The sequence below is a fragment of the Streptomyces sp. NPDC059875 genome, assembly GCF_042731085.1.
Lineage (GTDB): Bacteria > Actinomycetota > Actinomycetes > Streptomycetales > Streptomycetaceae > Streptomyces.
In genome coordinates this window covers 284,159-375,414 of the sequence record NZ_JBHWJZ010000002.1, presented here as the reverse complement: position 1 = coordinate 375,414, position 91,256 = coordinate 284,159, and the positions used below count along the sequence as shown (strand labels likewise).

70 protein-coding genes, 2 pseudogenes and 1 riboswitch (1 of these 73 cut by a window edge) are annotated in these 91,256 nt (G+C 70.9%); of the genes and pseudogenes, 30 read left to right on the top strand and 42 right to left on the bottom strand.

Translation table 11 applies throughout. The features are described from left to right. Positions 1-156: 156 nt before the first annotated feature. The 5 genes from ACFV9D_RS03610 to ACFV9D_RS03590 all read right to left on the bottom strand — a co-directional run bounded on the left by ACFV9D_RS03610 (position 157) and on the right by ACFV9D_RS03590 (position 5,797). Positions 157-1,923, bottom strand: coding sequence for an ABC transporter substrate-binding protein (locus ACFV9D_RS03610; protein ID WP_385140245.1), 1,767 nt, complete (start codon positions 1,921-1,923; stop codon positions 157-159). A gap of 128 nt (positions 1,924-2,051) precedes the next feature. Beyond that, complete coding sequence (locus ACFV9D_RS03605; protein ID WP_385140242.1) at positions 2,052-3,056, bottom strand: ABC transporter permease; 1,005 nt, start codon at positions 3,054-3,056, stop codon at positions 2,052-2,054. Positions 3,057-3,367: 311 nt separating this feature from the next. Further along, the gene (locus ACFV9D_RS03600) at positions 3,368-4,156 is read right to left on the bottom strand and encodes an enhanced serine sensitivity protein SseB C-terminal domain-containing protein (protein WP_385140239.1); all 789 of its coding nucleotides are present in this window, start codon (positions 4,154-4,156) and stop codon (positions 3,368-3,370) included. 40 nt (positions 4,157-4,196) lie between these two features. After that, a complete protein-coding gene (locus tag ACFV9D_RS03595; RefSeq protein WP_385140237.1) occupies positions 4,197-4,937 on the bottom strand; it encodes an enhanced serine sensitivity protein SseB in 741 nt (246 codons plus the stop codon). Positions 4,938-5,128: 191 nt separating this feature from the next. Then, positions 5,129-5,797 carry an AAA family ATPase gene (locus ACFV9D_RS03590; protein WP_385140234.1) on the bottom strand — a complete coding sequence of 223 codons (669 nt, stop codon included), beginning with the start codon at positions 5,795-5,797 and terminating at the stop codon, positions 5,129-5,131. 140 nt (positions 5,798-5,937) lie between these two features. After that, positions 5,938-6,040: riboswitch (glycine riboswitch) on the top strand. A 161-nt stretch (positions 6,041-6,201) separates the two neighbouring features. On the opposite strand from ACFV9D_RS03590, the gene gcvT reads away from it, so the two are divergent. From gcvT to ACFV9D_RS03570, 4 genes are all read left to right on the top strand, one after another. Beyond that, the gene (gene gcvT, locus ACFV9D_RS03585; protein ID WP_385140231.1) at positions 6,202-7,326 is read left to right on the top strand and encodes a glycine cleavage system aminomethyltransferase GcvT; all 1,125 of its coding nucleotides are present in this window, start codon (positions 6,202-6,204) and stop codon (positions 7,324-7,326) included. Positions 7,327-7,414: 88 nt separating this feature from the next. Continuing rightward, positions 7,415-7,792, top strand: coding sequence for a glycine cleavage system protein GcvH (gene gcvH / locus ACFV9D_RS03580; RefSeq protein ID WP_385140229.1), 378 nt, complete (start codon positions 7,415-7,417; stop codon positions 7,790-7,792). A 24-nt stretch (positions 7,793-7,816) separates the two neighbouring features. Beyond that, positions 7,817-9,076 carry a serine hydroxymethyltransferase gene (glyA, locus tag ACFV9D_RS03575; protein ID WP_385140226.1) on the top strand — a complete coding sequence of 420 codons (1,260 nt, stop codon included), beginning with the start codon at positions 7,817-7,819 and terminating at the stop codon, positions 9,074-9,076. Between the two features lie 149 nt (positions 9,077-9,225). Further along, positions 9,226-10,596 carry an L-serine ammonia-lyase gene (locus ACFV9D_RS03570; protein WP_385140223.1) on the top strand — a complete coding sequence of 457 codons (1,371 nt, stop codon included), beginning with the start codon at positions 9,226-9,228 and terminating at the stop codon, positions 10,594-10,596. Here the strand turns inward: ACFV9D_RS03570 and ACFV9D_RS03565 are convergent, their stop codons facing one another. The 4 genes from ACFV9D_RS03565 to ACFV9D_RS03550 form a co-directional block, all read right to left on the bottom strand. After that, positions 10,597-11,238, bottom strand: coding sequence for a hypothetical protein (locus ACFV9D_RS03565; protein WP_385140220.1), 642 nt, complete (start codon positions 11,236-11,238; stop codon positions 10,597-10,599). Beyond that, positions 11,235-12,662, bottom strand: coding sequence for a hypothetical protein (locus ACFV9D_RS03560; protein ID WP_385140218.1), 1,428 nt, complete (start codon positions 12,660-12,662; stop codon positions 11,235-11,237). The genes ACFV9D_RS03565 and ACFV9D_RS03560 overlap by 4 nt, the downstream gene beginning before the upstream one ends. Before the next feature lie 161 nt (positions 12,663-12,823). Continuing rightward, positions 12,824-13,096, bottom strand: a complete 273-nt coding sequence (locus tag ACFV9D_RS03555; protein WP_385140216.1) for an SH3 domain-containing protein — start codon at positions 13,094-13,096, stop codon at positions 12,824-12,826. 242 nt (positions 13,097-13,338) lie between these two features. Beyond that, the gene (locus tag ACFV9D_RS03550) at positions 13,339-13,554 is read right to left on the bottom strand and encodes an EF-hand domain-containing protein (protein ID WP_385140214.1); all 216 of its coding nucleotides are present in this window, start codon (positions 13,552-13,554) and stop codon (positions 13,339-13,341) included. A 74-nt stretch (positions 13,555-13,628) separates the two neighbouring features. Here ACFV9D_RS03550 and ACFV9D_RS03545 point away from each other — a divergent pair, with 74 nt between their 5' ends. Then, positions 13,629-14,267: a GNAT family N-acetyltransferase gene (locus ACFV9D_RS03545; RefSeq protein WP_385140211.1), complete on the top strand. Its 639-nt coding sequence runs from the start codon at positions 13,629-13,631 to the stop codon at positions 14,265-14,267. Between the two features lie 13 nt (positions 14,268-14,280). On the opposite strand, the gene ACFV9D_RS03540 is transcribed toward ACFV9D_RS03545, so the two are convergent. The 6 genes from ACFV9D_RS03540 to ACFV9D_RS03515 form a co-directional block, all read right to left on the bottom strand. After that, entirely contained in the window at positions 14,281-15,468 is a 1,188-nt protein-coding gene (locus ACFV9D_RS03540; protein WP_385140209.1) for a YncE family protein, read from the bottom strand. Further along, on the bottom strand, positions 15,468-16,220 hold the full coding sequence (locus ACFV9D_RS03535) for a polysaccharide deacetylase family protein (protein WP_385140207.1): 753 nt from the start codon (positions 16,218-16,220) through the stop codon (positions 15,468-15,470). Before ACFV9D_RS03535 ends, ACFV9D_RS03540 begins: the two co-directional genes overlap by 1 nt. A gap of 357 nt (positions 16,221-16,577) precedes the next feature. Next, complete coding sequence (locus tag ACFV9D_RS03530) at positions 16,578-17,081, bottom strand: ATP-binding protein (RefSeq protein ID WP_385140204.1); 504 nt, start codon at positions 17,079-17,081, stop codon at positions 16,578-16,580. 101 nt (positions 17,082-17,182) lie between these two features. Beyond that, entirely contained in the window at positions 17,183-17,950 is a 768-nt protein-coding gene (locus ACFV9D_RS03525) for an enoyl-CoA hydratase/isomerase family protein (protein ID WP_385140201.1), read from the bottom strand. A gap of 87 nt (positions 17,951-18,037) precedes the next feature. Continuing rightward, positions 18,038-19,288 (bottom strand): Ig-like domain-containing protein, encoded by a 1,251-nt coding sequence (locus ACFV9D_RS03520; protein ID WP_385140198.1) that lies wholly within the window; start codon positions 19,286-19,288, stop codon positions 18,038-18,040. Between the two features lie 186 nt (positions 19,289-19,474). Next, the gene (locus tag ACFV9D_RS03515) at positions 19,475-20,695 is read right to left on the bottom strand and encodes an Ig-like domain-containing protein (protein WP_385140196.1); all 1,221 of its coding nucleotides are present in this window, start codon (positions 20,693-20,695) and stop codon (positions 19,475-19,477) included. A gap of 166 nt (positions 20,696-20,861) precedes the next feature. On the opposite strand from ACFV9D_RS03515, the gene glgX reads away from it, so the two are divergent. Then, positions 20,862-23,081, top strand: a complete 2,220-nt coding sequence (gene glgX, locus ACFV9D_RS03510) for a glycogen debranching protein GlgX (RefSeq protein WP_385140194.1) — start codon at positions 20,862-20,864, stop codon at positions 23,079-23,081. Positions 23,082-23,298: 217 nt separating this feature from the next. Here the strand turns inward: glgX and ACFV9D_RS03505 are convergent, their stop codons facing one another. From ACFV9D_RS03505 to ACFV9D_RS03485, 5 genes are read right to left on the bottom strand one after another with little or no spacing between them, the layout of a single operon-like run. After that, a complete protein-coding gene (locus ACFV9D_RS03505) occupies positions 23,299-24,279 on the bottom strand; it encodes a helix-turn-helix domain-containing protein (RefSeq protein ID WP_385140191.1) in 981 nt (326 codons plus the stop codon). A gap of 28 nt (positions 24,280-24,307) precedes the next feature. Continuing rightward, positions 24,308-24,976: a response regulator gene (locus tag ACFV9D_RS03500; protein WP_385140188.1), complete on the bottom strand. Its 669-nt coding sequence runs from the start codon at positions 24,974-24,976 to the stop codon at positions 24,308-24,310. Then, positions 24,969-26,279, bottom strand: coding sequence for a sensor histidine kinase (locus ACFV9D_RS03495; RefSeq protein ID WP_385140185.1), 1,311 nt, complete (start codon positions 26,277-26,279; stop codon positions 24,969-24,971). The genes ACFV9D_RS03500 and ACFV9D_RS03495 overlap by 8 nt, the downstream gene beginning before the upstream one ends. A gap of 38 nt (positions 26,280-26,317) precedes the next feature. Then, on the bottom strand, positions 26,318-27,076 hold the full coding sequence (locus ACFV9D_RS03490; RefSeq protein WP_385140182.1) for an ABC transporter permease: 759 nt from the start codon (positions 27,074-27,076) through the stop codon (positions 26,318-26,320). Further along, positions 27,073-27,978: an ABC transporter ATP-binding protein gene (locus tag ACFV9D_RS03485; protein ID WP_385140179.1), complete on the bottom strand. Its 906-nt coding sequence runs from the start codon at positions 27,976-27,978 to the stop codon at positions 27,073-27,075. Before ACFV9D_RS03485 ends, ACFV9D_RS03490 begins: the two co-directional genes overlap by 4 nt. Before the next feature lie 153 nt (positions 27,979-28,131). Between ACFV9D_RS03485 and ACFV9D_RS03480 the strand changes: the two genes are divergently transcribed. Both ACFV9D_RS03480 and ACFV9D_RS03475 read left to right on the top strand, forming a co-directional pair. Further along, a complete protein-coding gene (locus ACFV9D_RS03480; protein WP_385140176.1) occupies positions 28,132-29,904 on the top strand; it encodes an ABC transporter ATP-binding protein in 1,773 nt (590 codons plus the stop codon). After that, the gene (locus tag ACFV9D_RS03475) at positions 29,901-31,784 is read left to right on the top strand and encodes an ABC transporter ATP-binding protein (RefSeq protein ID WP_385140173.1); all 1,884 of its coding nucleotides are present in this window, start codon (positions 29,901-29,903) and stop codon (positions 31,782-31,784) included. The genes ACFV9D_RS03480 and ACFV9D_RS03475 overlap by 4 nt, the downstream gene beginning before the upstream one ends. A 6-nt stretch (positions 31,785-31,790) precedes the next feature. Here the strand turns inward: ACFV9D_RS03475 and ACFV9D_RS03470 are convergent, their stop codons facing one another. Then, positions 31,791-33,278 (bottom strand): MFS transporter, encoded by a 1,488-nt coding sequence (locus ACFV9D_RS03470; protein ID WP_385140170.1) that lies wholly within the window; start codon positions 33,276-33,278, stop codon positions 31,791-31,793. 124 nt (positions 33,279-33,402) lie between these two features. Here ACFV9D_RS03470 and ACFV9D_RS03465 point away from each other — a divergent pair, with 124 nt between their 5' ends. From ACFV9D_RS03465 to ACFV9D_RS03450, 4 genes are all read left to right on the top strand, one after another. Next, a complete protein-coding gene (locus tag ACFV9D_RS03465) occupies positions 33,403-34,302 on the top strand; it encodes a TetR/AcrR family transcriptional regulator C-terminal domain-containing protein (protein ID WP_385140167.1) in 900 nt (299 codons plus the stop codon). A gap of 184 nt (positions 34,303-34,486) precedes the next feature. Next, positions 34,487-36,520 carry a M4 family metallopeptidase gene (locus ACFV9D_RS03460; protein WP_385140165.1) on the top strand — a complete coding sequence of 678 codons (2,034 nt, stop codon included), beginning with the start codon at positions 34,487-34,489 and terminating at the stop codon, positions 36,518-36,520. Positions 36,521-36,618: 98 nt separating this feature from the next. Further along, positions 36,619-37,272 carry a response regulator gene (locus tag ACFV9D_RS03455; protein WP_385140162.1) on the top strand — a complete coding sequence of 218 codons (654 nt, stop codon included), beginning with the start codon at positions 36,619-36,621 and terminating at the stop codon, positions 37,270-37,272. 80 nt (positions 37,273-37,352) lie between these two features. After that, positions 37,353-38,984, top strand: a complete 1,632-nt coding sequence (locus ACFV9D_RS03450; protein WP_385140159.1) for a sensor histidine kinase — start codon at positions 37,353-37,355, stop codon at positions 38,982-38,984. 7 nt (positions 38,985-38,991) lie between these two features. Here ACFV9D_RS03450 and ACFV9D_RS03445 read toward each other — a convergent pair whose 3' ends face one another. From ACFV9D_RS03445 to ACFV9D_RS03415, 7 genes are all read right to left on the bottom strand, one after another. Beyond that, a complete protein-coding gene (locus ACFV9D_RS03445) occupies positions 38,992-40,209 on the bottom strand; it encodes an alginate lyase family protein (RefSeq protein ID WP_385140157.1) in 1,218 nt (405 codons plus the stop codon). Between the two features lie 115 nt (positions 40,210-40,324). Next, positions 40,325-42,967, bottom strand: coding sequence for an alpha-glucan family phosphorylase (gene glgP / locus ACFV9D_RS03440; protein ID WP_385140154.1), 2,643 nt, complete (start codon positions 42,965-42,967; stop codon positions 40,325-40,327). Between the two features lie 148 nt (positions 42,968-43,115). Continuing rightward, a complete protein-coding gene (locus tag ACFV9D_RS03435) occupies positions 43,116-44,474 on the bottom strand; it encodes an FAD-dependent monooxygenase (protein ID WP_385140151.1) in 1,359 nt (452 codons plus the stop codon). Positions 44,475-44,486: 12 nt separating this feature from the next. Next, positions 44,487-45,653: a monodechloroaminopyrrolnitrin synthase PrnB family protein gene (locus ACFV9D_RS03430; RefSeq protein ID WP_385140148.1), complete on the bottom strand. Its 1,167-nt coding sequence runs from the start codon at positions 45,651-45,653 to the stop codon at positions 44,487-44,489. Positions 45,654-45,929: 276 nt separating this feature from the next. Next, the gene (locus ACFV9D_RS03425; RefSeq protein ID WP_385140145.1) at positions 45,930-47,375 is read right to left on the bottom strand and encodes an MFS transporter; all 1,446 of its coding nucleotides are present in this window, start codon (positions 47,373-47,375) and stop codon (positions 45,930-45,932) included. Next, a complete protein-coding gene (locus ACFV9D_RS03420) occupies positions 47,372-48,784 on the bottom strand; it encodes a 4-hydroxyphenylacetate 3-hydroxylase family protein (RefSeq protein WP_385140142.1) in 1,413 nt (470 codons plus the stop codon). Before ACFV9D_RS03420 ends, ACFV9D_RS03425 begins: the two co-directional genes overlap by 4 nt. 165 nt (positions 48,785-48,949) lie before the next feature. After that, complete coding sequence (locus ACFV9D_RS03415) at positions 48,950-49,201, bottom strand: GntR family transcriptional regulator (protein WP_385140461.1); 252 nt, start codon at positions 49,199-49,201, stop codon at positions 48,950-48,952. Between the two features lie 157 nt (positions 49,202-49,358). On the opposite strand from ACFV9D_RS03415, the gene ACFV9D_RS03410 reads away from it, so the two are divergent. Together ACFV9D_RS03410 and ACFV9D_RS03405 are read left to right on the top strand one after the other, a co-directional pair. Beyond that, positions 49,359-49,676, top strand: a complete 318-nt coding sequence (locus tag ACFV9D_RS03410) for a hypothetical protein (protein ID WP_385140139.1) — start codon at positions 49,359-49,361, stop codon at positions 49,674-49,676. Next, on the top strand, positions 49,676-49,996 hold the full coding sequence (locus ACFV9D_RS03405) for a hypothetical protein (RefSeq protein ID WP_385140137.1): 321 nt from the start codon (positions 49,676-49,678) through the stop codon (positions 49,994-49,996). Before ACFV9D_RS03410 ends, ACFV9D_RS03405 begins: the two co-directional genes overlap by 1 nt. A gap of 118 nt (positions 49,997-50,114) precedes the next feature. On the opposite strand, the gene ACFV9D_RS03400 is transcribed toward ACFV9D_RS03405, so the two are convergent. The 7 genes and pseudogenes from ACFV9D_RS03400 to ACFV9D_RS03370 form a co-directional block, all read right to left on the bottom strand. Beyond that, positions 50,115-50,741 carry a hypothetical protein gene (locus ACFV9D_RS03400; protein ID WP_385140134.1) on the bottom strand — a complete coding sequence of 209 codons (627 nt, stop codon included), beginning with the start codon at positions 50,739-50,741 and terminating at the stop codon, positions 50,115-50,117. 25 nt (positions 50,742-50,766) lie between these two features. Then, positions 50,767-51,816: pseudogene (locus ACFV9D_RS03395) on the bottom strand (RHS repeat-associated core domain-containing protein); the annotation flags it as partial. Then, complete coding sequence (locus ACFV9D_RS03390) at positions 51,716-57,067, bottom strand: RHS repeat-associated core domain-containing protein (RefSeq protein WP_385140131.1); 5,352 nt, start codon at positions 57,065-57,067, stop codon at positions 51,716-51,718. The gene ACFV9D_RS03390 and the pseudogene ACFV9D_RS03395, both read right to left, overlap by 101 nt. 481 nt (positions 57,068-57,548) lie before the next feature. Beyond that, positions 57,549-61,229 (bottom strand): LamG domain-containing protein, encoded by a 3,681-nt coding sequence (locus ACFV9D_RS03385; RefSeq protein WP_385140128.1) that lies wholly within the window; start codon positions 61,227-61,229, stop codon positions 57,549-57,551. Between the two features lie 750 nt (positions 61,230-61,979). Continuing rightward, a complete protein-coding gene (locus ACFV9D_RS03380; RefSeq protein ID WP_385140125.1) occupies positions 61,980-62,231 on the bottom strand; it encodes a hypothetical protein in 252 nt (83 codons plus the stop codon). Continuing rightward, positions 62,228-62,584, bottom strand: coding sequence for a hypothetical protein (locus ACFV9D_RS03375; protein ID WP_385140122.1), 357 nt, complete (start codon positions 62,582-62,584; stop codon positions 62,228-62,230). Before ACFV9D_RS03375 ends, ACFV9D_RS03380 begins: the two co-directional genes overlap by 4 nt. Before the next feature lie 192 nt (positions 62,585-62,776). Beyond that, positions 62,777-63,754 (bottom strand): AraC family transcriptional regulator, encoded by a 978-nt coding sequence (locus tag ACFV9D_RS03370; RefSeq protein ID WP_385140121.1) that lies wholly within the window; start codon positions 63,752-63,754, stop codon positions 62,777-62,779. 120 nt (positions 63,755-63,874) lie between these two features. Between ACFV9D_RS03370 and ACFV9D_RS03365 the strand changes: the two genes are divergently transcribed. The 5 genes from ACFV9D_RS03365 (at position 63,875) to glgB (ending at position 72,891) form a co-directional block, all read left to right on the top strand. Beyond that, positions 63,875-64,816: an SDR family oxidoreductase gene (locus ACFV9D_RS03365; RefSeq protein WP_385140118.1), complete on the top strand. Its 942-nt coding sequence runs from the start codon at positions 63,875-63,877 to the stop codon at positions 64,814-64,816. A gap of 335 nt (positions 64,817-65,151) precedes the next feature. Beyond that, a complete protein-coding gene (locus tag ACFV9D_RS03360; protein ID WP_385140115.1) occupies positions 65,152-67,137 on the top strand; it encodes an alpha-1,4-glucan--maltose-1-phosphate maltosyltransferase in 1,986 nt (661 codons plus the stop codon). Next, a complete protein-coding gene (treS, locus tag ACFV9D_RS03355) occupies positions 67,134-68,843 on the top strand; it encodes a maltose alpha-D-glucosyltransferase (protein ID WP_385140113.1) in 1,710 nt (569 codons plus the stop codon). The genes ACFV9D_RS03360 and treS overlap by 4 nt, the downstream gene beginning before the upstream one ends. 240 nt (positions 68,844-69,083) lie before the next feature. Continuing rightward, positions 69,084-70,433: a maltokinase gene (locus ACFV9D_RS03350; RefSeq protein ID WP_385140110.1), complete on the top strand. Its 1,350-nt coding sequence runs from the start codon at positions 69,084-69,086 to the stop codon at positions 70,431-70,433. A 175-nt stretch (positions 70,434-70,608) separates the two neighbouring features. Continuing rightward, complete coding sequence (glgB, locus tag ACFV9D_RS03345) at positions 70,609-72,891, top strand: 1,4-alpha-glucan branching enzyme (protein ID WP_385140107.1); 2,283 nt, start codon at positions 70,609-70,611, stop codon at positions 72,889-72,891. Here glgB and ACFV9D_RS03340 read toward each other — a convergent pair. Further along, a complete protein-coding gene (locus tag ACFV9D_RS03340) occupies positions 72,878-75,109 on the bottom strand; it encodes a HelD family protein (protein ID WP_385140104.1) in 2,232 nt (743 codons plus the stop codon). The genes glgB and ACFV9D_RS03340 overlap by 14 nt on opposite strands. 132 nt (positions 75,110-75,241) lie before the next feature. Between ACFV9D_RS03340 and ACFV9D_RS03335 the strand changes: the two genes are divergently transcribed. Together ACFV9D_RS03335 and thrS are read left to right on the top strand one after the other, a co-directional pair. Beyond that, a complete protein-coding gene (locus ACFV9D_RS03335; protein ID WP_385140102.1) occupies positions 75,242-76,264 on the top strand; it encodes a DUF6817 domain-containing protein in 1,023 nt (340 codons plus the stop codon). 174 nt (positions 76,265-76,438) lie between these two features. After that, a pseudogene (thrS, locus tag ACFV9D_RS03330) lies at positions 76,439-77,665 on the top strand (threonine--tRNA ligase); the annotation flags it as partial. Here the strand turns inward: thrS and ACFV9D_RS03325 are convergent. Both ACFV9D_RS03325 and ACFV9D_RS03320 read right to left on the bottom strand, forming a co-directional pair. Beyond that, positions 77,662-77,997, bottom strand: a complete 336-nt coding sequence (locus tag ACFV9D_RS03325) for a thioredoxin family protein (RefSeq protein ID WP_385140100.1) — start codon at positions 77,995-77,997, stop codon at positions 77,662-77,664. The pseudogene thrS and the gene ACFV9D_RS03325 overlap by 4 nt on opposite strands. A 4-nt stretch (positions 77,998-78,001) precedes the next feature. After that, positions 78,002-78,394, bottom strand: coding sequence for a MerR family transcriptional regulator (locus tag ACFV9D_RS03320; protein ID WP_329115735.1), 393 nt, complete (start codon positions 78,392-78,394; stop codon positions 78,002-78,004). An 84-nt stretch (positions 78,395-78,478) separates the two neighbouring features. On the opposite strand from ACFV9D_RS03320, the gene ACFV9D_RS03315 reads away from it, so the two are divergent. Beyond that, the gene (locus tag ACFV9D_RS03315) at positions 78,479-78,895 is read left to right on the top strand and encodes a pyridoxamine 5'-phosphate oxidase family protein (protein WP_385140097.1); all 417 of its coding nucleotides are present in this window, start codon (positions 78,479-78,481) and stop codon (positions 78,893-78,895) included. A gap of 48 nt (positions 78,896-78,943) precedes the next feature. On the opposite strand, the gene ACFV9D_RS03310 is transcribed toward ACFV9D_RS03315, so the two are convergent. After that, positions 78,944-79,477 carry an Lrp/AsnC family transcriptional regulator gene (locus ACFV9D_RS03310; protein ID WP_385140095.1) on the bottom strand — a complete coding sequence of 178 codons (534 nt, stop codon included), beginning with the start codon at positions 79,475-79,477 and terminating at the stop codon, positions 78,944-78,946. Positions 79,478-79,521: 44 nt separating this feature from the next. Here ACFV9D_RS03310 and ACFV9D_RS03305 point away from each other — a divergent pair, with 44 nt between their 5' ends. The 3 genes from ACFV9D_RS03305 to ACFV9D_RS03295 are packed head-to-tail and all read left to right on the top strand — an operon-like array spanning position 79,522 to position 82,849. After that, a complete protein-coding gene (locus ACFV9D_RS03305) occupies positions 79,522-80,415 on the top strand; it encodes an NAD-dependent epimerase/dehydratase family protein (protein WP_385140092.1) in 894 nt (297 codons plus the stop codon). Further along, complete coding sequence (locus tag ACFV9D_RS03300; RefSeq protein ID WP_385140089.1) at positions 80,415-81,296, top strand: aldo/keto reductase; 882 nt, start codon at positions 80,415-80,417, stop codon at positions 81,294-81,296. Before ACFV9D_RS03305 ends, ACFV9D_RS03300 begins: the two co-directional genes overlap by 1 nt. Before the next feature lie 50 nt (positions 81,297-81,346). Beyond that, positions 81,347-82,849 (top strand): glycoside hydrolase family 16 protein, encoded by a 1,503-nt coding sequence (locus tag ACFV9D_RS03295; RefSeq protein WP_385140086.1) that lies wholly within the window; start codon positions 81,347-81,349, stop codon positions 82,847-82,849. Between the two features lie 105 nt (positions 82,850-82,954). Here the strand turns inward: ACFV9D_RS03295 and ACFV9D_RS03290 are convergent, their stop codons facing one another. After that, positions 82,955-84,343: a cation:dicarboxylate symporter family transporter gene (locus tag ACFV9D_RS03290; RefSeq protein WP_385140458.1), complete on the bottom strand. Its 1,389-nt coding sequence runs from the start codon at positions 84,341-84,343 to the stop codon at positions 82,955-82,957. Between the two features lie 149 nt (positions 84,344-84,492). Here ACFV9D_RS03290 and ACFV9D_RS03285 point away from each other — a divergent pair, with 149 nt between their 5' ends. The 4 genes from ACFV9D_RS03285 (at position 84,493) to ACFV9D_RS03270 (ending at position 88,654) form a co-directional block, all read left to right on the top strand. Then, entirely contained in the window at positions 84,493-86,169 is a 1,677-nt protein-coding gene (locus ACFV9D_RS03285) for an ATP-binding protein (RefSeq protein ID WP_385140083.1), read from the top strand. After that, positions 86,166-86,852, top strand: coding sequence for a response regulator (locus ACFV9D_RS03280; RefSeq protein ID WP_385140080.1), 687 nt, complete (start codon positions 86,166-86,168; stop codon positions 86,850-86,852). The genes ACFV9D_RS03285 and ACFV9D_RS03280 overlap by 4 nt, the downstream gene beginning before the upstream one ends. A 331-nt stretch (positions 86,853-87,183) precedes the next feature. Then, positions 87,184-87,792 (top strand): helix-turn-helix domain-containing protein, encoded by a 609-nt coding sequence (locus ACFV9D_RS03275; RefSeq protein WP_385140455.1) that lies wholly within the window; start codon positions 87,184-87,186, stop codon positions 87,790-87,792. A gap of 70 nt (positions 87,793-87,862) precedes the next feature. After that, on the top strand, positions 87,863-88,654 hold the full coding sequence (locus ACFV9D_RS03270; RefSeq protein WP_385140453.1) for an inositol monophosphatase family protein: 792 nt from the start codon (positions 87,863-87,865) through the stop codon (positions 88,652-88,654). Positions 88,655-88,709: 55 nt separating this feature from the next. Here the strand turns inward: ACFV9D_RS03270 and ACFV9D_RS03265 are convergent, their stop codons facing one another. Next, positions 88,710-89,735 carry a helix-turn-helix domain-containing protein gene (locus ACFV9D_RS03265; protein WP_385140078.1) on the bottom strand — a complete coding sequence of 342 codons (1,026 nt, stop codon included), beginning with the start codon at positions 89,733-89,735 and terminating at the stop codon, positions 88,710-88,712. 222 nt (positions 89,736-89,957) lie between these two features. Beyond that, a complete protein-coding gene (locus ACFV9D_RS03260) occupies positions 89,958-90,983 on the bottom strand; it encodes an ATP-dependent 6-phosphofructokinase (RefSeq protein WP_385140075.1) in 1,026 nt (341 codons plus the stop codon). A 259-nt stretch (positions 90,984-91,242) separates the two neighbouring features. Here ACFV9D_RS03260 and pta point away from each other — a divergent pair, with 259 nt between their 5' ends. Beyond that, a protein-coding gene (pta, locus tag ACFV9D_RS03255) for a phosphate acetyltransferase (protein WP_385140072.1) crosses the window boundary here: on the top strand, positions 91,243-91,256 show its 5' portion. It continues 2,086 nt past the right edge of the window; only the first 14 of its 2,100 coding nucleotides appear in the window; the start codon lies at positions 91,243-91,245; the stop codon falls past the right edge of the window.

Below are 91,256 nucleotides of genomic sequence, written 5' to 3'. Positions count from 1 at the left end.
CCACCACCCCGCTAATTCTATACCACCTCCGGGGCCCCCCCGCGCGGCCGCCGTCCCCCCCCCCCCGCCCCCCCCACCGCCGTGAGCGGCCATCACCTGCCCTTCGGACCTAGCGGCGGGTGGTGCGCCGTTGGAGCGGGTGGATTGACTCTGGACTTACTTCATGACGCCGAGCGACGCGTAGTCGTAGCGGCCGTTGTAGGCGTCGGCCGTGTAGACGTTGGTCAGTCGCGAGGAGCGCCAGATGATGTTCTTCTCGTGGGTGAAGGGCAGGTAGACCGCGGCCTCCGAGACCTTCGTGTTGATCTGCTTGTAGAGGTCGCCGGCCTTGGCCGGGTCGGTCTCCTTGAGCGCGTCGTCGAAGAGCTTGTTGACGGCCGGGTCGTTCAGCTGCGAGAAGTTGTTGTTACCGCTCTGCAGGATGAAGCGGCCGTCGACCAGCGGCTGCAGGAAGCCCTGGCCGGACGGGAAGTCGGCGCCCCAGCCCATGATGATGATGCCGTAGCCCTTGTCCTTGACCACCTTCGGCGAACCGATGATGCCGGAGGTCTGGGCGCCGTCGAACTGGTCGATCTGGGCGTCGATGCCGACGGCCTTCAGCGACTGCTGGAGGGACTCGGCGGTCGCGATCTCGATCTTCTTGTTGTTGCGGACCGCGATGGTGGTCTTGAAGCCGTTCGGCTTACCGCACTTGGCCAGGGCCTCCTTGGCCTTGGCGAGGTCCGGCTTGCCGGCCAGCTTGCCGTACGGGTCGGCCTTCGGGTCGGCACCCTTGATCGCCGGCGGCAGCATGTTGGTGGCGATGTCGCCACCGGCCTGCGGGCCGCCACGGGCGGTCTGGAGGGACTTGGAGTCGGCCGCGTAGATGATCGCCTTGCGGCACTCGATGTTGTCGATGACCGTCTGCGGGAAGACCGCGTAGCGGATGAAGCCGGTCTGCGGGTTGTCCGCGTTCTCCTTGTGCTGCTGGAGCACCTTGGCGCGGGCCGCGGCGCCGACACCGGTGGCGTTGATGTCGAGGTCGTACTCGCCCTCGATCAGCCGGTTGTCCATGTCGTCGGCGTTGGTGGTGAACTTGACGCTGATCTTGTCCGGCAGCGCCTTGCGGACGGTGTCCGTCTTGGCGTCCCACTTGTCGTTGCGGACGAGCAGCATCGACTTGTTCGGGGTGTACTCCTGCCACTTGTACGGGCCGGAGGAGAAGGGCTTCAGGCCGTACTTGGCCTGGGTGTCCTTGTCCTGGCGGACCGGCGAGGCGGCGGGCATGGCCAGCATCTGCAGGAAGTCACCGTTGGCGACCGGCAGCTTGAAGACGATGGTCTTGTCGTCCGGCGTCTCGATCGCCTTCAGGCCGAGCTTGTCCGGCGTGGTGTCCTTGTAGGGACCCTTGTACTCGCCCTTGGGGTCGAGGACCTGCTGGAGGTAGATCGGGCCGCCGGAGATGACGTCCTGCGCCCAGATGCGCTCGATGCCGTACTTGATGTCCTTGGAGGTGATCGGCTTGCCGTCCTCCCAGGCCACTCCGTCCTTCAGGGTGAAGGTGTAGGTGAGACCGTCCTCCGAGACCTTGCCGGTGTCGGTGGCGAGGTCGGAGACCAGCTCGGTGGAGGCGGCGCCCGGCTCGGCCTTGAAGGTGACCAGCTGGCGCGTGTAGAAGCGCATGTAGTCCCACACGAAGCCGTAGTAGCCGCGCTGCGGGTCCCACGAGTCGGCCTCCTGCGAGCCGATGAACTTCAGTTCGCCGCCCTTCTTGTCGGAGGCGTTGGCGACCTTGTTCACGGCGGCGTTGAAGCCGGCCGCGCCGGAGCCCTTGCTGCCGCCGTCGCCGCTGCCGCCACCGCAGGCGGTGGTGACGACCATCGTGGCCGCCGCGAGCAGCGCGCCCGCGGCCATTCTGCGCCGCTGAGAGCTGTTCAGAGTCATGGTCTCGCAACCTCCGGAATAGTGGCGGCCGTTGTGACGGTCCGCCGGTGTTGATTGCCTCCTGTCACCAGCGGCAGGGGCGGGTCTGTACGGGCGTGCGGGCGGTCAGGGGACGTGGCTGACGGGGGTCAGCGAGCGGCCTTCGGGTCGAGCGCGTCGCGCACGCCGTCGCCGAAGAGGTTGAACGCCAGAACGGTGATGAAGATCGCGAGGCCGGGGATCACCATGAACAGGGGGTCCGATTCATAGGTGGAGATGGCCGTCGACAGCATCTGGCCCCAGGAAGCGGTGGGCGGCTTCACACCCGCGCCGAGGAAGCTGAGGGCCGCTTCGGTGAGGATGTTGGTGGGGATCATGAGGGTCGCGTAGACCATGATCGGGGCGATCAGGTTGGGCAGCAGCTCCCGGCGCAGGATGTAGAGGCGGCCGGCGCCCAGGCTGCGGGCGGCCTCGACGTACTCGCGCTCGCGCAGCGACAGGGTCTGGCCGCGGACGATCCGGCCGACGTACGGCCAGCCGAAGAAGCCGATCACGATCACCAGCGCGCCGATGCGGACCCCCGAACCGGAGAAGCCGAGCAGCTCGTTGGGGAGCACGGAGACCAGCGCGATGGTGAACAGCAGCTGCGGGAAGGCGAGCATGACGTCCATGACGCGGCTCAGCGCCGCGTCGACCCAGCCGCCGAAGTAGCCGGCGACGATGCCGAGGATCGTGCCGAGGACGACCGCGAAGATCGCGGCGAGGAAGGCGACGAGCAGCGAGATGCGGGCGCCGTAGACGATGCGGCTGAAGACGTCGCGGCCGTTGACCGGCTCGACACCGAGGAGGAAGTCGCCGCTGATGCCGCCGTAGGAGCCGATCGGGGTGCCGAAGAGCGGGTCGATCTGGTCCTCGTGGAACTCGTCCGGCGGGTGGCCGAGCAGGCCCACGATGACCGGCGCGAAGATCGCGACGAGGACCAGGAAGATCACGATCGTGCCGCCGGCCAGCGCGAGTTTGTCGCGCTTGAGCCGGGTCCAGGCGATCTGCCAGGGGGAACGTCCCTCGATCGCCTTGCCCGGCGGCGCCGGAGGCACGGCATCGACGGCGGCGGTCGACTCGGCCGCACTCGTCTCGTGCAGTGGTGCCGTCATCGTGGTGAGGACCCCTCTCGGCCGCCGGTAGCCGGCCCTTGCCCGCCGCGGGTAGCGGCTTGGTGGAACAACTGCGGGGCACCGGCCAGGAAGGCCGAACGCCCGGTGTTCCGGGGAGTCTTCAATGTGTTCGCGATCACCCGCCAGACCTCACGGTGAATGTTTGCTCAACCGTGATGCGGTTCGTTGCCTTCCGTTATCCGGACTCTGTGATCGTCTCAGCGGACCATCTCGCCCGCTATTCGGCCAGAACGGACATGTACCCCAACCCCTCTGCGACAGGAGTGAATTGGGGTGACGGAACGGACGTATCAGTACGTGCGGGGCACGGCCGGAGGGTAGCCGTAACCGGGGGCGTGCGGCGCGGGCGCGGCGTGCGCGTCACGGTCGTAGAACGGGCGCGCGTTGGCCCGCAGCCACATCGCCACCGGGTCGTACTCGTCGGACATCGCGACCGTCGAGACGGGCAGACCGTCGGGGACGGCGGAGATCGTCTGGCGCATCATCGCCCGCACCGCCTCGACCGAGGCGGCGGAGGTGTCGTACAGGTCGAGTCCGATGGCGAGGTACGGGGATCCCAGCGCGGGCTGCACCCAGGCCCGGCGCAGCGCCCGTACGGACGGGGTGCGATGGGCGTTCTGGGTCAGAAGGGCATAGAACTGGGGGATTTCCAGCGCGGGTTCGGAGAGCCGCAGCGGTCCGGCGGGCATCCGGTCGAGACCGGTGGCGATTCGGCGGAGGTCGGCCCAGGGGATGCCGACGCCGCCGTTGGCGTCGTGCGGGTTGAGCCAGATGCCCCAGCGGTCGGGGTAGAGGGCGCGGGCGATCTCGCGGCCTGTGACCACCTCGTGGGCGCGGCTCCAGCCGGAGGCGGCGAGCTCCTGGGCGGAGGTGACGCACGGGGCGTACCCGAAGCCGTCGACCTCCATGTTCCCGTACTGGGCGTCGGGCGAGCCGGGTGCGCCCTGCCAGAGCAGCATCCAGACGTCGCCGTCGGCGAGGGCGTGCAGCAGTTGCTCGTACGCGTCGTAGCGTCCGGGTGCCACCTGGCGCAGCATGTGCTCGACCTTTCCGGCCGCGGCCGTGCCTGACGCGCTCACCCTGGGTCCCGCCCCTCTTCCGTCCACCGAACCAGCTTAATTACACGGAGGCCCGCTGATAGAAGGGGCGCACCTGCTCCAGCATCCAGTCGCCGACCGGGTCCTGCGCAACGTCCAGCAGGATGAGATTGACCGGCCAGGCCACCTCGACCCGGCCGAGCGCGCGGCCGAGCGCGTCGAGCGGCGCGTTCCGGTCGACTCCGTCCCAGGCGGCGAGCTGGACGCCGACGAAGAGGGCGGGTTCGGTGCCCTCGACGCTGGCGAGGGCGCGGCGCGCGGTGACGACGACTCCGGTGGCCTCGAACTCGGCGGACGCGGCGGCGAGGAAGTCGACGGGGTCGTCCTGCCAGTCGGGCTCGAAGAGCCGGACCCGGCCGCCGCTCGCGGGGCCGTCCAGCGGGGTGCGGCCGACCCGGCAGAGCTCGGCGACGGCGGGCGGGGGCAGCGGGGCGCCGACGGTGCCGCCGGGGTTCACGGCGATGCCGAGCTGCGGGGGCAGACCGCGGGCGAAATCGCGGGCGGGGGCGACGGTGAAGGACATGTGGGCGCCGACACAGGCCAGGAACTGCTGCTCGGAGCTGAACACGGGGACGTAGGGGAGTCCGTCGATCTCCATCGTGGGCAGATCGAGGTCCCGGCTCTCGGGGCTGCCGCCGTTGGGCAGGGGAACCCAGACGGGGCTCCGTCCGAGCACCTCGACGAGCCGGCCTCCGGCGGCGGGGTTGCCGAGCGAGGCCGCGAGGACCTCTTCGAGCTCGTTGCCCGGCCACGTCACATCCACGGTTCCCGTATCCCCTTCTCACGCGCCCTGGTCACGGGCCCTCGGGGCAGAACCCTAACGCCGCCCTGGCGCCGCCGTGGCCAAAAGCGCACGGAGTACCCCGGTCCGGATCGCCGGAGCACCCCGGTCCGGGCCCCCGCGCACCCGGTCCGCATCCCCGGAGCACCCCGGTCCGGATCGCCCGGCAGCCGTCAGTGCTCGCGGAACGTGATCCTCCGGAGGGCACCCGCCGCGTCCCTGTCGAGGAGGGTCGCCGAGGCGCAGCCCCGCGGCAGACGGCCGGACTCGACGGAGTGCAGCAGCCGGCCGACGGCCCGGCGGTGCCGGGCGAAGGCGTATCCCGACACCCCTCGGCCGCGCTCGCGCTGCCCCTCCCGGGCGGCGGCCGGTGTGACGTCGAGCAGGACCAGGTGCAGCGCGCCGCCCCGGCGGCGGGCCTCGCGGGCGAGCCAGTTCCGCACCCAGGACTGGGTGCCGCAGTCGTGGACGACCACGCTCCGCCCGGAGCGCAGCGCCCGGCGCAGTCCGGCGTAGTGGGCGATCCGGGCCAGCGGGCGGTAGACCGCGTACGGCAGGAAGCGTGGCAGTCGTGCTTCCCAGCGCTCGCGGGCGTCCTGCGAATCGATGCCCAGGCCCTCGGCCGCGCGCCGCATGAGCGTCGACTTGCCGCTGCCGGGCAGCCCGGAGACGACGACGAGGTCACCGGCGGCGAAGGAGAGCACGCGCGGGCCGCGACCGCCGCGCTCGCGCAGATCGCGCAGCAGGGACGTGGCGGAGCCGCGCCTTCGGGTCCTGGCCCGGGCCCGCTGGGCCGTGAGACCCGCGCCCGTGGCGTAGGCGCCGGTGTGCTGGATCGTCATCGTTTCTCCCCCTGTCGGGTCCGAGGACCCCCCTGCCCACGAAGTGTAAAGAAGCGGTAATGAGGCACAAGCGATTTGCCGATCAGACCCCGCGTGCAATGATGTGCGCGCCAAGCGCACACAACCTCATACCGGCCGCTCGAATCCGCGCGGGAGAGTCCCGGAACCACCACGGTGGGCCCCGGGCGCCGAAGGAGCAAGACCCTCCCTTGAATCTCTCAGGCCCCGTACCGCGTGGATGAGGCAGATCTGAAAAGCGGGACGTCGTGTGGCGTTCCCACCCAAGGTGCAAGCCGACCTCTCGGTGACGAGATGCTCTCGGTGAACCTCTCAGGTTCCATGACAGATGGGGAGGACGTCCTCGCCCGTCATGTTTTCCGCCCTTGGGACCCGGGAGCCACCCCATGAGCACTGCACCCCGCCTGACCGCCCTCGATGCGCTGCATCGTTCGCTGGGCGCGACCATGACCGACTTCGCCGGCTGGGACATGCCGCTGCGCTACGCCAGCGAGCGCGACGAGCACAACGCCGTCCGCACCAAGGCCGGCCTCTTCGACCTCTCCCACATGGGCGAGATCACGGTGACCGGTCCGCAGGCCGTCGAGCTCCTCGACCACGCCCTGGTCGGCAACATCTCCACCGTGGGCCTCGGCCGGGCCCGCTACACGATGATCTGCCAGGAGGACGGCGGCATCCTCGACGACCTGATCGTGTACCGGCTCCAGGACCAGGAGTACATGGTCGTCGCCAACGCCTCCAACGCGCAGATCGTCCTCGACGCGCTGACCGAGCGCGCGGCCGGCTTCGACGCCGAGGTACGGGACGACCGTGACGCGTACGCCCTGATCGCCGTCCAGGGCCCGGAGTCCCCCGGCATCCTGAAGTCGCTCACCGACGCCGACCTGGACGGTCTGAAGTACTACGCCGGCCTCCCGGGCACGGTCGCCGGGGTCCCCGCGCTGATCGCCCGTACCGGCTACACCGGCGAGGACGGCTTCGAGCTGTTCCTGAAGCCCGAGCACGCCGAGGGCGTCTGGAAGGCGCTGACCGAGGCCGGCGCCCCGGTCGGGCTCATCCCCTGCGGCCTGTCCTGCCGTGACACGCTCCGCCTGGAGGCGGGCATGCCGCTGTACGGGCACGAGCTGACCACCTCGCTCACCCCGTTCGACGCGGGCCTCGGCCGGGTCGTGAAGTTCGAGAAGACGACCAACGAGGGCGACTTCGTCGGCCGCAAGGCCCTGGAGGCCGCCGCCGAGCGCGCCGCCACCAACCCGCCGCGCAAGCTCGTCGGCCTGATCGCCGAGGGCCGCCGCGTCCCGCGCGCCGGCATGGCGGTCGTCGCGAACGGCGAGGTCATCGGCGAGGTCACCTCCGGCGCCCCGTCCCCGACGCTCGGAAAGCCGATCGCCATGGCGTACGTGGACGCGGCGCACGCCGAGCCCGGCACGCAGGGTGTAGGTGTGGACATCCGCGGCACCCACGAGCCGTACGAGGTCGTGGCGCTGCCTTTCTACAAGCGCCAGAAGTGACGTTTCACACGCCTGAACGTCTCACTCCTCGTCTCATCCCGTAAGACCCGCGTACATCAGCACTCCCCCGATCCAGGAGAATCACGACATGAGCAACCCCCAGCAGCTTCGCTACAGCAAGGAGCACGAGTGGCTGTCGGACGTCGTTGACGGCGTCGCGACCGTCGGCATCACGGAGCACGCGGCGAACGCCCTCGGCGACGTCGTCTTCGTGCAGCTCCCGGAGGTCGGTGACACGGTGACCGCGGGCGAGTCCTGTGGCGAGCTGGAGTCCACCAAGTCCGTCAGCGACCTGTACGCGCCGGTGACCGGTGAGGTCGTCGAGGCCAACCAGGACGTCGTGGACGACCCCTCCCTGGTGAACACCGCCCCGTTCGAGGGCGGCTGGCTGTTCAAGGTCCGCCTCGCCGGCGAGCCGGAGGACCTGCTCACCGCCGACGAGTACACCGCCTTCACCGCCGGCTAACCGAGACCCCCTAGGGATCGATTCATGTCGCTTCTGAACACCCCTCTCCACGAGCTGGACCCGGACGTCGCCGCCGCCGTCGACGCCGAGCTCCACCGCCAGCAGTCCACCCTCGAGATGATCGCCTCGGAGAACTTCGCTCCGGTCGCGGTCATGGAGGCCCAGGGCTCGGTCCTCACCAACAAGTACGCCGAGGGCTACCCGGGCCGCCGCTACTACGGCGGCTGCGAGCACGTCGACGTGGCCGAGCAGATCGCCATCGACCGGATCAAGGACCTGTTCGGCGCCGAGTACGCCAACGTCCAGCCGCACTCCGGCGCCTCCGCGAACCAGGCCGCGCTGTTCGCGATCGCCCAGCCCGGCGACACGATCCTGGGCCTGGACCTGGCCCACGGCGGTCACCTGACCCACGGCATGCGCCTGAACTTCTCGGGCAAGCAGTTCAACGTGGTCGCGTACCACGTGGACGAGGCCGGTCTGGTCGACATGGCCGAGGTCGAGCGCCTGGCCAAGGAGCACCGCCCCAAGGTGATCATCGCGGGCTGGTCCGCCTACCCGCGTCAGCTGGACTTCGCCGAGTTCCGCCGGATCGCCGACGAGGTCGAGGCGTACCTGTGGGTCGACATGGCCCACTTCGCGGGTCTGGTCGCGGCCGGCCTGCACCCGAACCCGGTCGAGTACGCGGACGTGGTGACCTCCACCACGCACAAGACCCTCGGCGGCCCGCGCGGCGGCATCATCCTCGCGAAGAAGGAGTTCGCGAAGAAGCTGAACTCCTCGGTCTTCCCCGGTTTCCAGGGCGGCCCGCTCGAGCACGTGATCGCGGCCAAGGCCGTCTCGTTCAAGATCGCGGCCTCGGAGGAGTTCAAGGAGCGCCAGCAGCGCACCCTGGACGGCGCCCGGATCCTGGCCGAGCGCCTGGTCCAGGACGACGTCACCGCGCACGGTGTCTCGGTCCTGTCCGGCGGCACGGACGTGCACCTGGTCCTGGTCGACCTGCGCAACTCCGAGCTGGACGGTCAGCAGGCCGAGGACCGCCTCCACGAGGTCGGCATCACGGTCAACCGGAACGCGATCCCGAACGACCCGCGTCCGCCGATGGTCACCTCGGGTCTGCGCATCGGTACGCCGGCGCTCGCGACCCGCGGCTTCGGCGACGAGGACTTCGCCGAGGTCGCCGACATCATCGCGGAGACCCTGAAGCCCGGCTTCGACGCCGAGTCCCTCAAGGCCCGGGTGATCGCTCTCGCCGAGAAGCACCCGCTGTACCCCGGCCTGAAGTAATTTCGTACCCTTTTGTTCGTACGAAGCTCCGGGGCACCGCGCACACTGGACAGTGAGCGCGGTGCCCCACCCCCTTTTTCCGCTCTTCCTGCTCCGTTCTGCACCACCCCGGCAGACAACGGCGTCTAGCCCCCCACAAGGAGTTCCCCGTGGCCATCTCGGTCTTCGACCTGTTCTCGATCGGCATCGGCCCGTCCAGCTCCCACACGGTGGGCCCGATGCGCGCCGCCCGGATGTTCGCCCGCCGGCTGAAGAACGAGGGGCTCCTCGCCCACACCGCCTCGATACGGGCGGAGCTGTACGGCTCGCTGGGCGCGACCGGCCACGGCCACGGCACGCCGAAGGCCGTCCTGCTGGGCCTGGAGGGGAACTCCCCGCGGACGGTCGACGTCGAGACGGCGGACGAGGAGTTCGAGCGGATCAAGTCGAGCGGCCGGATCAATCTGGTCGGCGCGCACGAGATCCCCTTCGACTTCGACGAGGACCTGATCCTGCACCGCCGCAAGGCGCTGCCGTACCACGCCAACGGCATGACGATCTTCGCGTACGACGCGGAGGGCGCGCTCGTCCTGGAGAAGACGTACTACTCGGTGGGCGGCGGCTTCGTCGTGGACGAGGACGCGGTCGAGGGATCGGACCCGATCATCCCGGACGACACGGTCCTGAAGTACCCCTTCCGCACGGGCGACGAACTCCTCCGCCTCGCGAAGGAGACCGGCCTGTCGATCTCCGCGATGATGATGGAGAACGAGAAGGCCTGGCGCACCGAGGACGAGATCCGCGAGGGCCTGCTGGAGATCTGGCGGGTCATGCAGGCCTGCGTCTCGCGCGGCATGTCCCGCGAGGGCATCCTGCCGGGCGGTCTGAAGGTCCGCCGCCGCGCCGCGAACACGGCTCGCAAGCTGCGCTCCGAGGGCGACCCGGCGGCGCTGGCGATGGAGTGGATCACCCTCTACGCGATGGCCGTGAACGAGGAGAACGCGGCGGGCGGCCGCGTGGTCACCGCCCCGACGAACGGCGCGGCCGGCATCATCCCGGCGGTCCTGCACTACTACATGAACTTCGTGCCCGGCGCGGACGAGGACGGCGTGGTCCGCTTCATGCTGGCGGCCGGCGCGGTCGGCATGCTCTTCAAGGAGAACGCCTCGATCTCCGGCGCCGAGGTCGGCTGCCAGGGCGAGGTCGGCTCGGCCTGCTCGATGGCGGCCGGCGCCCTCGCGGAGGTCCTCGGCGGCACCCCGGAGCAGGTCGAGAACGCGGCCGAGATCGGCATGGAGCACAACCTGGGCCTGACCTGCGACCCGGTCGGCGGCCTGGTCCAGATCCCGTGCATCGAGCGCAACGGCATGGCGGCGGTCAAGGCGGTCACGGCGGCGAAGATGGCGATGCGCGGCGACGGCAGCCACCTGGTCTCCCTCGACAAGGTCATCAAGACCATGAAGGAGACCGGCGCGGACATGTCGGTCAAGTACAAGGAGACCGCCCGCGGCGGCCTCGCGGTGAACATCATCGAGTGCTGATCACCGCGCGCTGATCCCCGGGGCGGTCGGGGCCTCCTGGGGCCTCGGCTCGTTCCGCAGCAGCGGCACCGGGCCGCGCAGCGCGAAAGCTCCGGGGAGGTCCAGCCGGCCGCCCCGGCGCTGGGCGATCACCGACCCCTGCACCCCCAGGCTCGCGTCGACCGCGCAGTTCCCGGACCGTACGCCGGTCAGACAGGCGTCACGGACCACGCAGACGAGCCCGGAGATCCAGAAGACCGCGGTCAGCTCCACGTCCAGCGTGCCGATCTTCGCGCCGTCCACGTAGACGTCGACGTACGGCCGGTGGGTGGAAGTGACCCGATGGGTGGCGAGCGCGACGACCTCCTCGCTGCCCGGCAGGTCACGGGTGCGGCGCGCGGCTGACTGCAGCGCGGAGTGGCCGCGCCAGCCGGCGGCCGCGAGGTCGAGCACGTCGAGGGCGAGGAAGTCCTCCACGACGGTGGCCAGCTCGTGCTCGACCGCCCGGTCGGCGGCGGGGGTCCTGCCGCGTACGGGGGCGAGCACTGGCCCGGCCGTGTCATGGGCGCGCAGCGGGGCGTCGAGCTCCTCCCCCTCGCCGAGCAGGAACGCGCGGACGGTCGTCGGGGTCGTGGGAGGCGCCACGGGCGCGGGCATGGTCATCGGTCCTCCTCGTCGAGGGTCTGCCGGCCGGGGTCCGGGTGCGGGTCGAGCCGGGTCGTACGGGTGGGCGGCTCGCCGGGCGGCCGGTACTCGGTCACCTCGGTGGTGCCGGTCGCGGGCCGCAGGGTCGCCCGGACGTGGTTGCGGACCCAGCGGGGGCCGCGGTGCAGTCGGCCGAAGTAGACGGCCGCGGCGGCGGCGAGGGCGAGCGCGGTACCGGTCGTGGAGCCGACGACCCACCCGACGGGGGTGGTCCCGCCGCTACCGGACGGGGGCTGCGCGTTCGGATCCGCAGGGTTCGGGTCGTTCGGGTCCGCAGGGTTCGGGTCGTTCGGATTCGGATCCGTCGGATTCGGATCCGTGGGGTTCGGGTCGTTCGGGTCCGTAGGGTTCGGGTCGTTCGGATCCGTAGGGTTCGGATCCGACGGATCGGGGTCCTTGGGGCCCGTCGGGCCCGGCTCGTCCGTGACCCGGTACGGCGCCTCGTCGTACTGCTCCGGATAGTCCTGGCACACCGCCCGCACCGTGTGCGTGCCCTCCGGCGCGTCGGCCGGGACGGTGATCTCGGTGGCGAAGGTGGCCTGCTCGGTGACCGGCGCAGTGGTCAAGGCCGGCTCGTCGCCGTCCCAGAGGAGGTCGACGTTCGAGCACCTGAAGCCCGTGCCTTCCGCCTGTACGGTGCTCCCCTTCGCGCCCTCCTCCCCAGCGAGGGTGAGCTGCGGGTCCCCAGGGCTCTCGACGACGTAGTCGGCGTCCGCGTAGTAGTCCGGCTGTCCGGTACAGGCGGCCCGGAATGTGTGCGTGCCCAGTGAGGTGCCCTCCGGGACGGTCTCCGTGCGCGAGAAGTCGCCGTTCTCCCCCACGGGGATGCCGGACCCGAGATCCGCCTCGTCGACGACGTAGAGGTCGACGGTTCCGGCGGAGCACCCGTCGAACCCCGAGCCCCGGACGTCGATCGTGTCCCCGATCGATCCGTGGTCCGGGTCGAGCGTGAGCGTCCGTGACCCGTCGGGCGTGGTGCCGCCGCCCCCGGTCACGGTGAAGGTGGCCGACGCGGACGTGACGTGGCCGGTGTCGACCTCGGGGTCACAGGCCACCTTGATCGTGTGCGGGCCTGTCGTGGCGTTCATCGGGACCGTGATGGACCCGGTGACCGTGTGATCGGTCTGGTCCAGCACCACCCCGATGGGGGTACCGCCGTCGAAGGAGACCGCCGCGTAGCCGCACGGGTCGAAACCGGAGCCGGTGACCGTCACGTACGTGTCGGGTGGCCCGGAGGCCGGGTCCAGTGTGAGGGAGGCCTGAGCCGCCGCCGGCGTCAGGAAGGCCGCCAGGGGTGCGAAAGCGACCGGCCCCACGCTGATCGCTGTGCTCAGAAGCACCGCCATCAGCAATCGACGCACCAGCCGCGCGGCAGTGGACATGAGGTGAGGGGGTGGGGGTTCACCCCCCATTTTCCTCCCCCGTGCGACGCCGCGCGCGTCGTGGCCGTGCCGTCAGGGCACCAGCCGGTGCGGGCCCTGACCAGCGCGTTCATGTCCTTCAGCGCGGTCAGGGCCTTCCTTGCAGGCCGGCTGCCCCTCGCTCAGCCCTGCGGGGCGGCCGGTTCGACGTCCTTGGACAGTGGCACCTGTCCGGTGTTGTCGACGTGCCGGGCGGCGACCCACGCGGCCTTGTCGCGCAGCAGGTACCAGATGCTGTTGCCGTCGATGGTCTGGGCGTGCACTTTGCTGTGCAGGCCGACCTCGGCGCCGTGACTCAGGTTGCCGATGACGGAGGAGTCCGTGCTCGGATACTTCCGCAGGTTGACGCCGATGGCGCTGACGACGGTGCCGAACGGCTGGGGTGGACTGGGCATCTTGACCTCCAGGGGAACGCCGGAGTGGCGGGAACCCGTCCGGTATCCGGACGGGTTGCCTGCACGGTAAGGCCGATTCCCGCCGGGGAGCCGGAGGCGTGCGGGGCACTCCACGACCGGCGCCCAGCCGTCATTCCGATGGTTCCATCCGTCCGCCCGGCCGGCCGCACGGGCGGCGGTTCACATACGTGTGCACGTGGTGGCCGTGCCGGGTGTGGCGCCGCCCGTCCCTGCCCGGTGGGTCAGGCCTTGTTGAGGTCGGCCCAGAACTCGTCCCAGGACAGCTTGCCGTCGGCGTTGCCGTCACGCTGGCCGATCAGGGCCTCCGCGACCGTCTCGGTGACGTTGAAGTCACCCAGCTGCGCCATGACGCTCTTGTACTCGGCCGCGGTGATGAAACCGTCCCCGTCCACGTCGAACCGATCGAATGCCTTGCGCGCCGACTCGATGTCCGCCACAGCTTCCGCCCCTTCTTGTTGCTTCGATGACGGGGGTCAGGTTATCGGTCCGACGGGTGACCGATGATGGGGGTATGAGCGACGACGTGGCACGGATCCTGGCGGCGGCGGCGCGCGGGCAGTTCCCGCCGCCGGACGGCTCGACGACGGTGGTCCCGCAGCCGAACGCCAGGGACGTCGGCGTCCTCGCCTTCACCGCGCATTCGGTGGTCTTCACGGACGAGGATCCGTCGTGGGTGCGGGCGGAGCTCGCGGCCGCCGCGAGCGACCCGCTGGCCGCCTCGATGAACCCGGGGTTCCTCGCCGCCTTCATGCGGCGCACGGGCCGGCACATGAACACGATCGACCTGCTGACGGTCGCCACGACGCTGCCCGGCGCCCCGGGGCTGCCGTTGCGCGAGATCGAGGACCCCGACCACCCCCGGGTGGCGCGGGCGATGAAGTTCCGCGAGGACGTACGGGTGTGGGCGACCGACGGCGGGGTGCTGATCCTGGGCCGGGGCGTGGCCGGGCGCTGGGAGGCGGCGATCGAGGTCGAGGAGGACGCCAGGCACCGCGGGCTCGGCCGGGCGCTGGCCCTCGCCGCCCGGCATCTGACGCCGGACGACGTCGTCTGGGCCCAGCAGTCCCCCGGCAACGCCCGTAGCGTCCGCACCTTCCAGGCGGCGGGCTACCGCCCGGTGGCCTCCGAGGCCCTGCTCATCGCGGGCTGACCCGCCGCCCGAATCAGCGGAAGACGCCGGTGTGACCGAGCGAGTAGCGGCCGGGCTGGGGGTAGACCGCGAGGCCGTGGGGGCCGCCGCCGACCGGGATGCGGGCCAGCTGCTTGCCGGTGGTCGTGTCGATCGCGTAGACCTCGGAGTCGTAACGGCCTGACAGCCACAGCACCTTGCCGTCGGCCGAGACGCCGCCCATGTCCGGGGAGCCGCCGTCCGGGAGCCACCACTTCTTCGTCAGTGAGTTCTTGGCGAAGTCGAAGACCGAGATGGAGCCCTCGCCGCGGTTGGGGACGTACATCTCCTTGGAGTCCCGGGAGATGTAGAGGCCGTGGGCGCCCTTGCCGGTCGGCATGAGCGTCGGGGTGGTGAACTTCTCGCCGTCGAGGACCCACATGCCGTGGGCCATCATGTCGGCGATGTAGAAGGTCCTGCCGTCCGGCGAGATCTTCACGTCCTGCGGCATCGCGCCCTCGAAGGGCAGTTTCTGCTGGCCGATGACCTCCATCTTCTCCGTGTCGACCTTCAGCAGTTCGCCGGAGAACTCGCAGGAGACGACGAAGTACCGGCCGTCCGCGGAGAAGTCCGCGTGGTTGACGCCGTAACAGGAGACCGGGACGGTCTTCTTCCGGTCCATGGTGTGCGGGTCGCGGAAGACCAGTTCACGGTCGAGGGAGGCCATGACGACGGCGTACTTGCCGTCCGGCGTGAAGTAGAGGTTGTACGGGTCGTGGACCTCGACGGGCTTGCCCGCGACCCCGGTGGCCGGGTCGATCGGGGTGAGGGTGTGGCCGCGGTTGTTGTTGACCCAGAGCGTCTTCAGGTCCCACGACGGGACGACGTGCTGCGGCTGGATGCCGACCGGGATGGTCTCGATCACCCGGTACGTGGCCGGGTCGATGACCGAGACGGTGTTGGAGTTGGTGTTGGGCACGTAGACCCGGGAGGGGAAGTCCTTGACCACGGGCGAGAGCTTGTTCGGCCGGTCGGCGGCGTAGACGTCCTTGGGGTCGAGGACGGGCGGCATGCCGGGCAGGCCGTCCGGGACGGCCTTCTTCGCTACGGCCGGGGGCACGGCGGCCTCCTTCCTGGCGCCGCCGCGGGGCTCGGCCCCGTCGTCCGCGGTGCCGCACCCGGCGAGCGCGGCGAGCAGCGCGGCGGCGAGGAGGCTCTTCGTACGCGTGGTGAGAGGCAGCATCAGGTCAGCAGCTCCGTGGTCGTCACCGCGCGCAGGCCGCGGCGGTCGAGGTCGGCGAGGAGGGGCGGCAGCGCGGCGACCGTGTCCGCGTAGCCGAAGTGCAGGCTCACCACCGATCCGTTGCGGATCGACCCGGTGACGTTGCGGACGACGGCCGCCGCGCCGGGCGAGGTGAAGTCGAGGGAGTCGACGTCGTACGAGAGGACGTGCGGGTAGCCGGCCCGGCGGGCGGCCCGCTGGACGGTCGGGGTCGCGTGCTGGCTCCTGGAGGGCCGGAACCAGCTGCCGATGGAGCCGGTGAGCCGGCGCAGCCGGGTGGCGCAGGCGCTGATCTCCGCGTGCGCGGCGTCTTCGCCCAGCGCGTTGACATCGAGGTGGCGCTGCGTGTGGTTGCCGAGGTCGTGGCCGCCGTCGAGGATCCGGCGGGCGAGCTCGGGGTGGGCGTCGAGCCAGTCGCCGACGGCGAGGACGGTGACCCGGGCGCCGCCCTTCTCCGCCTCCGCGAGCACGGCGCGGGCGAGGGCGGGGTCGCCCTGGCCGTGGAAGGTGAGGGCGACCCGGGGGCGGTCGCGGGGGCCGCTCGCGATCTCCACGGGGTGACCGGGGAAGCGGCGGGGGGCCGGAGCGGCGGGCGCGGGCGCGGGGCCGCGGGGTGCGGGAGGGGTCTCCGTGCCGCACGCGGCCGTGAGCGCTCCCGTGAGGGCGGCGGCGGCACCCGCCCGCAGGGCGCCACGGCGGTCGGTCGGGGTCACGCGACCATTGGACAGCCGTTATGCCCGAAAAGTAATGATTAGGCCAATTCAGGACGTTTGCGGGCCTCCCTTCCGCGTCCACCATGCGGACACGGCGAGGAAACAAGCGGTGAACCCCATACTTATTCACCATTTACAAGGTCCGTGCTCTATGTCACCAATGATTCATTGCTGAACAGTCCATCTTTGTCCGAATTTGCCCCAGTAGGGACTTTTGGCGACAAGGCCCCCTGTCTGCCATAGTCGGGAACACGACCCCCATTGACCCGGGCCAGGTCGTCCGAGCACCGTGGATACACACCCCCCCGATCCGCGGCGCTCCCTACACAGAAGCCCCCGCACGGGGGCTTTTGCGTATCAGCGGTCGGCGACCCGCATCTCGAACCACGTCGTCTTGCCGCGCGGCTGCAGATCCACGCCCCAGCGGTCGGAGAGCTTGTCGACGAGGAAGAGCCCGCGACCGCTGATGTCCAGCTCCTGCACGGGCATGAGACACGGCAGTCCGCGCGAGGGGTCCCGGACCTCGATCCGGATCCAGCCGCGGCGGCGCAGCATGCGCAGTCCGAAGACCCGGGCACCGGTGTGCCGGACGGCGTTGCCGACGAGTTCGGAGACGAGCAGGACGGCGTGCTCGGCGATCTGCGGGGAGAGCGCCCAGTGGCGCAGGACGACGCACTGGGTGAGCCGGCGGGCGATGGCGGCGGACTCGGGACGGGACGGCAGCCGGACGTCCTCCTCGGCCGGATTCCCGTACAACTCCAGCGCCTTGAGAGCCTGTTCGTCCTCGGCTGCCGGCACCCACCGCGCGGCGGTCGCACCGCCGTGCTGCCGCGGCTGTTCCACACCTTCCAGGCCCGCCATGCCCCCATCATGGCCGGACGGACCGGGCCGCGGGGCCGTTCCGGCGGAATCGATCCCCCGGAATCGATAATTCCGGGGGATTCACCTGGCATATGCCAGAGTCAGACGAACTTCGCCTTCCCCGGGCCCTCCTCGACGAAGCTGCGCATCCCGCGCTCGCGGTCCTCGGTCGCGAACAGACCGGCGAACCAGGTGCGTTCGATCGCGAGACCGGTGTCGATGTCGGCCTCGAGACCCTGGTCGATCGCCTCCTTGGCGGCCCGCAGCGCGATGGCCGGCCCCTGGGCGAGCTTCGCGGCCCAGGCGTGCGCCTGCTCGTACACCTCGGCCGCCGGGACGACCCGGTCGACCAGGCCGAGCGTCAGCGCCTCGTCGGCCTTCACCATCCGGCCGGTGAAGATGAGGTCCTTGGCCTTCGACGGGCCGACCAGGCGGGACAGCCGCTGGGTGCCGCCGGCGCCGGGGATCAGGCCGAGCAGGATCTCGGGCTGACCGAGCTTGGCGTTGTCGGCGGCGATCCGGTAGTCGGCGCACAGGGCCAGTTCGCAGCCACCGCCGAGGGCGTAACCGGTGATCGCGGCGACGACCGGCTTGGGGATGCGGGCGATCGCGGTGAAGGAGTCCTGGAGCGCGCGCGACCGCTTGACCATGGCCGCGTGGTCCATGACCTGCATCTCCTTGATGTCCGCGCCGGCCGCGAACACCTTCTCGCCGCCGTACAGGATCACGGCCCGCACGTCGTCGCGGTCGGTCGCCTCCTGGGCCAGCTCGCGCAGCCGGTCCTGGGTGGCGATGTCGAGGGCGTTCATCGGGGGGCGGTCGAGGCGGATGACGCCGACGCCTTCGGCGACTTCGAGGTTCACAGTCATACCCGGCAGGTTAGCCGCCGTTAACGGCAACGGACCCGGTGCTGTTGCTCACAGCACCGGGTCCGCCGTACGGAGTGGCTCAGGGCCCTACTTGGTCCACTCCGACCAGCTCATGTTCCAGCCGTTGAGGCCGTTGTCCGGGGCGATCTGCTTGTCCTTCGAGTTCTTCACGATCACCACGTCGCCGATGAGCGAGCGGTCGTAGAACCAGGCGGCCGGCATCGAGCTGTTGCCGGCGCCGCGGGCGTCCCGCAGACCGACGCAGCCGTGGCTGACGTTGGCCGAGCCGAAGGTCCCGGCCGAGGCCCAGTAGTTGCCGTGGACGAAGGTGCCCGAGGTCGACAGACGCATCGCGTGCGGCACGTCCTTGATGTCGTACTCACCGCCGAAGCCGACCGTGGCGCCGTTCATCCGGGTCACCTTGTACTTCTCGCTGATGACCATCTGGCCGTTGTACGTGGTCGTGGACGGGGCGCCCGCGGTGATCGGGATCGTCTTGATGATCTTGCCGTCGCGCTCGACCTTCATCGTCTTGGCGCTCGCGTCGACCGTGGAGACCTGCCGGCGGCCGATGGTGAAGGAGATCGTCTTCTTCTGCTTGCCGTAGACGCCCGGGCGGCCCTCGACGCCGTCCAGGTTGAGCTCGACCTTCACCTTGGTGCCCGCGGCCCAGTACTCCTTGGGACGGAAGTCCAGGCGGTCGTTGCCGAACCAGTGGCCCTCGATCTCCACCGCGGGCTCGGCGGTCACCTTGATGGCGTTCTCGACGGCCGCCGGGTCGGTGATGCCCCGGGTGAAGTTGATGGAGACCGGCATGCCGACGCCGACGGTCGAACCGTCCTCGGGCGTGTAGTGGCCGATGAAGGTGTTCTTCGGGGTCAGCGTGGTGAAGGTGGTGTCCTTCGCCGACTCACGGCCCTCGGTGTCCTTCGCGATGGCGTGGACCTTGTACTGCGTACCCGCGGCAAGGTGACCGACCGGCTGCCAGCTGGCACCGTCCGCGGCGATCTTGCCCTCGACCTCGGCGCCCTTGGAGTCGGCGACGGTGACCGTCGTCAGCTTGCCCTGCTCGGCCGTCACCTTCAGCGCACCGCTGGTGGCGACCGAGTCGGCGCCGTCCTTCGGGGCGATGGTGACGACCGCCTGCGACGCCGCGTTCTCCTGCTTGCCTCCGCCGCTCTGCGCCGGGTCCTGTCCGCCCTTGCCGCCACCGGCCGGGTCCCCGCCCCCGCAGGCCGTCAGCACCAGGAGCAACGCCCCCACAGCCAGGGCCTGCAGACGCGCGCCCCCGCGCCGCCGTCCACGCGTCACCCCGGCCGATATCGGCTGCCCGTTCAAAATGGTCGTCTCCCCTCGCACGGCCTGGTCTCGCCACGGCCCGCACCCCCGCACGCATCCTCCGCGCACACGGCGCTAGATAATCACACCGCAGGACACGAAAGTTCCACGCGAATGTCACCGTTCAGTCCCAGTTGATCCAGGAACCGTGCACGGGACGCAGGTCAGCGAGGGGACGACGGGGGCTCACCGCAGGGCGGAACCTGCCTTCCATTGCATCCAGTCCATGTTCCAGCCTCCGAGCCCGTTGTCGGGAGCGACCTTTCGGTCACGGGAGTTGACCACTTCCACCACGTCGCCGATGAGCGTCCGGTCGAAGAACCAGCCCGCCGGGGAGTCCGCGCTGCCGCCCTTCTCGTCCCGCAGACCGACACAGCCGTGGCTGACGTTGGCCGAGCCGAAGGTGGATTCCGCGGCCCAGTAGTTGCCGTGCAGGAAGGTCCCCGAGTCGGTCAGCCGCATCGCGTGCGGTACGTCCTTGATGTCGTACTCGCCGCCGAAACCGACCGTCCGGCCGTCCATCCGGGTCACGTCGTACAACTCCGTGACCACCATCTTCCCGTTGTACGTGGTGGTCATCGGCGCCCCGGCCGTGATGGGCACGGTCGCCAGCAGCTCGCCGTCCTTGCGCACCTCCATGGTGTGCGCGGCCGCGTCGACCAGGGAGACCTGGGAGCGTCCGACGGTGAAGCCGACCTTCTTGCGCTGGATGCCGTACACACCCGGCGCTCCCTCGACGTCGCGCAGCGCGAGTTCGACGGTCACCTTGGTGCCGGGCTGCCAGTACTCCGCGGGGCGGAAGTCGAGCCGCTCCTTGCCGAACCAGTGGCCCACGACCTCCACCGGCGGATCGGAGGTGATCCTGATGGCCCGTTCGACCGCCTCGCGGTTCTCGATGGCCCGGTTGAAACCGAAGGACACGATCATGCCGGTGCCGACCGTGGAACGGTTCTCCGGCTTGAAGTAGCCGATGAAGCGGCGCTCGGGCACGACGGTGGTGAAGGTGGTGTGCCGGGCGGAGCGCCGGCCGTGCGCGTCGAGCGCGACGGCGTCCACGCTGTACTTGGCGGCGAGCGCGAGCCGTTCGTCCGCCGCCGGCCGCCAGCGCAGCCCGTCCTCGCTGATCGCGCCCGGGACCGCGGTGCGCTGGGCGTCCTCGACCTGGACGACGGTGACCCGTTCGAGGCGACCGCTGTCCACCGACACCTCGATCGGCCCCTCGGCCGAAACGGCCCGGCTGCCGTCCTCCGGGCTGATCCGGATGACGTCGCCGGGCGCCCGCGCCTTCCCGGGCAGCGAGATGTCGATACCGCCGCCGCCGTCACCCTTGTCGGTGCAGCCCGCCAGGCCCACCATCAGTCCCGCCACCGCGAGGGCGTACCCCGCCCGCTTCCATACGTGTTTCACGACCGGCCCAACGACGACCACCCTCCAGGGGAAACGTGCGTGCGGGTCATGTTGGGAGTACGGCGGTACGGGCAGAACAGGTGGGAGGACCACGTGCGGGGAGTCGCGGCCGGGACGCCGCGGGTCCGAGCCGTGCGAGGCCCGACGAGCCGCGGGAGGCCGACAGGTGTCGAGCGCAGCCGAGCAGGAGGCGGTACGGGACGGAGTGGGGCCCTCCCCTGCCCCGGAGCGGTTCCGGCCGCCCGCGGTGTGGCCGGGTGCGCCCACACCGTTGGGCGCGCGGTGCCGGGTGGGGCCCGACGGGGTGTCCGGCACCAACTTCGCGCTGTGGGCGGGCGGGGCGGAGGCGGTCGAGCTGTGCCTCTTCGACGCCGACGGGACGGAGAGACGGCTGCCGCTGACCGAGCTCACCCATGAGATCTGGCACGGCTTCGTGCCGGGGGTGGCGGCCGGGCAGCGGTACGGCCACCGGGTGCACGGCCGCTGGGACCCGTGGACGGGCGCCCGCTGGAATCCGGCCAAGCTGCTCCTGGACCCGTACGCGCGGGCCGTGGACGGCTCCTTCGCGCTGCCGCCGGAGGTGTACGGGCACGTCCGGGACTGGCCGCAGCAGCACGTGGCCGACACCGTCCGGGACGACCGGGACTCGGCGCCGTACGTCCCGAAGGGGGTCGTCGTCCAGGACGACGACGACTGGTCGGACGACCGCCGGCCGAAGACGCCCTGGCCGGACTCCGTCATCTACGAGCTGCATGTGAAGGGCTTCACCAAGCTCCACCCGGGCATCCCCGAGGAGCTGCGGGGCACCTACGCCGGGCTCGCGCACCCGGCGGCGATCGAGCATCTCGTACGGCTCGGGGTGACGGCGGTCGAGCTGCTTCCGGTGCATCAGTTCGCGCACGAGGACCATCTGCTGCGGCGGGACCTGCACAACTACTGGGGGTACAACTCCATCGGCTACTTCGCCCCGCACGCCGGCTACTCCTCGTCGGGGACGGCGGGGCAGCAGGTCGGCGAGTTCAAGCGGATGGTGCGGGCGCTGCACGCGGCCGGGATCGAGGTCATCCTCGACGTGGTCTACAACCACACGGCCGAAGCGGGCGAGCTGGGACCCACGCTCTCCCTGAAGGGCATCGACAACCGCGGCTACTACCGGCTGCAGTCCGACGCCCGCCGGTACGCCGACTACACCGGCTGCGGCAACACCCTGCACGTGGTCCAGCCGCAGGTGCTGCGGCTGATCACGGACTCGCTGCGGTACTGGGTGACGGAGATGGGCGTCGACGGCTTCCGCTTCGACCTGGCCGCCGCGCTCGCGCGCTCGATGCACGACGTCGACATGCTCTCGCCCTTTCTCGCCGTCATCGCCCAGGATCCGGTGCTGCGCCGGGTCAAGCTGATCGCCGAGCCGTGGGACGTCGGCAACGGCGGCTACCAGGTGGGGGCGTTCCCGCCGCTGTGGACGGAGTGGAACGACCGCTACCGCGACGCGGTACGGGACTTCTGGCGCGGCGCGCTGCCCGACGTACGGGACCTCGGCTACCGGCTCTCCGGTTCGAGCGACCTGTACGCGTGGGGCGGCCGGCGGCCGTACGCCTCGGTCAACTTCGTCACCGCGCACGACGGCTTCACGCTCCGGGACCTCGTCACGTACGAGCGGAAGCGCAACGAGGGCAACGGAGAGGGCAACCGGGACGGGACGAACGACAACCGCGCCTGGAACTGCGGGACGGAGGGCGAGACCGACGACCCGGAGATCGGCGCGCTGCGCCTGCGCCAGCTGCGGAACCTGCTGACGACGCTGCTGCTGTCGACCGGGGTGCCGATGCTGGTCGCGGGCGACGAGATGGGCCGCACGCAGGGCGGCAACAACAACGCCTACTGCCAGGACAACGAGACGAGCTGGCTGGACTGGTCGCTGCCCGAGGACCCGGGGCGGCGGGAGCTGCTCGCCCTGACCCGACGGCTGCTCGCGCTGCGTCACGCCCACCCGGTGTTGCGCCGCCGCGCGTTCTTCTCCGGTCGCCCGCAGGGCGCGGACGGGCTGCGGGACCTCGCCTGGTTCACGGCGGACGGCACGGAGATGACGGAAGGCGACTGGTACGCGCCCGCGGCCACGCTCGGTCTCTACCTCTCGGGCCGCGACATACCGGGCCGCGACGCCCGCGGCGCCCAGGTCACCGACGACAGCTTCCTGGCGATCCTGCACGCGGGCCCCCGCCCCGTCGAGTACCGGCTGCCGGGCCCGCCGTGGGCGGAGTCGTACGAACTGGTCCTGGACACCACCCTGGAGGACCAGTCCCACTCCCCCGGGACGGTGCACCGGGGCGGGGGGACGGTGACGGTGGGGGCGCGGTCGGTGCTGCTGCTGCGGGTCGGGGGGTGAGGGGCGGCATCGAACGTGACCCCGCACCGGCCACCGCGGCGCGACGGCGGTGGCCGGTCCGGGGAACGGGTGGTGCTTCCCCCTGTGTGCCGCGGGCGGCACACACGCCTGGGGCACCGGCGCGCGGGCCGTCCCCGACATCCCCCGTGGCGGCTCCGCGTGCCCGTCCAGTCTCCGTGCGTCCGTTCGGTGCTGTCTTTGGCCTGGAGCGCACAGCTCATTGACGCTGCGCGCACTCCCCGTACGCGCGGTACTCGCTGGGCGTGCAGCCGTAGGCCGTGCGGAACGCCCGGCTGAAGGCGGCGTGGTGGCGGAAGCCCCAGCGGGCCGCGATGTCGTGGACGGGGGTCGTCCGCTGCGCCGGGTCGGCGAGGTCGTGCCGCGCCCGGTCCAGGCGGGCGTCGCGGATCCAGCCGGAGACGGTGACGCCGTGCTCCTGGCAGAGGCGGTGGAGATAGCGCACGGAGATGTGGTGGGCGGCGGCGATGGTGGCCGGGGAGAGTCCGGGGTCGGCGAGCTCCCGGCGGACGAAGTCCTGGATCCGCAGGAAGAGGGCGCGCCGGCGGCTCTCCGGCTCCGGCGCGCTCTCGGCGTCGAGGTGCCGGCCGGCCGTGCCGGCGAGGAGGTCGAGCAGCATCCGGGTGAGACGGGGCGCGTCGGTCTCGTCGAAGGAGGCTCCGTCGGTGGCGAGCCGGACGAGGAACTGGGCGAGCATCGCGCCGAATCCGGAGTCCGAGGCCATGCGGAGGGCGACGAGCCGTTCGGCCTCGCGGGAGGGCAGCGGGAGGAGGGCCTTGGGGAACTGGGCGACGATGTGCCCGAGTCGGCCGTCCTCGCTCCGCGTACCGCCGAGGAAGGGCAGCGAGGAGTCGTAGACCATCAGGTCGCCCGCGCCGACCGCGGTGTCCCGGCCTGCCTGGGAGATCCACATGTCGCCGCTGAGGGTGAGCGAGAGCTGGTAGTAGCCGGGATCGGCGCGGCTGATCAGCCGGGGGGTGCGCGCGGTCGTCAGCGGCGGGTAGCGCATCGCGGTGACCTGGACGGCGCCGAGGTCGAGGGCGTGCGCCTCGGCGTGGAAGTCGTCCGCGTACGCGCTGTGCATGACGGTCGGGATGAGCGCGGTGGCTGTCATGTCGTGCCACCAGCCGAAACGGTCGGCCCGGTCCAGTGCGTCGGTCGTGAAGTGGTGGACGTCCATGACTCCCCCGAGTCGCGTCGCACGTCGGTCAGTTGCGGCCCAGGATGCCCCGGTCGTAGGCGGACGCGACCGCGGCGGCCCGGTCCTTGACGCCCAACTTGCCATAGATGTGCGTCAGATGGGTCTTCACGGTCGCCTCGCTGATGAAGAGCTCGGCGGCGATGGCGCGGTTGGAGGTGCCCTTGGCGACGAGTTCGAGGACTTCGCGTTCGCGGGCGGAGAGCGTCTCGTCCGCGGGCGCGGCGGGGGTGCGGACCCGGGTGATCAGGCGGGACGCGACGGCGGGCGACAGGACCGTGCGGCCCTCGGCGGCGGCCAGGACCGCGGCGAACAGCTCGTCGCGGGGCACGTCCTTGAGGAGGTAGCCGGTGGCGCCCGCCTCGATCGCGGGGAGGGTGTCCGTGTCGGTGTCGTACGTGGTGAGGACGAGGATCCGGGAGCGGGCGCCGCGCCGGGTCAGTTCGGCGATGGCGTCGACGCCGTTGCCGCCGGGCATCCGCAGGTCCATGAGGACGACGTCCGGGTCGAGACGCAGGGTGAGTTCGACGGCCTCGACGCCGCCGGACGCCTCGCCGAGGACCTCGAAGCCGGGACCGCCCGCTCCCGGGGGTGCGGCGGTGAACATGCCGCGCAGGCCGTCTCGTACGACGGGATGGTCGTCGACGATCAGCAGGGTGATGGGCGGGCGCTCAGTCATGGTGCACCAACGGTACGCGGGCACAGATCGCCGTCCCCTCGCCGGGCGCCGTCTCCACGGTGACGCAGCCGGCGAGGCGTTCGGCCCTGGCCCGCATGCCGTCGAGGCCGAACCCGCCGCCTCCCGAGGCGGCGGTGGTGCGGGCGGGAACGCTGAGGGGGTCGAAGCCGCGTCCGTCGTCCCGTACGTCGAGGGTGATCTCGTCGCCCATGTACGAGAGGGTGACGCCGGCCCGGGAGGCCCCGGAGTGCCGTTCGGCGTTGGCGAGTGCCTCCTGGGCGATCCGCAGCAGGGTGGCGGCGACCTCGTCGTGGAGAGGTTCCTCGGTGCCGGTGACGGTGAACCGGGTGGTGATGCCGGTGCGTTCGGACCAGACGGCGACGGTCTTCTTCAGCGCCTCGGGGAGCGTGTCGTGCTCCAGCGCGACCGGGCTCAGGTTCTGCACGGAGCGGCGGGCCTCGCCGAGGCTGTGGCGGGCGAGGCCGGCGGCGCGCTGGAGGTGGACCCGGGCGACGTCGGGGTCGGGGGTGGCGGTGACGACCTGGAGCTGGGCGATGATGCCGGTCAGCCCCTGCGCGATGGTGTCGTGGATCTCGGCGGCGAGCCGGCGCCGTTCGTCGGCGACCCCCGCCTCGCGGGCCTGGAGGAGGAGTTGGGCCTGCAGGGCGGCGTTCTCGGCGAGGGCCTGTTCCAGGCGGGCGTTGGTGCGGGCGAGTTCGGTGATGGTGGCGGCGCGCTCGGCGGCCTTCTCGGCCTCCTTCGTACCGAGGTGGGAGAAGACGACGGCGAGGCAGGCGTTGAGCGCGAACAGTCCGCCGAACGCGACCCAGGTGACGAGCGAGGTGGGCGGGAGTCCGCCGGACTGGGCCCCGGCCATGATGACGGCGGTGGCGAGGAGCCCGGCGCGGGCGAACCGGCGGGGCAGGAGGTGGCCGGCGTCGAAGAAGCCGATGCAGGCGTAGACGGAGAAGAAGGGGTTGAGCCAGGTGAGCGCGAAGGCGAGGGCGGTACGGAGGACGAAGTAGACGGTGGACGCCAGGCCCGGGGCACCGAGCACGTGGGGGATGCCGCCCGGTTCGTCCTCGGGCTCCGGGAGCCCGGGCGCGAGGCGACGGTGGATGTCCCACCCGATCTGGAGGATGAGGGTCGCGGCGGTCAGGGCCGCCGCGACGGCCATCTCCGCACCGCCCATGGGCAGCACGCCCGCCGCGGTCGCCGCGAGGACCGTGGCGAGGACCAGCAGACCGTACGGCCCCCAGCTGAAGAACTGGCGCCACCGCTCCTCGACCGTCGTCGCCGTCACCGCGACCTCTCCCCCTCCGTGTCCCTCACTCCTGCCCGTCACTCCCAACGGAACCAGCGCGCCGCCGTGGTGGTCAGGACGACCGTCCACAGGGCCATCACTCCCAGCGCGGCCCAGGCGGGCCCGCCGCCGGTCGTCGCGGTGTCGAGTGCCTGCGAGGCGGCGCCGAACGGCGTGAACTCCACGATGCGTTGCAGCGTATCCGGCATGGCCTGCACCGGGACCCAGACGCCCGCGGTGAACATCGTCGGGAAGAACACGACCGAACCGACCGCGGTGGCGATCTTCTGCGTACGGGAGACGGCGCAGACGGCGGCGCCGAGGGCCAGGCCGCCGGCGATGGCGAGCAGCAGGGCGAGGGCGTAGCCGGCGAGGTTCTGCGGCAGCCGGACGCCGAAGGCGAGGCGGCCGACGGTGATGACGAGGACGGCGGAGACGAGCGCCGCGGCCCCGTGCAGGACGATCTGGGCGGTGAGGAGGGAGGCGGGGCGGACCGGGGTCGTCGACAGCCGGCGCAGGATGCCGCGTTCGCGGTAGCCGGCGAGGACGGGCGGCATGGCCTGGAGTCCGGCCATGATCAGGGCGAAGAGGACGGAGACGGGGACGTACAGGTCGATGACGCGGCGGCCGCCGAGGTCGGCGGAGGCCTCGCGGAAGGACGGGATCAGCCCGAGGATCACGAGGAGGACGGTCGGCGAGACCATCACCCAGAACAGGGCGCCCGGTTCGCGGGTGAAGAGGCGGACCTCGGTGCGGAGGACGGCGGTGGTGGCGGCGGTGCCGGCGGTCGTACTCACGGCTGGTCGGCTCCTGTCAGGTCGAGGAAGGCGTCGTCGAGGGTCGCGTCGGTGACCCGGAGCTGGTGGGCGGTGACGCCCCGGCGGGCGAGGAGGGCGACGAAGGCGTCGACGGTCGCGTCCGTCCCCTCGACCACGGTCCGCCCGTCCTTGGTCTCCACGGCGGCCGCCTGCGGCAGGGCGCGCAGTTCGGCCGGGTCCAGCGGGGTGCGGGCCGCGAAGGAGATGACCTTGGAGGCGGTGGCGCGGCCGATCAGCCCGTCGGGGGTGTCGAGAGCGGCGATCCGGCCCTTGTCGATGACGGCGATGCGGTCGCAGAGGCGCTGGGCCTCCTCCATGAAGTGGGTGACGAGCAGGACGGTCACGCCGGCGGCCCGGACGTCCTCGATGAGCGACCAGGTGTCGCGCCGGGCGCGCGGGTCGAGCCCGGTGGTGAGCTCGTCGAGGACCACGGCGCGCGGGTCGCCGACGAGGGCGAGCGCGATGAACAGCCGCTGCTTCTGCCCGCCGGACAGCTTCCCGAACCGGGTCCTCAGCTGCCCTTCGAGACCGAGCCGTTCGACGAGCCCGCGCCAGTCGGCGGGCCGCTCGTAGAAGGAGGCGTAGAGCTCCAGGGCCTCGCGGACGGTGAGCTTGGGCTGGAGTTCGCTCTCCTGGAGCTGCACGCCGAGGATCCGGGTGACGTCGGCGTGCCGGGCGACGGGGTCGAGCCCACCGACCCGTACGGTCCCGGCGTCCGGCGTCCGCAGCCCCTCGACGCACTCGACGGTGGTGGTCTTGCCGGCCCCGTTGGGGCCGAGGATCCCGAAGATCTCCCCCTCGGCGACCGCGAAGGAGACGCCGTCGACGACCACCTTGTCGCCGTAGGCCTTGCGCAGGCCCTGAACCTCGATCATTGACATGGCTCAAGGCTGTCGTCGCCGGGTGCCGGGCGGCATCGGCCATCACGCTCGACCTCCGATCAACCGATCGGTGGATTGCGGGTACGACGGACGGTCTCCGCGGCCGGAAAACCACATGAGCGATGTCAGTGGTGAACCGTAGGCTCGCTCGTGATGCCCGAAAAAGATGCAGGTACCAAGAAGTCGACCGTGCGGACCCTGCTGCGCCTGTGGCCCTATCTACGGCCGGTGTGGGGGCGGTGGGCGTCGGCCGCCGTGGTCGCGGTCGTCGCGTCGTGTCTCGGCCTCGTCATTCCGCTCGTCCTGAAGTGGATGGTGGACGGGCCCGTCGCCGCGGGCGATCCGGGCGGGGTGTGGCTGGGTGCGCTGTATCTGCTGCTGCTCGGGGTCGCGGAGGCGCTGCTCTTCGGCTTCCGGCGGTGGCTGGTGGCCCGGCCGCTGGCCGGGGTCGAGGCGGGTATGCGGGCCGATCTGTACCGGCGGCTGCAGCGGCTGCCGATCGCCTTCCACGACCGGTGGGCCTCGGGCCAGCTGCTGTCGCGCGGCACGACCGATCTGATGCTGCTGCGGATGTTCCTCGCCTTCCCGCTGACCTTCCTGTTGGTCAACGGCGTGACGATCCTGGCCGGTTACGTCCTGCTGCTCGGCCAGGACTGGACGCTCGGGCTCGTGCTGCTCACGCCCGTCGTCCCGCTGGTGATCCTCTGCGCGCTGTTCGAGACGAAGTACTCGGTCGTCGCCCGCCGCGCCCAGGACCAGGTCGGGGATCTGACCACCGTGGTGGAGGAGAGCGTCCTCGGGATCCGGATCGTGAAGGGCTTCGGGCGTCACCGCAGCCAGGCGCTCGCCTTCCGGGAGCTGGCCGAGCGGTTGCGCGGCACGGAGCTGGTCAAGGCCCGGCTGCTCGCCGGGATCTGGGCGCTCATCACCATCATTCCCGAGCTGGCGATCGGCGCGGCGCTCGTGCTCGGCACCGTCCAGGTCGCCGACGGCGAGCTGTCGGCGGGCACGCTCGTCGCCTTCCTGTCGACGGCGCTGGCGCTGCGCTGGCCTGTGGAGTCGATCGGCTTCCTGCTCGCCATGAGCCAGGAGGCCGCGACCGCGACGGAGCGGTTCTTCGAGGTGATGGACGAGGCGGAGGAGACGCCGGGACCGCCCGCCGTCCAACCGGGGTCCCGGGACGGGGTGCGGTTCGAGAACGTCTCGTTCCGCTACCCGGACGCGGCCGCCGACGCGCCGCCCGTGCTCGACCGCGTCGATCTGCACATCCGGCCCGGCGAGACCCTCGCCCTGGTCGGCGGGACCGGCTCCGGCAAGACGACGCTCACCGCCCTCGTACCGCGGCTGCACGAGGCGACCGGCGGGCGCATCCTGCTCGACGGCGAGGACATCACGCGGATGGAGCGCGAACGGCTGCGCGAGCTGGTGTCGGTGGCGTTCGAGGAGCCGACGCTCTTCTCGGCGAGCGTCGGGGAGAACGTCCTCATGGGCGCGGCGGCCGGGGCCGACGAGCCCGAACTGCGGCGCGCGCTGGACGTGGCCCAGGCGGACGGCTTCGTGGCGGCGCTCCCCGAGGGCGCGGCCACGCAGGTGGGCGAGCAGGGGCTGAGCCTCTCGGGCGGCCAGCGCCAGCGCCTCGCGCTGGCCCGCGCGGTCGTCGGCCGACCCCGCTTCCTGGTCCTCGACGACCCGCTGTCGGCGCTCGACGTGCACACCGAGGCGCTGGTGGAAGCGGCCCTGCGCGAGGTCCTGCGCGACACGACCGCCCTGGTGGTGGCACACCGCCCGTCCACGGTGCTGCTGGCGGACCGGGTCGCGCTCCTGTCGCAGGGCCGGATCGCGGCGGTGGGCACCCACCACGAACTGCTGCGAACCAACGCCGAGTACGCCTGGCTGATGTCGGGCGAGGGGACGGAGACCCGATGACGGACCCGACGCCGAAGCCGCCGAAGCCGCCGAAGGCGGACGGGGGCACGGACACACCCCCCGCTGTGGGCCCTCGGCCCGAAGGTGGGGATCCGTTCGACCGGGACGATCTGCCCAGCGCGCCCGGGGCCACCGGGGCGCTGTTGCGGTCGTTGCTCTCCGCGCACCGGGCGCGCGTGGTCGTCGCCGCGCTGGTGCTGTTGCTGCAGCAGGGCGCCGTGCAGGCGGGTCCGTTGCTCGTCGCGTACGCGATCGACCGTGGTGTGCCGGCCTTCCGGGGTGGGGACTACGGGCCCGTCGTGGCCGTCGCCGTCGGGTACCTCGGCTGCTCGGTGGCCGCCGGACTCCTCCAGTACGCCTTCGTCTGCGGCGCCGCCCGCGTCAACCAGGACGTGCTGCTCGATCTGCGCGGGCGGATCTTCCGCCACGCCCAGGCGCTCAGCGTGGACTTCCACGAGCGATACACCTCCGGCCGGCTCATCTCCCGCTCCACCACGGACGTGGAGTCCCTGCGGGAGCTGCTCTCCGAGGGGCTCCAGGAGCTGATCGGCGTCGTCCTCGCGTTCGTGTACATCGCGGCGATGCTGCTCTGGCTGGACCTGGGCATCGGCGCGGTGGCCGTCGCCTCGTTCGTACCGCTGTATCTGCTCGTACGGATCTACCAGCGGCGCGCGGCCGTCGTCTTCGCCGAGCGGTCCACCGCCATCGCGGGCGTGATCGTGAAGTTCGCGGAGACGATGAACGGGATCCGGCCGGTGCGGGCGTTCCGCAGGGAGCGGGCCAACGACGCCGAGTTCGCCGCGCTCAACCACCGGCACGAGCGCTCCAACGGCGACGCCCTCCTGGAGATGGCCCGCTATGTCGTCGGCTCGCGGCTCGTGGCGAACACGGCGGTGGCCGGAATGTGTCTGTGGGGCGCGTACCGGGTGGCGGGAGGGACGCTGGCGCTCGGTGTGCTCGCGGCGGCGGTGCTGTACATGCGGCGCCTGTACGACCCGATCGACCGGCTCGGCATGTTCCTCAACTCGTACCAGTCGGCGGCCGCGTCGCTCGCCAAGATCGCGGGCCTGCTGGCGCAGGAGCCCGGTGTGCCGGAGGCCGTCTCGCCGAGGGAGCTCCCGGCACGCCGGAACGGGAGCCCGGGGCGGGAGATCGTCTTCGAGGGCGTGCGGTTCGCGTACCGGACCGGTGGCGAGGTGCTGCCCCGCTTCGACCTGACGATCCCGGCGGGGCAGACGGTCGCGGTGGTCGGCTCGACGGGCGCGGGCAAGTCGACGCTCGCCAAGCTGCTGGCCCGTTTCTACGACCCGACCGAGGGGCGGGTACTGCTCGACGGGGTCGACGTCCGGGACCTCGCGACGCCCGAACTGCGGCGGGGTGTGGTGATGGTGACCCAGGAGGCGTTCCTGTTCTCCGGGACGGTCGCCGAGAACATCGCGATCGGGCGGCCGGACGCGACCCGGGCGGAGATCGAGCAGGCGGCGAAGGCGATCGGCGCGCACGACTTCATCGCGGGGCTCCCGGACGGGTACGACACGGACGTACGGAAGCGGGGCGGGCGGATCTCGGCGGGCCAGCGGCAGTTGGTGGCCTTCGCCCGCGCGCTCCTCGCGGACCCGGCGGTCCTCATCCTGGACGAGGCGACCAGCTCGCTGGACGTGCCGGGGGAACGGGCGGTGCAGCGGGCGATGGACACGGTGCTCGCCGGGCGGACCGCGGTGGTGATCGCCCATCGTCTGTCGACGGTGGAGATCGCGGACCGGGTCCTGGTGATGGAGCACGGGCGGATCGTGGAGGACGGGTCGCCCGCGGCGCTGGTGGGCGGGGAGGGCCGTTTCGCGACCCTCCACCGCGCGTGGCGGGACAGCCTGGTGGGCTGAGGGCGGTTACGCGTCGGCCCTGCGGCCCCGGAGCAGCGCCAACGACAGCGCCGCTGCCAGAAGCACCACCACCGCCGCTCCGCCCGCCGCCCCGTTCAGGCCGTCCGTGAACGCGGTGCGGGCCGCGGCCAGAACCTCCGGAGCGCCCGTCGCCACCGCGCCGCCGAGCGTTTCCCGGGCCGCCGCCGGCACGGAGGCCGGCATCGCGGCGGTGTAGACGGCGGCGCCGATCGAGCCGAGGACCGCCATGCCGAGCGCGCCGCCGAGCTCCGTGCCCGATTCGAGGACGGCCGCCGCGGCGCCCGCCCGCTCGGGCGGCGCCGCGCCCAGGGCGCGCTCGTTGGCGAGGGTCATGGCGGAGACCAGGCCGGCGGCGTAGACGGTGGCGCCGGCGAGGACGACCCAGAGCGGAGTGTCGGCGTCGATGAGGGTCATCGACGCGAAGCCGACCGCGGAGAACAGGAAGCCGCCGGCCATCACGTACGCCCGGTCGACCCGCCCGGCGAGCGCGGCGGCGGTGGGGGCGGCGATCATCACGCCGACCGACGGCGCCAGGCTCCACAGCGCCGCCTCCAACGGGCTCTGGCCGAGGACCGACTGCAGGTACTGGGTGAGGAAGACGGCGAAGCCGACGGTGGCGACCATGGCGAGCAGGTTCACGAGCACCGACCCCCCGTACGCCCGCTTGCGCAGCAGCGTGAGGTCGACCATGGGCTCCGCGAGCCGGGTCTGGCGGCGCAGGAACACCAGGGCGATCAGCAGGCCCGTGGTGACCGCGAGCGCCGGCAGCGGCCGCCAGCCGTCCTTGGCGAGTTCCTTGATGCCGTGGATCAGCGGCAGCAGCGCGGCGAGGGAGAGCAGGGCGCTGGTCCAGTCGAACCGGCCGCGCGCCGCCGCCCCCTTGGACTCGGGGAGGAGCGCCGGCCCGAGGATCAGGAGCAGGACCATCGCCGGCAGGTTGATCAGGAACACCGAGCCCCACCAGAAGTGTTCGACGAGGGCGCCGCTGACGACCGGACCGAGGGAGATCCCGCTCGCCATCACGGTCGTCCACAGCGTGACCGCCTTGGCCCGCTGGGCCTCGTCGCGGAAGAGGGTGCGGATCAGGGCGAGCGTGGACGGCATGAGGCAGGCGCCGGCGACCCCGAGCAGCGCGCGGGCGGCGATGAGCGCGCCCGGGCTGTCGGAGTAGGCCGCGGCGACCGACGCGAGACCGAAGAGCGCCGCCCCGCCGAGGAGCAGTCTGCGGCGGCCGACGCGGTCACCGAGCGCGCCCATGGTGATGAGGAGTCCGGCGAGGACGAAGCCGTACATGTCGAGGATCCACAGCTGCGCGGTGGCCCCGGGGTTCAGGTCGGCGCTGATGGAGGGGATGGCGAAGTAGAGGATCGAGACGTCCATGGAGACGAGGAGCAGCGGCAGCATCAGCACGCCGAGCGCGGTCCATTCGCGGCGGCCGGCGAGGGTCGTTTCAGGCGGTGTCGTGAGCGTCATGCGGGGAGCGAAGCAGTCCTCCGCGTACGGTGCCATCCCCGCCCTAGTGCACCGGCTCAGGGGTGACGAACCACCAGGTCATCACCGTGTACGGGGTGTCGGGTGCACTAGTACACTGCCCGCCGTGACGACCCCGCCGCCCTACCTCGCCATCGCCGCCGAGATCCGTCGCCGGATCCACGCGGGCGAACTCTCCCCCGGCGACCGCGTCCCCTCCACCCGGGCCATCACCCGCGAGTGGGGCGTGGCCATGGCGACGGCCACCAAGGCGCTGGCCGCGCTGCGCCAGGAGGGTCTCGTCAGGGCCGAGCCGGGCGTCGGCACGGTCGTCTCCGCGACGGCCGCCTCCGTGCCCGCGACGACCCTCACGCGCGAGCGGATCGTCCGTGCCGCGCTCGAACTGGCCGACGCCGAGGGGCTTTCGGCGCTCTCCATGCGCCGGATCGCCACGCGGCTCGGCACGTCGACCATGGCGCTGTACCGCCATGTCCCGGGGAAGGGCGAGCTGGTGCGGCTGATGACGGACGCCGCCTGCGGGGAGGTGCCGCTGGGGCCGGTGCCGGCGGACTGGCGTACGGGCCTGGAGCACGGGGCCCGCTGGCTGCGCGGGGTGTACATCCGGCACCGGTGGATGGCGCAGGCGATGGCCTCCTTCACCCGGCCGATCGCCTCACCGAACGCGATGGCGTACCTGGAGTGGATCCTGGGGACGCTGCGCGGCACGCCGCTGACACCGTTCGAGAAGCTCCACACCCACCTGACGATCTTCGCCTACATCCAGGGGCTGGCGATGGCCGACGACCTGGAGGTGCAGGCGCGCCAGGACACCGGGATGTCGGACGGCGAGTGGATGGACCAGAACGAGCCACGATTCGACGCGATTTCGGCCGGGGGCTCGTACCCCCTGCTGGACTCCCTCTCCGAGGGCGCGGACTTCGAGGTGGACCTGGAGTCCCTCTTCGAATTCGGGCTCCGGAGAACACTGGACGGCGTCGCGGCCATGATCGACGAAACGTCCGGTTAACGAACACGGCCTTTCGGGCACCGGACGAATTCCGGCCAACTTGTTGACGCGCTCCTGACAGACGCTGCTCACAACTGCCACTCTCTCCCCGACTCGTATGAGAGTTCGCGCTCCACAGCTCTGTTTGCTCTGCCCGGAGGGCCCTACCCAGTCGTCCGGTACCCCCCTCGCAAAAGGAGTCTGCGTGAGATCCACGCCCAGCCGTCGCGCCACCGCGACCGGCGCTCTGATCGCTGCCGCCGCCATGCTGGCGGTCAGTGTCCAGTCGGGTTCCGCCACCGCGGCGGACGATCCCTGGACCATCGCCCCGAAGGCCCAGGCCGGCACCGCGGCCAACCCCGGCAAGCTCCCCGCCGATCTCTCCCCCGCCGAGCGCACCGCGCTGATACAGGCGGCCGACGCCGACAAGGCGGCGACCGCCAAGGCCCTCGGCCTGGGCGCGCAGGAGAAGCTCGTCGTCCGCGACGTCGTCCAGGACCGCGACGGCACGACCCACACGCGCTACGAGCGCACCTACGCCGGACTCCCCGTCCTCGGCGGTGACATGGTCGTCGCCGAGACCAAGGCCGGCGTGACCCAGGGCGTCACCAAGGCGTCCCGCGCGGAGCTGAAGAACGTCGACATGACGGCCGACGTCGCTCCGGCCGCGGCCGAGAAGCAGGCCGTGGCGGAGGCCAAGGCGGAGGGCTCCAAGGAGACCGCCGCCGACCGCGCCCCGCGCAAGGTCGTCTGGATGGCGCAGGGTTCGCCCGTCCTCGCGTACGAGACCGTCGTCGGCGGCCTCCAGCACGACGGGACCCCGAACGAGCTGCACGTCGTCACCGACGCGACGACCGGCAAGAACCTGTACGAGTGGCAGGCCGTCCACACCGGCACCGGCAACACGCAGTACAGCGGCCAGGTGACGCTCGGCACCGCGCCCTCGTACACGCTGACCGACACCGGCCGCGGCAACCACAAGACGTACAACCTCAACCGCGGTACGTCCGGCACCGGAACGCTCTTCTCCGGCTCCGACGACGTCTGGGGCGACGGCACCCCGCAGAACCTGGAGACCGCGGGCGCGGACGCGCACTTCGGCGCCGGGGTCACCTGGGACTACTACAAGAACGTGCACGGCCGCTCCGGCATCCGCGGTGACGGCGTCGGCGCGTACTCCCGGGTCCACTACGGCAACGCGTACGTCAACGCCTTCTGGCAGGACTCCTGCTTCTGCATGACGTACGGCGACGGCTCGGGCAACACCAAGCCGCTCACCTCGATCGACGTGGCCGCGCACGAGATGACGCACGGCGTCACCTCCAACACCGCCGGCCTGGTCTACAGCGGCGAGTCCGGCGGTCTGAACGAGGCCACCTCCGACATCTTCGCGGCGGCCGTCGAGTTCTACGCCAACAACGCCCAGGACCAGGGCGACTACCTCGTCGGCGAGAAGATCGACATCCGCGGCAACGGCACCCCGCTGCGCTACATGGACAAGCCGAGCAAGGACGGCTCGTCCAAGGACGCGTGGTACTCGGGCATCGGCGGCATCGACGTCCACTACTCCTCGGGCCCGGCGAACCACTGGTTCTACCTGCTCTCCGAGGGCAGCGGCGCCAAGACCATCAACGGCGTCAACTACGACTCGCCGACCTCCGACGGCCTGCCCGTCACCGGCATCGGCCGTGACAAGGCCGCGCTGATCTGGTTCAAGGCGCTCACCACCAAGTTCGGCTCGAACACCAACTACGCCGGTGCCCGCACCGGTACGGTCGCGGTGGCCACCGAGCTGTACGGCGCCGGCAGCGCCGAGGTGAAGGCCGTCGAGCACGCCTGGGCCGGCATCAACGTGGGCTCCCGCCCCGGCGGCGGCGACCCCGGCACCGGCAAGGTCTTCGAGAACGCGGCCGACGTGTCCATCCCGGACAACGGCGCCGCGGTGACCTCCACGGTCAACGTCACCGGCATCACCGGCAACGCGCCCTCCACCCTCAAGGTGGACGTGGACATCGTCCACACCTGGCGCGGTGACCTGGTCGTCGACCTGCTCGCCCCGGACGGCTCCGTCTACAACCTGAAGCCGTTCTCGTCCTCCGACTCGGCCGACAACGTGAAGGCCACCTACACGGTCAACGCCTCCAGCGAGGTCGCCAACGGCGCCTGGAAGCTCCGGGTCCAGGACAAGGCCGCGCAGGACACCGGCTACATCAACAGCGTCAAGCTGACGTTCCCGTAGGACCGCGTAAGACCGCACAACCGTAAGCCAGGAGGCGACGGCGGCCCGGACGGACTCGTTCCGTCCGGGCCGCCGCACGTTGTGCTTAGGGTGGCCGGATGATCAGGGTGCTGCTCGCGGACGACGAGACGATGATCCGGGCCGGGGTGAAGGCGATCCTCGCCGCCGATCCGGGGATCGAGGTGGTCGCGGAGGCGGGCGACGGGCGCGAGGCCGTCGAGCTGGCCCGCCGCCATCTGCCCGACGTCGTCCTCCTCGACATCAGGATGCCGCGGCTGGACGGCCTCGGGGCGGCGGAGGAGCTGCGGCGCGCGGTGCCGGACGCGGCGGTCGTGATGCTGACGACGTTCTCCGAGGACGAGTACATCGCCCAGGCCCTCGGCTCGGGCGCGGCCGGTTTCCTGCTGAAGTCCGGCGACCCGAGGGAACTCCTCGCGGGGGTACGGGCCGTGGCCGGCGGGGCCGCGTTCCTCTCCCCCGAGGTCACCCGCCGGGTCATCGCACATCTCCCGACCGGCCGGCTCTCCCGCGCGGCGGAGGCCCGCGAGCGGCTCGAGCCGCTGACCGCGCGGGAGCGCGAGGTCGTGGCACTGGTCGGCGCCGGCCTGTCCAACGGGGAGATCGCGGCGCGGCTGTACGTGGTGGAGGGCACCGTGAAGGCCCACGTGAGCGCGGTCCTGTCCCGGCTCGGCCTGAAGAACCGGGTACAGCTGGCGATCCTGGCGTACGAGGCGGGGCTCGTGGAGGAGTGACGGCGCGGTCGGCCGGGGCGCCGCGCGGGGGTGACTTTCGTCGGGGGCGCCCGGTCGTCGTCGTCCGGCAAGCTGGTCGGATGCGTCGTGAACGTCTCCGGGACCTCCTGCTCGACCTGGGGCTGTGGGGTCTCCTCTCCGTCCCCGTGCTGCTGCGGCTCGACCCGAACGACGGCGGCTCCTGGGGGCAGGTCGCCGTCGGTGTCGCCGTGCTCGGGGTGTGCGTGGTGTTCTGCCGGGTCCTGCCGCTGGTCTCGCTCGGCGTCGCCGTCGCGGTGAGCCTCGCGTCGACCGTGGAGCTGTACACCCCGGCGTACAGCCTGGCGCTGGTCGTCTTCGGCTACCTCACCGGACGCCGTCAGGAGCACACCCGGGCCGCGCTCGCGCTGTTCGGGGCGGTCGCGGCGGCCGGTCTCGGTCTCGTCCTGTGGTCGGGGGTGTCGATCGCGCAGTGGTTCACCCTGGTCCTCGCCCTCGCGCTGGCGATCGTCGCGCCCTGGCTCGCGGGCCGGTACGTGCGCCAGTACGCCCGGCTGGTGCGGACCGGCTGGGAGCTGGCCGAGCGCATGGAGCGCGAGCAGGCGGCGGTCGCCGAACGGGAGCGGCTGCGCGAACGCTCCCGGATCGCGGGCGACATGCACGACTCGCTCGGTCACGAGCTGGCCCTGATCGCGCTGCGCGCGGCGGCTCTCGAGGTCGATCCGGCGCTCGGCCCGCGGCAGCAGGAGGCGGCCGGGGAGCTGCGGCTCGCGGCCGCCGACGCGACCGCCCGACTGCGGGACATCATCGGCGTGCTGCGCACGGGCGAGGAGGAGGAGGAGCCGGGCGCTCCGACGACCCCGGTCGGGGAGACCGTCGAGGAGGTGGTCGAGCGGGCCGGCGCGTCCGGGCTGCGGGTGGAGCTGGCGGTGACCGGGCCGAGCGGTGAGCTGCCTCCGATGGTCGACCGGGCGGTCCACCGGCTGGTCGTGGAGGCCCTCACGAACGCGGCCAAGCACGCGCCGGGGGCCCCGGTGCGGGTCGGGCTGGAGCGGGCGGACGCCACCGTGACGGTGTCGGTGTCCAACGGCGTCGGGTCGGGCCGTACGCATGCGGCGCGGGCAGGTGGCGCCTCCGGTGGCACCGGTACCGGACCCGCGGGCCTCTCGTTGCGTGGACCCGGTGACGGTCCGTCCGCCGTCACGTCCGGCGGCACCGGGCTCGTCGGGCTCGACGAGCGCGTGCGGCTCGCCGGGGGGCGGTTGAGCCACGGTCCGGACGGGGCGGGCGGGTTCGCCGTACGGGCGGTGCTGCCCCTGGAGCCGGGCGCGCCGACGGCGGCCCCCTCCGCGCCGGCCGCCGCACCCACGTCCGTACAGGAGCGGGACCGGGCACGGCGTGAGGTGCGGCGGGGGCTCGCGCGGGCGATCTGGATCCCGCTCGCGCTGGTGACCGCGCTCGGTCTGGTGATGCTCGGTTTCGGGCTCTGGACGCAGTCCCGTTCGTTCCTGGACCGGGACGACTACGTCGCGCTGCGCGTCGGCGATCCGCTCACCGCAGACGCCGAACGGCTGCCGCCGCACCCGCTGGACGGCCCGCCGGCCGCCGCCCCGGCCGAGCCGCCCGGCATGGACCGGTGCCTCTACTACCGTTCGACGCTCCTCGCCGCCGTCCCCGTCTACCGCCTGTGCCTCGCCGACGGCCGGCTCGCCGACAAGGCACTCGTGGGGTGAGACGGCGTCAGTTCGAGTTCTGCGCGTGGGTGAGGGTCTCCCAGGACACGAAGTAGTTGTCCGCGCCGGAAGGCCGGTGGCCCTCGGTGTAGATCTCCGTGTTGGTCATGGAGATCCCCATGCGCCCGTGGAGGGCGTTGTAGCCGACCTCCGTCACCCGTCCCAGGCCGGGCTTCACCGTGCCGCCGCAGAGCCAGGACGGGACCGCCGTGCCGTTCTCGTACTTCGTGTGGAAACCGAACGCGTGCCGCAGTCGTTCGGAGACCTGGGGGTAGAGGTCCGCGCCCTGGATGCGGCTGGTCTCGGCGGTGTGGACCGCGGCGGCGAGGCCCCAGCCGGTGTGGCCGAAGTCCCGGCAGGTCTCCTGGGAGAGGCCGTCGGCGAAGGTGGACTGGCCCTGCCAGTACGTCACGATCTCGTCGCGGGTGTCGATGCTGCTGTTCGGCGGCGGCTTCGGGGTGGCACCGTCGGAGGTCAGGTAGATGTACGCGGGGACCCGGCCGAGGTAGGTCCTGACGGCCTTGTCGTAGGCGGCGCGGTCCTCCAGGTGGACGGCGATGCCGATCGCCGCCTCGGTCATGATGAGTTCCCAGTTGCCGTTCTTGGTGGCGGCGCCGTTGATGACCTCGGGGAGATAGACCGTGCGCAGCATGGTCGCGAAGCGGCCGGAGTTGGCCCAGCCGCCGGTGTAGGTGTGCTTGATGATCTCGGCCGCCCGAGGCCATGAGGAGCCCGCCCAGCCGGTCTGCAGCGGGGCGTTGGAGTTGGTGTGGTCCTTGATCACGGCCGACCAGGCGTCCATGATCTCGATCGCCTTGCGGGCGTGCCGCTCGTCACGGGTGATGTACCAGGCGAGCGCCTGGGTGTACGCGGCGACCGCGTCCTGCCGCTCGTCCGTGCAGCCGTAGTTGGGGTTGGACGAGGATCCGCACTCGACGATCTCGCGCGGCTTGGGGGTCCGGGTCAGCGAGGCGTAGCCGCTCGCCATCATCTGGTCGTACGCGCCCTTCCAGGGCTGCGCGCCCCCCTGCACCTTCGACCGTACGAAGTCGAGTTGGGGCCGGGACACGACCACGCCCGGGTGGGTGAAGGTGGCGGGGGCGGCGGCCTGGACGGGTGCCGCCGCCGGCTGTTCGGGTCCGGCGGCGGCCGTCGGGGCGAGCGTGACCGCGACCGCCGCGGCGAGGGCGGTCGCGAGGGCGGGGACCAGGGCTCTGAGGCGCATGTGGGGGGTGCCTTTCGTTCCTGTATGTGAACATCGAGCGGATGAATGAACTCCGCGTCGAGCGTGGAACCTAGAGGCACCCCATGGACACGTCAAGACCCTGGTCCGGACCAACTCACCTCAGCAGTACGCCCGCCCCCTCCCCCGTCGTCTCCGTCGGCAGGGCCACCAGGCCCAGCTCCGCCGCCGAGGCGAGCAGCGGGTGGGAGGGCAGCACCCGGACCGTGCAACCGAAGGGGCCGGTACGGTCCAGGACGAGCGAGCCCTCGTAGGGCACGCGGCCCTCCAGGTCCTGGCCGCCCGCGGGCTTCAGCGCACACACCCGCGTGTCGACCAGCGCGTCGTCGGGCGTGACCCGGCCGGTGACCGCCTGGACCTCCACGTCGTCCGGGCGCAGTTCGCCGAGCGCCACCCGGACCCGTACCGCCGTCGTCGCGCCGAGCTCCGCGTCGGCCAGGTCCTCGCCGACCTCGCCGATCTCGATGTGGTCGATGGCCACCTTGGGCCAGGCGCCCCGCACCCGCCCCTTCCAGTCGGCCAGGTCCCGCGCGACGTCCGGGGCGAGGGCCCGGTGGGCCAGGGCCGCCGGGGCGTACAGCCGCTCGACGTACTCGCGCACCATGCGGTCGGCGAGCACCCGCGGGCCGAGGTCGCCCAGCGTCCGGCGGACCATCTCGGTCCAGCGGGCCGGCACCCCGTCCGCGCCCCGGTCGTAGAAGCGCGGGGCGACGCGGCGCTCGATCAGCTCGTAGAGCGCGGCCGCCTCCAGGTCGTCGCGGCGCTCCTCGTCCGTCGCCGCCGCCCCGTCGGCCGTCGGGATCGCCCAGCCGAAGTCGGGCTCGAACCACTCGTCCCACCAGCCGTCCAGGACCGAGAGGTTGAGACAGCCGTTCAGGGCGGCCTTCATCCCGCTGGTCCCGCAGGCCTCGAGCGGGCGCAGCGGGTTGTTGAGCCAGACGTCGCAGCCCGGGTACAGCTTGCGCGCCATGGCCATGCCGTAGTCGGGCAGGAAGACGATCCGGTGCCGCACCCGCGGGTCGTCGGCGAACCGCACCAGCTCCTGCACGAGCCGCTTCCCGCCGTGGTCGGCGGGGTGCGCCTTGCCCGCGACGACGAGCTGCACCGGCCGCTCGGGGTGCAGGAGCAGCGCCCGCAGCCGGTCGGGGTCGCGCAGCATCAGCGTGAGCCGTTTGTACGAGGGGACCCGGCGGGCGAACCCGATCGTGAGCACGTCGGGGTCGAGGACGGAGTCCGTCCAGCCGAGCTCGGCGGCCGCGGCGCCCCGCTGCCGCCAGGAGGCCCGCAGCCGGTCCCGTACCTCGGTCACCAGCTGTCCGCGCAGGGTCCTGCGCAGCTCCCACAGCTCCCGGTCGTCGGCCCGTTCGGAACAGCGGCCGACCTCGGGCGCGGTCCACGTCGGTGCGTGGACCCCGTTGGTGATGGAGCCGATCGGCACCTCCTCCGGGTCGAAGCCGGGCCACAGACCGGCGAACATCTCGCGGCTGACGGCCCCGTGGAGGGTGGAGACGCCGTTGGCGCGCTGCGCCAGGCGCAGGCCCATGGCGGCCATGTTGAAGAGCCCGTGCTCGCCACCGAGCGGGGTCTCGTCGCCGAGGGCGAGGATGCGGCCCACGTCGACGCCGGGGAGCTCGCCGTCCTCGCCGAGGTGGCGGGCGACCAGGCTCCGCTCGAAGCGGTCGATCCCGGCGGGGACGGGCGTGTGGGTGGTGAAGACCGTCCCCGCGCGGACGGTCTCCAGGGCCGCGTCGAAGTCGAGCGCTTGCCCGTGCGGCCCTTCGCCCGCCAGTTCCCGGATGCGTTCGAGGCCGAGGAAGCCGGCGTGGCCCTCGTTGGTGTGGAAGACCTCGGGTGCGGGGGTGCCGGTGAGCCGGCAGTACGTGCGGACGGCGCGGACGCCGCCGATGCCCAGCAGCATCTCCTGGAGCAGCCGGTGCTCACTGCCGCCGCCGTACAGCCGGTCGGTCACCTCGCGTTCGGCGGGCGCGTTCTCCTCGACGTCGGAGTCGAGCATCAGCAGGGGCACCCGGCCGACCTGCGCGGTCCAGATGTGGGCGTGCAGACTGCGGCCGCCGGGCAGGGCGAGGGTGACCCGGGCGGGGGTGCCGTCGGTCTCGCGGAGCAGCGTGACCGGCAGCTCGTCGGGGTCGAGGACGGGGTAGTGCTCCTGCTGCCAGCCCTCACGGGAGAGGGACTGCCGGAAGTAGCCGTGCCGGTAGAGCAGGCCGACGCCGACGAGGGGGACGCCGAGGTCGCTGGCGGCCTTGAGATGGTCGCCGGCCAGGATGCCGAGGCCGCCGGAGTACTGCGGCAGCGCCGCGGTGACCCCGAACTCGGGCGAGAAGTAGGCGATGGAGGCGGGCAGCTGCCCGTTCTGCTCCTGGTACCAGCGGGGGGCGTGCAGATAGTGGTCGAGGTCCTCGGCCGCGGCGCGCAGCCGGGCCAGGAACTCCTGGTCGGCGGCGAGTGCGGCGAGGCGGGCGGCGGAGACGGAGCCGAGCAGCCGGACCGGGTCGACGTCCTCGCCGCAGCGGGCCGGCGGCCGCCGGCCCGCGAGGTCCGCGGCCGGGTCGGAGTCGGAGTCGGGGTCGGGGTCGGGGTCGGGGTCGGGGTCGAGGGAGTCGAAGAGTTCACGGGTCGGCTCGTGCCACGACCAGCGCAGGTTCCGCGCCAGGTCGGTGAGAGGTCGAAGGGTGTCGGGGAGGACGGGACGCACGGTGAATCGACGGATTGCCTTCACGCGTTCCACCTTCGCAGGGGAGTACGGAGCGGAGCGGACGCACCACGCTGTGCAGCCGACTGTGCATCCCCCTGACGGTAGGCCACCTCGCCCGCCCGGGCCACGGCGCGCGGGGGTCGCGCGCCGTGGCATGCGGGGTGGCGGAGCGTCAGGGGAGCGCGCCCAGCGGCACGGTGTAGGGCGATCCCTGGTTGACGGCGGCCGGATCGGCGGCGCCGGAGGCCACGTAGCGTGCGGCGATGTCGGCCAGCTCGGCTGCGGGGATCACCTGGTGGATGTCGGTGAACCCGTGCGGGGCACGCTCGTGCGCCAGGTTGATGACGACCTCGGGGCCGAGCCGCCGGTTGGCGAGCTGGAGTTCGGTGGTGGCGGGTCTGCGGTCGCGCTCGTACGCGGTGAGGGCCTCCGCCGGGTCACGGTGGAGGGCCAGGGCGTGGGCGAGGGCGCGGGCGTCGACCACGGACTGGGTGGCTCCGTTGGAGCCGATCGGGTACATCGCGTGGGCCGCGTCGCCGATCAGGGTGGTGCGGCCGTGGCTCCACCGGTCGAGGGGCTCGCGGTCCACCATCGGGTACTCGTGGGCGGTGTCGGCGGCTTTCAGCACGTCGGGAACGCTGACGCCGTCGAACTCCCATCCCTCGTAATGGTGCAGGAACGTTTCGACAGGGACGGGACGGTTCCAGTCGCCCCGGTACTCCTCGTCCGCGGCACCGTCGGTGGGTCGGGCGAGCGCCCAGTTCACCAGCACCTCGTTCCCGCTCCGCCCCATCGGGTAGACCACGGCCTTCTGCCGGTCGTCGCCCGCGATGAGCATGAAGGAACCGACGGCACGGGCCGGCACCCGCGAGACGCCGCGCCACACCAGCATCCCGTTCCAGGGCGGGCTGCCCTCGGCCGGGTTGAGCGCGGCCCTGACCGCCGAGCGGATGCCGTCCGCGCCGACGAGCACATCGGGCTCCAGGGAGGCCCGGCCGCGCCGGGCGCCGTCGCGGTGCTCCAGCTGGACGCGGGGACGGCCGTCGGGCAGCGGCTCCACCCGGGTGACCCGGACGCCGGTGACCAGGGCGCCCGCGCCGAGCCGTTCCCGTACCGCCTCGGCGAGGACGTGTTGGAGGTGGGCGCGGTGGATCGACAGCTGCGGCCAGCGGTAGCCGGCGCCGATCCCGCGCGGCTCGCGGGAGATCATGCCGCCGGACCGGTGGTAGTAGCGCAGCTCGCGGGTGCGCAGGGCACCGGCTTCGAGGCGTTGCAGGAGCCCGAGCGCGTCGAGTTCGCGGACCGCGGGGGGCAGGAGGTTGAGGCCGGCGCCGACGGGGCTGTTCTCGCGGGCGGACTCGACGACGGTGACGCGGTCGAATCCGGCGGCGTGCAGGGAGAGCGCGGTGGTGAGGCCGGCGATGCCGCCGCCGGCGACGACGACGTGGAGGAGCCCGCTGCCGGGCAGATCGCGCCCGCCGTCCGGCAGGTAGGGCTCGTACGGGCGTCCGTGGGCGGTGTGGAGGCTCATGTCGGAACCCCCTCAGCCCGCCGAGGCGCCGGTGCCGGCCCCCGACCCGGTGCCGGCCGCCGGACCGCGGTCGGCCCCCGACCCGGTCCCGGTCCCCGCCCCCTTCCCCGCGCTGCTCCCCGCCCCGCTCGCCGAACGGGCGCCGGTCGCGTGGCGCACCATGGTCTCGTTGTCCCGGGTCAGGTCGAGGATCGAGCGCAGCAGGGCGATCGGGGCGCCGCCGCTCCCCTCGTCGTACAGGCGCAGGTCGTCGGCGTAGGCCTTGCGGGCGATGCCGATGTGGCGGGCGCGGAAGGTCTTGAGGATCTTCAGCACCCGGCCGAGCGCGAGGGCGGAGGCGGCCAGTTGCGGAGGCAGCCGTTCGATCGTCTCCCAGCTGACGGCCGCGGACAGCTTGCTGACGGCGGAGACGCCGCCGGCGTGCCGGTCGTGGAAGTCCCGCCAGGACGGCAGGCTGTACGGGAGGGAGTCGGCCAGGAACCCGTCGTAGGCGGGGTTCGAGCGGTCGCACTGCCAGAGCGTCAGATCGACCAGCCAGAGCGGGACCTGGGCGGCCGCGGGGCCGAGGTAGGTGCGCCCGGCGACGTCGATCTCCTCGAAGTAGGGGCGCAGGGTGAGCGCGAAGAACTCCGGGCTGACATGGGCGACCGTGTGGTCGATGGAGTCGACCATCGACTGGACGTGCTGGGCGGTGCGGTCGAGGGCGACCGCGAAGCCGGGGTCGTACGGTTCGAGCCGGGCGAGCCGGGAGCAGGTGTCGAGGGCGGCGACGAGACCGGGGAACGCCATCCGGACGGCTTCCTGGAGATGGGCCTCCATGGGATGGCCGGTGTACGTGCGCCGGCGCGGGCCGGGCGGGTTCCAGGTGGTGTAGTGGTGCACGGTGTCGCGGGGCACCATGTCGGTGCGGCGGCCCAGGAGTTCGAGGACCGGGAGGACTTCGGGAACGGCGGCCACGGGCTGGATGCCGTGACGTTTCAGCGAGCCGAGCAGGATGCCGAGGTCGCGCATCGCGGCAAGCGCGTCGACCACGCTCCACTCGGCGGCCCGCTCCGGGTCGGGGACGAGCGTGCGCAGGGCGACCGTGAGCGCGGGCGTATCGGCGTCGGCGTTCATCGCGGGCACCGCGGCGAGCAGGGCGTCGGCGCCGAGCGGGTCGGCGGCGCGTATCTCGGCCATGCAGTAGCGCGGATCTCCGCGTTCCTCGAGCCGGGGCGCGACTAGGTCGTACAGGGCCAACGGAATGCCCCCTCTATTTGGGGCTCGTTCGCCTCCGGGCACCGCTGGGGTCCCCCCGCCGGAGGCAGGGGGAGTGTGTCGACGGTCTGTCGTGCTCGGTCCTCCCCCGGACTTCGTCCGGGGTCCCCCTACGTTCCTCGGGGGCTGAGCACGACCTCCCTTTCGACACCCGCGGCGCCCTTCGGCTCACTCGCCAGGTCTACGTGGTCAGCGTGTTCACCGTGGTTCAGCCACCCGTCCACGGCGTGGCGGCGCCGTGGTGGGCGTGGGCAGGCGCAAGCGTACGGAGATCATCGTGGCGGCGGCGGCGAAGGCCGCCCCTACGAGCAGAGCGGCCCGGAAGCCGTCGGTCTGGGCGGCCGCGGTGGCTGATTCGGTACGGGTGGCGGCGACGGCCACGAGGACGGCGAGGCCGAGGACCGCGCCGAACTGCTGGCTGGTGTTGACCAGTCCGGAGGCGAGTCCTGTCTCCTCGGGGGCCGCCTCGGCCGTCGCCGCCACGTTGGTGGTGACCATGACGAGCGGCAGGGCGGCGCCCAGGAGAAGGCTGGGGGCGAGGACGGTGGTGAGGAAGCCGCCGTCGGGAGTGAGCGCGAGGGCCAGCCAGAGGGTTCCGGCGCCCAGCAGCGCGAAGCCGAGGGTCATGGTCCGGGTCACTCCGAGCCGGAAGATCAGCCGGCCGGTCTGCGGGGCGACGGCGACGACCACGAGGGAGAGGGGCAGCAGGCCGAGGCCGCCGCCGAGGGGTGCGTACCCGAGGACGCTCTGCAGATAGACGCTGACCAGGAAGAACATCGGGAACAGCGTCATCTGGGCGAGGGCGCCGAGGAGGTTGGCGCGCCGGAGGGCGGAGCGGGCGAGGACGGCGGGGGGCACCAGGGGCCGGGCGGACCGTGTCTCGACGAGGGCGAAGGCGCCGAGGAGGGCGAGTCCCCCGGCGCCCGCGCCGAGGGTCGGCGCGGACAGCCAGCCGGTCTCGGCGGCGCCGACGAGCGCGTAGGCGACGAGCCCGAGGCCGCAGGTGCCGGTGAGGGCGCCGGCGAGGTCGAAGCGGTGACCGCCTTCGGCGCCGCGGGAGCCTTGGTTCCCTTCGAGCACCTGGAGGGCCAGGGCACCGAGGAGCAGGGCCGCGAGGACGTTGAGCCAGAGCGTGGAGCGCCAGCCCAGGAGGTCGGTCAGGACACCACCGAGTACGGTCCCGAGGACACCGCCCAGGCCCCCCATCGCGGCGAAGGCGCCGAGCGCCTTGTGCCGGGCGGGCCCGTCGGGGAAGAGGACGAGCAGCAGCGCGAACGCGGCGGCCGCTGCGAAGGCGGCGCCGACGCCCTGGGCGGCGCGGGCGGCGACCAGGACGTCGGCGTCCGGCGCGAGCCCGCCGACGGCGGAGGCGACCGCGAGCAGCCCGAGCCCGGCGAGGAACACCCGCCGGTGCCCGAGCAGATCGGCGGCGCGCCCTCCGAGCAGCAACAGCCCCCCGAAGGTGATCAGATACGCGTTCGCCATCCACGAAAGACCGGCGGCCCCGGCCCCGAGGTCCTCGCCGACGGAAGGCAGCGCGACGTTGACGATCGCGGTGTCGAGAATGAGCAGCAACTGGGTGGCGGCGAGCAACGCGAGCGCGCCGCGCGGGGCGGAGGTGGCGCTCGCCGGGCGCGTCCTCACCGCGTCGTCCCGAGGTCGTAGCCGTCCAGACAGCTCTGGGCCAGGGCCTCGCAGTCGTCCGCCGCGCCCGCCCAGGTCTGCATCGTGAGGTAGACGTGCGGGGCGCCCTGGTAGAAGCGTTCGTACTGTTCGTGACGGCCGGCGAACTCCGTGCCGAGCGCGTCCCAGGCGAGCTTGAGGAGCTTGAGCCGGCCTTCGGCAGGCTGTCCGGGCGTACGGAAGTACTGCCGCACGAGCTCCCCCAGTTCGGGGTGGAGCAGCTCGCGGGCGCTCGCCGGGGTCTGGAGGATCGCGCCGCCCGCGAGCAGCTTGATGTCCTGGACCGCCCGGGGGTACAGCTCGCCGGCCATGATCCGCTGGGCGAAGGAGATGTCCCGCCCGGGTCGCACCCCGCCCCGCCCGCCGTCGACCGGCTCCCACGACGCCTCGGCCGCGAGGACGAACGCCTTGGCCTGCGCGACCATGCCGAGCAGCCGTCCGATCGCCTGGCTGACCGGCGGCAGCTTCTCCGTCCCATTCGACCGGGCGATGAGGATCGCGAGGCCGGTGAGGAACTCCAGCTTCGTCCAGAAGCGGGTCGCGGACTGGTGCACGAAGTTCAGGTACGCCGGTGTCTCCCACCACATCGCGGCGGTCGCGGACACGTCCCGGTAGGTCAGCACCCGCTCCCACGGCACGAACACGTCGTCGCAGACGAGCAGCGCGTCGTTCTCGTCGTACCGGGAGGAGAGCGGATGGTCGAAGACGGACCGGGCCCGCTCCTCGTACGAGGTCCGCGAGATCAGCTTGAGCCCGGGAGTGTCGACGCGGACGGAGAAGCTCAGGGCGCGGTCGACGTCCTCGGGCGCGAGCGGCTCGATGGTCCCGACGAGGATCTCGTCGGCGAAGACGGCACCGGTGCCGATGGTCTTGGCGCCGCGCACCACGATCCCGTCGGCCCGGTCCTCGACGACGCGGACGTTCTCACAGGCCGGATTCGTGATGGTGAACGCGCAGTGCAGTCCGCCCTCGGCGAGCCTGCGGTGGTACGCGAGGGCGTTCTCGGCGCCGTCGAAACAGTCGGTGGTGAAGACCTCGGGCGCGGCGGCGAACCCGGCCGCGCCGGACGCCATGTAGTCGGGCGTCCGCCCCAGGAAGCCGTAACTCGCCTCCGCCCACACCTTGTACGCCCGCCGGCGCGCCACCAGGTCCTCGTACGACCGCGGCACGGCGTACGCACGGTGCACCCCACCCTTGACGAGGGCGGGCGTGTGCGGGGAGTCGTGGGCGAGGTCGAAGAGCCCGGCGAAGGAGGCCGCGGTGGCTCTGAAGGCAGGGTGCGTGGTGACGTCCTTGATCCGCTCACCATCGAGCCAGATCTCGCGCCCGTCGCGCAGTGCCTCCAGATACTCCTGCCCGGACCTCGTCACGGTGATATCGCCTCTCCTCGTGGGTCACGGCTGTGCCGATCGGCTGTGCCGGTCCCGAGCCTTCACGGCCCGGCCCCCACGAGGCAATGAACGTCCGTCCAGCGGTCCTTAAGAACCGGCCAGTCAGCTTCCGTTCATGTGGCATTTGTGCAGTTCAGCGCGCGACTACCCGGTGGTGCTGCCACCCTCCGACGACTTCGCGACGAACGACCCCAGCCCGGGCTCGGTGTAGATCAACCCCTCCTGGCGAAGCGCACGGTGCACCTTCTGCCCGGTGGCGCCGGCGATGCCGAACTCCTCCTGGATCTGGATCACTGAGGGAATGCGTGTCCCGGGTGCGTACGTGCCGTCGGCGATGCGCTGCCGGAGCACGGCGGCGACCTGACGCCATCGGGGCTGGTCGGGGGCAAATTCCATCACAATCGCCACGCTAAGCAGACCATCGCACATCAGGCGAGAGATCCCACACCTAGCATGCTATAGCTCACTACGTGTACGCTCCCCAGCACAGAGGAACCCCGGCGAGGTGGCTAGACCTCCCGGGGCACGGCCGATCTGAATGGAGCAGACCGACGTGAAAGACCTTATCCGTGCCCTCGCGCTATGGGCGAGGCTGCTGCTCGCGCCGAGCCCCAGCAACCGGCACCAGACGCGCACCATCGCATTCCGCCCCGCGACCCAGCCCTCGCACCAGGCGCGGCCTTCCACCCCCCGTTCCCCGTACGGGCTCGACGTGCCGCTGGACGCCGACGAAACGGCCATGGTCCGGCCGTACCTTCTCGCGCACGAGCGGCAGGCGCGCCAACTCCAGCGACGCCTCGCCCTGGTACTGGCGGCGGACTTCGGCATCGACCTGGACACGCTGGACGTGCACGGGCTGGGGGTGGCTTGATGGAGGGCACATGCGAGGTGTGCGGTACGGCCACAGGCCCATTGATCACGGTCACGACGGCCGACAAGGGGCGGCGCCAGATCTGCCACCCGTGCGCAGCGGCCACACCACCGCCCAACCCCCGCAAGCCGGTCCGCATGTGCGTCCGCTGCGCCCGGATCACCACAACCCCGATCACCGTCTCCGAGGTCCACCAGGCGTCCGGCCCAGGCTTCAACGTCTACGCCTGCCCCGCCTGCGCGCCCCACTTCCCTCCGCTCCCCGACGCCCTCGACCTCCTCGCGACCGGCTGGCGCAAACGAGAGCGGCGCGATCAGTAATCACCGGCAGTGGCCCACTGCAGCGGTGGTTTGACTCGACATTCAGCCCGGACGCATCGGAGCGTCCGGGCTGACCGCCAGCAGGAGACTGAAGAAAGCCCCGAGGACCCCTCAGGCGCTATTTAGAGTCGGCCCGAAAACGCTGGCGCACCCAATCTACCAATGGACCGAAGGCGCCGTTTCGTTCCGCCTCAGCAAGCCGCTCCTCTAGCTCTGCTGATGTCATGGAGTCCATTCCCAGGAGGATCTCGCAAAGATCTTGCGACAGGGCGGAGACCCCTGGTCGCGTCGGCTCAAGCAGCTCAGCAAGGAGCAACTCACGATCCAGAAGGCGCACCATCTCTGGAATCACTTCACGGCTCAAGCATTCTCGAAGTACGGATCCGCATTCCCGCTCCGCGCCGACCCCATACGACCACATCCTCCGCAAATACCCATCATCCTCCGAATCATAAGAGAGTTCGTCAGGAGGAAGGATGAATCGGGTGATGAAGGCGCCGGTCCTATCAACAGGTCGCACGGACTCACCGTCGTACCTGCTGACCCAGGCCCAAAAGACGGCAGGGATAATGCAGTAGGAGACCCCAAATACAACCTTATGCGAATCTATGCGAAGCTCCTCAAAGAAGAGAATCGCGGTATTACCGGAGCTTGAGGTCACTTTGAAGTCACTGCCCGCCCGCACCAGGCGGTGATCCTTTGCGGCTGGAGCAGCGTAATCACGAAGGAATGCTTTTATACTCACGGAGTACACTCCAATGTCCAAACGTTCACGCCGCAAGTCCGAAAAGCTGCTGCGTCGCAGCTACGCCGGTAATCGTAGCCGCTGCAGCGCCACCCTCGCCTACAGCCACACCTCCCGCCACGAGGACCCCGGCACCCATAACGATCATGGGAACGAGTATAGGGTCGAACCCTCCATTCGACGCCTGAGGGATCGTCCCGAGGCCCGGCTGGTATGTAGTGCCGGGATACGCGCCTGGTCCCGGGGCCGCGGAGGGTTGAGGGACAGGCTGAGCGGTCGCAAGTGGCGCAGCCCCCATGGGGTTAGTCGTCGGAACTCTGCTCCATTTCCTGTTCCCAGGCTTCCCGTAGATCACCGCACCTTCCTGTGGCCCAATAACAACATATCCGTTCGCTACACGGTAGGGCCCTCCGATCGTCCACCCCAGAACGGCCTTCATGCCGAGGGATCGCATACGGCTGACGTACCATTGCGCTTCGCGGACTGCTATGTTCCACTGCCCCACCGACTTCACCTCCCACACATACCAAACTCCGTGCTTCGCGTCGTATCCAAGAATATCGGGCTTTCCGTAAGAGCAGTCAGCACCTGGATTCTTCCCTGGATACATACAGACCTTGCTCGCTCCAGCGATGTGCATATTTGTCTCAATCTGCAGGATCACGCCAAGCTTCCTGGCCTGTTTCTGAATTTCCGCGATCGCTCTGGCCTGAGCCAGATCGTGGGTCGTTGTTTTGTCTCCGTAACGCCCGACGGGCGCGGCTGCCGCAGCCGCAGTCCCGCTGCCGTTCCCGTTCCCCGCGCCGCCCTTTCCGGGGTCAATGCCGTCGCCACTATTGCAAACATTGATGTAACAGAGGTCACGATTCGGGTCCGAAGGTCCGTCATCTGTACGAAGGCCGCTCGGGTCCGATGTGGTGACGGGATTGCTATTGGCATAGCCGTAGCCGTTGAGGGACTGAGGCTGGTCCGGGCTAAGCAGGGGGTCGACGCTGATGAACTGGCCCAAGGTGGGGTCGTACTCGCGCGCGCCGATGTGAGTGAGGCCCGTTCCGGTGTCGGTGGGCTTGCCGAGGAAGGTCTTGTCGTCGGGCCAGATGCCGCTGGTGGTTCCGCGGGCGGCGCCGAAGGGAGTCGTGTAGCGCTTGGTCAGGGTCTGGGCGGTTGTCTCCGGTGATGGAGAGGTTGCCGGTGTTGTGGTGGTCGGCGGCGAGGAAGTGGAGCTTCTCGGTGCCGGTTTCGTTGGTGCGTAGGGCGATGGTGGAGCCGGCCACGCTGTAGTAGCGATTGGCCCACTTCTTGGTGCCCTTGAGGTGGACTTCGGTGGAGCCGAGGTAGAGGACCATCTCACCGCTGGCGCCGGAGGCGCGGCGGATGAGGAGTTGTCCGTCGGCGTCGTAGAGGTAGTCCGTTGCGGCGGTGCCTTCAGTGAGCTTGGTGAGCTTGCCTTCGGCAGACCAGGTCAGGGACTGGGTGGTGGTGCTGCCGGCAGCTTCGGCGCGGGTGGTGGTGTTGCCCGTGTCGTCGTAGGTGTACTGGGTGGTCTCGTCGGTGCAGTTGCCGTCGGTCGTGGTGGCCGTCAGCGCGTGGGTGCGGGTGGTGTCGTAGCAGTAGGTGCGGGTGACGGGGGTGGCGGTGTTCTGCTTCTCCGTTGCCCGCTGGCCTGCTGAGTTGTAGGTGTAGGAGGTCCAGTAGGGGGCGGCTCCGCCGAGGTTGGCCACGGTGCGGCCTGAGGTGGCGCAGTCGGCGGTCTTCGGGGTCCAGGCCTCGCTCAGGCGGCGCTGGCCGTCGTAGGTGAAGCACTGGAAGTCGGCGCCGTTGCCAGTGTTGGCGTGGTCGAAGGTTGAGGTGACGTTGCCGGCGGGGTCGTAGGTGTAGGCGGTGTCGCGTACCGGGCCGCGGGTCTGGTCGTCGACGTCCGCGCCGGTCAGGCGGCCGGTGCCCTCCTCGTAGAAGTTGGTGAGGAAGGCCTTCTTGGTGCCATTGGCGGTGGAGGTGCCCAGGGTGAGCTGCTGGACCTGGCCCAGGTCGGTGTAGGACGCGCCCAGAAGGTAGCCGGATGTCCCCGAGAGACCGATGGGCAGGCTGAGGCCGTTGTAGTCAGTGCTGACGATTTCCTGGGCGAGACCACCGGCCGCCGGCTCGGTGACGCTGTTGACCGTGCCGTCGAGGCGGTAGTCGACCTTCGCCGTGCTGGTGGCGGTGACCGCACCGGAGGTGACCAGCGGGTCGTCGGCCGGGAGTGTCAGCGTGGTGGTGGTCGGCCGACTCATGGAGTCGTAGGCGGTGACCGTCTTGGTGTAGGCCTTGCTAGCGGTCTGGCCCTTTCCGCCGGTGTAGCGGATGGAGGTGTCGGGCAGGCCTTTGAGGAGTGAGTCGTAGGTCCACTCCGCAAGGAGGTTGGCATCGCTCTTGCTGTTCTGCCACAGGCCGGTCTTGCGGCCGATCTCGTCGTATCCGTAGACGAGGAGCCGGCCTTCGGCGTCCTTGGTGGTCTGGATCTGGTCGAGGTCGGTGTAGGCGCTGGAGGCAGTGCCCTTGTCGGGGTCGGCTGCCGTGTCCTGTCGGCCGTAGAGGTCGTAGGTGTACGACCACTTCGCGCCGTCGGGTCCGGTGATCTGCTTCTGCTTGCCGTCGCGGAAGTAGCCGTTCTTGACGGATGTGTAGGAGGTGCCGAGGGTCGCGCCGTAGGCGGTGTCGTCGGGCTGGGTGCTCGCGTAGGTGCGGGTCTCGGTGGTGCGGCCCAGGGCGTCGGTGATGGTTCGGGTGGCGGTACCGCCCTGCTGAGCAGTAGTGGCCACGGAGTCACCGGTGTAGGTGGTGACGACCGGGGCGAACTTCTGCACGCCCTTGACCAGGAGTGTGGACTTCACTTGGCGGCCCAGGCCGTCGAACTCCAGCTGAGCCTGCTGGGGTGCGCCACCGTACTCGGCACGGGTCCAGGTGCTGTTGGGTGCGGTGGTGGAGTCGAAGATGTCCGCGTAGGTCTCGTAGGCCAGGCCGCGGTCGTTGTAGCGGGTGTCGGTCAGGATGCGGCCACCGTTCGGGGCCGGGGACTGGGACTGGAGCGGCCGGAGCAGGGAGTCCACCAGGCTGTAGCTGGTGGTGTAGGTCTGGCCGTCCGGCTTGAGGGTGGAGACCGAGGTCCAGGAAGGAACGTTGGTCTGGTTGATGCCGTAAGCGAAGGTCGCGGTGGCGGTGGCGCCTCCGGACTTGGAACGGTTGGGCGCCCAGGTCGCGGTGACACGGCCCAACGCGTCGTAGGTGTACTCGGTCCGCTTGAGGTTGGCGTCCAGCGTGTGGGTCACCGAACCGCGCGCGGGATCGTAGTAGGTGTAGGCCTTGTGAGCCTGGCCGTTGGCGAGCGTCGGCTTGGTGACGATCACCGCGGTGAGCGGGCCCGCAGCGGCCGGGTAGTAGGCCGTGGTGGTGACCTTGCCGGCGGCGTCAGTCACGGTGAGCGGTCTGCCGAGCTGGGCCGTCGCGCCGTCGTAGGTGACCTTGGTCAGCGTCTGCCAGCCGGTGGGATCGCGGTCGGCGGTGCTGCCAGCGACGGCGGCCGGGTAGCCCGTCGCGCGGCCAGTCCAGGTGGGAAGGCCCAGAGTCGGGGTCTGGTCCGCGGTCCAGCCGGTGGCACCGGTGTTGTCGTAGACCGTGGCGGTGTCGGACAGGACGTCACCGCGCTGATCCGGAGCCTCGGTGCTCGTGTACTTGTGCGTGATGCCGGTGGGCATCTTCATCTGGTCGTCGGTGGCCGAGCAGGCCTGGCCCACGGTGCGGGTGCGGGAGACCAGGCCGATCAGGCCCTTGGCGTCGTTACGGGCGTACCAGGTGCGGGTGCAGGTCTCGTCACCGGTGGGCGACCACTCTCCGTGGTTGTCCGTGCGGATGGCCATGCCATAGCCGTCATAGGCGTGGCTGACGGCAGAGGTGCGCCACTTCTTGGCAGCGGTCAGGTAGGTGTCGGTGTATGCCCGTGCGGTGCGGACATAACCGGCCTTCACGTGTGCGTACGACTTCTGCTGACTGGCGGTCTGCTGGTACCAGAAGTTGTTGACCTTGTTGCCGACCGCGACAGTTCCGTCGTAGGTGATCTGCTGGCGCAGTTGACCCGCGTAATGATCGCTGTCCGTTATGTCGGCGACGTTTCGGTTGTCACTAGTGGTTCCTGCGACATTGTCCAGGTCGATGCCCGGGACGGTGACGCTGCGGGTCAGCGGATTGCCGTTGGCGTCCTTCGCCTTGAGTCGGTCGCCGTGCATGCCCTGCATGTACTGGCTGACGGTCTTGGAGCGGGTGGCTCCGACTGCTCCGGTATAGGCGGTCACCTTCCGGTAGCCGCGCCAGGAAGACCAGGTGCGCTCCTGCTCCTTGGTGAAGGGATCGTCGTTGTAGTGCCAGGCAGGGCCCTCGTAGGTGTAGGCGTGTTCCACGTTCGGGCTGCGGCCGGCCGGATCGGCTGTGTTGACCGCGATCACCCGGTACTTGTTGAACCAGTCCAGCTCCGGGTCGCCACCGTTGACGGGCCAGTACACCGGGTAGCAGGAAAGGTTGTTGTCGTCCTCGGCCGCCGGCATCTTCGAGCCGCGCACGCACTCGGGTTCGGAGAGCGCGACGGTGGTAATGGCGCCGGTCTCGGAGGTGACGGTGGAGATCCGTGGGCGGGTCAGCGGCACAACGTCGTCGCTGGTGGAGTCCACCCGGTTGGCGCGCTGTTGGTAGGTGAAGCCGATGGTCGGCAGGTCGATTGCGGCGCCGTTCTTCCCGGTCCGCTTGAGCCCGGTCAGGGTCCATACCTGGTCAGAGCTGTTGCCGATGTCCTGACCGTCGAAAATCTCCTGGGTCAGGGTGTAGGAGTCGACCGGCTTGAAAGCGTCGGGCTCGGCGGCCGTGGACCACACGTGCGTGTGGATGGCCGAAAGGATCTTCCGGGTGAAGAACGCCGGACCGGTGGCCTTGCAGTCCGCTTCGGTGGACGAGCAGATCGAATCGAAGGGGACGTCGGGCCACTTGTCGGCGGTGTCCGCGGTCAGCGTGCCGCAGCCGCTGCCGCTGTCCTTGCAGCGTTCCTTGTAGTCGAAGGTCACCTTGCCTGAGACGACTCCGGTGAACAGGGTGGTGGAGCGCTGACCGTAGCGGATCTCGTTCAGGTGGCCGCCGCGCGTGTACGAGGCGAGCGCCGTCTTGTCGCCGTTCTTTGCGTAGTAGTTGGTGTCGGCCGTGTACCAGCGGGTGGAGGCGTTGCCGTGGACGTCCTCGATCAGGTCGAGGTTCCAGCGCCATGCTTGCTGCTTAGCACGGCCGACGAAGGAGGTGCCGGAGGAGTAGCCGGGTTCGCCCGCGTCATCGCCGAAGACCGGAACGGTCCATACCGAGTTGGTGCGTTCGCTGCCTGCGCCTGCGAGTTTGTTCAGGCCGAAGGTGTAGGTGGTGCCGTCACCGGTGACCACCTTCCAGTACTCGCCGGCGCCATCGACGGAGGCATCTCCGTCGTCGCCGTTGTCGGCGCCGGTCGTGTGGATGACCTTGGAGGCGTTGTCGTCCTTCATCCGCCACTGGCCGCTGGTGTCGTCCTTGACCAGCTCGGTGGCCTTGCCGTTCAGGACGAGGGAGGCGTTCTCGTACTTCCAGCACTGGTCGTTCTTGTCGGTCTGGCCGTCGTCGTCGCACGAGCCGTACTTGCGCTCGATGTACGAGGAGGTCAGGTCGAAGCCCTCGCCGACCAGGGAACCCTGGTTGTTGGTATTCGCCGTCCGGCCGTCGATACTGCCCGAGTCGTAGGACAGCGTCAGGGACGGCGCCGGGCCGGCTGCGGCCGGCGGAACCGCGATCGGGTAGGACCAGGTGAACGCGCCCGAGGAGCCGCCGGCCGCCCAGGAAGAGGAGCTCGACAGCGGGGTCGCCTTGTAGTCGCCCGCGCCCTTGTCCGAGCCGCCCGTCGTGGTGGCGGCAAGGGCCAGCACCCGTGGAGCGGCATCGATCCGCGCCAGACTTCCTGTGACCGTCTGCTCCTCGGCGCTGTTCTCCGAGGGAACCGGGGTGGCCTCGCGGCACTCCGCCTTCTGCGGTGTGGTCAGCGCACACGCGGGCAGCGACATCAGCCCCAGACGGGTGGCCCAGGCACCGCCGATAGCGGAACCGAAGGTGCTGTAGTCGACCTCTACTTCGGCTGCTCCAGGCTCTTGGGCAGCCACTGTGAACAGCACACCGGTGACGCCGGCAGCCCGTGCCGACTTCTGGTCAAGCACCTTCACAGTGGTGGTACCGGACGCGGGGTGCTGCACCAGCCGGGCCGCCCCCGTCCCCTCCGCACCGCGCACATCCACCAACGCGATGCTCTCGGGCGCGGAAGCAGAGCCCAGTCGGCCAGTGAGTGTCTGTGCCTTTGGCCAGTTACTGCGGGCACGCTCCTGCTCAGCCATGGCTGCCAGCTGACGGTTGGCCGCTCGCTCTTGTGCGACCTTGGCACGTTCCTTCTTGGCACCCGGCTCGGTGACGGCATGCACCTTCACAGGCGTGGACGCGGGGACTTCCGGACGTCCCGGAAGCTCCGTGGCCTGCGCCAAAGGCACCAGTGGGGTGGGTATCGACAGCGCGAACGCCAGTACGCCGATCACGGCGCCTTGGCGTCTGCGCAGACGCGTACGTCTGGACACGACGGAACGACTCCTTCTGATCATTCGATCAAGGTGAGGAAGATTGGGGAACCTGGGTAGGGGCCCAGGCGGTCAGCCTTGATCGCGGCGGGGCGCACGATCGCGCCCCGCCCCGTTGCTGAGGTATGTGTGCGAGAAGGCGTCGGCCAGTTCAGAGACCGACGACGGCTTCCAGCTGCTGCTCGTTGCTCAGCGCCCCCGCCCACAGGCGGATGTCACTGATCCGACCGGGCAGGTAGCTGCCCCAGGCACTGTCGGTCCAGCCCTTGCCGACGGTGAAGCCGGATCCGACGGTGGCCTGGTACACCAGCGGGACACTCTCCTGGGCGCCGCCGACGTAGAGCCGGATCGTCTGCGAAGTGGCGTCGAACACGCCGGTCAGCCGGATTTCGCCCTCGGGGGTGAGTTCCTCACTGTGCGCCGAGACACCCGATCCGTCAGACGTCAGGCGACCGAAGTGCCAGCGGCCCACCGGCACCTGCTTGACGATCACCTCGCCGGTCTCCTCGTCGATCACCGGATCATCCCCGGCATCGACCTCGGCGTCCCGCATTCCGGTCTTCTCGAACCAGATACCCCACGAGGATCCCGTCCCGGCCTGCTGGCCCAGGACCTGCATTCGGGACCCGTTCGGCATGGTCTCCAGCTTCTTCGTGTCCACGTCCACGGCAGTGGACACGGTGAAGGAGCCGGTGTCGTCCACCAGGGGACGGTCCGTCGAGGCGGAGTCGTCCACTCCGTCCAGGACGATGTCCTCACCGTTCAGAGAACCGCCCGAGGCCATGGTCAGCGTGCTGCCGTAGCCGCTGGTGTCCTGAAGGGAGGAACCGGAACCACCCGCCGGGTTGTACTGGGCGACCAACTCGACGTAGCCCCAGTCCTGCGCGTCCTTCGCCCCGGTCTCGACCGCCATCTCCTCTGGCGACAGCGGCCGCTGCCACATGGCCACTTCGTCGATCTGCCCGGGGAAGTAGTCCACGTAGGAGCCTGCGTACTTGGCACGTCCGACCTGAAGCCCGCCGGTCGAAGCCAATACGCCTGTGGTGAAGGCTTTGCTTCCCTGCGGGACGCCATTGACGTAGAAGTTGATCTGCTTGGTCGTGGTGTTCACCACAACGCCGAGGTGAGTCCATGCCTTGGACTGCGGGGCATTCAGCGCGTTGATGCGCTGTGTGCCGTTGTTGTCGGCCAGCCGGACGCACCAGGTCTGAACGTCCGAGCAGTAACTCAGGAAGAAGGCGCTGCTGTTGGCGCTGTCCTGCCCCAGAACCGTGACGTAGGTCGAACCGGCGGTGTCCAGTCGTGCCCAGGCCGTCATGGTGTAGGAGGCCTGGGTCTCGACGACCTGCTGCGTGGTCGATGCCGCTCCCTGGGCGGTGCTGGTCAGCGACAACGTCCGGTCCTGCGATTTGGAACCGTCCGCAGCAGTAAGTTCTCCTCGCCGTCCTTGCTCGGTTCGCGTCGCGCCGGAAGCAGTGAGGGTCAGATTGTTCTGCAGCGCGGTGTTGGTGGTGGAAGTGTCCAGAGCCACTCCGGACGCCTCGTTGAAGTCCCAGCGGCCGACAGGTCCTGATCCCTCGCTGACCAGGAACTTCACCGCCGCCTCACCGACACGCCCCAGGGAGTCCTTGGCCTGAACGTTCAGGACGAAGGTGCCGGACACCGGAGGGGTAATGCTGGTGGTGTACGCCCCTGAGGTCGCGGCCTTCCAGCCGCTCCAAGCCGCTCCAGACGAGAGCTTGTACTGGTAGTGGGTATTCGAGTCACCCGTGGCAGGACTGAATGTGAAAGAGCCAGCCTGCCCCGGAGCACCGGCCGGGACGCAGGAACCGCCCGTGACGCATTCGGAATACACCGAGTTGAACTTCACGACCGGAGCCTTGGGCGCGGTGGGATCTACCTTGAAGTAGCACCAGGAGGCGCCGCCGCTGCTGAGCGGCTGGGTGTACGAAGTGTTCGGGTAGGACTGCGTGTTAACGGTGAAGCGGTAGAGGGTGCCTTCCTTGAGGGCGACGTTCCATTCCTTCGGCTGGTTCGGGAAGTCCTTCACCGTCATGCTGTACGACAGGTGGCCCGTGGTCGGGGCCAGGGATCCCGTCGTCGGCTGCGGCGCGTCGAACCACGTGCCGTCCGGGTTCTTCCCGTCCACGTCGAAGTACAGCCGCAGCATGGCGCCACTCTCACCACCGGAAACGGTGCGAGGTGTTGCCACGAGGATCGGCGTGGGGTCGGAGACCGTGGTCGGAGCGGACTCGGACTTGCTGCAGATCTGCGTGGAGCCCGAGGGGAAGCCGTGCTCGGCCGGCGTCGCCGGCTTGCTCACGTACGTCACCCTGACTACCGCGTCGTCGTCGAACCGCTTCCAGGCTTCCGTGTCCGTCTCGTCATGCGCCGACAGCCTCAGAGTCAGTACGCTCAGCTTGCCGTCAGCGAACGACCGGACGGTCGACGTCAGGTTCTCATCAGCCTCCGCCGGGTTGTCGTTGAACTCGATCACGGCGCGCGGCTGGGAGGGGGAGCACGCTGTTCCCCGGCCTGCGGACACGTAGCGGTCCCCCATGTGGTCCCGGACGGTCGGGCCCGGATACCTGGAGGACGAGGAGATCGGGTCGGTACGCTTCAGGTCCACCCATCGAGCGCTGCACGAGAACGACCAGGTCTCCGTCACAGCGAATGTGGCGTCCAGGACATGCTTGCCCTTGAGCTTTTCGGGCGTGAACTCGAAGTACATGCGGTTCACGTAGCCCGAGCCGCAGTAGTACGACACGCCGCCGATCACCGCGGAACCGCACTTGCCGACACTCATGCCGTTGTCGCCGCCGGAGAAGTTGTAGAAGACATCACCGTCCGAAGACAGCACCGTGCGCTCCGACTCGTTCATCTCCACCGACGGGTCGATGTAGAGCGGAAAGTCCTCTTCCTCAGTGGCGGCGATCAGGTCGCTGTCAGGCACGACCGTCAGCGAGTCCTGCTCCAGCTCCACATCCATCACTGCGGACTCGTCGCCGGGCCCAGGGCCGGCCAGCGGGTCACCCTCCTCCGGAGCAGCCACCGGCTCCGGCGTCTCCTCCTGCGTGGAGGAGTCTTCGGCGGAAGCCACGGAGAGAGCCCGGAGGCCCGCGCTCTGCGTGCTCACTCCCGTGGCCGGTGCCGCCGCGCTGTCGTCGCCGGCGGAGTTCCACATCTGGGCGGCCGGCGAGCGGAAGACCACCTGGCCGTTGCCGTCCAGCGCTTCCACACTGCCCACCGCGCCCTCGCGCAGCCGCAGCCCGTCGGCCTTCAGGCCATACGCGATCGACTTCAGCTCGGGCAGCGCCGCCGCCTTGGGAGTCTCCACCTCCAGTACCTGGCGGAAGCCCTCAACTGTCGCAGTGAGGATCAAGTTCACGTCCGGCAGGACGTTTTCGTAGACGACGCGCTCACCATCGAGCGTGGGCTCAGGCAGCCGACCAGGCCAGCCCATCGATACCGACTGTCCGTCCTGCCCGATCGTCACCAGGCCTTCGCCTGCACCGCCACCGGAGAACGACAGGTCCACCACGGCGGCCTTCGGGCCGATCGAACCGTCCTCTCGCCGTACCAAGGTCGCGTCGGGCTTCGCCCAGCCGTTCCCTGCATCCACCCGGACCGGAACGATGGACTTCTCCAGCGTGAACGTCGCGCCATCAGGGTTCGCGAACACGGTTTCGCGCTCGGTCCGCTCCCCCGGTACCTCCACCCGATCACCGGATGCGGCGGCTTCCTTCAACGCCTGCTCGGACTCCGTCAGAGCAACTGCAGGAGCGTCATCCGCCGCGGCAGGACCAGCGGTCAGCGTCGATGCGACGCTCATCAGGACCATCCAGGCCGTCGTCAGAGCGAGTACACGCCCTCTTCCATGGGCCCGCTTCGCGCGCCTCAGTCTCACTTCATCCCCCACCCGTAACTGCAACGGACACGAAACACGCACGGTCCGGCATGACATGCGACTCACATGCACATGAAGTGAAGATCAAGAACTATTCGTGACCTTCGTGTGCGGCGATCCAATGGCCTAGGTGACACCCTGTCAACGCATCTGACCTGCGCATATGAGTCATGCATGCGGGTGCGGATCAGACATCTCATATCGACTGCCGCGAACAAATCGGAGATATGCCCCACCTTGGGGTGACGGAGATAACAAACTGTGGGCGACAAGCGGAACCTTCTGCCAGGAACCCCGATGGAAGGCAGGTGAATGCCGACCGTTCTCTGGTACCCGACCCAAGACGGTGGGCCGGATTACGCCAGCGAGTTCTCGGCGAGCAGCCGGGCCGCCTCCTGCGTCCGCCGGGTGGTGAGATGGCGGGCCGGGGACTCCGACGAGGTGCGACAGGCGGCCGTGAACGCGGAGCGGGACATGCCGACCTCACGGGCGAGGGGGTCTATCGTCCAGAGCTGGGCAAGAGGGTGGCGATCACCACCAGGGCGCGGCTGATGCCGGGGTGGCGGAGTACGGGCTGCGGCCGGGTTGGCGGCGAGGTCGCACAGCAGGGAGCGCAGGCGGAATTCGGCGCGAAAAGGAAACGTCCCAACCCCCGAAGCGGGTCGGCGCGTCAGGTCAGATCCACGTCACCTGTCGGATGTAGACGCATTCGCTGCGCGGAACGATGAGGTAGACGAACATCCCGTGGGGCACCCGGGCCGTCTCTCCTTTGGGCCCCATCTCCTCGTAGACGGTGCCGTCGAGGTAGAAGGCTTCAGCGGCCCTGACCAGCTCATCGGCTCTCTTCTCGACCTCGGCGACGAACGCCGGCGGAGCACCTCCGGTGACGTACTCCTCGCTGGGGTCGTACTCCCACCTCCAGGTCACTCGGACACCGCCCGCGCGGCCTCGTCGTCCACGGAGCGCAGCTCGTCCATGGCGGGGCGGAAGGCCGAATCTTCTCGGCTCGTCGTCCGATGCACGGCCTCGAGCGCCCGGTCGCGTCGCAGAAAAAGGTCTGGACGCCGTTCGATCTCAACCTGTGCCGCCCAGTACGCGACCCACTGGTGGATGTGGCCGATCTTGCCCGTCTCGGCAGCGAACTCGAACGCCTCTTCCTTGGCCTTTTCCATCTCGGTCAGGCGGTGCGGGGCGACGCGTGCCATGGCAAGTCGCAGGGCTTGCGGAGTGCGCTCGGGGCGGGGGATCAGCTCCCCGCCGTCGATTGACTGTGTACTCATGGTGTCCTCCAGGGTGGCCCGGGCCAAGCCTAGCCAGCTGGGGCGGGAAAGTGTCTGCGCTGTCTGTGCTGGTAAGCCGCTCCTGCGAACAGCCGAGTGAGCGACGGCGGCGCTGCACGCAGAGCATGTCGGCGTCCGGGCCAGGCCGGCACCGCGCTCACGGCAAGAGCCCCCGGGAGCCCGGAACCGGGTTCACGCAGCGTTGTCGATGCCCGCCCGATACTCCCCCGGCGTCACCCCGAACCACTTCCTGAACGCCAGGTGGAAGCCGACCGCGCTCTGGTAGCCGACGCGGGACGGGACACCGGACTGGGGCAGGGAGGTCTCCGTGAGCAGACGGGCCGCCTCCTGCATGCGGCGGCAGGTGAGGTGGCGGGCAGGGGACTCGCCGACGAGGTCGCGGAAGGCGGCCGTGAACGCGGAGCGGGACATGCCGACCTCGCGGGCGAGGGAGTCGATGGTCCAGGGCTCGGCGAAGCGGGTGGCGATGACCACCAGGGCGCGGCTGATGCCGGGGTGGCGGAGCATGGGCAGGGAGGTCGGGTTGTCGGCGAGTTCGCGGAGCAGGGGGCGCAGGGCGAGTACGAGGGCCATCTCGAAGGCGCGCAGCGTGATCAGCCGGTCCCCGGGGCCGACGGGGCGGTCGGTGGAGGCGAGCAGCCGCAGGGTGTCGCGGAGCAGGGGCTCGCGGTCGACCTGGGCGCCGTCGAGGACGAGCGCCCAGGGCAGCGAGGTGTAGAGGCCGGTGGCGGCGCTGGCGTCGTAGTGGAGTCCGGCGCACAGCAGTCGGCTCTCGGGACCGGTGCCGTCGATGACGATCTCGCCGGAGGTGCCGGGCCGGCGCTCGGGCAGCACGGCCTTGAGCGGTACGCCCTGGCGGTCGGGCCGGTCGGAGAGCCGGTGGGCCATGCCGGTCGGGAAGACGATCAGGTCGCCGGCGCGCAGCTCCAGGGGCGTCCGGTCGTCGCCGGTGATCCAGCAGCCGCCCTCGACGATGTAGTGCAGCACGGCGCAGCTCTGTTCGGCGTCCCCCTCGATGGCCCAGGGCGCGCGGACGTGCCAGCGGCTGTCGAAGACGCCGGTGAGGCGGAGCGGTTGCAACAGCTCGCTCAGGAGGTCCTCGCGCTCGCCCCCATGCCGGTCGTCACGGTCGGTTCCCACGATGTCCATGGACGATCCTTCAACTTCCGCCCCGGTTTGTTAATTGAACGGTCGAAGCCGCCGCCGCCAGCCTGAAAGGTGCCGTCACGGCAGCAGCCGCCCCAGCCTATCGAAGGGCCTCAACCACACATGTCCAGTCAGATTCCGATGCGGGTCGCGGTCGTGGGAGCGACCGGCTTCCAGGGGGGCGCGGTGGCGCGTCTGCTCGCCGAGCGGCACCACCGCGTACGCACGCTCACCCGCCGTCCCGCGGGCGACCGCCCGCCGCTGCCCGGCGCCTCCTTCGTGGCCGGCGACCTGGCGAGCGCGGCCGACGTCCGGCGCCTCTTCGAGGGCACGACCCATGCCGTGGTGACGATGCCTCTGGTGTACGAGCCGGAGCGGATACGTCTCTACGCGCGCAACATCGCCGTCGCGGCCCTGGAGGCCGGCGTCGCGCGCCTGGTCCACAACTCCAACACCCGTGTCCCGCAGGGCCCGACCTCGGTGGCGGCCTTCGAGACCCGGCGGATCGCCGAGGAGGTGCTGCGGGACAGCGGCGTCCCGCTGGTCGTCGTACGGCCGCCGGTGTATCTGGACAACCTGTTCTCGCCGTGGAACGGCCCGGCCCTGGTCGACGAGGGCGTTCTGGCCTATCCGCTGCCCGCGTCCACGCCGACGGCGTGGCTGTCGCACCGGGACCTGGCGGAGGCGGTGCTCGCGGCGCTGACCGTGGAGGGTCTCGACGGCCGGACCTTCGACATCGGCGGGACGCACTCGCTGACGGGCACGGAGCTGGCCGACGCCTTCGGCCGGGGGCTCGGCCGGGCCGTGCGGTACGTCCAGCTGCCGCCGGCGGTCTTCGAGCGCGGCCTGGCCCAGTTGCTCGGGCCGGACACGGCGGCCGGCGTCGCGGGGATCTACCACTACATGGCGACGGGCGCCGACCCGCTGCTTCTGGCGGCCGACGACGGGGTGTCGGCCGAGGTGCTCGGGGTGCGCCCGGCGCCGGTGGACGAGTGGGTGACGCGTCAGCCGTGGCAGGTGTGGGCCGGCGACGCGGAGGAGCAGTCGCCGTCCGCGCAGGGCTGATCGGCGGCGGCGGTCCGTCGGCCCGATCCACCGGGCCGGTACGCCTGATCCGTACGGCCGTTCGTGAACCGGTCCCGTCCCACAAGGACGGGGCCGGTTTCTTGTGGGTGCCGTGTGCTTGTCCGTACGGCTACGTCCTAGTAGTTAACAAAGCGCCGGATTGGCCACCCGAACGTGGTGGAAGGCTCCCCCGGTACACCCCCGTGGACCCGCCATTCGAGTGAACGCGGACAGGAGCGGCCATGCCCGCAACCCGCCAGCCGTCGACGGAGCTACAAAGAGCGCACCACCACCCGCACCCCCGTAAACCCTCAGGTGATGCTGTGAATCCGCTCATGGGACGTATTCCCGTACTGGACGTCCGCCCGCTGGTCGACTGCGGCCGCCGCCCCGCGAAGGCGGTGGCCGGCGAGACGTTCGAGGTGTCGGCCACCGTCTTCCGCGAGGGCCACGACGCCGTCGCCGCCAACGTCGTGCTGCGTGGGCCGTCAGGACGCCCCGGCCCTTGGACCCCGATGCGTGAACTGGCCCCCGGTACCGACCGGTGGGGCGCCGAGGTCACGCCGGACGCCGAGGGCCTGTGGACGTACACGGTCGAGGCGTGGAGCGATCCGCTGGCGACCTGGCGGCACGCCGCGAAGATCAAGATCCCGGCGGGGATCGACTCCGAACTCGTCCTCGCCGAGGGCGCCGAGCTGCACGAGCGGGCCGCGAAGGGCGTCCCGAAGAAGGGCGGCGGCCGGGAGGCCGTACTGGCCGCCGCGGACGCGCTGCGCGACGAGTCCCGCCCCGCCGCGGCGCGGCTCGCGGCGGCGCTCGCCCCGCAGGTGACCGGGGCCCTGGACCGGCACCCGCTGCGCGAACTGGTCAGCTCCTCCCCCGCGTTGCCCCTCCAGGTGGAGCGCGAGCGGGCACTCTTCGGCTCCTGGTACGAGTTCTTCCCGCGCTCGGAGGGCGTGAAGAAGGTCCGCGGCAGGACGGTCGCCGGGACGTTCCGTACCGCGGCCGAGCGGCTGCCGGCGATCGCCGCGATGGGCTTCGACGTCGTCTATCTGCCGCCCATCCACCCCATCGGCACCACCCACCGCAAGGGGCCCAACAACGCGCTCGCGGCGAGCCCGAGCGACGTGGGCGTGCCGTGGGCGATCGGCTCCCCGGAGGGCGGCCACGACGCCGTCCACCCGGACCTGGGCACGATCGAGGACTTCGACGCCTTCGTGGCGCGCGCCCGCGAACTGCGGTTGGAGATCGCGCTCGACTTCGCGCTGCAGTGCTCGCCGGACCACCCGTGGGTGGAGAAGCACCCGGAGTGGTTCCACCACCGCCCGGACGGCTCGATCGCCTACGCCGAGAACCCGCCGAAGAAGTACCAGGACATCTACCCCGTGGCCTTCGACAGGGACATGGACGGGATCGTCGCCGAGACCGTGCGGGTCCTGCGGCACTGGATGGACCACGGGGTACGGATCTTCCGGGTCGACAACCCGCACACCAAGCCGGTGGTGTTCTGGGAGCGGGTCATCGGCGAGATCAACCGGGCCGACCCGGACGTGATCTTCCTGGCGGAGGCGTTCACCCGGCCCGCGATGATGCACACCCTCGGCGCGATCGGCTTCCAGCAGTCGTACACGTACTTCACCTGGCGCAACACCAAGGCGGAGCTGACGGAGTACCTCACGGAGCTGTCCGGGGACGCGGCGGCCTCCATGCGGCCGAACTTCTTCGTGAACACCCCCGACATCCTGCACGCCTACCTCCAGCAGGGCGGTCGGCCGGCCTTCGAGGTGCGAGCGGTGCTCGCCGCCACGCTCTCGCCGACCTGGGGCATGTACGCCGGGTACGAGCTCTGCGAAGGCACCGCGCTCCGGGACGGCAGCGAGGAGTACCTCGACTCCGAGAAGTACCAACTGCGGCCCCGTGACTGGGAGTCGGCAGAGCGCTCGGGGACCACGATCGCGCCGCTGATCACCACGCTCAACCGGGTCAGGCGGCGCCACCCGGCCCTGCGCCGGCTGCGGAACCTGCACTTCCACACAACCGACAACGACGCGGTGATCGCGTACAGCAAGCGGTCGGGTTCGAACACCGTTCTGGTGGTCGCCAACCTCGACCCGCACCACACCCAGGAGGCCACGGTCTCGTTGGACATGCCGGAACTCGGCCTCGACTGGCACGAGACCGTACCGGTGCGCGACGAGCTCACCGGCGAGACCTATCACTGGGGCAGGGCCAACTATGTGCGCCTCGAGCCGGGTGTCACGCCCGCGCACGTCTTCGCTCTGCGACCGTCCCCGCCGATCGGAGGGTCACCCACATCATGACTGTCAACGAACCCGTCCCCGACACCTTCGAGGACACGCCTGCAAAGGACCGTGACCCGGACTGGTTCAAGAGGGCCGTCTTCTACGAAGTGCTCGTGCGGTCCTTCCAGGACAGCAACGGGGACGGCGTAGGCGACCTCAAGGGCATCACGACCAAGCTGGACTACCTGCAGTGGCTCGGCGTCGACTGCCTCTGGCTGCCGCCGTTCTTCAAGTCCCCGCTGCGGGACGGCGGCTACGACGTCGCCGACTACACCTCGGTGCTGCCGGAGTTCGGCGATCTCGCCGACTTCGTGGAGTTCGTCGACGCGGCGCACCAGCGCGGCATGCGCGTGATCATCGACTTCGTCATGAACCACACGAGCGACCAGCACCCGTGGTTCCAGGAGTCGCGCGCCCACCCCGACGGGCCGTACGGCGACTACTACGTCTGGGCCGACGACGACAAGCAGTTCCAGGACGCGCGGATCATCTTCGTCGACACGGAGACGTCGAACTGGACCTTCGACCCGGTGCGCAAGCAGTACTACTGGCACCGGTTCTTCTCGCACCAGCCGGATCTCAACTACGAGAACCCGGCGGTGCAGGAGGAGATCCTGTCGGCGCTGAAGTTCTGGCTGGACCTCGGCATCGACGGCTTCCGGCTGGACGCGGTGCCGTACCTGTACCAGCAGGAGGGGACCAACTGCGAGAACCTCCCGGCCACCCACGCCTTCCTCAAGCGGGTCCGCAAGGAGATCGACGACCACTACCCGGACACGGTGCTGCTCGCCGAGGCGAACCAGTGGCCGGAGGACGTGGTCGACTACTTCGGCGACTTCGCCTCGGGCGGCGACGAGTGCCACATGGCGTTCCACTTCCCGGTGATGCCGCGGATCTTCATGGCGGTACGGCGGGAGTCGCGTCACCCGGTCTCGGAGATCCTGGCCAAGACCCCGGCGATCCCGGACCGCTGCCAGTGGGGCATCTTCCTGCGCAACCACGACGAGCTGACGCTCGAGATGGTCACGGACGAAGAGCGCGACTACATGTACGCGGAGTACGCCAAGGATCCCCGGATGCGGGCCAACATCGGCATCCGGCGGCGGCTCGCCCCGCTGCTCGACAACGACCGCAAGCAGATGGAGCTGTTCACCGCGCTGCTGTTCTCGCTGCCCGGTTCGCCGGTGCTGTACTACGGCGACGAGATCGGGATGGGCGATAACATCTGGCTGGGCGACCGGGACGGGGTGCGGACCCCGATGCAGTGGACGCCGGACCGGAACGCGGGCTTCTCGTCCTGCGACCCGGGCCGGCTCACGCTGCCGGCCATCATGGACCCGGTCCACGGCTACCAGGTGACCAACGTGGAGTCGGGGATGGCCTCGCCGTCCTCGCTGCTGCACTGGACGAAGCGGATGATCGAGATCCGTAAGCAGAACCGGGCCTTCGGGCTCGGCTCGTACACGGAACTGCCGTCGTCGAATCCGGCGGTGCTCGCCTTCCTCCGGGAGGACGGCGACGATCTCGTGCTCTGCGTGAACAACTTCTCGCGGTTCGCGCAGCCGACGGAGCTGGACCTGCGGCAGTTCGACGGGATGAGCCCGGTGGAGCTGATCGGTCAGGTGCGGTTCCCGGCGATCGGACAGTGGCCGTACCTGCTGACGCTTGCGGGTCACGGCTTCTACTGGTTCCGCCTGAAGAAGGCCCGGTCGGCCACGAGCTGACGAAAAAAGCCCAACTGCCCGGGGTGGGGCGGGTTTCCCCCGCGCCACCCTGGGCACTGTGTCCCACACACGGTCGATTCAGGTCCATACGGGCCTTCTTGTCGGGCCCATATGGATCTTCCCCTCCCGACACGTCCCGCACTTCCGGACAGTCGAAGCCGCCATCCGGGACACTCTGCGCATTTGAACTCGATTCACGCGAACTCGAATCTGCGCCCCCCGGGGAAAGGACGCGATGCCATGCCGGAGACCGCATCCACCACCCGGGCCCCGGCCGCCCTCCTCCCGTCACTCGCTCCCCTGCTCCATGAATGGCTGCCCCGGCAGCGCTGGTTCGCGGGCAAGGGCCGCCGGGTCATCGGATTCCAGCTGGAAGCGGCCACCGAGCTGCTGCCGCTGGACGGCGCGGGACCCGGGCTGCTGCATCTGCTCGTACGGGTCGAACAGCCGGGACGCCCGGCCGGGACGCCCGTCGACTGTTACCAACTGCTCCTGGGCGTACGGACCCAGCTGCCGCCCCGCCTCGCCCCCGCCCTGATCGGGCGGATCCGGCAGGGGCCGCTGGCCGGCCGGGCGGTCTACGAAGGGCTGCGCGACCCGCGGCTCGCCGGGCTGCTCTACGAGCGGCTGCGCACACCGGGTCGGATCGGCCCGCTGAGTTTCCACGGCTCGGCCGCGCTGCCCCCTTCGCTCGCGCCCCGGGTCCTGGACGCGGAGCAGTCCAACTCCTCGCTCGTGTACGGCGATACGTACATCCTGAAGATCTTCCGCCGGGTCAGCCCCGGGGCCAATCCGGACCTGGAGCTGCCGCTGGCACTGGCCCGGGCCGGCTGTGCGCGGGTGCCGGCGCCGGTGGCCTGGTTCGAGTCGGGCGCCAGCACGCTCGGGGTCCTCCAGCCGTATCTGCGGGACTCCCGGGACGGCTGGCGGCTGGCCCTCGACGCGCTGGCGGAGGGGCGGGAGTTCGAGGCCGAGGCGCACGCGCTGGGCCGGGCGACGGCCGAGGTGCACCTCGCGCTGGCGACGGCGCTGCCGACCGAGCGCCTGCACCGGACGGAGGCGGAGCAGCTGGCCGAGGAGATGGACCAGCGGCTGCACGCGGCGGCGCAGGCCGTGCCGGCGCTGCTGCCGTACGTGCCGGGGCTGCGGGCGGTCTTCGCGGCGGCGGGCGACGCGGTCGGCTCCGGTCTGCTCCAGCGGGTCCACGGCGATCTGCACCTGGGGCAGACGCTGCGGGCGGCGGAGGGCGGCTGGGCGGTGATCGACTTCGAGGGCGAGCCCGCGAAGCCGCTCGCGGAGCGGTGCCGGCCGCAGCCGGCGGTCCGCGACGTCGCGGGCATGCTCCGCTCCTTCGACTACGCGGCGCGCACGCACCGCCCGTGGAACGCGGAGTGGGCGGCGCGCTGCCGCGCGGCCTACTGCACGGGCTACGCGGAGGCGTCGGGCACGGACCCACGCACGGATCCGGCGCTGCTGCGGGCGTACGAAACGGACAAGGCGGTCTACGAGGTCGTCTACGAGGCCCGCCACCGCCCGGACTGGCTCCCGGTCCCGATGGCCGCGATCGAACGTCTGGCGGGAGCGGAGTGACCCGGGCGCGCCGCCGCTCTTCCGATTGCCCACGCAGGGACAGGGTGCACGCGCACGTGTGCGCGAGGCCCGTTCGGCGGAGTGTCCTGTGCGGGCCGGCGCACGTTGCGGTTGCGTGGGAACCGGCGCATCTTCCCCAGCCCATCCTTCCGACCCCCTTGCAGGAGGCATCCCCGTGACCGCCCGATCCGCTCGCAAGACGGCAGTGCCCCCGGCGAAGACCCCCGCGCCCCGGGCGGCCCAGGAGCCCGTACGACCCGTACGGAAGAAGGTGCCGCCGCTCGACGCGGGGGACCGGGCGCGGCTGCTCGCCGGGGAGCACCACGACCCGCACGCCCATCTCGGCGCCCACCCCGTCCGCGGCGGCATCGCGATCCGGGTCCTGCGCCCGTACGCCCGCGAGGTCACCGTCCTCGCCAAGGGGAAGCGCACCCCCTTGCACGACGACGGGGACGGCTTCTTCTCCGGGCTCCTGCCGCTGCTGCGCAAGGTCCCCGAGTACGAGCTGCGCGTCCGCTACGACGGCGACGAGCTCGCCCTCCACGACCCGTACCGCTTCCTGCCCGCCCTCGGCGACCTCGACCTCCACCTGATCGGCGAGGGCCGGCACGAGGAGCTGTGGAAGGCGCTCGGCGCCCGGCCGATGGTCCACCAGGGCGTCGCCGGCACCCGGTTCACGGTCTGGGCCCCCAACGCCCGCGGCGTCCGCGTCACCGGCGACTTCAACCACTGGGACGGCACGGGTCTGCCGATGCGCTCCCTCGGCGCGACCGGCGTCTGGGAGCTGTTCGTGCCCGGAATCGGCGAGGGCGCGGTCTACAAGTTCGACATCACACGCCCCGACGGCTCCCACACGCTGCGCGCCGACCCGATGGCCCGCCGCACCGAGTGCCCGCCGAACACCGCCTCGATCGTCACCGACTCGTACCACGAGTGGAGCGACGGGGCGTGGATGACGAGCCGCGGCGCCCGCCCGCACCACGAGGCGCCGTTCTCCGTCTACGAGGTCCATCTCCCGTCCTGGCGCCCCGGTCTGACCTACCGACAGCTCGCCGAGCAGCTGCCGGCCTACGTCCGCGATCTCGGCTTCACTCACGTGGAGTTCATGGCCGTCGCCGAGCACCCCTTCAGCGGCTCCTGGGGCTACCAGGTCACCGGCTTCTACGCGCCGACCGCCCGCATGGGCACCCCCGACGACTTCAAGCACCTGATCGACGCGCTGCACCGGGCCGGGATCGGCGTCCTGATGGACTGGGTGCCCGCGCACTTCCCGCGCGACGACTGGGCCCTCGCGGAGTTCGACGGCCGGCCGCTGTACGAGCACGAGGACCCGCGCCGGTCCGCGCACCCGGACTGGGGCACTCTGGAGTTCGACTACGGCCGCAAGGAGGTGCGGAACTTCCTGGTCGCCAACGCGGTGTACTGGTGCGAGGAGTTCCACCTCGACGGCCTGCGGGTGGACGCGGTCGCCTCGATGCTCTACCTCGACTACTCGCGCGAGCACGGCGAGTGGCTGCCGAACGAGTTCGGCGGGCGGGAGAACCTGGACGCGGTCGCCTTCCTCCAGGAGATGAACGCGACGGTCTACCGGCGCTGCCCGGGGGTCATCACCTTCGCCGAGGAGTCGACGGCCTGGGACGGCGTCACCCGGGCGACCGACCAGGTCGGCCCCGGCGGCTTCGGCGGTCTGGGCTTCGGCATGAAGTGGAACATGGGCTGGATGCACGACTCGCTCGGCTACGTCGAGAAGGAGCCGGTGCACCGCAAGTACCACCACAACGAGATGACGTTCTCGATGGTGTACGCGTACAGCGAGAACTACATCCTGCCGATCTCCCACGACGAGGTCGTGCACGGCAAGCAGGCGCTGGTCTCGAAGATGCCCGGCGACTGGTGGCAGCAGCGCGCCAACCACCGGGCGTACCTCGGCTTCATGTGGGCCCACCCGGGCAAGCAACTCCTCTTCATGGGCCAGGAGTTCGCCCAGGGCGCGGAGTGGTCCGCCGAGCACGGCCCGGACTGGTGGCTGCTCGACCCCTCGTACGGGGCGGAGGCGGACCACCGGGGCGTACGGGATCTGGTGCGCGATCTGAACACGGTGTACGGGGCGACGCCGGCGCTGTGGGAGCGGGACACCGTCCCCGAGGGCTTCCAGTGGGTGGTGGGGGACGCGGCCGAGGACAACGTCTTCGCCTTCCTCCGCCACGACGCCGACGGTTCGCCGCTGCTCGCGGTCTGCAACTTCTCCCCCGTCGTCCGGCACGACTTCCGGCTCGGGGTCCCTGACTCGGTCGCGGCCTGGGCCGAGGTCCTGAACACGGACGAGCTGCGGTACGGCGGCAGCGGCGTGGTCGGCACGGACCCGGTCAAGACCGAGTCCGTGCCGTCCCACGGCCGTTCGGCGAGCGTGCGCATGACGCTGCCGCCGCTGGCGACGGTCTGGCTCAGGCCTGCCTGATGATCCCCAGCCGCTGAGTGGCCCGGGTCAGCGCCACGTACAGGTCGTTGATGCCGTGCGTGGCGCCGGCCCGGATGCCGTCCGGGTCGACGACGAGGACCGTGTCGAACTCCAGGCCCTTCGCCTGCCGGGGGTCGAGGAGGACCACCGGGCGGGTCAGGTCGGGCGTCGGGCCGTACGAGGCGTCCGGCAGCGCGGCCGTGAGGCCCGGGTGCAGGCACGGTGGGGCGATCACGGCGAGCCGGCCCTCGGTCCGCAGTTCGGCGGCGACGGCGTCGGCGGTCTCCTTCACCGGGTCCTCGACGGTCCGCTCCCAGGGCTCGACGCCGGTGGACCGGACCGAGCGGGGCGGCTCGAACGCCGGGTCGGCCTCGCGCCGGACGTCGGCGGCGACTGCCATGATCTCGGCGGGGGTGCGGTAGTTGACCCCGAGCCGTACGAGCTCCCAGCGGTCCTCCACGTACGGCGTGAGGATGTTCTCCCACGAGCCGACACCCGCCGCGTCACCGGTCTGGGCCGGGTCGCCGACCAGGGTCATCGAGCGGGTCGGGCTGCGGCGCATCAGCAACCGCCAGGCCATCGCGGACAGTTCCTGCGCCTCGTCGACGATGATGTGGCCGAAGGCCCAGGTGCGGTCCGCGGCGGCGCGTTCGGCGGCGCTGCGGTGGTCGGCCTCCTCGTGCCGCTCGGCGAAGCGCTCGGCGTCGATGATGTCGTGCGCGGCGAGGACCTCGGCGGCGTCCTTGTCCTGTTCCTCCTTGTCCTCGAACTCGTAGGTGCGCGAGGCGTACGAGACGTCGAGGACGCCCTGCGCGTACTGGATCTGCTTCTCCCGCTCGGCCTCGGCCGCGGCGCGGGCGGCCGAGTCGTCCACGCCGAGGAGTTCGGCGGCCTCGTCGAGCAGCGGTACGTCGGCGGGGGTCCAGGGTCCGCTCTCGCGCCGGATCGCGTCGGCGTCCTCCGTACCGAGGTGGGTCGGCTCGGCGAGGTAGTCGGCGAGGAAGGACTCGGGGGTGAGCGGCGGCCAGAGGGTGTCGATGGCAGCGTGGACGTCGGGGCTGGCGGCGACGCCCTTGGCGAGCAGGGCGATGTCGTCGGGGCCGAGGAAGTTGGGACCGCCGTAGGGGTCGGCGCCGATCCGGTCGGCGAGCTGCTCGGCGAGCGCGTCGAGGAGGTGGAAGACGAAGTAGGGCCGGGCCAGGTTGTGCGGCAGGTGGGTCTCGCGGGCCTTGTGGCGCGCTTCGAGGGCCATGTCCCAGTCAATGATCAGGTCGCCGTCGTCGTGCGGCACGATCAGCGGCGTCCCGCGCTCGGGCACCTGCTGCCGGTCCCGTACGGCCTGGGCCAGCGCCTCGGCCATGGCTCCGGCGCCCTTGACGGCGGCGGCCCGGGAGGTGTCGGTGCCGGTGGCGCGGACGCCGGGGAAGAGTTCGCCGGGGGTGGCGAGGAGAACGCCGGTCTCGCCGAGGGAGGGCAGGACGTTGCCGATGTAGCCGAGGAAGGCGGGGTTGGGGCCGACGATGAGGACGGCGCGCCGGGCGAGCTGCTCACGGTGTGCGTAGAGCAGGTACGCGGCCCGGTGCAGGGCCACGGCGGTCTTGCCGGTGCCGGGGCCGCCCTCGACGACGAGGACGCCCCGGTGCGGGGAGCGGATGATGCGGTCCTGCTCGGCCTGGATGGTCTGCACGATGTCGTGCATGCGCCCGGTGCGGGCGGCGTCGAGCGCGGCGAGCAGCACCTCGTCGGCGTCCCGGTTCTCGTGTCCGGTGCGGGTCTCGTCGGCGAGGTCGAGGACCTCGTCGTGGAGCGCGGTCACCTCGCGGCCGTGGGTGGTGATGTGCCGGCGGCGGCTGAGCCCCATCGGCTCGTATCCGGTGGCGAGGTAGAAGGGGCGGGCGGCCTCGGCGCGCCAGTCGACGATCAGCGGCGTGCGGTCCGCGTCGTCCTCCCTGATGCCGATCCGGCCGATGTGGTGGTCGCGCCCGTCCCGGAAGACGAGCCGGCCGAAACAGAGTCCGGCCTCCCCCGCGTTGAAGGCGGCGAGCAGCCCGGACTGCTCGGCCACCATCACATCCCGCTCGAGCCGGCCCTGGTTGCCGACCCACGGCGCCTTGAGCGCGCTGCCGACGGCCGCCTCGGCGCGGTCCCTCAGGTCGTCGAGTCGTGCGTAGAGCTCTGTGATGAATTGCTGCTCGTTCCGAAATTCCTCGGTTGACAATTCGACTCCCGGCGCGATACAGTGCGTTTATTGAGCTTCTCCGCGTCTTTCGTTGTGCGCAGACACGGAATCCATGAATATACGCGAGAGATAACCCCGACTGCAATTCTAGTCGGGGTATTTTCATGTCTCATGGGGAGAGACAAGGCCCGCGATCTGCTGATCGCGCACGGAGCGGACACACTGCACCACCCCGGCGGGACCCTGCTCGCCCACCTGGACCGGGTCGAGGCCCGGCTGGCCGCCTGGGGCGCCCGGGACGACCTGCGGCTCGCCGGCCTGTGCCACGCCTTCTACGGGACGGACGGTTTCGCCGAGCACGTGCTGCCTCTGGAGCGGCGGGACGAGCTCGCGGCGGCGATCGGCGCGGAGGCGGAGGCGCTCGTGTATTTCTACGCGAGCTGCGACCGGGCGTTCTCCTACGGCCGCCTCGGGCGCGAGGACGGTCTCTTCCGTGACCGCTTCACGGGCGAGACATTCACGCCGACGGGCGAGCAAAAGGCGGACTTCGCGGAACTGACGGCCGCGAACGAACTGGACGTGCTCCAGGAGAACGGCGCGTTGCGGGCCCGGCACGGGGGCGGTCTGCTGAAGCTGTTCACCCGGTGGCGGTCGCTGCTGAGCGAGGCGGCGTTCAAGGACGCGCGGGAGACCCTGGCCCTCAAGGGCGAGGAACGCGAGGCCTTCCTGAACGGCCTGGAGCGGGGCGACGTCGTCACCGGTGTCGTGTCGGTGATCGCGAGCTTCGGCGTGACCTTCGTGGAACTGGGCGGCGTGGAGGGGATGATGAACATCCCCGAGGTGTCCTGGGGTGTCTACGACGTCCCCGGTGACGTCATCCGGGAAGGACAGGAGCTGACCTTCGAGGTCCTGGGCGTCGACCTGAGCCGGGAAAGGATCTCCCTGTCCCTCAAGGACCTGGAGCCCGACCCGCTGCGTGCCTTCGCCCGCGCCGGCTTCGGCGGTGTCCGAACGGGGCGCGTCACGAAGAAGGTTCCGTCCGGCGTCTTCGTCCTCGTCGCCGACGGTGTCGAGGCTCTCGTCGACCGCGACGACCTCGACGGCCGCTCGCCGCAGCCGGGGGACGAGCTGGCCTTCGAGGTCACCGCCGTCAACGTGGTCACCCGCCGCGTGCGACTGACCCTGCGCGAATAATCCCGCGCGCCCCGTCCGCACCCCCTGTTAGCGTCACACCCATGAAGCGCGCTGCCGTGATCACGACGACGCCGGAGAGTGTCCCGGCGCGCTGACTGCTGACCAGTGACGAAGCCCCGGGGCGAGTGCCCCGGGGCTTCGTGCTGTGGTCGCTCGCCCGCTGTCCGCGAGGAGACCACCGTGCACGACCACCGCAAGCTCGGCCGCGAGCTGGACCTGTTCGACACCGACCCGCTGATCGGCGCGGGGCTGCCGTACTGGCTGCCCGACGGGGCCGTCGTGCGGCACAGCCTGGAGGAGTACGTCCGCGCCGCCGAGCGCCGGGCCGGGTACCGCCATGTGTACTCGCCCGTGCTCGGCAAACGCGAGCTGTACGAGATCTCGGGGCACTGGGCGCACTACAGCGACGACATGTTCCCGCCGATGGAGCTCGGCGGCGAACAGGTCGTACTGCGGCCGAGCCTCTGCCCGCACCACGCGGTCATGTACCGCTCCCGCGCGCACAGCTACCGCGAGCTGCCGCTGCGGATGGCCGAGCTCGGCGGCATGTACCGGTCCGAACTCTCCGGCGTCCTCGGCGGGTTGACCCGGGTCCGGGCCATCCAGCTGAACGACGCGCACATCTTCTGCACCCTCGATCAGGTCGCCGAGGAGGCCGCGGGCGCGCTCGAGCTGATCCGGCGGGCGTACGAGGCGATGGGCATCGAACCCGCCCGGTACCGGCTCTCCCTGCCCGGGCCCGGCGGCAAGTACGTCGCCGCGCCCGAGATGTGGGAGCGGTCCACCGCCCTGCTCACCGAGGTGCTCGACGCCTCGGGGCTCGCGTACGAGGCGGCGGAGGGCGAGGCCGCGTTCTACGGCCCGAAGATCGACGTGCAGGTCGTGGACGGCGCCGGGCGGGAGTCCACCCTGTCGACCGTGCAGATCGACTTCCACCAGCCCGAGCGCTTCGACCTGCACTACATCGGGGCGGACGGCGCCAAGCACCGGCCCGTCATGATCCACCGCAGTGTCATCGGGAGCGTGGAGCGGGCCGTCGCCCACCTCGTCGAGCAGCACGGCGGCGCGTTCCCCGCCTGGCTGGCGCCTGTTCAGCTGGTGATCCTGCCGATCTCGGAGTCCGAACTCCCGAACGCCGAGGCGCTGGCCGCCCGGTGCGCCGAACGCGGCCTGCGGGCCGAGGTCGCGGGCCCGGAGCGGGGCACCCTGGGCGCCCGGATCCGGGAGGCCCGCCTGGTCCCGTACCAGGCGGTCGTCGGCGCCCGGGAGGCGGCCGACGACCGTGTGGCCCTGCGGCTGCGCGACGGCCGCCGGCTCGACCCGCTGCGCTCCGACGAGGTGCTCGACCGCGTCGAGGCCCTGGTCGGGTCCCACAGCACCGAGCTGTGGGAGGAGTCCTAGGCCAGGACGTCCTCCAGTTCCTGGAGGAGACGGCGCTTCGGGCGGGCGCCCACCATCGACTTCACGGGTTCGCCCGCCCGGAACACCATCAGCGTCGGCGTCGCGAGCACCCCGTAGCGCACCGTGATCTCCGGGTTCCTGTCCACGTCCAGCTGGACGATCCTCAGCCGGTCCGCCTCCTCCTCGGCGACCGCTCCGAGCACCGGCCCCAGCTGGCGGCAGGGGCCGCACCAGTCCGCGGTGAACTTCACCAGGACCGGCAGCTCCGCGCCCAGTACCTCGGCGTCGAAGTCCGCGTCCGTCACCTCGGTGACACCCTCGACCTGCATCATTCCGTCATCCTCCGAGTTCGCACGTGGGTTCCGGGCCTCCGGGCAGCTCCGCCTCGGCCCGCAGCAGCTGTGCGGCGACCTGGGCGCGTACCGCCTGGAGCTGCTCGACGAGTCCGTCCAGCTCCGCGAGCTTGCGCCGGTACACGTCGAGCGAGGCGGGACAGGCGTCCCCCGCCGGGTGCCCCGCCCGCAGGCAGTCGACGAACGGCCGGGTCTCCTCCAGCTCGAACCCGAAGTCCTGCAGGGTCCTGATCTGCTGGAGGAGACGCAGGTCGTCCTCGTCGTACGTGCGGTAGCCGTTCTCCGTGCGCCGGGCGGCCAGAAGGCCACGGGACTCGTAGTAGCGCAGAGTCCGCGTGGTCGTTCCGGCCCGCTCGGCCAGCTCGCCGATTCGCATACCGTCGAACGTAAGCCTTGACGCCGACGTCAAGGCAAGCGGACGAAAGACGCGGCTCGAGGTGGTCCGTGCTAGGCAGGAACCATGAAGCACGACGAACTGCTCCGGTTCCTCCGCGGGCACAGGCTGGCCGTGCAGGCGTCCGTGGCCTCGGACGGGGCGCCTCAGGCGGCCGTGGTCGGGTTCGCGGTCACCGACGACCTGGAGATCGTGTTCGACACGGTCGAGACCACTCGCAAGCACGAGAACCTGACCGCCGATCCCCGGATCGCGCTGGTCGTCGGCTGGGACGCGGTCACCGCGCAGATCGAGGGCGTCGCGGACTTCCCTCGCGGCCCGGAGCTCGAACGGCTCCGGGAGTCCTACTTCGCCACGTACCCGGACGGGCGCGACCGCCTCGCCTGGCCGGGGATCACCCATGTGCGGGTACGGCCGCGGTGGGTGCGGTACAGCGACTTCACGGTGGAACCGCCGAGGATCGAGGAGCTGACACTGCCGTAGGGCGGGGGTGGGGCTCGAAGGGGCCACCGAGCCGACCGGCGTCGGTGGTCAAGACCCGTTTCCGGTGCCGGGCGGAAGCAGTGGCTTGCGCTCCACCGGGGAGGACAGGACGATCGACGTGGTCGTCCGGCCCAGGGCCGAGGTCTGTTCCAGGATCTCCTCGAGGTGGATGGTGTCGGTGACGGCGACCTTGAGGATCCAGCAGTCCTCGCCCACGACGTGGTGGACCTCCCGGATCTCGGGCCGGGCGGTGAGTTCCAGGGTCCGTGGGTGCTTGAGGGTGTAGCCGCCGTGCGGGTTCACGCGGATGAAGGCCTGGATGCCGTAGCCGAGGCGGGCCGCGGAGACATGGGCTCCGTAGCCGGTGATCGCCCCGCACGCCTCCAGGCGGCGCACCCGCTCGGTGACGGCCGCGGGGCTCAGCCGGACGCGCCGGCCGAGCTCGCTGAGCTTGATCCGGCCGTCGGCCTGGACGAGCTCGAGAATCTGCCGGTCGATGGGGTCGAAGGCGCCCGCCGAGGTTTCTTCGGCGGTGGAGCGCAGATGCCGTGGTTCCTTCGGTGCGGCGGCCGTGACTCCCATGTTTCCCCCTTCAGACGGCGAGCGCACAACGTAACACTTGTCGCATGAACATTCTGATCATCGGCGGGAACCGCTATTTCGGGAAGCGGTTGACGGCCCGTCTTCTGGATTCCGGGCATGCCGTGACGATTCTCAACCGGGGTTCTTCCGGCGTTCCGGAAGGGGTGGAACATCTGGTCGCCGACCGGAACGACGAGGCGGCGCTGGAATCGGCGCTCGGCGACCGGACTTTCGATGTCGTCGTCGACCAGGTCTGCTACACCCCGCGCCAGGCGGCCGTCGCCCGGCGGGTGTTCGGGCCGCGCACGGGGCGTTATGTGATGACGTCGACGGTGGAGGTCTACGAGTACGAGGACTCGGCCGCGCCCGTACGGGAGGAGGCGGTCGATCCGCGCACGGTCGCCGTCGACCCGGACCTTCCCTGGGAGGACCCGGAGTTCCTCGAGGAGCACTACGGCGAGGGAAAGCGGCAGGCGGAGGCGGTCTTCGCGGCCGAGCCGCCGTTCCCGTACACGACGGTGCGGGTCGCCCATGTGCTGGGCGGCGAGGACGACTTCACCGGGCGGGTCGAGCACTACGCGCGCCGCATCCGGGCGGGCGAGCCGATCGCCGTGCCGGTGGTGAACCACCCGGCCACCTATGTGTATGTCGAGGAGATCGCGGAATTCCTGGCGTGGGCGGTGGAGGCAGAATTCACCGGACCGGTCAACGCCCATTCCCATGGCCCGCTCACCACCGCCGAAATCTGCGCGGAGATCGAGAAGCAGGTGGGCGGCAGGATCGTATTCCAGGACGTGGAGGTCGGCGAGGTCTCGCCGTTCTCCTTCGCCCGCTCGTACGGAATGGACAACTCCCGGGCGACGGCGCTCGGATTCTCTTTCCGGAATTCCGCGCGGTGGCTGGCGCCCGCGCTCACCGAGACGCTGGGGGCACGCTGATGCGGTACCGCATGCTGGGGGACGTACGGGTCGGCGCGATCGGTCTCGGCGCCATGCCGCTGTCGATCGAGGGCCGCCCCGACGAGGCCCGCGCCCTCGCCACCGTCCACGCGGCGCTCGACGCGGGCGTGACCCTGCTCGACACGGCGGACTCCTACCACCCGCCGAGCGGCGAGCCGGGCGAGGGCGAACTGCTGGTGGCGCGCGCCCTGGCCGCGTACGGGGGCGACAGGGACCGCGTACTGGTGGCGACGAAGGGCGGGCGCGGGCGGACGGCCGACGGCGGGTGGACGGTGGACGGCCGGCCGGAGCATCTGCGGCGGGCGGCGGAGGCCTCGGCGCGACGGCTCGGGGTCGAGGCGATCGGGCTCTACCAGCTGCACAAGCCGGACCCCGGCGTGCCGTACGCGGAATCGCTGGGCGCGGTACGGGAGTTGCTGGACGCCGGCACGGTCCGGCTGGCCGGCATCTCCAATGCGGACGTGGCGCAGATCCGGCTCGCGCGGGAGATCCTGGGCGAGCGGCTGGTCTCCGTGCAGAACCGGTACTCCCCGGCCGTACGGACCGCCGAGGCGGAGCTGGGGCTCTGCGCGGAGTTCGGCCTGGCCTTCATGCCGTGGAGTCCGCTGGGCGGGATCTCGCGCAGCTCGCTCGACGGGGCGTCGGCCCTTGAGGCGGACCCCGAGTTCGGGGGGTTCCACCGGGTGGCGCGGGCGCGCGGGGTGAGCCCGCAGCGGGTGGCCCTCGCCTGGCTGCTCGCGCGGTCGGAGACGGTACTGCCGATCCCCGGGGCGAGCCGGCCGGAGACGGCGCGCGATTCGGCGGCGGCCGCCGAACTCATGCTGAATACACAGGAGTTGGCGGAGCTGGACGTTCGGTAGTCGAAGACACCGAACCCATTGACGGGTTCGGTGTCTCCAACTACAAAAGCATGCTGAGAGCGCTCTCACGCCCTCATCCCCCACCGGAGGTGTTCTCCTTGAGCCGCGTCCGACGCACCCCCCTGCTCGCCTCGCTCCTCGCCGCCGCCCTCGCCGCGGGCGCCCTGCTCGGCCTGGGCGGGGCCGGCACCGCCAGCGGCGCCGTACCCCCGGCGCCCGGCTGGTCGCTCCAGTGGAGCGACGACTTCAACGGCCCCGACCGCGCCCTGCCGAACGCCGCCGAGTGGCAGATCGACACCGGCCACGGCTACCCGGGCGGCCCCGGCAACTGGGGCACCGGAGAGATACAGAACTACACCTCCAGCCCCGACAACCTGCGCCTCGACGGCACCGGCAACCTGCGGATCACCCCGCTCAAGGACGGCGCGGGCAACTGGACCTCGGCCCGGATCGAGACCAGGCGCGCCGACTTCAAGGCCCCGGCCGGCGGGACCCTGCGCATCGAGGGCCGGATCCAGATGCCGAACGTGACCGGTGACGCGGCCCTCGGCTACTGGCCCGCGTTCTGGGCGCTCGGCGCGCCCTATCGGGGCAACTACTGGAACTGGCCCGCCATCGGCGAGTTCGACATCATGGAGAACGTCAACGGCCTCAACTCGGTCTGGGGTGTGCTGCACTGCGGGGTGAACCCGGGCGGCCCGTGCGGGGAGACCACCGGCATCGGGGCCAGCCGCACCTGCCCCGGCGCGAGCTGCCAGTCGGCCTTCCACACGTACCGCTTCGAGTGGGACCGTTCGGTCTCCCCCAACGAACTGCGCTGGTACGTGGACGACCAGCTCTTCCACAGCGTGAACGAGACCCGGGTCGGCGCGCAGGCCTGGGCCGACATGACGAGCCACGCGGGCTACTTCCTCCTGCTCAACGTGGCGATGGGCGGCGCCTTCCCGGACGCGCTGGCGGGGAAGACGCCGACGGCCGCGACCGTGTCCGGGCGGCCGATGCTCGTCGACTACGTGGCGGTGTGGACGAAGGGCGGCGGCACGACGCCGCCGACCACCCCGCCGCCGACCACTCCCCCGCCCTCGGGCTCCTCGCAGCTGTATCTGCGGACGGGCTCGGGCGCCGGGGACGCGACGGCGGCGTCCACGGTGACCCTGGCCTCGGCGGGGGGCGCCAACCACGACGGCAGCCCGGCCGGCGCGCAGGTCTTCACCTCCGGTCCGATCACCCGGACCTACAACGGCGGCTCGACCCAGTTCGACCTGTTCGTGGACGCCGGGTCCGTGATCGCCAACGGGCAGCAGGTGCGGGTGAGTTACGACCGTACGGGCGACGGCAGCTGGGAACGGACGGAGACGTACCAGTACTTCGCGACCGATCCCGTACCGGGGTACGAGCACTACACCCAGGCGAGCGGCCTGAAGTCGGCGACCGGCAGCCACGGGGACCTGGTGAACGGACGGGTCCGGATCGAGGTGTGGAACGCGATCGGGAACGGACCGAGCACGGTCGGCGTCGGGAACCAGTCGGTGGTCCGGGTCCCCTTCTCCTGACCGTCCGGTACCGACAGGACGACCCCGGCCGCGACGAACGCGGCCGGGGTCGTCCCTCTTCCCCCGATGCCCGGATCCGGCTCAAGGCCCGGGACTCGGGATCCCTCAGACGCCGGCGCGGGCCTTCTCCACGCCCTCTTCGCCGCCTTCGGCCCGCTGGTCGGGCACGGAGGTCGCCGGGGCGTGGTCGTCGACCAGGGTCTTCTCGTCGAAGGGGACCTTCCCGGCGAGGACCTCGGCGACCCTCGTCTTGTCGATCTCCTTGGTCCAGGTGCCGACGAGGACGGTCGCGACCGCGTTGCCGGCGAAGTTCGTCAGCGCGCGGGCCTCGCTCATGAAGCGGTCGATGCCGACGATCAGACCGACGCCGTCGACCAGCTCCGGCCGGTGCGACTGGAGACCGCCGGCGAGGGTCGCGAGACCCGCGCCGGTCACGCCCGCCGCACCCTTCGAGGCGATGATCATGAAGACCAGGAGGCTGATCTGCTCGGCGAGCGAGAGCGGGTTGCCCATCGCCTCCGCGACGAAGAGCGAGGCCATCGTCAGGTAGATCGCCGTGCCGTCCAGGTTGAAGGAGTAGCCGGTCGGCACGGTGATGCCGACGACGGGCTTGCTGACGCCCAGGTGCTCCATCTTCGCGATGAGCCGCGGCAGCGCGGACTCGGAGGAGGAGGTGGACAGGATCAGCAGGAACTCGCGGCCCAGGTACTTCAGCAGCGCGAGGATGTTGACCCCGGCGACCAGCCGCAGCAGTGCGCCGAGCACCACGAAGACGAAGAGCGCGCAGGTCACGTAGAAGCCGATCATGATGACCGCGAGCGACTTCAGCGCGTCGATGCCGGTCGCGCCGACGACCGCCGCGATGGCGCCGAAGGCACCGATCGGGGCCGCCCACATGATCATGCCGAGGATGCGGAAGACCAGCCGCTGGATGTGGCCGATGCCGCGCAGGACCGGCTCGCCGGCCTTGCCCATCGCCTGGAGAGCGAAGCCCGCGAGGAGGGCGACGAGCAGGGTCTGCAGGACCTCGCCCTCGGTGAAGGCGGAGATCATCGTCTTGGGGATGATCCCCAGCAGGAACTCCGCCGTGGACTCGCTCGCACCGTCGGCCTGCTTGGCGCCGGCCTCGGCGACCTCCTTGGTCAGGTGGAGGCTGGAGCCGGGGTCGAGGATGTTGCCGACGAGCAGGCCGATGGCGAGGGCGACGGTCGACATCACGAGGAAGTACCCGAGGGCGAGCCCGCCGACGGCGCCGACCTTCGCGGCCTTGCGGACCGAGCCGACGCCGAGAACGATCGTGCAGAAGATGATCGGCGAGATCATCATCTTGATCAGGTTCACGAAGCCGGTGCCCAGCGGCTTGAGCTCGACGGCGACGCCCGGGGCCACGAAGCCGACCGTGATGCCGAGCAGTACGGCGGCGATGACTGCGATATACAGGTAATGGGTACGGTCCCGTTGTGCGGCCACGGGGTCCTCCTCGAGCTGATGAATGTCCACGTCCCGGTGGATCCCAGCGAATATCCATCAGCCTGTGACCGGGGTCACCCTTACGTTCCTTTCGTTCACGACCGAAGTGTCGGCGGAGAACAATTCGGGAACGGGATTCCCCGGCGCAAATCCGGCCAGGCACACTTACCGGCATGCGCATACCGTTCCCCCGACCCCGCAGCCTCGCCGGCCAGCTCTTCGCGATGCAGGTCGTGCTGGTGGCCGCGGTCGTGGCCGGGTGCGCCGTCTTCGCCTACGTCACGGACCGCGCCCAGGCCGAGGAGACCGCGCGCCGCCAGGCCACCGCGACCGCGACGGCCGTCGCCGGCTCCCCCTCGGTGGTGGAGGCCGCCGGGTCCACCGACCCGAGCGCGCGGCTCCAGCCGTACGCCGAGGAGGTGCGGCACCGGACCGGGGTCGCCTTCGTGGTGATCATGGCCCCGGACGGCACGCGGTGGACGCATCCGGAGCCGGAGCAGATCGGGCGCACGTACCTCGGCCACATCGAGCAGGCCGTCCAGGGGCGGACCTTCTCCGAGACGCACCTGGGCGTGCTCGGACCCTCCGTCCGTACGGTCGCCCCGGTGCGCGCCGCCGACGGCAGGGTCGTCGCCCTGGTCAGCGCGGGCATCACGATCGACCGGATCAGCGAGCAGGTACGGGAGCAGGTGACGGCGCTGCTCGGCATGGCGGGGGCGGCACTGGCGCTCGGCGGTGTCGGCACGTACGTCATCAACGCCCGGCTCCGACGCCACACGCACGGGATGAACGCGGCCGAGCTGAGCCGGATGCACGACTATCACGAGGCCGCGCTGCACGCGGTGAGCGAGGGGCTCGTGATGCTGGACGGACAGCGCCGGATCGCGCTCATCAACGACGGGGCGCGGGAGCTGCTCGACCTGGACGCGGAGGTGGTGGGCAGGTCGGCGGCGGATCTGGGGCTGCCGGTCTCGCTCACCAGTGCGCTGCTCGCGTCGGAGCCGCGGGTGGACGAGCTGCATCTGACGGCGGAGCGGGTGCTCGTGGTCAACACCCGGCCGGTGGTCGGCGGGGAGCGGCGGGGCACGGTCGTCACCCTCCGGGACCGTACGGAACTCCAGGCGCTGTCGGGCGAGTTGACGTCCGAGCGGGGGTTCACGCAGGCGCTGCGCTCGCAGGCCCACGAGGCGGCGAACCGGCTGCACACGGTCGTCTCGCTGATCGAGCTGGGCCGGGTGGACGAGGCCGTCGACTTCGCGACGGCCGAACTGGAGCTGGCCCAGGCGCTCACCGACCGGGTGGTCGACGCGGTGGGTGAACCGGTCCTGGCGGCGCTGCTCCTCGGCAAGGCGGCGCAGGCCAACGAGTCGGGGGTGGAGCTGGTCCTGACCGAGGACAGTCGGATCGACGACGGCCTGCTGCCGCCGGCGCTCCCGTCCCGGGACCTGGTCACGATCCTCGGCAACCTGATCGACAACGCGGTCGAGGCGGCGAGCGGTACGCCGCAGGCGCGGGTCACGGTCACGGCCCGCACCCGCGCCGGCGAACTCCTGATCCGGGTCGCCGACACCGGCCCCGGGATCGACGCGGCCGACCGGGACGCGGCCTTCGACCGCGGCTGGTCCACCCGAGGCCCGGGCCGCGGCCTCGGCCTCGCCCTGGTCCGCCAGGCGACGACGCGCGCCGCCGGCACGGTGACCCTGACCCGGTCTCCGGAGGGCGGCGCCGAGTTCACCGTACGACTGCCGTTGGTGGCGGGGACCGGGCCCCAGGCCGCCGTCCCGTCGGCCACCGACCGGAGGGCGGCCGCGCCGGCCGTCGGTGCGAGCGGTACGGAGGTGGCCCGATGAGCCAGGACATCCGCGTGCTGGTCGTCGAGGACGACCCCGTCGCCGCCGATGCGCACGCCCTCTACGCGGGGCGGGTGCGCGGGTTCGTCGTCGTCGGGGTCGCGCACTCGCGGGCCGCCGCGGTGCGCGTGCTCGACCGGACGGCCGTCGACCTGATCCTGCTCGATCTGCATCTTCCCGACGGCCACGGGCTGCAGCTGCTGCGCTCGCTGCGGGCCGCCGGGCACCCCGCCGACGTCATCGCCGTCACCTCCGCCCGCGATCTCGCGATCGTGCGCGAAGGGGTGTCCCTCGGGGTCGTCCAGTACGTCCTGAAGCCCTTCACCTTCGCGACCCTCCGGGACAGGCTCACCCGGTACGCCGAGTTCCGCGCCAGCGCCGGGGAGGCGTCCGGGCAGGACGAGGTGGACCGGGCGCTGGCCACCCTGCGCACCCCGCAGCCCGCCTCGCTCCCCAAGGGGCTGAGCGCGCCCACCCTGGAGGCCGTCACCCGTACGCTCCGGGACACACCGGCCGGTCTCACCGCGGCCGAGGCCGGGGCCGCCGTCGGCATCTCCCGGATCACCGCGCGCCGCTACCTGGAACACCTGGTCACGGACGGGCGCGCCGCGCGGGCCCCGCAGTACGGGCAGATCGGCCGGCCGGAGCTCCAGTACCGGTGGATCACGACGGTCGGGCGCTGACAGGGCAGCGGGGCGGCGGGCAGCGGGCGGTGCTGACAAACTGCCGCACGCACTCTTGTCCGTCGACGTCGCGTACGACAGGGTGGTCTGACGGCACGGGCGACCGGCCGCGATGACCGGTCATCGGACACCGATCACCGGTTACCGATCCCGTAGGTGATCATTACGGATAGCTACCGGCCGGTTCCGACGTTTCTACGACTTCTGGCCTTGGGTGAACGCACCGTAGCCACCGGTCACGTTCCGCATCTACCGTGTCGACGTGCAACCCTCCCCTCCCTCACCTCCCTTCAACGCCCTCGCCGCGCGCCGATTGCGCGAAGGCCTCGGCATGGCTCCGGGTCATGTCGCCTACGGCCTCCGCGCGCAGTACGGCCTCGCCGTCACCCCCGACACCGTGGTCGCCTGGGAACGCGGCCGGCTCGCTCCCACCTCCCAGGAGCTCACCGCGCTCGCGGGCGTCCTCTGGTGCGCCCCCGGCGAGCTGATCGCCTCCGCCACCACCCTGCGCGAACACCGGATGGCCCGCGGCCTCGCCCCGGACGACCTGGCGCGACGGGTGGGCCTCGACGCCCCCGGCTATCTCCGGATGGAGGAGTCGGGCCGCTGGCGCGGCAACGAACGCCAGACCGCCGCCCTCGCCGAGACCCTCGGCCTCGGGCCGCGGGCCCTGCTCACCGCGACCGGCAGGAACGAGGACCTGGCCCAGCTGCTGCGCGACGCGGCCACGACGCGCTGGCAGGCGTACGTGCGCCCGGCCGTGAAGATGCTGCCGATGCCCAAGCGGGTCCTGGAGGATGCGCTCCAGCGGCTCTACACGGACTACCACGCCAAGATGGTCGCGACGAGCAGCTGGGGCGCCTCGGGCGACAGCGGCGACGCGGGCCGCGAGTACCTGGACCGGATCGTGGACCACTTCTGGGAGGCGATCGGCCCGTAGAGGTGGCGGCGGACATCCCGTAGAGGTGGCGGCGGGAGTGGGCTTCGCGTCTATCCTGCGAGCCATGGACATGATCAACCCCTCCCCGGACCTCGACGACGCGGGCGTCGCGGTGGCCGCGGTGAGCGCCGGCGCGGACGTCGTGCGCTCCCTGTACGGTCAGCGGCTCGCCCGTATCGACAAGGGCGCCGGGGACTTCGCCACGGCCGCCGACGTGGCGGCCGAGAGGGCCATCCTCGACGTCATCCGTGCCGCCCGGCCCGATGACGCCGTGCTCGGCGAGGAGGGCGGGCAGCAGGGTGCGGCCGATGCCTCGCGCCAGTGGTTGGTGGATCCCCTGTGCGGCACGCTGAACTACGCCGTCGGCAACATGCTGGTGGCCGTCAACGTGGCGCTGCGCCAGGGGGCGGCGGCGGTGGCCGACCCGTTCGGCGGCGACGTCTTCTTCACCGACGGCGAAGCCGCCTGGGCACGACGCGACGGCGATGTCGCGCGGCTCGAGCCCACGCCCGCCACCCGGCTGGTGGACGTCAACCTGGACCCGCCGTTCCCGGGCGCGCCCGGATTCCGGGCGGTGGAGCTGCTGGCCCACCCCGGATTCGTCGAGCGGTTCCGGCCGCGGGTCGTGTCCACGACGCTGGCACTGGCCTGGGTCGCGGCCGGCAAGCGCGCCGCGTACGTCACCGATGGCGGCGACCTGTCGGCGAGCGTGCATTTCGCCGCCGGGATCGCGCTGTGCCGGGCCGCCGGCTGCGTCGTCACCGGGGTCGACGGGGCCCCGATCGGGCCGGCCGGCCGCGGACTCGTGGTGGCCGCCGATGCCGAGACACACGAGCAGCTGATGTCGATGTTCCAGGGCTGACCTCGCCCCAGGGCCTGTCCGACCCTGATCCGCCGGACGGGCACCAGGGCCTGTCCTAGCGGCGGTCGAAGCTGAAGAGCTGGCCCTGCCCGTCCGTACGGCAGGCCGCCTGGGCCAGCTTCGCCCACTCGGCCGTCCGGTCGCCGACCACGGTCACACAGGAGCCGGCGGTCGCCGAGCCCGCGGGGACGATGCGGTAGCCCGTGACGGGGCTCCCGAAGTGCTCCAGGAGGAACCTTTCGACACGGGACGGGTCGCCGCACTCCGAGTCCTCGAACGCGGCGTCCGCAATGCGGCCCCCGGAGGGGATGCCCGAGCAGCCGGGGCCGTAGTCCGGGTGGTCGGAGACGATGCGCCAGTGGCCGGCGCCGAGATGCCTGAGCGAGTAGCGGGGGACGTCGGCGCCCTCGCACGCCCGCTGGTGGATCTGACCGCTGCGCCCGCCCCGCCGTTCGTTCAGGCAGAGGTCCGAGCCGATCACCCGTATCCGTACGTCCCCGTCGGCGGGCGCGGTCGGGGTGGCCGGCACCGTTCCACCGCCGTCCCGGACGAGGGCGAAGACCACGCTGACCCCGGCGAGGACGAGTGCCGTGACGGCGACCAGCGCGACCACCGTGCGGCGTATGCGCGACCGGGGGCCCGGGCCGGGCGGTGGGGGCTCCGATCCGGGACCGGCCGTGGGCTCCGGCACCGCCGGCCACGCGGTGTCCGTGTCCGCGGTGGCGGAGTCCGCGTCCACACCCGCGTCCACGCCCTGGTCAACGCCCGGGTCCGCGTACACCCCTCGTACGGCCAGCTCCTTGCGGACCGTCTGCCAGCTCTCCAGCTCTCCGGGCGCCACGCCGCAGGCGCGGACGAAGGAGGTCAGCAGTTCCTCACGGGGGACGGTCGAGCGGGCGAGCATGTTCGCCACGGTCGAGCGGGGCAGGACGTCGCCGAGCGCCTCCGCACGGGCCGACAGCTCGCGGTACGTCAGTCCCGACCAGTCCTTGAGCTCCTGCAGCCGCGCGATGAACGAGGCGGCGTCGGTGGCCTCGCGCGGGTCGGGTGCGCCGCCCCCGCCGGCGTATCCCTCGGTCATGCGTCTTCCCCACCCCTCCCCCGGACAGGGTTGGGACATGTCCGGGACAGGCTCAAGCCTTGTTGATCCGCTTCTTCAACTCAAGAGTGGAAAGAGGTGATTCCGGTCGGGGCCGGAATCACCACGGGGGAAGCACGAGGGGCCCCGATCGTCCACGGGGGGACGATCGGGGCCCCTCGGAAGATCGGGACCTCGTCGGGACCGAGGTCCCGGCGGGCCGGGTCAGAAGACCGACTCGGCCTCGGACATCCGGTTCGCCGGGACCGTCTTCAGCCGGGTCACGGCCTCGGCCAGCGGCACCATGTGGATGTCGGTGCCGCGCAGTGCGGTCATCTTCCCGAACTCGCCCCGGTGCGCGGCCTCCACCGCGTGCCAGCCGAAGCGGGTCGCGAGCACCCGGTCGTACGCCGTCGGCGTGCCACCGCGCTGGACGTGTCCCAGAATGACGGGCCGCGCCTCCTTGCCGAGGCGGCGCTCCAGTTCGACCGCGAGCCGGTTGCCGATGCCCTGGAAGCGCTCGTGGCCGTACTGGTCGATCTCGCCCTTCTTGTACTCCATGGAACCCTCGGCCGGGTGGGCGCCCTCGGCGACGCAGACGACGGCGAACTTCTTGCCGCGCGCGAAGCGCTCCTCGACCATCTTGACGAGGTCGTCCACCTGGAAGGGCCGTTCGGGCAGGCAGATGCCGTGGGCGCCGCCGGCCATGCCGGACTCCAGCGCGATCCATCCGGCGTGCCGGCCCATCACCTCGACGACCATCACGCGCTGGTGGGACTCGGCGGTGGTCTTGAGACGGTCTATGGCCTCCGTCGCGACGCCCACGGCGGTGTCGAAGCCGAAGGTGCGGTCGGTGGAGGAGATGTCGTTGTCGATCGTCTTCGGGACGCCTACCACCGGCATCCCGGCGTCGGCGAGCATCCGGGCGGCGGTCAGGGTGCCCTCGCCGCCGATCGGGATGAGCACGTCGATGCCGTACTTCCTCGCCAACTCCGGAGCGGACTCGGCCGCTTCGGAGAGCCGGTTGCGCTCCAGGCGGGCGGAGCCGAGGATGGTGCCGCCGCGGGCGAGGATGCCGCTGACCGCGTCGAGATCGAGCGGGCGGTAGTGCCCGTCGAGGAGACCCTTGAACCCGTCCTCGAAGCCGATGACTTCGTCGTCGTGGCCGGTCAGGGCCCGGTGCACGACCGACCGGATCACTGCGTTCAGGCCAGGACAGTCGCCGCCTGCGGTGAGAACTCCGATGCGCATCGTGCTGTGTCTCCTGCTCGGTAGCGGTACATGTGAGCTCTGTCGATTCTCACACGCCCGGCGGAGGCCCCGCGCTCCCTGCTACTCCGCGCGCCCGCCTCCGGGGGCCTTTCGTCCCCTGTTTCCGGGCCTTTCGTCCGGCGGGCGTCCTATCCACCCCCAGAGGTATTGTCAAGAGGGCATTGCCACCCTTGCGGGGTTTTTTGAACACACTCGGTTGACGAGACCGGGCGGACAGGACTGGACAGGAGACCACGGCGTGACGCGCAGCGT

Excerpts from the sequence above, each read along its gene's own strand:
- ACFV9D_RS03610 (WP_385140245.1), bottom strand. The coding sequence starts at position 1,923 with ATGACTCTGAACAGCTCTCAGCGGCGCAGAATGGCCGCGGGCGCGCTG.
- ACFV9D_RS03605 (WP_385140242.1), bottom strand. The coding sequence starts at position 3,056 with ATGACGGCACCACTGCACGAGACGAGTGCGGCCGAGTCGACCGCCGCC.
- ACFV9D_RS03590 (WP_385140234.1), bottom strand. The coding sequence starts at position 5,797 with ATGACGATCCAGCACACCGGCGCCTACGCCACGGGCGCGGGTCTCACG.
- gcvT (WP_385140231.1), top strand. The coding sequence starts at position 6,202 with ATGAGCACTGCACCCCGCCTGACCGCCCTCGATGCGCTGCATCGTTCG.
- gcvH (WP_385140229.1), top strand. The coding sequence starts at position 7,415 with ATGAGCAACCCCCAGCAGCTTCGCTACAGCAAGGAGCACGAGTGGCTG.
- glyA (WP_385140226.1), top strand. The coding sequence starts at position 7,817 with ATGTCGCTTCTGAACACCCCTCTCCACGAGCTGGACCCGGACGTCGCC.
- ACFV9D_RS03565 (WP_385140220.1), bottom strand. The coding sequence starts at position 11,238 with ATGACCATGCCCGCGCCCGTGGCGCCTCCCACGACCCCGACGACCGTC.
- ACFV9D_RS03560 (WP_385140218.1), bottom strand. The coding sequence starts at position 12,662 with ATGTCCACTGCCGCGCGGCTGGTGCGTCGATTGCTGATGGCGGTGCTT.
- ACFV9D_RS03555 (WP_385140216.1), bottom strand. The coding sequence starts at position 13,096 with ATGCCCAGTCCACCCCAGCCGTTCGGCACCGTCGTCAGCGCCATCGGC.
- ACFV9D_RS03545 (WP_385140211.1), top strand. The coding sequence starts at position 13,629 with ATGAGCGACGACGTGGCACGGATCCTGGCGGCGGCGGCGCGCGGGCAG.
- ACFV9D_RS03540 (WP_385140209.1), bottom strand. The coding sequence starts at position 15,468 with ATGCTGCCTCTCACCACGCGTACGAAGAGCCTCCTCGCCGCCGCGCTG.
- ACFV9D_RS03530 (WP_385140204.1), bottom strand. The coding sequence starts at position 17,081 with ATGGCGGGCCTGGAAGGTGTGGAACAGCCGCGGCAGCACGGCGGTGCG.
- ACFV9D_RS03525 (WP_385140201.1), bottom strand. The coding sequence starts at position 17,950 with ATGACTGTGAACCTCGAAGTCGCCGAAGGCGTCGGCGTCATCCGCCTC.
- ACFV9D_RS03505 (WP_385140191.1), bottom strand. The coding sequence starts at position 24,279 with ATGGACGTCCACCACTTCACGACCGACGCACTGGACCGGGCCGACCGT.
- ACFV9D_RS03500 (WP_385140188.1), bottom strand. The coding sequence starts at position 24,976 with ATGACTGAGCGCCCGCCCATCACCCTGCTGATCGTCGACGACCATCCC.
- ACFV9D_RS03485 (WP_385140179.1), bottom strand. The coding sequence starts at position 27,978 with ATGTCAATGATCGAGGTTCAGGGCCTGCGCAAGGCCTACGGCGACAAG.
- ACFV9D_RS03480 (WP_385140176.1), top strand. The coding sequence starts at position 28,132 with ATGCCCGAAAAAGATGCAGGTACCAAGAAGTCGACCGTGCGGACCCTG.
- ACFV9D_RS03475 (WP_385140173.1), top strand. The coding sequence starts at position 29,901 with ATGACGGACCCGACGCCGAAGCCGCCGAAGCCGCCGAAGGCGGACGGG.
- ACFV9D_RS03470 (WP_385140170.1), bottom strand. The coding sequence starts at position 33,278 with ATGACGCTCACGACACCGCCTGAAACGACCCTCGCCGGCCGCCGCGAA.
- ACFV9D_RS03455 (WP_385140162.1), top strand. The coding sequence starts at position 36,619 with ATGATCAGGGTGCTGCTCGCGGACGACGAGACGATGATCCGGGCCGGG.
- ACFV9D_RS03450 (WP_385140159.1), top strand. The coding sequence starts at position 37,353 with ATGCGTCGTGAACGTCTCCGGGACCTCCTGCTCGACCTGGGGCTGTGG.
- ACFV9D_RS03445 (WP_385140157.1), bottom strand. The coding sequence starts at position 40,209 with ATGCGCCTCAGAGCCCTGGTCCCCGCCCTCGCGACCGCCCTCGCCGCG.
- ACFV9D_RS03435 (WP_385140151.1), bottom strand. The coding sequence starts at position 44,474 with ATGAGCCTCCACACCGCCCACGGACGCCCGTACGAGCCCTACCTGCCG.
- ACFV9D_RS03430 (WP_385140148.1), bottom strand. The coding sequence starts at position 45,653 with ATGGCCGAGATACGCGCCGCCGACCCGCTCGGCGCCGACGCCCTGCTC.
- ACFV9D_RS03415 (WP_385140461.1), bottom strand. The coding sequence starts at position 49,201 with ATGGAATTTGCCCCCGACCAGCCCCGATGGCGTCAGGTCGCCGCCGTG.
- ACFV9D_RS03405 (WP_385140137.1), top strand. The coding sequence starts at position 49,676 with ATGGAGGGCACATGCGAGGTGTGCGGTACGGCCACAGGCCCATTGATC.
- ACFV9D_RS03385 (WP_385140128.1), bottom strand. The coding sequence starts at position 61,229 with ATGAGCGTCGCATCGACGCTGACCGCTGGTCCTGCCGCGGCGGATGAC.
- ACFV9D_RS03375 (WP_385140122.1), bottom strand. The coding sequence starts at position 62,584 with ATGAGTACACAGTCAATCGACGGCGGGGAGCTGATCCCCCGCCCCGAG.
- ACFV9D_RS03370 (WP_385140121.1), bottom strand. The coding sequence starts at position 63,754 with ATGGACATCGTGGGAACCGACCGTGACGACCGGCATGGGGGCGAGCGC.
- ACFV9D_RS03365 (WP_385140118.1), top strand. The coding sequence starts at position 63,875 with ATGTCCAGTCAGATTCCGATGCGGGTCGCGGTCGTGGGAGCGACCGGC.
- ACFV9D_RS03360 (WP_385140115.1), top strand. The coding sequence starts at position 65,152 with ATGGGACGTATTCCCGTACTGGACGTCCGCCCGCTGGTCGACTGCGGC.
- treS (WP_385140113.1), top strand. The coding sequence starts at position 67,134 with ATGACTGTCAACGAACCCGTCCCCGACACCTTCGAGGACACGCCTGCA.
- ACFV9D_RS03350 (WP_385140110.1), top strand. The coding sequence starts at position 69,084 with ATGCCGGAGACCGCATCCACCACCCGGGCCCCGGCCGCCCTCCTCCCG.
- ACFV9D_RS03335 (WP_385140102.1), top strand. The coding sequence starts at position 75,242 with ATGGGGAGAGACAAGGCCCGCGATCTGCTGATCGCGCACGGAGCGGAC.
- ACFV9D_RS03325 (WP_385140100.1), bottom strand. The coding sequence starts at position 77,997 with ATGATGCAGGTCGAGGGTGTCACCGAGGTGACGGACGCGGACTTCGAC.
- ACFV9D_RS03320 (WP_329115735.1), bottom strand. The coding sequence starts at position 78,394 with ATGCGAATCGGCGAGCTGGCCGAGCGGGCCGGAACGACCACGCGGACT.
- ACFV9D_RS03315 (WP_385140097.1), top strand. The coding sequence starts at position 78,479 with ATGAAGCACGACGAACTGCTCCGGTTCCTCCGCGGGCACAGGCTGGCC.
- ACFV9D_RS03310 (WP_385140095.1), bottom strand. The coding sequence starts at position 79,477 with ATGGGAGTCACGGCCGCCGCACCGAAGGAACCACGGCATCTGCGCTCC.
- ACFV9D_RS03305 (WP_385140092.1), top strand. The coding sequence starts at position 79,522 with ATGAACATTCTGATCATCGGCGGGAACCGCTATTTCGGGAAGCGGTTG.
- ACFV9D_RS03300 (WP_385140089.1), top strand. The coding sequence starts at position 80,415 with ATGCGGTACCGCATGCTGGGGGACGTACGGGTCGGCGCGATCGGTCTC.
- ACFV9D_RS03295 (WP_385140086.1), top strand. The coding sequence starts at position 81,347 with ATGCTGAGAGCGCTCTCACGCCCTCATCCCCCACCGGAGGTGTTCTCC.
- ACFV9D_RS03285 (WP_385140083.1), top strand. The coding sequence starts at position 84,493 with ATGCGCATACCGTTCCCCCGACCCCGCAGCCTCGCCGGCCAGCTCTTC.
- ACFV9D_RS03280 (WP_385140080.1), top strand. The coding sequence starts at position 86,166 with ATGAGCCAGGACATCCGCGTGCTGGTCGTCGAGGACGACCCCGTCGCC.
- ACFV9D_RS03275 (WP_385140455.1), top strand. The coding sequence starts at position 87,184 with ATGGCTCCGGGTCATGTCGCCTACGGCCTCCGCGCGCAGTACGGCCTC.
- ACFV9D_RS03270 (WP_385140453.1), top strand. The coding sequence starts at position 87,863 with ATGATCAACCCCTCCCCGGACCTCGACGACGCGGGCGTCGCGGTGGCC.
- ACFV9D_RS03265 (WP_385140078.1), bottom strand. The coding sequence starts at position 89,735 with ATGACCGAGGGATACGCCGGCGGGGGCGGCGCACCCGACCCGCGCGAG.
- ACFV9D_RS03260 (WP_385140075.1), bottom strand. The coding sequence starts at position 90,983 with ATGCGCATCGGAGTTCTCACCGCAGGCGGCGACTGTCCTGGCCTGAAC.